General features: G+C 61.0%; 114 protein-coding genes and 1 pseudogene (1 of these 115 only partly in view). 56 read left to right on the plus strand and 59 right to left on the minus strand.

Features of this window, described 5'->3' with window-relative positions; genetic code table 11:
• Positions 1-717, plus strand: partial view of a hypothetical protein gene (locus QRN36_RS14040; protein ID WP_285424580.1) — the 3' portion only. Its footprint begins 561 nt before the window's first position; the window shows 717 of its 1278 coding nt (coding positions 562-1278); its start codon lies off the left edge, out of view; it ends in the stop codon at positions 715-717.
• Positions 718-854: 137 nt separating this feature from the next.
• Here QRN36_RS14040 and rutF read toward each other — a convergent pair whose 3' ends face one another.
• The 12 genes from rutF to QRN36_RS14100 form a co-directional block, all read right to left on the minus strand.
• Positions 855-1337 (minus strand): NADH-dependent FMN reductase RutF, encoded by a 483-nt coding sequence (rutF, locus tag QRN36_RS14045; protein ID WP_285424807.1) that lies wholly within the window; start codon positions 1335-1337, stop codon positions 855-857.
• A gap of 78 nt (positions 1338-1415) precedes the next feature.
• On the minus strand, positions 1416-2006 hold the full coding sequence (locus tag QRN36_RS14050) for a malonic semialdehyde reductase (protein WP_285424581.1): 591 nt from the start codon (positions 2004-2006) through the stop codon (positions 1416-1418).
• Between the two features lie 57 nt (positions 2007-2063).
• Complete coding sequence (locus QRN36_RS14055; protein WP_285424582.1) at positions 2064-3071, minus strand: aldo/keto reductase; 1008 nt, start codon at positions 3069-3071, stop codon at positions 2064-2066.
• A 78-nt stretch (positions 3072-3149) separates the two neighbouring features.
• On the minus strand, positions 3150-3551 hold the full coding sequence (locus QRN36_RS14060) for a Rid family hydrolase (protein ID WP_285424583.1): 402 nt from the start codon (positions 3549-3551) through the stop codon (positions 3150-3152).
• A gap of 60 nt (positions 3552-3611) precedes the next feature.
• Positions 3612-4553 (minus strand): ABC transporter permease, encoded by a 942-nt coding sequence (locus tag QRN36_RS14065; protein ID WP_285424584.1) that lies wholly within the window; start codon positions 4551-4553, stop codon positions 3612-3614.
• A complete protein-coding gene (locus QRN36_RS14070) occupies positions 4535-5620 on the minus strand; it encodes an ABC transporter permease (RefSeq protein WP_285424585.1) in 1086 nt (361 codons plus the stop codon). Before QRN36_RS14070 ends, QRN36_RS14065 begins: the two co-directional genes overlap by 19 nt.
• On the minus strand, positions 5613-7121 hold the full coding sequence (locus QRN36_RS14075; protein ID WP_285424586.1) for an ABC transporter ATP-binding protein: 1509 nt from the start codon (positions 7119-7121) through the stop codon (positions 5613-5615). Before QRN36_RS14075 ends, QRN36_RS14070 begins: the two co-directional genes overlap by 8 nt.
• Before the next feature lie 5 nt (positions 7122-7126).
• On the minus strand, positions 7127-8086 hold the full coding sequence (locus QRN36_RS14080) for a BMP family protein (RefSeq protein ID WP_285424587.1): 960 nt from the start codon (positions 8084-8086) through the stop codon (positions 7127-7129).
• Positions 8087-8144: 58 nt separating this feature from the next.
• Positions 8145-8540, minus strand: a complete 396-nt coding sequence (locus QRN36_RS14085) for a RidA family protein (RefSeq protein WP_285424588.1) — start codon at positions 8538-8540, stop codon at positions 8145-8147.
• On the minus strand, positions 8540-9658 hold the full coding sequence (locus QRN36_RS14090; RefSeq protein WP_285424589.1) for an LLM class flavin-dependent oxidoreductase: 1119 nt from the start codon (positions 9656-9658) through the stop codon (positions 8540-8542). Before QRN36_RS14090 ends, QRN36_RS14085 begins: the two co-directional genes overlap by 1 nt.
• Positions 9659-9673: 15 nt before the next feature.
• Entirely contained in the window at positions 9674-10486 is an 813-nt protein-coding gene (locus QRN36_RS14095; protein WP_285424590.1) for an alpha/beta fold hydrolase, read from the minus strand.
• A gap of 140 nt (positions 10487-10626) precedes the next feature.
• Positions 10627-11529, minus strand: coding sequence for a LysR family transcriptional regulator (locus QRN36_RS14100; RefSeq protein ID WP_285424591.1), 903 nt, complete (start codon positions 11527-11529; stop codon positions 10627-10629).
• Between the two features lie 577 nt (positions 11530-12106).
• Between QRN36_RS14100 and QRN36_RS14105 the strand changes: the two genes are divergently transcribed.
• The 5 genes from QRN36_RS14105 (at position 12107) to QRN36_RS14125 (ending at position 18657) form a co-directional block, all read left to right on the plus strand.
• Complete coding sequence (locus tag QRN36_RS14105) at positions 12107-13477, plus strand: hypothetical protein (RefSeq protein WP_285424592.1); 1371 nt, start codon at positions 12107-12109, stop codon at positions 13475-13477.
• An 80-nt stretch (positions 13478-13557) separates the two neighbouring features.
• Positions 13558-14907 carry a gluconate:H+ symporter gene (locus QRN36_RS14110; RefSeq protein WP_285424593.1) on the plus strand — a complete coding sequence of 450 codons (1350 nt, stop codon included), beginning with the start codon at positions 13558-13560 and terminating at the stop codon, positions 14905-14907.
• Positions 14908-15208: 301 nt separating this feature from the next.
• Positions 15209-16018 carry a helix-turn-helix transcriptional regulator gene (locus QRN36_RS14115; protein ID WP_093458053.1) on the plus strand — a complete coding sequence of 270 codons (810 nt, stop codon included), beginning with the start codon at positions 15209-15211 and terminating at the stop codon, positions 16016-16018.
• 105 nt (positions 16019-16123) lie between these two features.
• Positions 16124-17524: an NAD-dependent succinate-semialdehyde dehydrogenase gene (locus tag QRN36_RS14120; RefSeq protein WP_285424808.1), complete on the plus strand. Its 1401-nt coding sequence runs from the start codon at positions 16124-16126 to the stop codon at positions 17522-17524.
• Positions 17525-17562: 38 nt separating this feature from the next.
• Positions 17563-18657 carry an alkene reductase gene (locus QRN36_RS14125; protein ID WP_285424594.1) on the plus strand — a complete coding sequence of 365 codons (1095 nt, stop codon included), beginning with the start codon at positions 17563-17565 and terminating at the stop codon, positions 18655-18657.
• 222 nt (positions 18658-18879) lie between these two features.
• Here the strand turns inward: QRN36_RS14125 and QRN36_RS14130 are convergent, their stop codons facing one another.
• Complete coding sequence (locus tag QRN36_RS14130; RefSeq protein ID WP_285424595.1) at positions 18880-19806, minus strand: LysR family transcriptional regulator; 927 nt, start codon at positions 19804-19806, stop codon at positions 18880-18882.
• Positions 19807-19926: 120 nt separating this feature from the next.
• On the opposite strand from QRN36_RS14130, the gene QRN36_RS14135 reads away from it, so the two are divergent.
• Positions 19927-20853, plus strand: a complete 927-nt coding sequence (locus QRN36_RS14135; protein WP_285424596.1) for an alpha/beta hydrolase — start codon at positions 19927-19929, stop codon at positions 20851-20853.
• Between the two features lie 170 nt (positions 20854-21023).
• Positions 21024-21761 (plus strand): hypothetical protein, encoded by a 738-nt coding sequence (locus QRN36_RS14140; RefSeq protein WP_285424597.1) that lies wholly within the window; start codon positions 21024-21026, stop codon positions 21759-21761.
• A gap of 162 nt (positions 21762-21923) precedes the next feature.
• On the opposite strand, the gene QRN36_RS14145 is transcribed toward QRN36_RS14140, so the two are convergent.
• Positions 21924-22913 carry a succinylglutamate desuccinylase/aspartoacylase family protein gene (locus QRN36_RS14145; RefSeq protein WP_285424598.1) on the minus strand — a complete coding sequence of 330 codons (990 nt, stop codon included), beginning with the start codon at positions 22911-22913 and terminating at the stop codon, positions 21924-21926.
• A gap of 382 nt (positions 22914-23295) precedes the next feature.
• Between QRN36_RS14145 and QRN36_RS14150 the strand changes: the two genes are divergently transcribed.
• Positions 23296-24144 (plus strand): alpha/beta fold hydrolase, encoded by an 849-nt coding sequence (locus QRN36_RS14150; protein WP_285424599.1) that lies wholly within the window; start codon positions 23296-23298, stop codon positions 24142-24144.
• Positions 24145-24173: 29 nt separating this feature from the next.
• On the opposite strand, the gene QRN36_RS14155 is transcribed toward QRN36_RS14150, so the two are convergent.
• Positions 24174-24872: a flavin reductase family protein gene (locus QRN36_RS14155; protein ID WP_285424600.1), complete on the minus strand. Its 699-nt coding sequence runs from the start codon at positions 24870-24872 to the stop codon at positions 24174-24176.
• A 293-nt stretch (positions 24873-25165) separates the two neighbouring features.
• Between QRN36_RS14155 and QRN36_RS14160 the strand changes: the two genes are divergently transcribed.
• Positions 25166-25846 carry a GntR family transcriptional regulator gene (locus QRN36_RS14160; protein ID WP_285424601.1) on the plus strand — a complete coding sequence of 227 codons (681 nt, stop codon included), beginning with the start codon at positions 25166-25168 and terminating at the stop codon, positions 25844-25846.
• Between the two features lie 93 nt (positions 25847-25939).
• On the opposite strand, the gene QRN36_RS14165 is transcribed toward QRN36_RS14160, so the two are convergent.
• The gene (locus QRN36_RS14165; protein WP_285424602.1) at positions 25940-26266 is read right to left on the minus strand and encodes an NIPSNAP family protein; all 327 of its coding nucleotides are present in this window, start codon (positions 26264-26266) and stop codon (positions 25940-25942) included.
• A 193-nt stretch (positions 26267-26459) separates the two neighbouring features.
• Here QRN36_RS14165 and QRN36_RS14170 point away from each other — a divergent pair, with 193 nt between their 5' ends.
• The 12 genes from QRN36_RS14170 (at position 26460) to QRN36_RS14225 (ending at position 38475) form a co-directional block, all read left to right on the plus strand.
• Positions 26460-27341: an NAD(P)-dependent oxidoreductase gene (locus QRN36_RS14170; protein ID WP_285424603.1), complete on the plus strand. Its 882-nt coding sequence runs from the start codon at positions 26460-26462 to the stop codon at positions 27339-27341.
• A gap of 14 nt (positions 27342-27355) precedes the next feature.
• Positions 27356-28783: an aldehyde dehydrogenase family protein gene (locus QRN36_RS14175; RefSeq protein WP_285424604.1), complete on the plus strand. Its 1428-nt coding sequence runs from the start codon at positions 27356-27358 to the stop codon at positions 28781-28783.
• A 92-nt stretch (positions 28784-28875) separates the two neighbouring features.
• A complete protein-coding gene (locus tag QRN36_RS14180) occupies positions 28876-29280 on the plus strand; it encodes a carboxymuconolactone decarboxylase family protein (RefSeq protein ID WP_285424606.1) in 405 nt (134 codons plus the stop codon).
• 49 nt (positions 29281-29329) lie between these two features.
• A complete protein-coding gene (locus QRN36_RS14185; protein ID WP_285424607.1) occupies positions 29330-30670 on the plus strand; it encodes an MFS transporter in 1341 nt (446 codons plus the stop codon).
• 27 nt (positions 30671-30697) lie between these two features.
• Positions 30698-31621: an NAD(P)-dependent oxidoreductase gene (locus tag QRN36_RS14190; protein WP_285424608.1), complete on the plus strand. Its 924-nt coding sequence runs from the start codon at positions 30698-30700 to the stop codon at positions 31619-31621.
• Positions 31618-32007, plus strand: coding sequence for a cupin domain-containing protein (locus QRN36_RS14195; RefSeq protein ID WP_285424609.1), 390 nt, complete (start codon positions 31618-31620; stop codon positions 32005-32007). Before QRN36_RS14190 ends, QRN36_RS14195 begins: the two co-directional genes overlap by 4 nt.
• A 340-nt stretch (positions 32008-32347) precedes the next feature.
• Complete coding sequence (locus tag QRN36_RS14200) at positions 32348-33112, plus strand: carboxymuconolactone decarboxylase family protein (protein WP_285424610.1); 765 nt, start codon at positions 32348-32350, stop codon at positions 33110-33112.
• 44 nt (positions 33113-33156) lie between these two features.
• On the plus strand, positions 33157-34545 hold the full coding sequence (locus tag QRN36_RS14205) for an MFS transporter (RefSeq protein WP_285424612.1): 1389 nt from the start codon (positions 33157-33159) through the stop codon (positions 34543-34545).
• Between the two features lie 26 nt (positions 34546-34571).
• Positions 34572-35411: an N-acyl homoserine lactonase family protein gene (locus QRN36_RS14210; protein ID WP_285424613.1), complete on the plus strand. Its 840-nt coding sequence runs from the start codon at positions 34572-34574 to the stop codon at positions 35409-35411.
• Positions 35408-36175 carry an SDR family NAD(P)-dependent oxidoreductase gene (locus QRN36_RS14215; RefSeq protein WP_285424614.1) on the plus strand — a complete coding sequence of 256 codons (768 nt, stop codon included), beginning with the start codon at positions 35408-35410 and terminating at the stop codon, positions 36173-36175. Before QRN36_RS14210 ends, QRN36_RS14215 begins: the two co-directional genes overlap by 4 nt.
• 61 nt (positions 36176-36236) lie before the next feature.
• On the plus strand, positions 36237-37577 hold the full coding sequence (locus tag QRN36_RS14220) for an MmgE/PrpD family protein (RefSeq protein WP_285424615.1): 1341 nt from the start codon (positions 36237-36239) through the stop codon (positions 37575-37577).
• A gap of 16 nt (positions 37578-37593) precedes the next feature.
• A complete protein-coding gene (locus QRN36_RS14225) occupies positions 37594-38475 on the plus strand; it encodes an NAD(P)-dependent oxidoreductase (protein ID WP_285424616.1) in 882 nt (293 codons plus the stop codon).
• A gap of 99 nt (positions 38476-38574) precedes the next feature.
• Here the strand turns inward: QRN36_RS14225 and QRN36_RS14230 are convergent, their stop codons facing one another.
• Both QRN36_RS14230 and QRN36_RS14235 read right to left on the minus strand, forming a co-directional pair.
• Positions 38575-39465 carry a serine hydrolase gene (locus QRN36_RS14230; RefSeq protein WP_285424617.1) on the minus strand — a complete coding sequence of 297 codons (891 nt, stop codon included), beginning with the start codon at positions 39463-39465 and terminating at the stop codon, positions 38575-38577.
• 297 nt (positions 39466-39762) lie between these two features.
• Positions 39763-40155, minus strand: a complete 393-nt coding sequence (locus QRN36_RS14235; protein WP_285424618.1) for a helix-turn-helix domain-containing protein — start codon at positions 40153-40155, stop codon at positions 39763-39765.
• A 97-nt stretch (positions 40156-40252) separates the two neighbouring features.
• On the opposite strand from QRN36_RS14235, the gene QRN36_RS14240 reads away from it, so the two are divergent.
• Positions 40253-40978, plus strand: coding sequence for an SDR family NAD(P)-dependent oxidoreductase (locus tag QRN36_RS14240; protein ID WP_285424619.1), 726 nt, complete (start codon positions 40253-40255; stop codon positions 40976-40978).
• Positions 40979-41147: 169 nt separating this feature from the next.
• On the opposite strand, the gene QRN36_RS14245 is transcribed toward QRN36_RS14240, so the two are convergent.
• The 3 genes from QRN36_RS14245 to QRN36_RS14255 form a co-directional block, all read right to left on the minus strand.
• The gene (locus QRN36_RS14245; protein ID WP_285424620.1) at positions 41148-41330 is read right to left on the minus strand and encodes a nitroreductase family protein; all 183 of its coding nucleotides are present in this window, start codon (positions 41328-41330) and stop codon (positions 41148-41150) included.
• A 99-nt stretch (positions 41331-41429) separates the two neighbouring features.
• Positions 41430-42413 (minus strand): aldo/keto reductase, encoded by a 984-nt coding sequence (locus QRN36_RS14250; protein ID WP_285424809.1) that lies wholly within the window; start codon positions 42411-42413, stop codon positions 41430-41432.
• A gap of 219 nt (positions 42414-42632) precedes the next feature.
• Positions 42633-43400, minus strand: coding sequence for an SDR family oxidoreductase (locus tag QRN36_RS14255; RefSeq protein ID WP_285424621.1), 768 nt, complete (start codon positions 43398-43400; stop codon positions 42633-42635).
• A gap of 97 nt (positions 43401-43497) precedes the next feature.
• On the opposite strand from QRN36_RS14255, the gene QRN36_RS14260 reads away from it, so the two are divergent.
• The gene (locus tag QRN36_RS14260; RefSeq protein ID WP_373568753.1) at positions 43498-44391 is read left to right on the plus strand and encodes a LysR family transcriptional regulator; all 894 of its coding nucleotides are present in this window, start codon (positions 43498-43500) and stop codon (positions 44389-44391) included.
• Between the two features lie 393 nt (positions 44392-44784).
• On the opposite strand, the gene QRN36_RS14265 is transcribed toward QRN36_RS14260, so the two are convergent.
• On the minus strand, positions 44785-45693 hold the full coding sequence (locus tag QRN36_RS14265; RefSeq protein WP_285424810.1) for a LysR family transcriptional regulator: 909 nt from the start codon (positions 45691-45693) through the stop codon (positions 44785-44787).
• A gap of 137 nt (positions 45694-45830) precedes the next feature.
• Between QRN36_RS14265 and QRN36_RS14270 the strand changes: the two genes are divergently transcribed.
• Positions 45831-46484: an NADPH-dependent F420 reductase gene (locus QRN36_RS14270; RefSeq protein ID WP_285424624.1), complete on the plus strand. Its 654-nt coding sequence runs from the start codon at positions 45831-45833 to the stop codon at positions 46482-46484.
• A 105-nt stretch (positions 46485-46589) separates the two neighbouring features.
• Here QRN36_RS14270 and QRN36_RS14275 read toward each other — a convergent pair whose 3' ends face one another.
• Positions 46590-47027, minus strand: a complete 438-nt coding sequence (locus QRN36_RS14275; RefSeq protein WP_285424625.1) for a GNAT family N-acetyltransferase — start codon at positions 47025-47027, stop codon at positions 46590-46592.
• 139 nt (positions 47028-47166) lie between these two features.
• The gene (locus QRN36_RS14280) at positions 47167-47622 is read right to left on the minus strand and encodes a hypothetical protein (protein WP_285424626.1); all 456 of its coding nucleotides are present in this window, start codon (positions 47620-47622) and stop codon (positions 47167-47169) included.
• Between the two features lie 182 nt (positions 47623-47804).
• Here QRN36_RS14280 and QRN36_RS14285 point away from each other — a divergent pair, with 182 nt between their 5' ends.
• Complete coding sequence (locus QRN36_RS14285) at positions 47805-48023, plus strand: hypothetical protein (protein WP_285424627.1); 219 nt, start codon at positions 47805-47807, stop codon at positions 48021-48023.
• Positions 48024-48055: 32 nt separating this feature from the next.
• Here QRN36_RS14285 and QRN36_RS14290 read toward each other — a convergent pair whose 3' ends face one another.
• Positions 48056-48472, minus strand: coding sequence for a hypothetical protein (locus QRN36_RS14290; protein ID WP_285424628.1), 417 nt, complete (start codon positions 48470-48472; stop codon positions 48056-48058).
• A gap of 133 nt (positions 48473-48605) precedes the next feature.
• Between QRN36_RS14290 and QRN36_RS14295 the strand changes: the two genes are divergently transcribed.
• Both QRN36_RS14295 and QRN36_RS14300 read left to right on the plus strand, forming a co-directional pair.
• Entirely contained in the window at positions 48606-49313 is a 708-nt protein-coding gene (locus QRN36_RS14295) for a hypothetical protein (protein WP_285424629.1), read from the plus strand.
• Between the two features lie 137 nt (positions 49314-49450).
• Positions 49451-49792, plus strand: a complete 342-nt coding sequence (locus QRN36_RS14300) for a hypothetical protein (RefSeq protein ID WP_285424630.1) — start codon at positions 49451-49453, stop codon at positions 49790-49792.
• 55 nt (positions 49793-49847) lie between these two features.
• Here the strand turns inward: QRN36_RS14300 and QRN36_RS14305 are convergent, their stop codons facing one another.
• Both QRN36_RS14305 and QRN36_RS14310 read right to left on the minus strand, forming a co-directional pair.
• On the minus strand, positions 49848-50306 hold the full coding sequence (locus tag QRN36_RS14305; protein WP_285424631.1) for a hypothetical protein: 459 nt from the start codon (positions 50304-50306) through the stop codon (positions 49848-49850).
• A 254-nt stretch (positions 50307-50560) separates the two neighbouring features.
• Positions 50561-51466, minus strand: coding sequence for a LysR family transcriptional regulator (locus QRN36_RS14310; protein ID WP_285424632.1), 906 nt, complete (start codon positions 51464-51466; stop codon positions 50561-50563).
• Positions 51467-51627: 161 nt separating this feature from the next.
• Between QRN36_RS14310 and QRN36_RS14315 the strand changes: the two genes are divergently transcribed.
• From QRN36_RS14315 to QRN36_RS14325, 3 genes are all read left to right on the plus strand, one after another.
• A complete protein-coding gene (locus QRN36_RS14315; protein WP_285424633.1) occupies positions 51628-52377 on the plus strand; it encodes an SDR family NAD(P)-dependent oxidoreductase in 750 nt (249 codons plus the stop codon).
• Between the two features lie 109 nt (positions 52378-52486).
• The gene (locus QRN36_RS14320; RefSeq protein WP_285424634.1) at positions 52487-53449 is read left to right on the plus strand and encodes a quinone oxidoreductase; all 963 of its coding nucleotides are present in this window, start codon (positions 52487-52489) and stop codon (positions 53447-53449) included.
• Between the two features lie 99 nt (positions 53450-53548).
• Positions 53549-53947, plus strand: a complete 399-nt coding sequence (locus QRN36_RS14325) for a nuclear transport factor 2 family protein (protein ID WP_285424635.1) — start codon at positions 53549-53551, stop codon at positions 53945-53947.
• Positions 53948-53988: 41 nt separating this feature from the next.
• On the opposite strand, the gene QRN36_RS14330 is transcribed toward QRN36_RS14325, so the two are convergent.
• Positions 53989-55527, minus strand: a complete 1539-nt coding sequence (locus QRN36_RS14330; RefSeq protein WP_285424636.1) for a sensor histidine kinase — start codon at positions 55525-55527, stop codon at positions 53989-53991.
• A 121-nt stretch (positions 55528-55648) separates the two neighbouring features.
• On the minus strand, positions 55649-56293 hold the full coding sequence (locus tag QRN36_RS14335) for a response regulator transcription factor (RefSeq protein ID WP_285424637.1): 645 nt from the start codon (positions 56291-56293) through the stop codon (positions 55649-55651).
• Between the two features lie 387 nt (positions 56294-56680).
• Between QRN36_RS14335 and QRN36_RS14340 the strand changes: the two genes are divergently transcribed.
• The 6 genes and pseudogenes from QRN36_RS14340 to QRN36_RS14365 all read left to right on the plus strand — a co-directional run bounded on the left by QRN36_RS14340 (position 56681) and on the right by QRN36_RS14365 (position 63490).
• Positions 56681-57223: a kinase inhibitor gene (locus QRN36_RS14340; RefSeq protein ID WP_285424638.1), complete on the plus strand. Its 543-nt coding sequence runs from the start codon at positions 56681-56683 to the stop codon at positions 57221-57223.
• A 263-nt stretch (positions 57224-57486) separates the two neighbouring features.
• Positions 57487-58491, plus strand: a complete 1005-nt coding sequence (locus QRN36_RS14345; protein WP_285424639.1) for a GlxA family transcriptional regulator — start codon at positions 57487-57489, stop codon at positions 58489-58491.
• A gap of 132 nt (positions 58492-58623) precedes the next feature.
• Complete coding sequence (locus QRN36_RS14350) at positions 58624-59826, plus strand: NAD(P)/FAD-dependent oxidoreductase (RefSeq protein ID WP_285424640.1); 1203 nt, start codon at positions 58624-58626, stop codon at positions 59824-59826.
• A 73-nt stretch (positions 59827-59899) separates the two neighbouring features.
• Positions 59900-61354 (plus strand): annotated as a pseudogene (locus tag QRN36_RS14355) (mechanosensitive ion channel domain-containing protein).
• Positions 61355-61648: 294 nt separating this feature from the next.
• A complete protein-coding gene (locus QRN36_RS14360) occupies positions 61649-62329 on the plus strand; it encodes a nitroreductase (protein ID WP_285424643.1) in 681 nt (226 codons plus the stop codon).
• Between the two features lie 180 nt (positions 62330-62509).
• Complete coding sequence (locus tag QRN36_RS14365) at positions 62510-63490, plus strand: MBL fold metallo-hydrolase (RefSeq protein WP_285424644.1); 981 nt, start codon at positions 62510-62512, stop codon at positions 63488-63490.
• A 211-nt stretch (positions 63491-63701) separates the two neighbouring features.
• Here QRN36_RS14365 and QRN36_RS14370 read toward each other — a convergent pair whose 3' ends face one another.
• From QRN36_RS14370 to QRN36_RS14385, 4 genes are read right to left on the minus strand one after another with little or no spacing between them, the layout of a single operon-like run.
• Positions 63702-64694 carry an aldo/keto reductase gene (locus tag QRN36_RS14370; protein WP_285424811.1) on the minus strand — a complete coding sequence of 331 codons (993 nt, stop codon included), beginning with the start codon at positions 64692-64694 and terminating at the stop codon, positions 63702-63704.
• Between the two features lie 52 nt (positions 64695-64746).
• The gene (locus QRN36_RS14375; protein WP_285424645.1) at positions 64747-65346 is read right to left on the minus strand and encodes a flavodoxin; all 600 of its coding nucleotides are present in this window, start codon (positions 65344-65346) and stop codon (positions 64747-64749) included.
• Positions 65347-65349: 3 nt separating this feature from the next.
• Positions 65350-66186: an oxidoreductase gene (locus tag QRN36_RS14380; protein WP_285424646.1), complete on the minus strand. Its 837-nt coding sequence runs from the start codon at positions 66184-66186 to the stop codon at positions 65350-65352.
• A gap of 10 nt (positions 66187-66196) precedes the next feature.
• Positions 66197-67630, minus strand: coding sequence for an MFS transporter (locus tag QRN36_RS14385; RefSeq protein WP_285424647.1), 1434 nt, complete (start codon positions 67628-67630; stop codon positions 66197-66199).
• Between the two features lie 103 nt (positions 67631-67733).
• Between QRN36_RS14385 and QRN36_RS14390 the strand changes: the two genes are divergently transcribed.
• A complete protein-coding gene (locus QRN36_RS14390; RefSeq protein ID WP_285424648.1) occupies positions 67734-68627 on the plus strand; it encodes a LysR family transcriptional regulator in 894 nt (297 codons plus the stop codon).
• Positions 68628-68687: 60 nt separating this feature from the next.
• Here the strand turns inward: QRN36_RS14390 and alc are convergent, their stop codons facing one another.
• The 9 genes from alc to QRN36_RS14435 form a co-directional block, all read right to left on the minus strand.
• Complete coding sequence (gene alc / locus QRN36_RS14395) at positions 68688-69686, minus strand: allantoicase (protein WP_285424649.1); 999 nt, start codon at positions 69684-69686, stop codon at positions 68688-68690.
• 32 nt (positions 69687-69718) lie between these two features.
• Entirely contained in the window at positions 69719-70402 is a 684-nt protein-coding gene (locus QRN36_RS14400; protein ID WP_285424650.1) for an urea carboxylase-associated family protein, read from the minus strand.
• A gap of 24 nt (positions 70403-70426) precedes the next feature.
• The gene (locus QRN36_RS14405; protein ID WP_285424651.1) at positions 70427-71083 is read right to left on the minus strand and encodes an amino acid ABC transporter permease; all 657 of its coding nucleotides are present in this window, start codon (positions 71081-71083) and stop codon (positions 70427-70429) included.
• Complete coding sequence (locus QRN36_RS14410) at positions 71083-71742, minus strand: amino acid ABC transporter permease (protein ID WP_285424652.1); 660 nt, start codon at positions 71740-71742, stop codon at positions 71083-71085. The genes QRN36_RS14405 and QRN36_RS14410 overlap by 1 nt, the downstream gene beginning before the upstream one ends.
• Positions 71743-71745: 3 nt before the next feature.
• Complete coding sequence (locus QRN36_RS14415) at positions 71746-72390, minus strand: DUF1989 domain-containing protein (protein ID WP_285424653.1); 645 nt, start codon at positions 72388-72390, stop codon at positions 71746-71748.
• A gap of 21 nt (positions 72391-72411) precedes the next feature.
• Positions 72412-73029 carry an urea carboxylase-associated family protein gene (locus QRN36_RS14420; RefSeq protein WP_285424654.1) on the minus strand — a complete coding sequence of 206 codons (618 nt, stop codon included), beginning with the start codon at positions 73027-73029 and terminating at the stop codon, positions 72412-72414.
• A gap of 8 nt (positions 73030-73037) precedes the next feature.
• The gene (locus tag QRN36_RS14425) at positions 73038-73889 is read right to left on the minus strand and encodes a transporter substrate-binding domain-containing protein (RefSeq protein ID WP_285424655.1); all 852 of its coding nucleotides are present in this window, start codon (positions 73887-73889) and stop codon (positions 73038-73040) included.
• 229 nt (positions 73890-74118) lie between these two features.
• Positions 74119-74997: a MurR/RpiR family transcriptional regulator gene (locus QRN36_RS14430; protein WP_285424656.1), complete on the minus strand. Its 879-nt coding sequence runs from the start codon at positions 74995-74997 to the stop codon at positions 74119-74121.
• Between the two features lie 94 nt (positions 74998-75091).
• Positions 75092-75997: a LysR family transcriptional regulator gene (locus tag QRN36_RS14435; protein ID WP_285424657.1), complete on the minus strand. Its 906-nt coding sequence runs from the start codon at positions 75995-75997 to the stop codon at positions 75092-75094.
• An 87-nt stretch (positions 75998-76084) separates the two neighbouring features.
• Between QRN36_RS14435 and QRN36_RS14440 the strand changes: the two genes are divergently transcribed.
• Positions 76085-76594 (plus strand): SRPBCC domain-containing protein, encoded by a 510-nt coding sequence (locus tag QRN36_RS14440; protein ID WP_285424658.1) that lies wholly within the window; start codon positions 76085-76087, stop codon positions 76592-76594.
• 32 nt (positions 76595-76626) lie between these two features.
• Here QRN36_RS14440 and QRN36_RS14445 read toward each other — a convergent pair whose 3' ends face one another.
• Positions 76627-77088, minus strand: a complete 462-nt coding sequence (locus tag QRN36_RS14445; RefSeq protein WP_285424659.1) for an Lrp/AsnC family transcriptional regulator — start codon at positions 77086-77088, stop codon at positions 76627-76629.
• A 159-nt stretch (positions 77089-77247) separates the two neighbouring features.
• Here QRN36_RS14445 and QRN36_RS14450 point away from each other — a divergent pair, with 159 nt between their 5' ends.
• A complete protein-coding gene (locus tag QRN36_RS14450) occupies positions 77248-77865 on the plus strand; it encodes a LysE family translocator (RefSeq protein ID WP_285424812.1) in 618 nt (205 codons plus the stop codon).
• Between the two features lie 52 nt (positions 77866-77917).
• Here QRN36_RS14450 and QRN36_RS14455 read toward each other — a convergent pair whose 3' ends face one another.
• Positions 77918-78901 carry a LysR substrate-binding domain-containing protein gene (locus QRN36_RS14455; protein WP_285424660.1) on the minus strand — a complete coding sequence of 328 codons (984 nt, stop codon included), beginning with the start codon at positions 78899-78901 and terminating at the stop codon, positions 77918-77920.
• Between the two features lie 79 nt (positions 78902-78980).
• Here QRN36_RS14455 and QRN36_RS14460 point away from each other — a divergent pair, with 79 nt between their 5' ends.
• Positions 78981-80300 carry an MFS transporter gene (locus tag QRN36_RS14460; RefSeq protein ID WP_285424661.1) on the plus strand — a complete coding sequence of 440 codons (1320 nt, stop codon included), beginning with the start codon at positions 78981-78983 and terminating at the stop codon, positions 80298-80300.
• Between the two features lie 10 nt (positions 80301-80310).
• On the plus strand, positions 80311-81234 hold the full coding sequence (locus QRN36_RS14465) for a carbon-nitrogen hydrolase family protein (RefSeq protein ID WP_285424662.1): 924 nt from the start codon (positions 80311-80313) through the stop codon (positions 81232-81234).
• Between the two features lie 54 nt (positions 81235-81288).
• Here QRN36_RS14465 and QRN36_RS14470 read toward each other — a convergent pair whose 3' ends face one another.
• From QRN36_RS14470 to QRN36_RS14480, 3 genes are all read right to left on the minus strand, one after another.
• Positions 81289-82737, minus strand: coding sequence for a short-chain fatty acid transporter (locus QRN36_RS14470; RefSeq protein ID WP_285424663.1), 1449 nt, complete (start codon positions 82735-82737; stop codon positions 81289-81291).
• 61 nt (positions 82738-82798) lie between these two features.
• Positions 82799-83737, minus strand: a complete 939-nt coding sequence (locus QRN36_RS14475; RefSeq protein WP_285424664.1) for an ornithine cyclodeaminase family protein — start codon at positions 83735-83737, stop codon at positions 82799-82801.
• 24 nt (positions 83738-83761) lie between these two features.
• Positions 83762-87187 (minus strand): molybdopterin-dependent oxidoreductase, encoded by a 3426-nt coding sequence (locus tag QRN36_RS14480; RefSeq protein ID WP_285424665.1) that lies wholly within the window; start codon positions 87185-87187, stop codon positions 83762-83764.
• Positions 87188-87286: 99 nt separating this feature from the next.
• On the opposite strand from QRN36_RS14480, the gene QRN36_RS14485 reads away from it, so the two are divergent.
• From QRN36_RS14485 to QRN36_RS14500, 4 genes are all read left to right on the plus strand, one after another.
• Positions 87287-88204 (plus strand): LysR family transcriptional regulator, encoded by a 918-nt coding sequence (locus tag QRN36_RS14485; RefSeq protein WP_285424666.1) that lies wholly within the window; start codon positions 87287-87289, stop codon positions 88202-88204.
• Between the two features lie 32 nt (positions 88205-88236).
• Entirely contained in the window at positions 88237-88773 is a 537-nt protein-coding gene (locus tag QRN36_RS14490) for a sigma-70 family RNA polymerase sigma factor (RefSeq protein ID WP_373568750.1), read from the plus strand.
• Positions 88773-89711: a FecR domain-containing protein gene (locus QRN36_RS14495; protein WP_285424668.1), complete on the plus strand. Its 939-nt coding sequence runs from the start codon at positions 88773-88775 to the stop codon at positions 89709-89711. Before QRN36_RS14490 ends, QRN36_RS14495 begins: the two co-directional genes overlap by 1 nt.
• A gap of 73 nt (positions 89712-89784) precedes the next feature.
• Positions 89785-92202, plus strand: a complete 2418-nt coding sequence (locus QRN36_RS14500) for a TonB-dependent receptor (protein WP_285424669.1) — start codon at positions 89785-89787, stop codon at positions 92200-92202.
• Between the two features lie 194 nt (positions 92203-92396).
• Here QRN36_RS14500 and QRN36_RS14505 read toward each other — a convergent pair whose 3' ends face one another.
• Positions 92397-93320, minus strand: a complete 924-nt coding sequence (locus QRN36_RS14505) for a dihydrodipicolinate synthase family protein (protein ID WP_285424670.1) — start codon at positions 93318-93320, stop codon at positions 92397-92399.
• A gap of 176 nt (positions 93321-93496) precedes the next feature.
• On the opposite strand from QRN36_RS14505, the gene QRN36_RS14510 reads away from it, so the two are divergent.
• The 3 genes from QRN36_RS14510 to QRN36_RS14520 all read left to right on the plus strand — a co-directional run bounded on the left by QRN36_RS14510 (position 93497) and on the right by QRN36_RS14520 (position 96595).
• The gene (locus QRN36_RS14510; RefSeq protein ID WP_285424671.1) at positions 93497-94462 is read left to right on the plus strand and encodes a GntR family transcriptional regulator; all 966 of its coding nucleotides are present in this window, start codon (positions 93497-93499) and stop codon (positions 94460-94462) included.
• Between the two features lie 39 nt (positions 94463-94501).
• Positions 94502-95287, plus strand: coding sequence for an SDR family oxidoreductase (locus tag QRN36_RS14515; protein WP_285424672.1), 786 nt, complete (start codon positions 94502-94504; stop codon positions 95285-95287).
• A gap of 102 nt (positions 95288-95389) precedes the next feature.
• Positions 95390-96595: a pyridoxal phosphate-dependent aminotransferase gene (locus QRN36_RS14520; protein WP_285424673.1), complete on the plus strand. Its 1206-nt coding sequence runs from the start codon at positions 95390-95392 to the stop codon at positions 96593-96595.
• A gap of 58 nt (positions 96596-96653) precedes the next feature.
• Here the strand turns inward: QRN36_RS14520 and QRN36_RS14525 are convergent, their stop codons facing one another.
• The 7 genes from QRN36_RS14525 to QRN36_RS14555 form a co-directional block, all read right to left on the minus strand.
• Entirely contained in the window at positions 96654-97829 is a 1176-nt protein-coding gene (locus QRN36_RS14525) for a Xaa-Pro peptidase family protein (RefSeq protein ID WP_093458172.1), read from the minus strand.
• Positions 97829-98926, minus strand: a complete 1098-nt coding sequence (locus QRN36_RS14530; protein WP_285424674.1) for a mandelate racemase/muconate lactonizing enzyme family protein — start codon at positions 98924-98926, stop codon at positions 97829-97831. Before QRN36_RS14530 ends, QRN36_RS14525 begins: the two co-directional genes overlap by 1 nt.
• Entirely contained in the window at positions 98923-100092 is a 1170-nt protein-coding gene (locus QRN36_RS14535) for a M20 family metallopeptidase (RefSeq protein WP_285424675.1), read from the minus strand. Before QRN36_RS14535 ends, QRN36_RS14530 begins: the two co-directional genes overlap by 4 nt.
• Before the next feature lie 9 nt (positions 100093-100101).
• On the minus strand, positions 100102-100866 hold the full coding sequence (locus QRN36_RS14540) for an amino acid ABC transporter ATP-binding protein (protein WP_093458175.1): 765 nt from the start codon (positions 100864-100866) through the stop codon (positions 100102-100104).
• 12 nt (positions 100867-100878) lie between these two features.
• On the minus strand, positions 100879-101604 hold the full coding sequence (locus QRN36_RS14545; protein WP_285424676.1) for an amino acid ABC transporter permease: 726 nt from the start codon (positions 101602-101604) through the stop codon (positions 100879-100881).
• A 67-nt stretch (positions 101605-101671) separates the two neighbouring features.
• A complete protein-coding gene (locus QRN36_RS14550) occupies positions 101672-102496 on the minus strand; it encodes an ABC transporter substrate-binding protein (RefSeq protein ID WP_093458177.1) in 825 nt (274 codons plus the stop codon).
• A 211-nt stretch (positions 102497-102707) separates the two neighbouring features.
• Entirely contained in the window at positions 102708-103946 is a 1239-nt protein-coding gene (locus QRN36_RS14555; protein WP_285424677.1) for a hypothetical protein, read from the minus strand.
• Positions 103947-104052: 106 nt separating this feature from the next.
• Here QRN36_RS14555 and QRN36_RS14560 point away from each other — a divergent pair, with 106 nt between their 5' ends.
• From QRN36_RS14560 to QRN36_RS14590, 7 genes are all read left to right on the plus strand, one after another.
• Positions 104053-104907 (plus strand): LysR family transcriptional regulator, encoded by an 855-nt coding sequence (locus QRN36_RS14560; RefSeq protein ID WP_285424678.1) that lies wholly within the window; start codon positions 104053-104055, stop codon positions 104905-104907.
• A 90-nt stretch (positions 104908-104997) separates the two neighbouring features.
• Entirely contained in the window at positions 104998-105300 is a 303-nt protein-coding gene (locus tag QRN36_RS14565; RefSeq protein ID WP_285424679.1) for a helix-turn-helix transcriptional regulator, read from the plus strand.
• 63 nt (positions 105301-105363) lie between these two features.
• Positions 105364-106338, plus strand: coding sequence for a zinc-dependent alcohol dehydrogenase family protein (locus tag QRN36_RS14570; protein WP_285424680.1), 975 nt, complete (start codon positions 105364-105366; stop codon positions 106336-106338).
• 41 nt (positions 106339-106379) lie between these two features.
• Positions 106380-106685, plus strand: coding sequence for an antibiotic biosynthesis monooxygenase (locus QRN36_RS14575; RefSeq protein WP_285424681.1), 306 nt, complete (start codon positions 106380-106382; stop codon positions 106683-106685).
• Between the two features lie 196 nt (positions 106686-106881).
• Positions 106882-107640: an SDR family oxidoreductase gene (locus QRN36_RS14580; RefSeq protein ID WP_285424682.1), complete on the plus strand. Its 759-nt coding sequence runs from the start codon at positions 106882-106884 to the stop codon at positions 107638-107640.
• Positions 107543-108700: an AraC family transcriptional regulator gene (locus QRN36_RS14585; RefSeq protein ID WP_285424683.1), complete on the plus strand. Its 1158-nt coding sequence runs from the start codon at positions 107543-107545 to the stop codon at positions 108698-108700. Before QRN36_RS14580 ends, QRN36_RS14585 begins: the two co-directional genes overlap by 98 nt.
• 98 nt (positions 108701-108798) lie before the next feature.
• Positions 108799-109632: an AraC family transcriptional regulator gene (locus tag QRN36_RS14590; RefSeq protein WP_285424684.1), complete on the plus strand. Its 834-nt coding sequence runs from the start codon at positions 108799-108801 to the stop codon at positions 109630-109632.
• A gap of 65 nt (positions 109633-109697) precedes the next feature.
• Here the strand turns inward: QRN36_RS14590 and QRN36_RS14595 are convergent, their stop codons facing one another.
• Genes QRN36_RS14595 through QRN36_RS14610 form a run of 4 tightly spaced genes read right to left on the minus strand, consistent with a single transcriptional unit; the run spans position 109698 to position 112498 of the window.
• Positions 109698-109886, minus strand: a complete 189-nt coding sequence (locus tag QRN36_RS14595; RefSeq protein WP_285424685.1) for a hypothetical protein — start codon at positions 109884-109886, stop codon at positions 109698-109700.
• Positions 109887-109942: 56 nt separating this feature from the next.
• Positions 109943-110527, minus strand: coding sequence for an isochorismatase family protein (locus QRN36_RS14600; protein ID WP_285424686.1), 585 nt, complete (start codon positions 110525-110527; stop codon positions 109943-109945).
• A gap of 56 nt (positions 110528-110583) precedes the next feature.
• The gene (locus QRN36_RS14605; protein WP_285424687.1) at positions 110584-111423 is read right to left on the minus strand and encodes a pirin family protein; all 840 of its coding nucleotides are present in this window, start codon (positions 111421-111423) and stop codon (positions 110584-110586) included.
• 10 nt (positions 111424-111433) lie between these two features.
• Complete coding sequence (locus QRN36_RS14610; RefSeq protein ID WP_285424688.1) at positions 111434-112498, minus strand: alkene reductase; 1065 nt, start codon at positions 112496-112498, stop codon at positions 111434-111436.
• Positions 112499-112568: the final 70 nt, after the last annotated feature.

A 112568-nucleotide genomic window follows, 5' to 3' on the forward strand; every position in this document is an offset into this window, starting at 1 on the left:
CATGAACATCAAAACCCATCGCTTAAATGCCAGGATGAAATAAAGTGGGAGGGGCCCGGTAATGTCTATGATTACTTTGCTGGCTCGCCAAATTTCTGGTCAGCAAGTCAGGTTGAACGGAATCTTGGGTTTATTCAAAATACTGATCCGGATTATCAGGCGGGGCTACCTGATGCTAAGTCTGTAATGATGTACTCATTGCCCAAAGAGATATTCAAAAATGGTAGTTCCAGCAAGTGCTATGTGTCGGTTAACTATGAGATATCAGCGAAAGACAAAGAGATCATCGCCAAGATTTATCCGACTGTCTCTCAAGGGCAGGTTGCTCAGTATGCCGCCGTCGACCGCTCAACCGTGAAAGCATTACCCCTTGCAATGGCACGCTCCGAAAGCTCTGACATAAAATCGCGCATATTAGTGGACTTGGAGTCAAACGATGACTACGTGCGGCGGGATGCGCGCGTGCGTCTGGCCAGTTTCCTGCAAAGCAGCCCTGAGGTAGATGCTAATTCGCTCATACGTGCAATGAATGGCGCGTCTTATCGGTATAAACTTGGAGTTGCGGTAGCCCTGGCCAAGTCATCAGAATCGTTCGATTTGGATAGTCAATCCAAAAAGATACTGAAGGAACAGGCAAATGCGACGGATGACCCTACTCTAGAAGCCAGTATCGAGTCGGCGCTTAAAAAGGCAGGTGATCATGCCGGGCGTAAGTAGATATGCAACTTGCAGGAATGTGTAGCGCCAGTTAGGCATTATCGTTGGACTTCGTTCATGAATGGCTGCTTCTGGCCGAAAGCAGTCGCTCATTCCCGCTCACGGCTCGTTAAATCTGGGCGCAGCCACCACGCACCTCAGCCCATTGAAAGCTCGTGATACTGTCGGTTGAAGTAAATCAAACTGCGTGCCTCATCGCTGACCCTGATCGACATAACCTCGCAGATCATGATGTCGTGTGTCCCCACTTCGGTGATCTGGCTGAGTCGGCAATCGAACGACACGCTGGCGTCTTCCAGAGACGGGCTCCCCGAGGGCCCCGTCGACCAGTCGCCTGCCGCGAAGCGTTCATCCATGGGCGTCTTGCCACCGAACAGGTTGGAGATATCCTGATGCCCTGTGCCGAGGACGTTCACGCACAGCACGCCGTTGCCCTTGAACGTCTGGTAGACGGAGGCGCTGCGGTTGAGACAGACCAGCAGGGTAGGCGGCTCGTCGGTCACGCTGCACACGGCAGACGCGGTGAACCCTGCGCGCCCAGACGGACCGTCGGTGGTGATGATGTTCACGGCCGCACCCAGGCGCGACATGGCGTGGCGGAAATCGGTTTTGCTGAGCATGACGTGATCTGCCTTGGGAGTGATGTTGCGCGTGGCGGCAAGTGAGCTGTGCATGAGCGGATACCTGGTTCAAAAGGGTCAGAGCAGGGTGCAGGCCTGATCGAAGTCCAGGCGCGGCAGGCGGTCGTACAGTCGAGTTGTGTCGCCATGGCCCAGGTTAATGATGAAGTTCACGGTCCAGGTGGAGTGACTGAAAAATGCCTCGTTCACCTGTTTCGCGTCGAAGCCTGACAAGGCGCCGGCATCCAGTCCCAATGCCCGGGCTGCCAGGATCAGGTAGGCACTCTGCAACGACGCATTACGAAAGGCCGTTTCATGGGCTGCCTGAGGGCTGTGGGTAAACCAGCTTCTGGCGTCGGCGTGGGGAAACAGCATCGGCAGGTGGTCGAAAAACGCGGTGTCCCAGGCTGCGATGACCGTGACCGGGGCGGTCATGGTTTTCTCCAGATTGCCCTTCGACAGCGCTGGCGCCAGGCGCCCTTTTGCCTCGACGGTGCGCAGGAATACAAAGCGGCCGGGGGAGCAGTTCGCCGAGGTCGGGGCCATTTTCAGCAGGTCATACAGGCGACGCAAAACGTCATCCGGCACCGCTTCATCAGTCCAGCCATTGTGGGTGCGCGCGTCGGTAAACAGCAGGCGCAGCGCGTCGTCGGTCAATCCAGGTTTCATGATGTTCCTCTGGGAATCGACGGGCCGACAGGGGCGCGACCCGTTTCAATGTGCCGGTCACACGCGAGCGATGCGGCCTTCGATGGGGTGGTGCGGGTCCACCGGCCCCAGCGTCGAACTCTTGCCGGGGGACACCAGCGCGTCGCAGAAGTGTTCGTCCTCCAGCGTCCACGGGCACTCTATCGCGGCGAGCGCGTCGTCCCATTGTTCGAACGTTCTCGGGCCTACCAGTGTGCTGGTGATATGGGCGTTACGCATGACCCAGGTCTGAGCCAAGTGCGCAGGCTTGCGCCCGGTCTGCTCGGCATAACTCACCAGCTTCGCTGCGACAGCCAGCGATTCCGGACGCCACTCGGCTTCGAGCATGCGCGGGTCGGCGCGGGCGATGCGGCTGTCGGCCTCGGGGGCTGCCCCCTCGCGGTATTTGCCGGTGAGAATGCCCCGCGCCAACGGGCTGTAGCAGACGCTGCCGACCCCGTAGTGCGTCGCTGCCGGGAGGATTTCAACCTCGGCTTCGCGGTTCACCAGGTTGTACAGCGGCTGTGACGCCACCGGGCCGCAAATGCCGGCTTCGCGGGCCAGTCGCACGGTTTCCGCCAGGCGCCAGGCTTTGAAGTTGGAGACTGCGAAGTAGCCGATCTTGCCTTCACGAATCAGGTCGGCAAAGGCCAGTACCATCTCGTCGAGCGGCGCGTCGAAATCCGCTTTGTGCATGTACAGGATGTCGATGAAATCGGTACCCAGGCGCTTGAGCGAGCCATGGGTCGCTTCACGAATCCACTTGCGCGACATGCCGCTCTGATTAGGCAGATTGCCCATGGGGTTGCCGACTTTGCTGGCCAGCACCCAGCGATCGCGCTGATGGGCGAGGGCGCGGCCAACGGTGCGTTCCGACTCCCCCTTGTTGTACATGTCGGCAGTGTCGATGAAGTTGACGCCGTGATCAGCCGCGCTGGCGATGATCCGTTGCGAGGTCGCTTCGTCGGTGGCACCCCCGAACATCATGGTGCCCAGGCACAGTTCGGAAACCTTGAGGCCACTGCGGCCCAAATAGCGGTATTGCATGTCAATCACCCTCACTCACAAACACAGATGCAGATCGCTCAAAGACCCGCGAGCAACCGCTGCGGCGCCAAACACTACTCAGGACGGGATCACCGCAGTGCTGGCGATCTCGACCAGAAACTCTGGCTTGACCATTTCCAGCTTCACGCATAAACGAGCCGGCAAGAGCTTGGGGAAGTAGGTGACATAGATCTCGTTGAAGGCGTGGTAATCCTCCAGATTGCGCAGGAAAATCTGGTTCATGGTGACGTGGTCCATGCTGCTGCCTGCGGACTCCAGCACCACCTTGATGCTGTCGAGCACGCGCCGGGTCTGCACTTCGATATCACCTTCGCCGACCAGACTGCCGTCAACCGGATCGGTGGACAGCATGCCGGCGACATACACATGGTTGCCGGCCTTGATGCCCCAGTTGAGGTGATTGAGGCCGGTGGCGGTTTTGCCGATGATCCAGCCGTCCGGGTTGATTGCCTGATTCATGTGTCACTCCTGATTGAGGTGTCGAAACGTGGGTTGAATACGGTTGCCGATGGCCGGTGATCAATGTGCCGCGCCGCGTAAAAACGGTTTGCCCAGATCACCCGGTGCAGCGCCCGCGCGCCCCATGACGATCCAGGCGACGAGGGCGACCACGAAGGGCGTGGCCATCAGCAGTGGGGTGGCGATCTGAATGCCGAGGTATTGCCCCTGAAATTGCAGGGCTTCCAACAGGCCCAGGGCAATTGCCACCAGCAGCGTGCGCAGGGGCATCCAGCGGGCGAAGATCGCAATCGCGATGGCCAGATAGCCGCGCCCGGCAGTCATGTCGTCGATGAATGTGCCGCCCGACGCGACGATGCACAGGTAGGCGCCGCCCAGGCCTGCGAGCATTCCGGTGAACAGTGCCGCGCCGAAACGCAGCCCCAGAACCGGCTGTCCGGCAGCGTCGAGGGCCGAAGCGTTTTCGCCCGCCGCTCGCAGCAACAAACCCGATCGGGTGAAGCGGAACATCAGCCACAGCGCCACGGCCAGCAGCACCGCCACGTAGAACACAGGGCTTTGGAAGAACAACGCACGGCCCACTACGGGTAGATCGGAAAGCCACGGCAGCTTCATCATCGTCACCGCGCGCAACGACCCTGCCGGCGGCGTATCGACCAGTACCATTTGGCGGATCAGCGACGTGACGCCCATGGCCAGCAGGTTGAAACCAATGCCCATGACGATCTGGTTGGCTCGGGCCAGCACGGTACCCAACGCCAGCACCGCTGCCGCGAGTGTCCCGCCGAGCATGCCGATAGCCAGGGCAGCGACAGGCGAACCGGTCATGGCAAGGCCCACCGCCGACGCAACGGCGCCGAACAGCATCAGACCTTCCAGCCCGATAGTGAAAACACCCGCGCGTTCCGACACCAGTTCGCCCAGCGCCGCGAGTAAGACCGGCACACTCATGCGAACACCCGCGGCCAGAAACAGCGCAATCGTTACCGAGTTGAGGTCCATACCGGCTTTCCTTTGGTGAGCATGACGCCGCTGATCACGGCCAGAAGAAGGATCGGCAAGCCGCTGAGTACGTCGGCCAGCGCCGCGGGAATCGACAGCGAACTTTGCAGGCTCAGGGCGGCGCTGTTGATTGCGCCGAAGTACAACGACACGATCACTGCGCCGAAGGGTTCAAGGCCCGCAAGGAAGGCTACGGCCAGACCTTCGAAACCCAGCCCCGAAGAGAAGCCGTCGATCAGGCGGTACTGCACGCCCAATACCTCGAATGTGCCCGCCAGTCCGCCGATGGCGCCGGACAACGCCATGCTCGACAGCACCATGCGACCCGCCGACTGTCCTTGCAGACGCACGAAACCGGGGCTTTGGCCGCTGGCGCGCAGCTTCAGGCCGAAGGCGGTGTGTTGCAACAGAACCCAGATCGCCAGGGCAACGACAACCGCCAGAATCACGCCCAGGTGCAGGCGAGTGCCGTCGATCAGCGGCACAAAGATGCCTTCCCGGGGCAGTTGTGCCGACATGTTGAAGGTCGACCCGACGGGGCGCATCGGCCCCTGAACGAGGTACTTCACGAAGTAGATGGCGACGAAGTTCATCAACAGCGTGACGATGATCTCATCGGCGCCGCGCCACAGTTTCAGCATGGCGGGGATCAACCCCCACAACGCACCGCACAGTGCGCCACTGACGATCGCCAGCGGCATCAGCAACGGGCCGATATTGCCAAACGCGAGGAATGGCAACATGGCACCGATCGCGCCCATCTGCAGTTGGCCCTCACCGCCAAGGTTGAACAGGCCGCCACGGATGGCAATCAATGCGCCGAGCGCGACCAGCAGCCTGGGTGTCATGAACACCAGCGTGTCGGCCACGGCGCGCGCATCGCCGAACGCCCCTTCACCGGCCACACGCATCGCTGACAGCACGGGAAAACCAAGCAGCGCGATCAAGGCCACACCCAGGATCAGTGAACCTGCAAATGCGCCGAGGGTGACCCGCAGCGAAAGGGGAAGGCTGAGTTTCGCCAATAGTCGGCGCAGCGCCGCCATGTGTGAGGTGAGTTCAGGCATCGGCCGTCTCCAGAACACGTGAGTGAGGTTGCCGACCCAACGTCATCAGCGGTCCGATCGCTTTGAGGGACATGTCGGCGCCGTTGACTTCACCGGTCACTCGCCCGCCGTTGACCACCAGGATGCGGTCTGACACGCGGATCAGTTCTTCGATGTTCGAGGAGATGACCACCACGCAGGTGCCGTTGTCGGCGGCGTGTGCCAGGCGCGTCAGAACCGCTTCGGCCGCGGCCACATCAAGGCCTCGCGTCGGCTGATAAACAACGACGACGGAGGCCGCCTGATCCAGCGCGCGAGCCAGCACGATTTTTTGCTGATTGCCCCCCGACAGCGACCGCGCCGGTGTGGCGTGGGATTGCGTGCGAATGTCGCTGAGCTCGATCATCACCTTGGCTTGTTCGCCAATGGCGCCATGATCCAGCAGCCCGCCGTGACGGAATTCGCCCAGCATGATGCGTGGGTAGAGCAGGTTCTGAGCCACTGAAAGGTCGAGCGAAAGACCCTCGTGATGACGATCCTGGGGCACCAGCGCCACGCTGATCTCCTCAGTGCTGAATCTGAGCGACCCGCTGTCCGGCTGACGCTGCCCGGCGAGCAGATCGAACAGCTCGGTCTGGCCATTGCCTTCGACACCTGCCACTCCGACGACTTCGCCTGCACGCAGCGTCAGGTCGATCTGATGCAGGCCCGGTGAGCCGCTGGAAGGACGTAGCGACACCTCACGCAGTGCCAGGCACTCAGCGCCGGGCGTACGCTCTGCACCGATCCGGGCTGCGTTGGACACGGCATGCCCGACGATGCGTTCAACCAGTTGAGCCGAGTCTGTATCAGCGATCAGTCCGGTGCCGTTGGTACGGCCACGCTTGAGCACGGTGTAGCGGTCAGTGTTGGCCAGCACCTCGTCGACGTTATGGGTGACCACGGCCACCGCGGTGCCTTGGTCACGAACACGCCGCAGCGTGGCGTACAAGTTGTCGATTTCGGCCGGCGTCAGGATCGTCGAAGGTTCGTCGAGCAACAGCACACGCGTTTCGTTGACCAGCGCCTTGAGAATCTCGACCCGCTGCTGCAAGGCCAATGGCAATTGCCCGACCACGGCGGCGGGGTCCAGGTCGACGCCAAACCGTTCGATGAAGGCACGAACGTCAGCGTGACGGCGAAACGCACTGCGCCTGGCGCCCTTGGCGACCAAGGCCAGGTTTTCGCTCACAGTGAACGGCATGACCAGCTTGAAGTGCTGGTGAACCATGCCGATCCCGTTGGCAATGGCATCGGCGGGGCGCCGGTGGACGACCTCGCGGCCTTCCATCAGCACGCCGCCCCCGGTGGGCGCGTGCACACCGTAGAGAATGTTCATGAGCGTCGATTTGCCAGCCCCGTTTTCACCCAGCAGGGCGTGGATTTCACCCGTGTGAAGGGCGAGCGACACGTTGTCCAGCGCAAGGAAGCCATTGGGGTAACGTTTGGAAACGTGGTCGAGCTGTATGATCGGGATTGGCATGATCGTCACTCTTCAATCTTGATCTTGCCGGCCTTCAAGTCGTCCATGACTTTCGCGACCTTGGCTTGAACACTCGCATCGACGTGGGCAAACGGCATGACCAGCGCCCAGCCGTTGGACGCCAGGTTTTCGGTGACAATGCGATTGCCAAGCTTGCCTTCGGCGTAGTCATTGCCGATGTCGGCGTAGGATTTTCTGAAGTTCATCACCGTCGAGGTCATGACCGAGTTGGGATAGGCCTTCGACTGATCGCCGTACGAGCCGATGGTCAGCGCGCCTTCTTCATCGGCGGCCTGCTGGACACCTGCGTCAGCGGTGTCAGCGGAAGGAATCACGAAGTCGGCGCCGCGAGCGATCAGGCCGGTGGCAATTTCCTTGGCCCGCGCCACGTCCACGAACGAGCCGACATACGCTGAATCCACCTGCACCTTGGGATTGACGTACGTCGCGCCCTTCTTGATGAACTGAATCGTGCGTTCAGCCGAGGGGATCGGCTCGCCCGAGATGACTGCGATGTGTCCCGATTTACTGGCCGATGCCGCCAGCGCACCGAGCACGAAGCCGTATTCATCCCAGTCCACCGACCACGCCGAGTAGTTGGGCAGGTTGGCGGTGGAGCCTTCATAGGAATAAAGCACGAACTGGGTATTCGGGTAGGACGGCGCGACCTCCTTGATGGCCGCCGAGTACCCGGACGAGTGCGCGACGATCAGTTTCACGCCGTCGGAGGCCAGTTGCCGCAGCGCTGCGGGCGCCGCTTCGTAGGAGGTGTTTTCCAGGTAGCTGGGCTTGAAGCCGTCTTTGTCGGCCATGGCCTTGAAGCCTGCGTAACCTGCGCTGTCCCATGTGCCTTGCGTAACGGTCTGCGTGAACAACGCGGCCACGCGTGGGGCGTCGGCTGCATGGGCCAATGAGCTGAAGCCCAGCGTGGTGGCGGCGATCGCTAAAATGTGATGAACGTTCATGTCGAAACTCCTGGTCGCACCGCGACGATTGGCAAAGAGGCTGGCTTGAAGAATCTGTTCAGTCCGGCGGCAGAATCAGGGTCACGTCGATCTCGGCGAGCAGGTCTGCATCGGCGAGCCCGGCCACCACCACGAACGTGCTGGCGGGCAAGTCGTAGCCTTCGAAGAACGCCGAGCGGGCACGATGCAGTGCGGGGATCGTTTCCCGAGACAACGCATAGGTGTTGAGCTTGACCACCGCCTCCGGGCCGACCCCGAATGCAGCGAGAGCCAGGCCGATGTTTTCCCAGATCTTCCTTGCCTGGGCGTCGATGTCGCCTTTGCCGACGACGTTGCCATCAGCGTCCCAGGCCACCTGGCCGGTCAGGAACACCGGTTGTCCGGCTCGGACCATTGCATGGTTGTAGTAGGTCTGTTGCTTGAGGCCTTTGGGATTGCAGGGACCGGTCTTCATCAGCACGCCGCCTTTTGGTGGGCGCGTGCGTTGGTCTGCACGCCGTTGTGTTCGAGCACTTCCAGCACCTCGGTGCCCACCACTTTCAGGTCGTCGATGAAGTCGGGGACGATCACCGTCACGCCGTCGAGCTGCGCGCCCTTGATGATTTCAGCGAGCTTGTTGCCGATGGTTTCCGGCGAGCCGACGAGGGCGGCACGGGTCATGGAGTTGCGTTGTTCGCCTTGGGAAACGAAACGCTGAGCCATGGTGTTTTGCTTGAAGCTCTTGTCGCCGGAGTATTCGCGGGTCTGATTGTCCAGCGCGATGGTGTCGACGCCGGAATCATAAAGGGCCACGCGTTCACGGGCTTCGGCATCGGTGGCACCGGGGACAATGGTGAACAGGCCGTAGGTCTTGAAGTCCGGTTTGCCTTGTTGGGCGGCCAGTTCCTTGGCCCGCAGACCGGTCTTGATGAAGTCGTCGTGATCGGAGCCCAGCATGAAACTGCCGGTGCAGTGCTGCATGGTGAACAGAAAGCCGCGATCCGAGGCGCCTGCGCAGATGATCGGCGGCGGCGTAACGGGTTTCGGGTTGGACATGCAGTCGGTCAGTTCGTAGTGCTTGCCCTTGTGGTCGACACGGTCTTCTGCCCACAAACGCTTGAGCACGGTCAGCCACTCTTCGGCCATTTCATAGCGCTCGGAATGGTCGAGGTCTTTCCACAGGCCCATCTGGCCCTGGTCGGTGGGGTTCGAGCCGGACACGATGTTCAGGCCGAACCGGCCCTTGGAAATCTGATCGAGCACTGCCGACATCTTGGCCACGACGGCCGGGTGAAACACCATCGTATGCACCGTGCCCCAGACGCCGATTCGGCTAGTGGCTTCGGCGAGACCGGCCATGGTGGTCATGCTTTCCAACGTGATATCCCAGTGTTGCGAGGGGCCGCCGTAACCACGCCACTTGGCCATCGACAACGCAAAATCAAATCCCAGCGTTTCGGCCAGAATCGTGACTTGCTTGTTGTAATCGTAGGTCGCGGGTAGCTGCGGGCTGGTGGTGGAGGTGATCCAGCCGCCGTTGCCGACGGGCAGAAAAACACCGAACTCCACGCTTTTGCTGTCGTTGTCGGACATGGTGAACTCCTTGAATCAGAGGGCTGAAGCTTCGGTCTGCGGGAAACCGACGCGAGACAAAAAATCGGAGAGGAGGCCGTTGAACGTTGCCGTTTCGGTCTCCGAATAACTGTGGCCACCTTTGGGCACGATGTGCAGTTCGGCGCCGCTGATCGCCTCGGCCAACAGACGTGACTGGTAGGGCGGGGTGAGGATGTCGTCGTCGGCGCAGGTCACCAGTGTCGGAATGCGAATCATCGAAAGCTGTGCGGTCGCGTCATGGGCCATGATTGCGTCGATACGGCGCAGCACGATTTCCCGGGCCGGGAAGTTGGCCACCGATGCCAGAAGGCCCGGCGACAGCGATTCAGCGTTGGCGCGAATGTGCTCGGGCGGGTAGAGGAACAGCGCGCTGCCGTGGACGTACTCTTCCAGCGATGTGCTTTCCAGAAGGGTGCGGCGCATGCGGAAGCACCAGTTGAAGTGCGCGTCGGATTTCGACCAACTGGCGTACAGGACCATGCCGGCCAGCAACTGCGGCTCACGGGCAGCGAGCAATTGTCCGATTGCGCCACCGGTCGAGTGACCGATCAGCACCGGGCGATCCAGTGCAAGTCCCTCGATCAATGCTTGAAGGTCATCGGCGAGCGTCTTGATGCTGTACAGCTCGTCCGGGTGGTCAGATTTGCCGGCGCCACGCTGGTCGTAGGTCACGACAGTGAAGTGCCGGGCAAACCGTTCGACCTGAGGTGCCCAGTAGCCGCCCGCACCGCCCAGCCCGGAGACGAACACCAGCGCGGGCCCGCTGCCTTGAATCTGGTAGTGGGTCTGGATTCCATTGGTCAACATGCTCGGCATCTGGCTTCCCCTGGTCAGCTTGGTTGCGAATGTCATTGGCTGACGTTCGCGGATGACTATTTATTGCACGGGGGTTCAGGCGGCACGTAACTGCGAATGCTGCATGCCATGTTGCCCAAATTCGAACACCCTCATGCTTCGCTGGTCAGCGGGAAGCGACTCTTGAGAAATTTGAGGAATGCGTTGGTGGCGTAGCTGGGGACCCTGTCCTGATGCACGCAAACCGCCGAGCGCACGTTTCTGAACGAGTCGAGGTCGATAGGAATGGCTTTGAGCAGCCCGGCATCAATTTCCCGTCGTGCCGAAATTTCCGGTCCGATCGTCACGCAGGCGCCGAGCACAGCCGTGGCACGCAAAATATCCAGGTTGTTGGCTTCGACGATGATGCGCGGCTTGAGTTGACGTGCCTCGGGCGTGCGGTCGAACAGCTGGCGCAGACCAAAGCTGGGGCGAGGGAGGGCGAGGGGACGCTTGCACAACTGCTGCATCGTCACAACGGCTTCGCCGGCCAGCTCGTCGTGCCTGGAGACCAGACAAACCACGGGTTCCTTGCGTTCGGCGACCACGCTGATTTCAAAGCGCAGCTCGGGGTTGTAGATGATGCCGATGTCGGTCTCATCTCGGATCAAGGCCTCGACGATCAGATCGCTTGAGCAGGTGGTCACCTGAAAATCAATGCGTGGGTGCAGTTGCAGGAAGGCTGCAATTGTCTCTGGCAGGAAGCTCGACAGCACGCCCTCCATGGCGTGAATCTTCACTTCGCCCTGATCGAGTGAGCGAAACGCAGCGATGCCCTCGCGTACACGCTCCAGGTCGCGAAACAGGGTTCGGGTGTAACGCTCCAGCATGACGCCTGCAGCCGTCAGTTCCACACCCGTATTGGTGCGCTCCAGCAGCGGTGTGCCCAGTTCATGCTCAAGCAGGGCGATCTGCCGGCTGACGGCGGAGGGGGTGACGTGCAAGCGGTCAGCGGCGCGCCGGATGGCTTTCGATTGCACGACTTCGTTGAAGTAGCGGAAGGCGGTGAAGTTCAAGGCTCTCTCCAGGTCGGCCCTGGAACGCGGGTGCATCTGCCGTTGTGATCTGGTCAACAGGCGAGGCGAACCGATTCGGTGCCCTGCCTCGATCAGGCCATGCAGCACGTTACCCAGGGGGACGAATGGGACGGCAGGCCGAAGGTCCTTGGCCGGATGCTGAGCAGCTCAGCATCGGTGTCTATGCACAAGCCGTGCCCTGACTGCCAGGTTCTGCGCGTTCGGGTGAGGTGACGCGTGCTCGAGCCGGTTGACCGTCAGATCGCTCGCGCTTGCTATATCCCAGGCCAGGTTTGAATACCCAGGTCCGAACGCTCCCAGCTCGTTCGACGTTACCGATTCCCGGTATCGCTGCCCTCACATCGCTATGTTAAAAAATGGTAATGATCCGTCTCCGTGGCGTGTAAGCGGCGCTATCTGCTTCGATGAGCCTTTCTTGGTGTTAATTCATGTTAAATAAATTGACTGAAATGTGAAAATGGCATTATGGTCCTCCACCTCGGCAACAAATAATCCAATAACGACGCTTGTGCCAAGGCAGTGCCCGGCACGACAAGCTCTACTCCGAGGTCTACCGATGAATTTCGAGTTACTGTTTGCGAATCAGTCGGCCCCCGTTCGCTATGCCCTGACCGGCGCGAAAGGTGGTTTCTCCCGCACATTGCTGGCACAAACGCTGAAAATGCCAAGGCTGCAGGCAGCAGCGCTGTGCGACCTTGACGTCGACGGCCTGCGCGCGCTGTGCCTGGAGCTGGGTTTCGCCGCCGAAAGCCTGATCCACTGCGCCGATGCTGCCGCTGTTGCCGCGGCGCCCACAGACGCCATCGTGCTGGTAGCCGATATCGAACTGTTGGCCAACGCTAGTTACGACATTCTGGTCGAAGCCACCGGCAACCCGGCCGTGGGTTACCGCGCGGCGCGTCGCGATATCGAGGCCGGTCGCCACGTGGCCATGGTCAGCAAAGAAGTCGATTCGGTCTCCGGTATCAGCCTGTCGCGTCTGGCCGCCAGGCACGGCGTGGTTTACACCACCGCGGACGGCGATCAGCCAGCCAACCTGATCGGCTGGGTGAGCTGGGCACGGGTGCTGGGGCTGGAGATTATCGCGGCAGGTAAGTCGAGCGAGTACGATCTGATTTTCGATCCAAAGACCGGCAGCATTACTCAACTCGACCAGACGATCGCTGCCCCGGCCATGGGCGACCTGCTGCAATTGGGTGACGACATTCCTGCCACCCTGGCGGCGCGACGCGCGGCGCTGAGCGGCTTGAAGACGTCGGCGACCGCTGACTACTGCGAAATGTCCGTGGTAGCCACCAACACCGGCCTGATTCCTGACGTCGAGCTGATGCATTACCCCATTGCCCGCACCAGTGAGCTGGCCGACATCTACGCCCTGCGGGAAGACGGCGGCGTGCTAAGCAAGCCTGGTGTGATCGAAGTGTTCAACGTGCTGCGCCTGCCCGATGAAGCCAGTTTTGCCGGCGGCGTTTTCGTGATCGTTCGCACCCACGACCAGCCCACCTGGCAATTGCTCGCGCAGAAAGGCCATGTGGTCAGCCGCAATGGCCGCTATGCGTGCATGTACCTGCCGTATCACTTCATGGGTGTTGAAACGCCCATCACGTTGCTCAACGCCGTCCTGCACAAGCGTGCGTCTGGGACCGACAAGCCTAGCCAATGCACCGTGCTTGCAGGCCGCGCCACCGTGGACATCGCTGCCGGCACCGTGCTGAACATGGGCGGCCATCACCATGACGTAACCGGCGTTCAAGCCGTGCTGCTGGCGGCCGCTGACGCGGGCGACGATGTCGCGCCCCTGTATCTGGCAGCCCATGCCACTGCCGCTCGGGATATCAAGGCCGGGTCCTTGCTGACCCTCTCCGACCTCAGCGGTCAGGACGCCGAACTGCACCGCGCATGGTGCGAAGGCCGTCAGCCCGTCTGAAGCAGGGCGCCCGCTCGGCGGGCGCCCCGATCCGGCTCAGCACCTCACCTTGAAAACGTGCAAACAGGCTCAACAAAAACATGAATAGTGAACTGTTTATATTTTCGATGGCGGCCGGCGCCATTGTCGTCCTTATCGTTCTGATTACCCGACTCAAGCTCAATCCGTTTCTCGCCCTGACCTTGACCGCCATTGCCCTGGGCCTGCTAAGCGGCGTCAGCTCGGCGGAAACCGTGGACAGTTTTGCCAAGGGTTTCGGCTCGGCGCTGGCCAAGACCGGCCCTGTGATCGGCCTCGGCACCTTGCTTGGCGGCATCCTGCTGGGCTCCGGTGGGGCGGATCGCATCGCCAATGCCTTCATCGGCCAACGCCCGGTTCAATATGCGCCTTGGGCAATCTGCGCCGCGGCTTTGCTGATCGGCATGCCGCACCTGTTCGACGTCAGCTTCATCATGCTCGCGCCGCTGGTGTACACCGTCGCCAAGCGCACTAACAGTCACCTTCTCTACATCGGCCTGCCCTTGGCGGCCGGGCTGTATGTCTCCCATGGCTTGCTGCCGCCGCATCCGGCGCCGACCCTGGCCGTCGCGGCATTTCACGCGAATACCGGGCTGACGATTTTCTATGGTTTGCTGATCGCCATTCCGGTCGCCGTCATCTGCGGGCCCATATTCACCAAACTGGTCAGCCCCTGGTTCGGCCCCGCCCCAGACTTGACGGCCGGCCCTGTGGGCGCGCGGGAAGCCGCCGAAGGTCAACCTCAGGCCTCGCTGGTGGCTTCGATCATCGCGGTGCTTCTGCCCCCAGGGCTGATGTTGATCGGCACCTTGGGCATCGCTTTCAACCCCAAAGGAAGCGAGCTGTTCGGTTTCTTCAATGCCCTCAACAACCCGATTCTGTCGCTGCTGGTCGCGGTGATTTTCGCCTTCTTCGCGCTGGGGTTGCGCTCGGGCTTCAGCCTCAATCAGGTGCAGAAGATGGCCGGACAGGGCCTGGCTCCGCTGGGTGCGATCGTGATGATTCTGGGGGCCGGTGGCGGTTTCAAGGAAATGCTCACCGCGACCCACCTCGACGCGCTGATTACCCATCACGCCTCCGGCTGGGCGGTCAACCCATTGATCCTCAGTTGGGGCATCGCTGCGTTGCTGCGCATCTGCCTGGGCTCGGCCACGGTCGCCACGGTCGCGGCGACAGGCATCGTCGCGCCGCTGGCCCTGGCCCATCCGGAACTGTCGCCCGAGTTACTGGTGCTGGCGACGGCCTCGGGCGCGGTGATGCTGTCTCATGTCAACGACTCGGGATTCTGGCTGTTCAAGGAATATTTCCAGCTGACGGTCGCGCAGACGTTCCGTACCTGGACCTTGATGCTGTGCCTGCAGTCCCTGCTGGGCCTGGTCGGCGTGCTCGTCATCCAGGCGGTCATCGGGTAATGGAGGTGGGTGCTTGCCTCGAGCTTCAGAGCTCAAGAACTCAAGAGCCCAAGAGCGCAGGAATGCTGGCGAACGCGACGGATTTCCCGATTCTTGGCGACAGTGGGAATGAAGTTGCAGCCGCCTGCGCGAAGGCTTCGGCAAGCTCCCGCTCATTGCCGATGCCCTCGTACACCCATTCCGGCCTAACGCTGGCATGCCTGGCTGGAATACAACTTTCATATCGGCAGTTGTAAACACTCGACCGGATCTCATCCAAGGCTTTACGATCCGGCGATGACCTGTCGTACATGAGGGCCCCATGACCAAGAGACCATCGTTGGAAGCACGGCGTGAATTCGGGAAATTCCTTTCTGCGGGACGGGCCCGCTTGGACCCCAAGGATTTCGGCCTGCCAGAGGGGCCTCGTCGCACTCCGGGTCTTCGTCGGGAGGAAGTCGCGGTTCTGGCCGGTGTGAGTGTCAGTTGGTACACCTGGCTGGAGCAAGGTCGGGATATCCAACCGTCACCTGACGCGCTGAGGCGTATTTCCAAAGTTCTCAAGCTCGATCACGTCGAGTCTTCGCATCTGTTTGCGTTGTCTGCGCTTGAAGCGCCTGCCCCGGCGGCTGGCGGCGGCATCACTCCAGGGCTGGAAATGCTGGTGCGCGCGATCAACCCTGTCCCTGCTTATGTGCGCAACTCCCGACTCGACATTCTGGTCTGGAACGACGCTATCGCTGATTTGCTCGTCGACTACGGCTCATTGCAGCCTCATGAGCGCAACACCCTGCGTCTGTTGTTTCTGTACATCCCGTATCGGACATTGATTCTGGATTGGGAGCAAATGGCCCGCGGAATGATCAGCACCTTTCGCGCCTCCCGGGCACTCGCTCAAGACAAGGCGCCGTTCGACAGTCTGGTCGAAGAGCTCTCGGCCCAGAGCCCGGAGTTCCGAGAGTGGTGGCAGGAGACCGAAGTCAAGGGCTTCGACGAAGGACGCAAGCGGTTGCTGCATCCAGTCAGCGGCTATATCGACTTCACCTACGTGGCGCTGACGCCGGAAGGCAGGCCAGATCTTTCGCTCGTGACGTACATCCCTCGTCACCATGCCTATGACTCTGACTCATAGGATAACAAGACGCCTTATTGGCCTTTGCGAACATCCCTAAAGTAGCGTTCATCGCAGCGCACACCGCGTTGCAGCGATACTTTAGAGGTGATCCCGATGACCGCAATGAACCCCGCTTCGACTGCACCCGCCTTTGCGACTTCGCGTAATCCGGCAACGGGTGAACTGATCGCGACGTATCCTTTCCAGACGCCGAGTGAGGTTGAACAGCTGCTGGATACCAACGCGGCTGCCTTCCGCCTGTGGCGTGCCACCCCGATGCGCGAGCGAGTCACAGCTTATCGTCGCCTGTCCGCCACCCTGCGCGACCGTTCGGATTTGTTTGCGGCCTTGATCACCGCCGAAATGGGCAAGACCCTGGCTTCGGCTCGGGCGGAGGTGGAGAAGTGTGCCGCGACGATCGAATGGATTGCCGACAATGGTCCCGCGATCCTGGCTGATGAGCCCGTGAACGTCGAGGGCGATGATCAGGTTCACGTTTCGTTCCTGCCGATCGGAACCATTCTGGCCGTGATGCCCTGGAATTTCCCTTTGTGGCAGGTGATTCGTGCTTCGGGTCCGATCATGCTTTCAGGCAACGGTTTCCTGCTCAAGCATGCCCCTAACGTGATGGGCTCTGCGTACGCCTTGCAAGAGGCCTACGAGGCCGCAGGTTTCCCGAAGGGACTGTTCGCTAATCTCATCGCGGACAACGATACAGTGGCTCGCACGATCGAAGATCCGCGTATCGCAGCGGTCACCCTCACAGGCAGCATGCGCGCCGGGTCGGCCGTGGCGGCCACTGCCGGCAAGGCGCTCAAGAAGAGTCTGCTCGAACTGGGCGGCTCCGACGCCTTTATCGTGCTGGCAGACGCCAATGTCGATCTGGCCGTCAAAGCCGCCGTCGAAGCCCGCTTCCAGAATGCCGGCCAAGTTTGCCTGGCGGCCAAGCGCTTCATCATCGAGCAGCCGATCGCGGAGGCATTCACCCGCAAGTTCGTGGCGGCTGTCCGGCAATTGAAGGTCGGAAACCCACTGGACAGCGAGAGTATCGTCGGGCCAATGGCGCGTGGCGATCTGCGGGACGAGCTCGATGGCCAGGTTCAGCGCACCATCGCCGCCGGTGCCACCTTGCTGTTGGGAGGCAAAAAAATGGACGGCCCTGGCAACTTCTACGAACCCACGGTATTGGCCAACGTTCTGCCGGGAATGGCCGCATTCGACGAGGAAACCTTTGGACCGGTCGCCGCAATTACCGTCGCTGAAAATGCCGAACATGCCATCGCGCTGACCAACACCAGTGACTACGGCTTGGGCGGCAGCCTGTGGACACAGGACCAGGCCCGCGCCCAGCGCATTGCCCGCCGACTGGAAACGGGTGGGGTTTTCATCAACGGCTTCCCCGCCACGAATGCGCGCATCCCGGTGGGCGGAGTGAAGAAAAGTGGCTACGGCAGAGAGCTCTCGCATTTTGGGCTGCGCGAGTTCACCAACGCGCAAGCCGTCTGGGCCAAAACCGTCGACTGATACGCCTGTCAACTTCCTCATTCTGCAGAGAGATCTTCATGACCAATCGTATTGCAAGCCCGATCCTGCAGCCTGTCACCTTGGGTGGGTTGCAACTCAAGAACCGCATCGTGATGGCGCCCATGACCCGCAGCCGCGCAGATGACAATGGCATACAGCCTGATTATGCCGCCGAATATTATGCCCAGCGCGCAGGTGCAGGCTTGATCGTTACGGAGGCGACCAACATTTCGGCCCAAGCGCGCGGTTATACCCGTACGCCAGGCATTTGGACTGATGACCAAATTGCGGCCTGGAAACGGGTTACTCAAGCCGTACATCAGCGCGAAGGCAAAATATTCCTGCAACTGTGGCATACGGGGCGCATGTCGCACCCCGATATGCACGCCGGGGGTTTGCCCGTCGCGCCCTCTGCCATCAAGCCACACGGACAGATTCGCGTACATGAAGGCATGAAGGATTTCGTTACGCCTCGTGCGCTCAGGACCGATGAAATTCCGCTGATCGTCGAGGACTATCGCCGGGCAGCTGAGAATGCCAAAGACGCAGGTTTCGATGGAGTGGAAATTCACTCGGCCAACAACTATCTGCTGGAACAATTCGTTCGCGACAGTACCAACGTTCGGACCGACCGTTACGGCGGCTCGCTGGAAAATCGCCTTCGCTTCCCGCTGGAGGTCGTCCAGGCTGTCATCGACGTGTGGGGCGCCGAACGAGTGGGCATTCGCATTTCGCCAGTCACCACTACGCCGGGCGAAACCCCGCTGGACAGCGACACCATGCGCACGTTCGGCACCTATGTTGCCGCGCTGTCAAACCTTGGGCTCCTGTACATCCATGAGATCGAAGGCGTCACGCAGCAGAGTCGAGAGGAGGTCAGCGGTGTCAGCTTTGCCGCGCTGCGACAGGCGTTCCGCGGTGCCTACATCGCGAACAATCAATACACACTGGATCTGGCCGAGCAGACGCTGGCAGCCGGCGATGCTGACTTGTTCAGCATCGGACGCCCGTTCATTGCCAACCCTGATCTGGTCGCGCGGCTGGCCAGCGGCGCGCCTTTGGCAGAAGCGCCCAAAGCCTACTGGTATGGCGGCGACTCGACCGGCTATTCGGATTGGCCGGCGATGAGTTGAGTGTTCCGCTCAATCACAGTTGCCCAGTCGCTCCCGGTGCCGTCGCTACTGCGACGGCATTTTCATGCGTGGGGCTATCACTTGCAGCCTGGGTTGCGAGGCGTCGGCAGAGACGCTGAAGCCTTGGGGCTTGGGGTGGATGGGGTGGCCTCTCGCCGTAACCCAGCCTTGAATTTCAAGGCATTGACGATCCAATCGCCTGAAGCTCTTTCATTCGCACTTTCAGCCCTCCACAGGATGCTGTTCCCATGGAGGACAAGGCGACCAGGACTCCACTAGCTTATCGATGAAGAGTCGAATTTTTGGAGACAGATGCCGCTTGCTAGGGTAGATCACCCGAATAGGCTCTGCGGCCTCTGCGTATCCAGCGAGCAATTGAACAAGTTTGCCGCTCCTCAAATCGTCGTTAACCACGTAGGAAGGAAGCGTCGCGATACCCAGGCCAGCGACAGCTGACTGGTGCAATGACTCAGCACTGTCCATCTGCAACCTTCCACCATGAGTAACGGACACGGAGCTGCCATTCACGCGAAAATTCCAGGGAAGCAATCTTCCACCGCTCACGAAATGCAGGCATTGGTGCTCGGATAGATGCTCAGGCGTTTCAGGCGTGGCATGTTCAGCCAGATACTTGGGTGAGGCGCAGGTAATCATTTGCTGGTAGGCCACCGTGCGCGTCAGCAACCGAGAATCTTCCTTCGGTGGCCCGATGCGCATTGCCAGATCAAATCCCTCATCGATCAAATCCACCAGCCTGTCCGAAAAGGCGATATCCACGCTGAGGGAGGGCCAATCCTTGAGACAGCACTCAATGTGCTGAAGGACATGAAGTCTGCCCAGCGCAACCGGCAGACTCATCCGCAGTCGCCCACTGGGTGTCGAGCGACGAAACGCGAGGGCATCCTCCACGTCATCCAGATCCTGGAGAACGCCCACACAGCGCTCATAAAGAACCTGGCCGTCATCGGTCATGCTCAAGCTGCGCGTAGTGCGATTCAGTAGCCGTACCTGTAGACGAGTCTCGAGCCTGACTATCGACTTTCCCACCGCAGAGCGCGTGAGGCCCAGTTGCTTTGCCGCCGCCGTGAAGCTTCCAGCGTTTACCGAGCTTACGAACGCGGCGATGTCATTCAGATTATGCAGTTCCATGGGGTCTCGGTAGTCTCAACGTTCGGGCGGCCTGGCACCTGTTATGGGGAACCCTATTCCCCAATACTGAGCATAGTATCTCAATTAGCTAATCCACTCCCTGCGATCAATTGAGGTCATATGAACACCAAAGTCCAAGCAGCCGTCCAGACCTGGGCCAACAGCCTTAGCGATCTGGTGCCCGTTCTTAAAGGAATCGATACCACCACCAAAATGAGCGACATCCGCGACGCTTACGCAAAAATGCTCGCGCAAAATCCAGCGCCAGTTGGCGTTGAATTCGAAGCAGTCGACATGGGTGGCGTACCCGGCACGCTGGTTACCCCGGACGAAATCAAGACGGACGCAGTGGTGATGTACATCCACGGCGGCGCCTACATTGTGGGTCGTCCAGACGGCTACCACGGCATCGGCGGCAACTACGCGAAAATGCTCGGTGCTCGTGTGTACATGCCGGACTATCGCCTTGCCCCTGAGCACAAGTTTCCAGCCTCTATTGACGACACGTTGCGCGCCTACGAGTGGCTGCTTGAGCAGAAGATCCCGGCTAACAAGATTGCGTTTTCTGGTGAGTCAGCTGGCGGCGCGATGGTTGTCAGCGTCATGGTCGCGGCGAAATCGAAAGGGCTTCCACTGCCTGCGGTTGGCTCCTCCATCTCGCCATGGGCGAACCTTGAACACACCGGTGCTTCCATGAGCAACCGTGAAGGTCTGGATCCTCTGAACTCCAAGCCTGTTCTGGACATTCTCGCCAGATCATTCCTGGGCAATACATTGGCCAATCATCCTCTGGCCTCGCCTGTGTTTGCGGACGTCACGGGGCTTCCACCCATCCTGGTGCAGATCGGCGAGAACGAGTTGATGTTGAGTGATGCAATGCGCCTTGCAACTCACCTCGCGGATAATCGCGTTCGCGTCAATCTCGAAGTATGGCCTGCGATGTTCCATGCTTGGCACTTCTACGCCACCATGCTGCCAGAAGGGCAGCGGGCCATGGAGAGTTCCGTTCGCTTCATCGAGGCTGGCTTGGCCGAATCTAACCGCTGAAGCCCGGAACAACCGCGATAGCTTTCTGGTTGTCGCGGTTTTGCTCATTCTGTTGGTCATGCCAGCCATTGGAAAAAAATCCACCGGCCGTGGTCATAAATCTTCAAGCGTCGCCTGCGAAGCGCAGGACTTCTGGAAGGTTCATCCCATGGCTGCTGGCGGGATAATCGATGTTAGTGGATGACCCCAAAGATCGGGACACCTTCGGCGTGGACTTGGATAAATCAGGGACAAAGATGTTCAGCAACTATCAGATTATTACCCTCCCAGCGCTGATCTCAGTGGTACTTCTACTCACCGGCTGTCCGCCACCAGCATCGTTCACTCAATGGGAACGCGCTTCGACCTCGGTAGAGGGCGTCAAAGCCGCAATGGCAGAGTGTGGAGATCCGGTAGGTGGGTCAAAAAAACATTTCACACGAAACGAAGAGGTGCTTCATTTTCAGTGTATGCAGCGCCTCGGTTTTACTCGCAAAGACGGAATTGAGTACTGCGACATATTGAAGACTACGCCTGCCTGTGTCGAAGAAAGGCAGGGTCGTCCGCTCAGCTTGCCGCAGCTCGAGGGCTTACCGTTTGTCGAAGATGAAGCATTTCATCCCATCAAGCCTCATTCAGGCCGGGACGAACGCATGCAGATCTCGTGGCGTAGAGCGGGAGCGTCACTTCATTTCTCTGCCCAACTGGCCAATGACAGTGAAGCACTGCCGGTGATGTACGCCTGCGGCTATCCAAAACCACTGGGGTCAAATTCAGATGTCGCCAGCATCGGACGCACAGCCATAGTGCAACGCTGCATGATCAATCATGGCTTTGAGCCCAAAACCGAAATCATGCTGGTTTGCCGGGCTTACCCACAAGTGACGGGGTGTGCGCTGAAAGAGCCTCGTAGTGATACGGAGACTTGAAGAGTATCGAGCAGTGAACTGCCACCTTTAGCCGTTCCACGATCCGGTGAAGCTGCAATTGCTGTTTCGGCCGCTTGGCGGCGGCGTCGAGTTTGGTGACAAAAGCATCGACGCAGCGGAGGGACGCCTGACATCCCTCCACGAGAGCGCCGCAGTGATTGCTCACGACGGGCTGCCATGCAGAGGCGCCAGGCTGATCAGCCATTCGCCCTCATTCACGATCGGGTGGTTGACGATCATCAGCACGAGCCCGTCATAAGCGGCCACCAGCTCTGCCTGTGGCTCGCCGAAGATGTCCTTCAACACCCCAAGACGCTGGCCCTCGGCGACTTGCTGACCTGCCGAAACGTCCAGATAAAGCCTGGCGCTGATCGGCGCCTCGACTTTGAAAAAGTTGTGCACGACAACGTTTCGACGTTGTTTGGCTATCTGCGCAACGTTTGCAGTCAATCCAAGAAAGCGACCAATGTTCACCACGCCTTGATAATGAAATTCGATGCACGCTGCATCGAACACGCCGTTGGCACCCCCTTCAGCCATCACGGCATGGCGCCCCAGCCAAGGCAGCTCATTGGTCGCGCGACCGCGATTATTGGTCTGATCCGCCGCGAATTCGACGATGCTGTCTGCATCGAACTGATGGGCCAGCGCACGGGTCTGCGCATCGAACTCGGCATCGCCGGTGAACTGGCACATCACAAACTTCGCCACGTCTTCGCGCAGGTCACCGCCATGCAGGTCGATGAACACGTTGGCGTCTTTCGCCCACTCATGCAGCACCTGATGGATCAGCACCTGGCTGAACGACCCCTCAAGGTCCCCCGGCGAGAGGAAATTGATGTTCTTGCCGTCCACCGGGCAGACGAATTCCGAGTGCTCGAACAGCCCCGGAATGTTCAGCACCGGCAGGATCGATACCGACCCTCGTAGCAGCGATTCAGCGAAGTGATCCTTGAGCCGCAGCGCCGCTTCCATGGCGTCCACTTCATTGGGATGCATGCCGGCAATGATCGCGACGTGAGGGCCGGGGAGGGCTGCGTGGATGTCGAAGTAGGGCAACGCCAGATCCCTGAGCAGTGGATGGCTGAAGCTGAGCGTGCCCCAGCTCAGGTTTCCGCTTTGGCCGAGGATGTGTTTGGTTAGCGCGGTCATGAGGATCGCCTCTTATCGGATGGGGATCAGTACTGAATGTCGTGTTTCCCACGGGTGATCATGATTCGATGCGCTCGCGAAGAGCGTGTTCCAACAGGTCGAGCGTACCCGCGAAATCGTCCCAGCCGCGAGGTTGCATCATTTCATCTGTTGAAACGATGCATTGCCGGCACCGTGGCTTCTGATCAAAAGCGGATACATGGATTATTCAGCCAACGCGGATTTGCTCATTCAGCGGCAGGTTCGGCACATCCATCGACGTTCCGGTTCAGGAGCTACAGACATGTCTCTTCGCGCAACAACTTACTTGGCTTTGATGCTTTCACTGGTGTTTGGACTGGGGCAGGCAGTCGCCGACTCTTCAACAAAGAATTCGCCTCAAATGGCTTACCGCGACGTTGTGGTGGACGGGGTGAAGATTGCTTACCGCGAAATAGGTGATCGCAACGCTCCCGCGGTGCTGCTGTTACACGGCGTCCCCAGTTCCTCGCGGATGTACGACGCACTGATGCGACGCTTGGGTGATCGATTCCACCTGACCGCGCCGGATTACCCAGGCTTTGGCAACAGTGACGCACCGCCACCCGGCCAGTTCAGCTACACCTTCGATCATTACGCGCAATTGATGGAGCACTTCACTGACACCGTAGGCATCAAGCGGTACGCGCTGTTCATGCAGGATTACGGCGCACCGGTGGGCATGCGCCTGGCCATGAGCAGACCTGACGCAGTGACGGCGATGATCTTCCAGAACGGCAACGTTTACACAGAAGGTCTGGGCAAGATGTGGGAGACCCGGAAAGCCTACTGGGAAAACCGTTCGGCCCACGAAGCCAAGCTTCAAGCCGCGCACTTGTCGGTCGAACTGACGCGAGCGCGTCATATCGGGACCGACCCCGATGTCAGTGCCTACGATCCCGACCTCTGGCAGGACGAAGTGGCCTTCCTCAACCGTCCTGGTGAGGCCGCCATCCAGATGGAACTGATCTACGACTATCGCACCAACCTTGCGGCGTATCCGGCCTGGCAGGCCTGGTTGCGCAGCCACGCGCCTCGCACGTTGGTGCTATGGGGCAAGTACGATCCGGCGTTCATCGTCGAGGGCGCCCACGCCTTCAAACGAGACCTTCCCAGCGCGCAAATCGAAATTCTCGACGCCGGGCATTTTGCGATGGACACCCGACTGGAAGAGGTGGTTGATCGTTCAGCCCGGTTTTTGACTCAACCGTGAGTTCATACCTGAAACCCGCGAGCTTGGGTCTAGTCGCGGGCGGCTAAAGCGATGGCTTCGCGTGCAAGGTCGACATCCGGCATACGGTAGTGCTGCTCTTCGATCTCTGCGAGGCGCGAGGGCACGATCTCGTTGCTGCTGACGCCGTAGAGCTTCTGAAAATTCATGATGAGCGGTTGCCACTTTGCCGGATCGATCCGGTTTTCATGACCCTGCATGAGCAAATCGGGATGCACGTGAACACGGGTTATGCGCACCTCGAAGGCTGAGATCAGGCCCTGGACCTGGGGATCATCGTCCATTATGCCGTGACGCATCATGACGACTGCTTCCAGTTGAACAGGGCACTCAAGCACGCGCGGTGGGGCGACGGTCTGCGAGGCAATCGGGGTCAGTCCGGCCACTTCGAACTTGTGAGGCTCGTACGAATACCCGAGGCGCTGCTTCAGCTCGGGAATCGTCTGGGTGCCCGTCAAACGCGCCAACTTATTAACCGCATCGGCTTGCGCCGGCGACGCCAGGTTCAATACGCACTGTCCGGTCCGGATCATGTTCTGCGGCGTCTTCGATGCGGTCTGAAGGCCTAGCATGCACCGCCATCCGAGCCACCAAGCAGAAGACATGGGCGCCAGATTCGCTGTCCCGTCTTCGTTCTGCGTGCTGATCAGAACCACGGGCGTGCCGAAATAAAGGATCGAGGGTTCTATGGTGACATGAGGATCAATCATGGTGACTCCTTGGGTTAGGGAGTGCCCAATTTGACGTCGACCAGGCGATGAGAAACTCCGTTTCTTGCCATCGAACCAAAGCGCGACCGATCTGAATGCCCGCCGGCGTGGTGCACCGGCGTGCCTGGAACGACCACCGGAGCACTGGCTGATTTAAATTCCCCGAAAATTCCTGTAATACAATACGATTGCTATCGACGGGTCGCATCATGAGGATCGGCCCGCAGGTATAACGTGGCTCTCATCCAGGGAGGGTCGCCATCAAGGCATTTACAGGTCTTCAGGAAGTCAGCATGAAAGTACTACGTCAGGCATCGTCCTTGCGGCATCAAGTGCAGGATGCACTGCGCAATGAAATCATCTCGGGGCGTTTCAAACCCGGCGATCGTCTGGTCGAACAACAGCTGTACACCGCGCTGGACGTGAGCCGCACGTCGTTGCGCGAAGCATTGCGGCAGCTCGAAGCCGAAGGCCTGGTGGAGCAGGTGCCTCATCGCGGCGCGTATGTCGCGTCGGTGGATGCCAAAGATGCGGTGCAAATCTATGACGTGCGTGGTGCGCTGGAAGTCCTGGCGGTGCGCAACTTCGTCCGTTACGCCACCGACGAAGACGTGGGCGAACTGAGCGAGGTCTTCGACGAATTCGCCGAACAGTCGCGCACCACCAGTGTCGATGGCACGGCCTTGCTGGACATCAAACGGCGCTTCTACCACGTCCTCCTCGACATCGAACAAAGCCGCGTCGTCGGCGGCATGCTCGAACAACTCAACAACCGCGTCAGCCTTCTGCGCGCCTTGTCATTGGGCCGCGAAGGGCGCATGCCTCACACCCTCGCCGAACTCAAGGAAATCGTCCGCAACATTCAGCTGCGCGACGAAGAAGGCGCCTGCGCTGCAGCGTTGCTTCACGTCGAGAACGCGTCGAAAAACGTTCTTGAGTTGCTGGCAGCGACAGGGGTGCATGCTGTCGAGTGACGGCTCGCCGCCGGTTGTCGACAGCATGTGCTGCGGCGATATGACGAGCACTGCAGCAGCAGCGCCATTCACACGACCTTGATGGTCACCTGTTCATCGCAACGCCGAATACTCCGTCGGCGCCATGAACTGCACCTCGATCCGCTCAACGATGATCGCCTGCGCCTCAGTCGCCGCGCGCTTGGCAATCCACTCGGCGTCCGCCTGGAACGCATTCCACTTCGTCTCGCGCTCCGCCAGGCTCTCCCATTGCAACAAATAGGTCAGCGACTGGTTAGTCGCCCCCGTCAGGTTGGTCCAGAAACCGACCTGCCTGATCCCGTACTTCTCGAAAAATCCCAGCGTCGTGCTGGTAAACCGGTCGTGCAATGCCGGCAGACGGCCGGGAGCACAGTGATAGGTGCGCAATTCAACGATCATTTTCCTTCTCCTGTTAAGGGCTGCTGACAACGGATGCAAGCAGGTGCCGCTGGTAAGAAAGCGTAAATTAGCCTATTGACCGATTGTATGACAGTCCTATAGTTTTGTTTCACCTGCTGGTGATCGTCACGCAGGAATTGCTGACGCCGCCTCGACGCCATTGACAAGAACATAAAAATCAAAGGGCACGAACATGACGCAACCGCAACGTATCGGCTTCATCGGACTGGGCATGATGGGCACTCCGATGACGGCCTGTCTGGCCAAAGCCGGATTCGAACTGTTTCTAGCTGACGCCGACGCCGGCCGTCTGCATGAGGTGCAGACAACGCTGAATGCCAGCGCCCTCACCGTTGAAAACGCCCGATCCCTCGACATCCTCATCACCATGCTGCCGAACTCGAACATCGTCGAGAACGTGTTGCTGGGCGAAGGCGGCTGGGCCGCATCCCTGGCGCCGCAGGCGGTGGTCATCGACATGAGTTCTTCTGAACCGGCACGATCCCGTGAGCTGGGGCAGCAGCTCAAGACACTCAACCTGGACTACCTCGACGCGCCGGTTTCAGGCGGGGTAAAGCGCGCCGTAGACGGCAGCCTGGCGATTCTGGTGGGTGGCGATGCCGAGGTCATGCAGCGTTGCCGCCCGGTGCTCGACGCCATGGGCAAGAACATTCTGCACATCGGCGAGGCCGGTTCCGGTCATGCGGCCAAGGCGCTGAACAATTTCGTGTCGGCAGCGGGCTTGATGGCCACGGTCGAGGCGCTGCATGTCGCCAAACGCTTCGGCATCGACCCCGGCGTCATGGTCGACGTGCTCAACGCCTCGAGCGGCGGCAGTAACACCTCGCTGAACAAAGCCAGGCAATTCATGCTCAGCGGCACCTTCGGCTCCGGCTTTTCGATGCAACTGATGAACAAGGATCTGAAAATCGCCAAGGGGCTTTCGGACGCGCTGGATTACCCGATGATCTTCGGCCAGAGCGCAATCAAGGTCTGGAACGACGTGGCCCAGGATGCCACGCCCACCACCGACCACACCGAGATGTACCGCATGCTGGCCAAGGAAGGCGAGTGAAGGAGCCCGATCCCATGTCAAACGCTGACAGGTTTTACATCGACGGGCGCTGGGTCGAGCCGGCGTCGCCCTCATGGTTCGACGTCATCGACCCGGCCACCGAAACCTTGGTCGAGCGCCTGGCGTTGGGGGATGCCACCGACGTTGATCGGGCCGTGGCTGCCGCTCGCAGAGCGCTGCCCGAATACGCCCAGACATCCGTCGCCGAGCGCATCGCGCTGCTGCAACGCATCGTCTCGATCTACGAGCGTCGGCAGGAAGAGTTCGCCCAGGCGATGCGCGTCGAGATGGGCGCCCCCATCACGTTTTCCCGCAAATTTCAGGTGCCGCGCGGCTGGCTGCACCTCAATCAACTGATCGACGTGCTGCAACGCTTCCAGTTCGAAGAAACCCAGGGCACCACCTTGATCCGCCACGAACCCGTCGGTGTGTGCGGCCTGATCACCCCGTGGAACTGGCCGATCAACCAGATCGTGGTCAAGGTCGGGCCAGCCCTTGCCGCGGGTTGCACCATGGTCCTCAAGCCCAGTGAATATTCACCGCTGAGCAGCCTGCTGTTCGCCGAGGTGCTGGACGAGGCGGGCGTGCCACCCGGCGTGTTCAATCTGGTCAATGGCGACGGGCCGGGCGTGGGCGCGGCGCTGTCGGCACACCCGGACATCGACATGCTCTCGTTCACCGGCTCGACCCGCGCGGGCGTGCTGGTGGCCAGATCGGCCGCCGATACGGTCAAGCGCGTGGCCCAGGAGCTGGGCGGCAAGTCGGCGAACATCCTGCTGGACGACGTCGACCTGCAGGACGCCGTGACCCGTGGTGTCGCCGCCTGTTTCACCAACAGCGGCCAGTCGTGCTCGATCCCGACGCGGATGCTGATCCCGCGCCACCTGATGGACGACGCGATCCAGATAGCCAGGGCTGCCGCAGAAGGCTACAGCGTCGGACCCACGACGGATGAAAACACCCAGCTTGGCCCGCTGGTCAATCGGGCGCAGTTGCGTCGGGTGCAGGCGCTGATTCAAAGCGGCATCGACGAAGGTGCGCAGTTGGTGACCGGTGGGGTTGGACTGCCGCCGGGCATCGACAAGGGCTACTACGCCAGACCAACCGTATTTGCCAACGTGGCGCCGGACATGACCATCGCGCAGGAAGAAATCTTCGGGCCAGTACTGGCGATGATTGCTTACGACAGTGAAGCGCACGCACTCGCCATCGCCAACGGCACCCACTATGGCCTGGCGGCGTACGTGCAATCAGCCGATCAACAGCGTGCGCGTCAGGTGGCGCGCCAGTTACAGGCCGGCAGCGTGCATGTGAATTACCCGCCCGCCGATTTCGCTGCGCCGTTCGGGGGCGTGAAGCGCTCCGGTAATGGCCGCGAGTGGGGCGAATACGGCTTGCGCGAGTACCTGGAAGTCAAATCTGTAGTGGGCTACGGCAGTTGAGCCGAGCGATCTCTTCACGGCACGGCTGAAAAAAATTTGCCTGTTTCAACTGTATGACAATCAGTCGATCGTACGACAAAGGTGAGAAGAACATGAGTGATAACGCGAGTAACAACGAACGCTTCGACCAAGGCTTCAACAATCGCAAGGAAGTGCTGGGCGATCGCCATGTCGAGAAATCCTGGGCCGCGGCCGACGACTTCAACCGGCCCATGCAGAAGATGGTCACGGAGGTCTGCTGGGGCGAGATCTGGGGCGACCCGACCCTCTCGTTCAAGACCCGCAGCATCATCAACATCGCGATGCTGACTGCCATGAGCCAGCACCATGAACTGGGCATTCACGTGCGCGGCGCCTTGCGCAACGGTGTGACCCGGGAAGAAATCCGCGCCGTGCTGATGCAGGCCGCGGTGTACTGCGGCGCGCCACTGGGCCTGGCGGCCTTCCGTGTGGCGTCCGAGGCGATCAAGGCGTACGAGGCCGAAACCGCCAGCTGAACGTTCCACCTCCATGCTTGCGTCCGACAATAACTATAAGGAAAACGTCATGAGCACCTACGCCCCAGCCAGATCGGCGGCTGAAACCGAACAGTCGATCGAGAAGAAGAGAAGGAACGCCATCAAGGGCGCGTTTTTCTCCGAATACATCGACATGTTCGACATCTACTTGCCGGTGGTGGTGTTGTCCCCGGTGTTGTTCTATTTCCAGCCCGCGCAACTGTCGCCCGGCATGGCGGCGATTCTGGCCTCGCTGGTGTTCATCACCACGCTGCTGGGCCGCCCCATCGGCGCCTTGCTGTTCGGCATGATCGCTGACAAGACCGGGCGGCGCATGGCGTCGATCTACTCGGTGTCCGGCTTCGGCGTGGTCACGCTGCTGATCGCGCTGCTGCCCGGTTATGAAAGCATCGGCATTGCGTCGTACTGGTTGCTGGTGCTGCTGCGTTTCGTCGACGGCATTTTCCTCGGCGGCGGGTACACCGGTGCGATGCCGCTGGCGATCGAGTATTCGAAAAAGCATCAACGCGGGTTCGTTGGCGGCTTGATCATCGCCGGCTTCCCGTTGGCCTACGTCAGCATCAACCTGGTGGCGATGCTGATGTTCATGCTGTTCCCCCTCGATGGCCCCGGCTCGCCTTACGTGCAATGGGGCTGGCGCATTCCGTTCGTGATCGGTGCCGTGCTGGCAGGTGTGTTGGCGCTGTATTACGTCTACGCGGTGTCGGAGTCGGAAATCTGGGAAAGCGAAGCGGGCAACAAACCCCGCGAGAAGCTGCCGCTCACCGATCTGCTGCGGGGCAAGAGCGGGCGCAACCTGCTGCAAGTGCTGCTGATGATGACCGGCTTCTGGCTGACCCAGAACATCATCACCATCTTTCTGCCCACCGGCCTGCTGCGCAACACCTTGCACCTTTCGGGCATGGAGGTCACCGGTACGCTGCTGATCGCGTATTCGGTGCTGTTCTTCAGTTACATCGCGTCCGGCATGATCGGGCAGAAGATCGGCCGCCGGCGCTTCTTCATCATTCTCGGTCCGATCATCGCCACGCTGGGCGCCGCGATCATGTACGTCCTGGCCAACGTCCAGGGGCTCACGCTGCCGGTGATCATCACGCTGGTCTGCGTGTTGTCGGTGCTGGTGACCGCGCCGTGGGGCGTGATCGTGACCTACATCAACGAGCGGTTCGTGACCGACGTGCGCGCCACCGGTTTCGGTGTCGGGTTCAGCCTGTCAGTGATCATCCCGTCGTTCTACGCCTTCTACATGGCCTGGCTCGGCGAGTTCATGCCGTTCACCGTGACCCCGGCCGTGCTGCTGGTGATCGGCGGCGTGATCGCGACCATCGGCGCCTACATGGGGCCGGAAACCAAAGACGTGGATTTCTAGAACTCTCTGCACGTGAGGAGCGCTGTCGTGAATAGCAAAACCGTGGGTTTCATCGGTCTGGGCAACATGGGCGGGCGCATGACGCGCTGCCTGGTGAACGCCGGGCTGAGCGTGCTCGGCTATGACACCGACGCCGAGCGGGTCAGGGCCGCTGGCGCACAGGTAGCGCAATCGCTCGCCGACGTGGCGGCCGAGGCCGGCGTGGTGCTGCTGTCGCTGCCGGACAGCAAGGTGGTCGAGGCCGTCGTCGAAGGGCCGAACGGACTCCTGGCGCAGTGTCGCGAGGGGCAAGTGATCGTTGATTTGAGCACCGCGGCGGCGAGTTCGACGATGCGCCTGCACGGGCTGTTCGCCGAGCGCGGCGTGCAGTACGTCGACGCCGGGATTTCCGGCGGCGCGGCGGCGGCGGAAAAGGGCGCGCTGACCTTGATGGTCGGAGGCGACAGCGCGACTGTCGATGCCCTGGCCTGGGTGTTCGAACCCATCGCCAGCAAGGTGTTCCTGATGGGCGAAAGCGGCGCCGGCCACACCACCAAACTGCTGAACAACTTCCTCAATGCCGTCAGCCTGGCAGCCACGGCCGAGGTCATGGTCGCTGGCAAGAAGGCGGGCCTCGACCTGCATCGTTTGCTCGACGTGTTGAACAGCAGCAGTGGGGTGAATTTCGCCACGCTCAACCGCTTCCCGCACATCGTCGATGGCAACTACCTCGAAGGCGGCCTGACCGGCAAGTTGATGACCAAGGACGTGGTCCTGTACCTCGACCGCGTCCGCGAACTGGGCGTCGCCTCGCTCAATGCATCGGGTCCGCTGGCCAGCTTCGGCCTGCAAACGGCGCTCGGCTACGGCGACCTCATCAGCAACCGCGTGGTGGACGCCATCGGCGACCTGTCCGGTGGAGTACGCCTGCACGAATCGGCCACAACGAACAACGAAGGAGACAAGGCATGAAGGTTTTTCACGGCGCTGTCGAAGGCGCGATTTCCGAACAGCGTGGCGCGACGTTCACCGGCGTGGTCTGGGCCGACCCGGTCATGCCCACTACGGATGGGGTGACCATCAACAACGTCTCGTTCAACCCCGGCGCGCGCACTTACTGGCATTACCACGAACAGGGGCAGGTGCTGTACGTGACGTCGGGCAGCGGCTGGATCTGTCTGGAAGGCAGCGAGCCACAGCCCATCCGTCAGGGCGACACCGTGTGGATCGGACCCAATGAGCGGCACTGGCATGGCGCCAATACCACCAACTTCATGGTCCACACCGCCACCTCCATCGGCAAGACCGTGTGGCAGGAAGCGGTGGCGGATGTGGATTATCTGCGTGGGGCGGATTGAGTAGTACGGGCTGTTCACTGTAGGAGCGTGGCTTGTCCCGCGATCTGCCGGGGACCGGCAGCCAATCCTGGGCACGCGATCTGACTGATACGACCGGGTCGCATGGTTTCACGACCGCTTCGCGGCCGATCGCGGGACAAGCCACGCTCCTACGCCTGCGGCAGAAGCAGAGTGAGGTGTGATTCAAGCTTTTGATTCTGGCCGGAGGCCGTAGGAGTACCGGGGTAGCGCTCCACCTTGCTCGCGATCTGGCGCGCAGCGGCAGCAACATCAGGCAACCGTGGAGCGTCAGACACACCGCATGCGACCGCCAACAGAACATTGAGGAGACAGAAGCACCATGAGCCTCACCGAAAAACAACAACAGGCCAAAGCCGCGTTTGAACGTTACGGCACCTGGAATGCCGGCTGGGACAGTCTGCTGCGTCTGGACCCCGGCTTTGTCGAAGCCTACGCCGGTTTCGCCTCAGTGCCGTGGCAGAAGAATCACCTGCCAGACAAGGTCAAGTCGTTCATTGCCCTCGTCGCCAGTGCCAACGCCACGCACCTGTTCCTACCCGGCATTCAGGAACACATTCAGGCGGCCATTCAGCACGGCGCGACCCGCGAGGAGCTGACCGAGGTGCTGGAACTGATCAGCACGGTCGGCATTCACGCCTCCAACGTCGGCGTGCCGGTGTTGCTGGAAGTGCTGGAAGAAGAGGGCATGCGCACTGGCCCAGAACCCTTGGATGCGCGGCGCGAAGCGCTCAAGGCGAGCTTCATCGAAAACCGGGGCTATTGGCATCCGTCCTGGGAGGGCCTGCTGGAACTGGACCCGGACATGTTCGAGACCTACGTCGAGTTTTCCTCGGTGCCTTGGCGCACCGGCGTGCTGGAGCCCAAGGTCAAGGAGCTGATGTATTGCGCGTTCGACGCTGCCGCCACGCACCTCTACGTGCCGGGCCTCAAGCTGCACATGCGCAACGCACTGCGTTACGGCGCAACGAAAGAAGAGATCATGGAAATGCTGGAGATCGTCAGTGTCATCGGCATCCATGGCGCCCAGCTGGCCGCGCCGTTGCTGGAGCAGGCGCTGGATGCGGCGCGCAATCCTCCTCGATAACGCTGCGCCCCGGATTCCTATAACAATAACGAAGAGGAACGCACATGAACGCAGTATCCAGCATTGGTCTGCGCCTGGATCGGCTGTCACTGTCGGGCTTTCACTACCGTTTGCTCGGTCTGATCGCGGCCGGGATGTTTTTCGACTCGTTCGACATTTACATCGCCGGCTCAGTGCTCGCCGCACTGATCAACAGCCATGAATCGACACTGGCGCTGAACGCCACCTTCGTCTCGGTGACGTTCATCGGCATGATGGCGGGGGCGTGGCTGTCGGGCGTACTGGGCGATCGCTTCGGGCGTCGATTCACCTATCAGTTCAACCTCGGCATCTACGGCTTCGCCTCGATTGCCGCCGCGCTGGCCCCGAACATGTACTGGCTGATCTTCTTCCGACTGGTGATGGGCGTCGGCATGGGCGCCGAGATCGTCGTGGGTTACGGCACCCTCAGCGAATTCATCCCCGCCGCCTGGCGCGGTCGCTTCGGCACCATTCTCAACCTGATCATCAATACTTCGCTGTTTCTAGCGGCGTTCCTCGGATGGCTGATTATTCCCCGTTTCGGCTGGCGCTGGATGTTTGCCATCGCCGGGGTGGGAGCGTTGATCGTCTGGTTCCTGCGCAAAAACATGCCCGAATCGCCGCGCTGGCTGGCGTCAAAAGGGCGGCAGGCAGAGGCCGAAAAGATCGTCGCCACCATCGAAGCGCGATGCGGCGTGGTCCACGGCCGTGCCCCGGCCGTGCAGATCACCTCGACCGTCGACACTTCGCCAGCCCGGATACGCGACCTGTTTTCCCGGCGGCTGCTGACCCGCACGATCACCGGCATCACCGTGCTGGTCGCGCTGTTCACGGTTAACTACGCATTCGTCAGCTGGATCCCGACCTTTCTGGTGCAGCAGGGCCACAGCGTGTCCAACTCGCTGGGCCTGACCACGCTGATGTTCGCCGGCGGGCCGCTGGGCTCGCTGATCGCCTTTGCGCTGGCCGAGCGACTGGGGCGCAAATGGGGGATCGTCCTGTTTTCGCTGGTGGGGATTGGCTTCGGCGTCAGCTATCCGTTCGCCGAATCGGAAACCGCGATCATCGCTGCCGGCTTCGCCATCACCGCCTGCATCTACGTCCTGTCGTCGTTGAGCGTGGCCAGTTACGTGCCGGAGCTGTTTCCCACCGAGCTGCGCCTGCGCGGTGCCGGGTTGTGCAACGCCATCGGGCGCGGCGTGAACATCCTCGTGCCGTACGCCATCGCCTCGGTGTTCGCCGGTTTCGGCATCGTCGGGGTGATCACGCTGATCGTCGGCACTCTGTTGCTGCAAGCCGTGATCGTCGGCTCCATCGGCCCGGAAACCAAGAATCGGTCCCTGGAAGACATTGCCACGGCGCCGCTGCCGGTGGCTGCGTCCCAGGAAATGCCGCAAGAAATCAAGCCCTGAACACCGACCTTATCTGGAGTTTTCCCATGAACACGCCATCGACCGTGAGACCGGACTGGACCGACCCCGAAGTGATCGTGGTGCGGTACGGCACCCGGCAGACCACCAAAAGCGAGTGCTATTACAACTTCCGCGCCTACCGCGAACCGGATGCGGAGATGACCATGGACTATTTTTTCTGGATCTTCCGCAGCGCCGAGCAGACCATCGTCATCGACACCGGTTTCAGCCCGGAAGCGGCCATCGCCCGTAAACGGCAACCCGTCGTCGCGCCTGCGGATGCATTGGCCCGGCTCGGCATCGACCCCAAAGACGTCAAATTGCTGGTGCTGACTCACGCCCATTACGACCACGCCGGGAACCTGGGCCTGTACCCCAACGCGAACATTGTCATGTCGCGCAAGGAGTTCGAATTCTGGGGTACCGACATGGGCAAGCGCCCGCAGTACGGCCACCACATCGACCCGCTCGACATCGAACGCATTCAGGCGCTGCACCGCGAAGGCCGCATCACATTGCTCGACGCGCCGCAGAACACGCTGATTCCAGGCATCGAACTGTACGAACTCGGCGGCCACACGCCGGGGCAGATGGCTGTGGTGGTGGAAATGCCTGAAGGCCCGGTGATCCTCGCTTCGGACGCCATTCACTATTACGACGAACTGGAGCAGGACCGGCCGTTCGCGGTGCTCGACAGCCTGGCGGACATGTATCGGGGTTACGAACGCATTCGCGAATGGTTGCAGCGCCCCGGGGCGGTGGTAATTCCCGGTCATGACCCAGACGTGATGAATCGCTTCGCGCCGGTTGACGCGAGCGATCCTTCGTTCGCAGTGCGCATCGACGCCCACGGAGCCGGCGTATGAATGGGCGCACGGCACTGGTGACGGGGTCGTCGGACGGTCTCGGGCTGGCGATGGGCACAGGCCTGGCCGCAGCGGGGTACGACGTGGTCTTGCACGGTCTGGCTGCGCCTGACACGGTGCGCCAGGCCTGTGAGGACCTGATGCGCGCCCACGATGTGCAGGTGCGCTATGTGCGCGCGGACCTGTCCACGCCAGCGGGTGTCGAGGCGTTGATTGCATCGGCAGGGCGGGTCGACGTGCTGGTGAACAATGCGGTGATTCGACATTTTGCCCCAGTCGAAGAATTCCCTCTCGCGCGTTGGGATCAGGCCCTGGCGGTGAATGTCACGGCGGCGTTTCTGGCGATTCAGCGGGTGTTGCCGGGCATGCGCGAACGCCGGTGGGGGCGGATTTTCAATCTGTCGTCCGCCTACGGTTCGCGGGCCATCGCCAACCGCATCGATTACGTGACCACCAAGACCGCGCTGCTGGGCCTGACCCGCGCCGTGGCGGTGGAAACTCAAGGGCAGGGCATCACCTGTAACGCCGTGTGCCCTGGCTCGGTGCTGACCCCAAACATCGAAAGCCGACTGACCGCGCTGATGTCGGAAAAGCAGCTCGACCGGCAGACCGCGACCGTGGAATTCCTGCATGGCAAACAGGCCACCGGGCGCTTCATCGAGGCCAGTCACGTGGCCGATCTGATCGTCTACCTGTGCAGCGAATCGGCCAGCTCGATCACCGGCGCGACGCTGCCGGTGGACGATGGGTGGATGGCGGGATGAGCCGTGCAAACCAAAGCGCCCGCAGTGGTGACAGCGTCTGACTTCAGAAAATGGATACCCCATGACTCAAACCCTTAGCCATCAACTCGCGGACTTCATCGAACGTGCGACTTGGTCGGACATTCCCGCCCACGTACGACACGAAGCCCATCGCGCGCTGGTCAATTATTTCGCAGTGTCTCTGGCAGGCTGCAGCGACCCGGACGTGGCCAAGGCCGCCACGCTGTTTTCGCGCTTCAACGCGGGTGACGAGGCTCACGTCATAGGTCGCGCCGAGGTCATGGACATGCTCAACGCGGCGTCGCTGAACGCCATGAGCGCCAACGTTTTCGACTACGACGACACGCACATTCCGACGATCCTGCACCCCACGGCGCCCGTGGCCGCAGCGCTGTTCGCCCTGGCGGAAACCCGCGTGATCGGCGGCGAGCAACTGCTGTTGGCGTTCGTGCTGGGCGTCGAAGTCGAGTGCCGCATCGCCGTGGCCATTTCCCCCGAACACTACCGGCGCGGTTGGCACATCACCTCGACCTGCGGCGTGTTTGGCGCGGCTGCCTGCGTCGGCAAGGTCTTGGGCCTCGATGCACGGCAACTGGTGTGGGCGTTCGGCAACGCCAGCGCACAGGCCAGCGGACTGGTGGAAACCCTCGGCAGCGCGGCCAAGAGCATCGGCGTCGGCAACGCCGCGCGCAATGGCCTGCTCTCGGCCTTGCTGGCGCAAGACGGATTCGCCGGGCCAGATCAGCCGCTGGAGGGGGAACGGGGCTTTCTGAACGTCTTCGGTGAGCAGCCACGGCTGGACGAAATCAACACCGGGCTGGGCGAGCGCTGGGCCTTGTCGGCCAACACCTACAAGCCTTATCCCTGCGGTGTGGTGCTCAACCCGGTCATCCAGGCATGCCTCGAACTGGCGCGGGATCGCACTTGGGCGCTCGAAGACATCGAGCGCATCGAACTCACGGGGCATCCGTTATTGCGTCAACGCACGGATCGGCCCGACATACGCTTGGGTCGACAATCCCAGGTCAGCGCGCAACATGCCGTGGCCGTCAGCCTGGCGACGGGCAGGGCGGGGCTGGCCGAATTCAGCGACGCAGCGGTCAGTGATCAACGGCTGCGCGCGCTGTACGGGCGCTTGCAGTTCGTGGACGACGCCGATTATCCGGTGGAGTCGGCACAGGTGCGGATCGTCTTTCACTCGGGCTCGGTCCTCACCCGAACCCTCGACGTTTCCCTCGGCAGCCTCGACGCGCCGCTCAGTGATCATTTTCTCGAAGACAAACTGCGCGACCTCGCGGCCTATGGCCGTTCAGGGTGCGAACCGCAACCGTTGATAGACGCGTTGTGGAAACTGGAACACTCAAACGATGCCGGTGCGCTGATGCGCCTGGCGAGTCTCTGACAGGCAGGAAACCATCATGAGCAATCAACCACTGGGCTTCGTCGGCGTTGGCGTCATGGGGCGGCCGATGGCGCGCCGACTTCTGGAGCAGGGCCATTCGCTGGTGATTTACGACAAGGATCAAGGCGCGCTGGATGAGCTCGGCGCCCTGGGTGCGCGGGTCGCGGGCAGCGTTCGGGAAGTGGCCGACAGCGCCGAAATCGTCTTCACCAGCCTGCCGAGCCCGGCGATTTTCAAGGCCGTGGCACTGGGCGCCGACGGGATCATCGAGGGCAATACGGTGCGCATTCTGGTGGACCTTTCCACCGTCGGCTCCCGGGCCGAGCAGGAAGTCGCCGAAGGGTTGGCTGCGAGAGGCATCGACACCGTTGACGCGCCTGTCAGTGGCGGCGCAGCGGGCGCGAACAAGGGCACGCTGGCGCTGATGGTCGCGGGCAAACCGGCGGCAGTCGAGCGAGTGCGTGGGCTGTTCGACGTGTTCGGCAAAGTGTTCATCGTCGGCGAATTGCCGGGGCAGGGACAGTTGCTCAAGCTGCTCAACAACATGCTCTCGACCACCGCGTTCGCCATCACCAGCGAAGCCTACGTCGCAGGCGTGAAAGGCGGCCTGGACCCCGAAGTCATGATGGCGGTGATCAACGCGGGCAGCGGCAAGAACGGCGCGACGATGGACAAATTTCCCAAGCACGTTCTGCCCGGCACGTTCGACTTTGGCTTCCCGATTTCAAGCGTGTGCAAGGACGTCGGCCTGGCCGTCGAGGAGTGCCAGGCGCTGGGCGTGCCGATGTGGCTGGGCAACGCGGCGCGACAACTGTGGAACGTGGCCGCACAACAGGACGGCGGCGGACGCGACCTCACCGAGCTGGTACGCACCGTGGAGGGTTGGTCGAATCGCTGAGCCTTCTGCGCGATGGGCATGGAACGCCTTGGTTTGCGGCGGGAGCGAGGGTCTTCGCTCCCAGGCATCGCCCAGGTGCCGCGGCAGATGACAGTGACCTCAGGTCGCGTGCGATCGCACAGCGTTTATCAGTCGCTCGGTCACGAAGTTTTCAACATCTCCCTCAGTGACGCCTGCGTCAAATGCAGCACAGCAGGCCGACGTATCTCCGTCGACCACGCGGTAAACGGCGATGACACTGCCCGGTCCGCATCCTGTGTGTCCACAGAGAGACAGTCCGCCGCCGACTGATCCTTTCATGACGCCCAGGCCGTAACCCGGGCTGATCCAGGGTCGTCCATCGATCGGGCCGCCCAGCGCTCGTGCTGTTTGCATCTGCTCGAGCAATTCGCGGGAAATCAGATTTGCGTGGAAAAGTCGATCCAGGAACAGCGCTGCGTGCGACACGGAACCGATGAGCAACCCGTGGTAAACCCAGGCAGGATCGTAATCTGCGGGGATTCCGGGCACCGTCGTTTGCAGGTCTGCCTGCGTTCTCGCAAAGCGGACGTCAGACAGCCCGAGAGGTGTCAGTGCTCGCTGAGTCACGGCTTGCTCAAGGGGCAGGTCAGTCAGCTGTTCGATAAGCCTGCCAATCAGCAAATAGCCCACGTTGGAGTAGCGCCAGCCCGTCCCGGGTTCGTATCGAAGGCGAAGGCCGTCAAGGCGTTGCATCATTTCGTCTGCCGACCAGGCGCGTTCTTCATTCGCAACGGCGGCGTGATACTCCGCAAGTTCGCCGTAATCGGCCAGGCCCGCCTCATGCCGCAGCAACTGGCGCAACGTAAAACGCTGGCCGAGAACCGTCCTATCCAATTCAACCAACCCGTCACGCACCAGTGAAAGCGCTGTAGCAGCCAGAACCGTCTTCGTGAAACTCCACCACGGAACCAACGCTTCGGATGGTTCGGGTGTGGCCGGCTGGCCCTGCAGCACAAGAGAAGTGAGCATGGGTGTCCTTGTGGTTGAGTGGGTTGGCGGCTGAACGGGATATCTTGGATGCTTGCTGAATCTAGCTCAATACGACTCGCTCTTCGGCTTGGCACCCTCCACGCTGAGTGCTGATTTGTTTAGACAACGATATGCTGGGGGTAAATCTGCACGACCCCTTCACGTAGGCTGATCTTCAAGACCTTCTCATCAAGCACGCTATAGCTCGTGACGGAAACGTTCAGGAGCCTTTAGCATCCAGGTCGCAGTGATCGCACTTGGTGAACATGTGCAGAGAAAGCCGCATGCCCTCTGTTGTTAAATGTCCTCTTCCAACACTTCGTTCTTTCTTGATGTGTCATATGCAAGTTGCGCTCTTTCCAGCGCGGGACCGTAGGCAAGAGACCAGTTGTAAAGGGCGGCGAATGGTTCGCGTAGTGAGCAGCCAAGGTCGGTAATGGTGTACTCGACGCCGATTGGCCGCGTCGGCAGCACTTTTCGACTGATGAGGCCGTTGCGCTCCAGACGCTTCAATGCGTCAGCCAACGCCTTGTGGGTAATGCCATCAAGCCGGCGCTTGAGATCGTTGAACCGTGCCGGTTGCGTGCAAAGGACACTCAGGATCAGCACCGTCCACTTATTGGCGATATGTTCGAGAATAGGCCGCGTCGCGGTGACATCGAGCGGCAGTTCGAGAACGTCTTTGGACATGGGTATACACCTCGATATCTAAGCACCATCAGGTGCGTTCTTGTGATTAGATATAAGAATGATAGCTTGTTCGTCATCATTCACGATGGGAGGACGTATGAGCACTCTTTCAGACAAAATTGCGGTAGTGGTCGGTGGTCATGGTGGTATTGGTGGTGCTATCGCAGAACGATTCGCGACGGAAGGGGCGACCGTTTACGCCACAAGTCGTCGCGCCGAAGAGGGAGGCGTCGAGCTTGGTGCCGGCAGGCTGTGCCCTCGTCGCGTCGATGCTTCAGATTTGACGGCGCTCGCTGCCTTCTTCGAGGCGGTGAGCAGCGAGGCGGGACGGGTGGATGTGCTCGTCGTCAACGCCGGCATCTCCGAGTTCGCGACACTCGATGACATCAGCGAGGATCATTTTGACAGGACGTTCGACCTCAACGTGCGTGCGCTGCTTTTTGCCGCCAAGGCCGCAACGGCGATCATGCCGGATGGTGGTTCAATCGTGCTGGTAGGCTCAATTGCCGATGCGATCGGCACCAAAGGCTATGGCGTCTATGGAGCGACCAAGGCCGCTGTACGCTCATTCGCGCGAACCTGGGCCAATGAGCTGGCTACCCGTAACATCCGCGTCAACGTGGTGGCCCCAGGGCCAACCGACACCGCCATGATGGCGGCGGCGTCCGAGGAGGTGCGCGAGACGCTGACGAAGCTGATCCCGCTTGGACGCATGGGGCGGGCAGATGAAATAGCCTCGGCCGCGCTGTTCCTTGCAAGCGACCAAAGCAGTTACATCACCGGAGCCGAGCTGCCGGTCGACGGTGGCATGGCTCAGGTCTGACCTGCGCAGCCTGTCGAAACATATGGCCCGGCCCTTCGCAAGCGCTCGGCGTCCTCGGCAGCGCCCTGGAGCGGGCTCCGTGCCGGGGACCGAGTCGAGCGTTGCGCCACGTAGGGCACGAAGGGCACGGAGGGCGATTTTCATCCAGATCTCCGACCAGTGTGGTTCGTCAATACCGGCGTTCGATGGGGGTTTCAGCCAGCCAAGGCTGCGTGTTGCAGTTGGACGGGGCATTCTGGGCATCAGCTAAAACCGCCCGGATCTGCTTAGAGGTGAGTGGTGTCGGAAGAAATTGTCGGGTGGCTCTACGTTCACGTATCACCGCTTCAAATGCTCGGCATCCTTCGGTCATATCGAGAGTCTCCGTTTCATTCTGTCGCTTTACGGCAAGAAGCAGGCACGGCAGGAACACAGTGTGCGAACCCGACCGATAAGCCGCTACATCGGCCTCTCAGGACCGATCAATCTGCTGCATATGCATGTCTGACATACGCTCACCATGCACTGTCAATTTGGAATACTGCTGTTCCATCGCGAGAAGGTCACTGCTTGTCAATTCGATGTTCAGCGCACCCAGGTTCTCGGTCAGGTGATCGACTCTGCGGGTGCCGGGGATCGGAACAATCCAAGGCTTCTGAGCAAGCAGCCAGGCAATGGCGATTTGGGCCGGCGTGCCGCCTTTAGCAGAAGCAACGCTCCTCAAAATGTCCACAACCGGCATGTTCGCCTTCATGTTTTCAGGAAACATGCGCGGGAACGTCCCTCGGAAATCGGTCTTGGAATCGAACTTGGTATGCGCGTCCATTTTTCCGGTCAGGTAGCCTTCCCCGAGCGGAGCCCATGGAACGAAACCTATGCCCAGTTCCTGGCAGGCGGCGAGCACGCCGTTGTGCTCAGGATCTCGATGGAAGAATGAATACTCTGTCTGGATGGCTGACACGGGCTGCACGGCATGAGCCCGGCGTATGGTTTTCGCGCTGGCCTCCGACAGGCCGAAATGCAGGATCTTGCCTTCGGCAATGAGATCCTTGATCGCGCCGGCGACGTCCTCAATCGGTACATTGGGATCGACCCGGTGCTGGTAATAGAGGTCGATACGGTCGGTCTGCAACCGTTTGAGCGATTCCTCTACGACCTTTTTGATGTGTTCTGGACGGCTGTTCAAGGCAATAGTGCCGTCGATAGCAAAGCCAAATTTGCTTGCGATCTTTACTTGGTCACGGAATGGCTTGAGCGCTTTGCCCACCAGCTCTTCGTTAGTGTAGGGGCCATATACTTCAGCGGTGTCGTAGAAGGTGACGCCGTTTTCGAAGGCTGTACGAAGGGTATGGATGCCCTGATCGATATCCGCAGGAGGGCCGTAGTTCGCACTGATGCTCATGCAGCCTGCCCCAATGGCGGAGACTTCGAGGTCACCGAGATGACGCTTGGTCATTTTTAGATTCCTTTTGCGAGGTGTTTTCGAGTCCTGGACATTACCTTCCGGGGTAGATGAGCCTGCCCATGCAGAAGCACCGACCGCCAACACAGCGCCGGCAAGCGTGGCCTTGGTCACGAACTGGCGACGACCGATTGAACCGAAGACGTCTGTGTTGGAGACCGGCTTTTTGCTGTCCATGAGAACTCCTGGGTGAGTGAATTTGCGATCTGCAAATTAGTGGGCAGTGAAACCGCCATCGACGGGCAATACACTCGCAACGACGAAGCTGGCTGCCGAGCTGCACAACCAGAGCACGGCAGCTGCAATCTCGTCCGGTTGACCTAAACGCTCAATCGGTTGGTCGCGTTTAACGCCTTCCATCGCTTCTGGAGAGCGCTCAAGGAGATCCGTAAACATTGGGGCGTCAATCACGCCTGGGCACACGGCGTTCACTCGAATTCCGCGAGATGCATATTCGACGCCAGCGCTTTTGGTGAGGCCGATAACCCCGTGTTTCGTGGCGTGATAGGCGGCGCGATCAGCCTGTCCCACCAGTCCGCCCAAAGACGAGCAGTTCACGATGGCGCCGCTGCCCTGACGTTCCATTAGGGCCAGTTCGTGTTTCATGCAAGCCCACACACCGCGCAGGTTGATCGCGTTCAGGCGGTCGAAAGACTCGGCGGTCTCGGCGGTCAATGCACCGGAATGACCGGCGATACCCGCATTGTTGAAGGCCATGTCCAGCCGGCCGTAGGTAGCCACAGTGTCCTCGACCATCTTGGCCACCTGTGTCTCGTCGGCTACATCGCAAGTGATAGCCTTGACTCTGTATCCAGCAGCGACCAGTTTCCTGGCCTCGCTCTGCAGCAAAGCTTCGTTGATGTCCGCCAACACAACGCTCGCCCCGGCTTTCGCAAAGGCTTGTGCAGCAGCTAAACCGATGCCTGCGCTCGCGCCGGTTACCAGTGCTACCTGTCCGTTGAAGTCGTAAATCGGATTCATGTGAGTGACTCGAACTGAATGTAAAACCAATCTAGCAGCGCACCCCACAAATGATTAGGGGGTATGATCGGAATGGACCTATATCAGTTTGGTATCAATTATGCGGGACACCGTTAATGACCTGGTTGCATTCCTGACGGTCGCGCGCGAGCGTAGCTTCACCAAAGCGGCGGCCCAGTTAGGCACTTCACAGCCGGCTTTGAGCCGGACGCTGAGGCGGCTCGAAGAGCAGTTGGGAGTGCAATTGCTGACTCGCAGCACGCGAAGCGTGTCACCCACAGAGGCGGGCGAGCGATTGCTGGGCTCGATAGGCCCCCATTTCGAAGGCATTGAGGCTGGGCTGGCCGATCTCTCCGAATTAAGCGGGAAACCCGCTGGGACATTGCGGATCAGCTCGGTAGAGCATGCCTCTGCGACGATTCTGGTTCCTGCGGTCAGCAAGCTCATGCTGAACTATCCCGAGATCGCGGTCGAAATCAATAACGACTACGGCTTGATCGATATCGTCGAGCAACGCTACGACGCAGGGATTCGTTTGGGCGAGCAGGTGGCCAAGGACATGATCGGCGTACGTATAGGTCCTGATTTCCGGCAGGCTGTGGTGGGTTCACCTGCTTACTTCAAGCGCAGGCCCAAGCCTGTTACGCCTCATGACCTCACCCTGCATGTCGGAATCAATCTTCGCCTCCCGACATCAGGGGGCCTCTGGTCTTGGCCCTTTGAAAAGGGCGGACGTGACGTGAGAGTTCGGGCGGAGGGTCAGATGGTCTGCAATACAGTCCCCATGATGCTGGACTTCGCGTTAGCTGGAGTCGGGCTGGCGCACCTGCCGGAGGATGTCGTCCAACAACAGGTTCACGACGGCCGTCTCGTACGTGTTCTGGAAGACTGGTGTCCGGTCGTCACGGGGTATCACCTTTACTATCCGAGTCGCAGACAGCCTAAGCCTGCATTCAAACTTCTGCTCGAACTGTTGCGAGCAAACGTCTGACTGACTGCTTCTGGCCGATAGCCGACACTCCAGTTTTCTCATGTTCAATTCCGGCTTGGGGCAACTGCCGTAAGCTCAACGCCAAAATCAGCCCGCCGCACAGACGGTCAATCCTTTTTCGCGCTTTCTGATACGCCGAGGTGGTCCTGGACTGCGACAACGCCAACCTAATACCGCAACGTCATATTGCTGCATCTCCTCTTCCTTGATTAGTCGGTGCTTGCCCGGCCTACATTGTCGATGACAGCTGATGCTAACCAATGGGCCAGATAAAATTCATGCGGTTTGCCGTTTGAGCCTTCCTTTTCGACAAGCACCGATTGGCCAACCAGGCCTGTGGTCTCTATTGGCGGCGTCGGATCTCAAACGCTGGCTGGCCCCCCGTCTACACCCTCACCTCATTGAACCCGGATCAATTTCAAGTTCTGCCACCACTTGTTCGATAAAGCTGCGCAGCTTGGGCGGCATACGCCGGTCGCTCGCATACAACAGGTGAACCGGTCGTGCTGGTGTCTGGAGCTGGGGAAAGAGGCGTACCAGGCGACTTTCACGAATATCGTCTGCGAGCATGACCTCAGCCCCCACGATAATGCCCAAACCGTCGCAGGCCGCAGCACGCTGTGCGCGCGCGTCGTTGACCTGAAGCCGACTTTGCCGGGCGAGCTGTTGCAGATTTTCTCCACCCAGCATTCTCCACTCGCCTGACACCGTCGCGGGCCAGGCGTTTGATCCCAGGCAATGATGACCAGTGAGGTCGTCCGGCGACAGTGGGGTGCCGTGCTCGGCGAGGTAACTTGGGGCAGCGCAGGCAATCAGCCGGTAGGGGGCCAATGGACGAGCGATCAGGCTGGAGTCGTCCAGCTTCCCGATGCGGATCGCGACCTCGAAGTCATCATCGACAAGATCCACGAAGCGGTCATTGAGCGACAGTTCTACCTTTACCTCCGGATATCGACGCAGGTAGCGGTTCAACAGCGGCATCAGGCAGTAGGTCCCGTAGGTCACAGGGGCGCTGATGCGCAACCGGCCGCGTGGCGCTTCTGTGTAGTTCTCGGCCACGGCGTCGGCGGCTTGGGCTTCGGCCAGCACGCGCTTACAGCGTTCGTAATACTGCTGGCCGATCTCGGTCAGGCTTTGCCGACGTGTCGTGCGATTCAGCAACTTCACGCCCAGACGCTCTTCCAGAGAGCTGACATGTTTGCCAGCCATCTGCGAAGACATGCCCAGAGCTTCTGCGGCCGCGGAGAATGAGCCGCTGTCTGCGGCTTTGATGAACACGGCCATGCTTTGCAATTGGTCCATCATTCAGTACTCATGGTTTCGACTCTCGCAATCTAAAGCCAATATTTAATCCTTCCGATTTCAAATAGCATCCTGACTATCGAGCTGATGGGCAAGGGCCTTTCAGCAATATCTGTATGAAAAGCAGGAGTTGAGCAATGCGAATCGGCATTATCGGAGCGGGATTTATCGGTCGGGCAATCGCTGCCCTCGCCATGAAAAATGGGTGCGAGGTCATGCTCAGCAACTCGCGCGGGCCCCATACATTGACCAGCACTGTCGCATCGCTGGGATGTCAGGTCGGAACGGTCGAGCAGGCCGCAACCTTTGGCGACCTGGTGTTACTCGCTACTCCTTTTGGCCGCTACTCAGAGCTGCCAGTACAGGCGTTTACCGGCACGATCGTGCTGGATGCTGGTAACTACTATCCCCAGCGTGACGGTCAGATCGCCGAACTGGACAACCATGAAAGCACCACCAGCGAGATATTGGCGCGGCATCTCTCCGGTGCCAGGGTGGTCAAGGCATTCAACGCCATTCTGGAGCGCGATCTCATTGCACATTCACATCCGGACAGTTCGATGTGGCGCCGGGCATTGCCGATTGCGGGTGATGACGCGGACGCCAAGCGTAGGGTCATCAATCTGCATGAGCGGTTCGGGTTTGATGTGGTAGATGCGGGCGCCCTCGCAGAAGGTCATCGTTTCGAGCGGGCTCGTCCGGCCTACTGCCGGCCGCTGGACATCGCTGGCCTGCGCGAAGCCTTGGCCGACGATGGGCCCGATCAGCCTCAAGGTGCATGGAGAATGTGATGAAGACTGTGGCGCGAAGGTCTGAGCGAGTTGGACAGACTGCACGTAAAGAATCTTCCAGGCCTAAGGTCGCGCCCGTTAGATTCTGGACGATGGCCAAAAACCTCAGAGGTTATTGATCTGGACTATGTGGGTCGCGTGAGCGTCGTCTGTTCGAGTGAAGCCGCAGCGCAGATAAAAAGCGCTCCCCTCTGAGGTGTCGGTGTACAGACGCACACTTTCAAAGTGCAACGCGGCGTGGGCAAGCAATGCGTTTACCAGTCTGCGGCCAACCTGCTGCCCGCGCGATGCAGGCGCCACATACACACGTCGCAACCTTCCTGTACGGTCATGCGTAAACGGATCAACAGACAAACCTGCAATGCCCACCAAGCGCTGATTCAGATAGGCCGCCATGAGGAATTCGCCGGGCGCATCGAAGCGATTGGTGCCGGAATTCCATTCTGAAATCAGTCTGGTGAGAAACCTGAAGCCTTCTGCAACTGCCTCTTTCTCAAGGTTAGCCATTTGCGGCGGCAGGTGCGTGAGTTGTTGAAGGTTCATGGGGTCAATCCTCCTTGAATGGGTGCGAAGTCTTCTGTGCCAAGAGATCTTGATGGGCGGGCAGTAGACGCTCAAATGGCAGCTATCGACCCAGAGCGGACACACTAGACCAAGGAGGCAGTCGTCTGACGCCGCCAAATCAAAGCTCAGATGCGGCTTTCACAGCGCGCACATAGGGTGCTGAGCTGAATATAAATGGGCCGACGTCGGCGATTACCCGAGGTTCTTCATATCCATTTTCGTAAGCAAATCCCTCCCATATGATCCCGCCACTGAAACTGCGAATTTGCACTGAGTAGGCTCCGCACCCTATGTCTCCGCACTCGGGACAGATGTAAAGGACCACCCGACAGTGCTCTGCCTGTGGCTGGTCGCATCGAATCAGGTTGTCGGCAAATCGGAGACTCTGCTCTGGATAACCTGATACGAAACCACTCATGTAGTCAGCGTGCCCACCGTCAGCCGTCACCAGAATGTCCAGTAACGAACGCCCGTCGATTTGGAAATCAGCAAAGCTACGCTCAACACTGGTACAGCCGTTCGATGAGCTGCCAGGGCGAATCGCATCCTGAAAAGTCATGATGTTGTGCGGCATACCTTGCTCCTTGCTTCAAGATAATCCCGATTACACACGTTAGGCTTGAGTGCGGCAAGACCGAAGGGAACTCGCGGATGTCTGCTTCTGGCCGATAGCTGACTATCTGATTGGAAAGGCCGAGCTGGAAGGGCTGATAGGCAGCTAGTACGCTTGATTCCCTCTAATGATAGGAACCTGAAATGGGAAATGACTCCTCGTTACAGATCGAACGCGCCGCTTATGAGGAGTTCGTCCGGCTTTGGAGTCAAGGAGGCTTCGAGCATCAGCGACTGGGCCAAGCGTTTTACAACCACTTCAATCTACACAAACTCACCGATCAGGTCGGATTACACGATCTTTATGAGGCTGACGGTGATAAAGCCTCACGCTTGATCTCAAGGCTTTTCCACTATCATTGAGTGACAGCAATCGACCCATTGCAGTCGTTCAATTATTGGTTTCCATAGCTCGCGGTCCAGCTGTTCCAAACATCTTCGTTTCGCGCATAGACAGAAATAGGCAGGAAATTCCGTTGTTTTGGGAAAGTGTTGGACACGAATTCTTCGGACAACGAAATAGCGGGGCTGAGCGCCGCTACGACATTTGTCATAACGACGCTGGCACATTCCCGCTCCTCATCCGTCGGATCACCGTCGAACTCGAATCGCCCACGCAGTCGCCCATCATCAGCGATATCGAACGACACGGACCTCAGGCGTGGGGGAATTTCACCCAGCAAGGCGCGCTGCGCCACGAGACGAACTTCGGATTCGGTTGGAAAAGCTGTCGTTTGCATGACCGATAACTCATATAGATTGTTGATGTCTGCTTCTGGCCGGGAGCCGCCGGTGCGAAGTAGCGGCAGCATCAGAGGGCGATTGTCGTGTGCGTTTCGAAAACCACGTGGTTCCACACTGCTTTCAAGGGTCGGTGGAATTCATGGAGCATTCTCGCTGATACACTGCTTTTTGTTCTGACAATTGCCAATCGGCTGGAGTGAAATGGATATCAGAGAATTTTGCCTCGCTCATAAATTTGATATGGGCAAGTGTTCGGTCGCGTCAGGCGGTGGTAGTTTTGAATTGGCTGGTCTTGAGACCTCACCGGTCGAGTTTCTATCGCTGGCGGAGGACGATTTTGAACGGGGCGGATTGGCGGCTCTTGTCAACGCTACGGCCAATGCAAAACGTGCCATTGTCAGCCAACTAGATCAATTGCTGACCTCTTTTGGCTATCCGTCATTCAGATGGAGCGTGCCGAAGAAGATTGAACGTCTTAGGGCTTTGGGACTACTCGCGCCGAGTCTGTTGCGAAAAGTCGTAGATATGCGTAATGTTCTTGAGCATGAGTACGTAACTCCTGAGATTGGAAGCGTTGAAGAAGCGTTGGATATCGCGAGTCTATTTGTGATGTCCGCATCGGCGATGTTCATTCCATTTGAAGACGTCTTGGAGTTTTCACGTCCTGAATCAGGTGTGAGGGAAGGGGCGGTCACACATATCTCTGCGGGATTGAACCGAAAGGCTGGTAGGGTTTACTACACAGTTTACGCATACGAACCTGGCGAGTATGCGGGGCGTTGCGTTGGTCAGTGTGAGATAGAATCAGGGCATGTCATGTTCGAAGCTATGGTTAAGCTTTCTGCATCGATGATGCTTCGATACAAGGTCAACCAGGCGCTCAGTGATTTTGAGAGAGCCGTTACGTAACCATGAGTGCTCGTGAAATTGGGGCGGCGCCCTGAGTGGCAGCTGCCGACCCAGAGCAGCCGCTCACTCTTGATTGGACGGCGTTCAACAAGCCGAACAGCCTGAATCTACCCTCTCTGATATAAGGACTTTCGCTCATGAAAAATATTCAAATCATCAACGGCGCACTCAATTGCGTCTACGACATCTTTTCCTGTGATGAAGCATCATTTAACACTCTGTTTCCTGCGGGCACGGATATCGCATTCTCGTCGGAAATATGGGAAAGAGAAGAAGACGTTGAACTTGAATCTATTTTCCGTAGGCTCTGGGAAAGTCCCGTACCCAAATCCCAAGCGATGGGCATCCATGGGATTATCTTTTATGGGCTCGACGACAAAAAACAGTATTACCCAAGCCGCCGGGATGAGGATGCGATGAACCCAGATGGTTCTGCTATTCGCGCCGGTGGCCGGACATCCGATCTGGCTCAGCCCTAGGACAGCCGGATCCTGAAGGACGGCTTCCCACCCAGATCGGGTATATCGCTGAGGGTCATGGGGTCAGTAGTCCGAGGCGGTGTGCTTCAAGGCTCACACTCATTGGTTTGTCTTTCAGCACTGGCTTATGCCCAAGCAGGGCAATGGCCTGCTCAAGGCTGTCGTTTGAAGGTACGAGCAGCGCTTGAAGGCTATCAGGGTTAATCACTCCCCAGTTCGACAAATCATGGCAACCGCTACCGGCGCATATTGCCTGATAAATGATTCGGCTAGCATGATTCGCATCGGTGTCGCATTGACCGCCCACGAAGTCCACATTGCTATACCGCAAGATTGTTGAGCGTGGGCCTCGTTCAACTCGCAGGATAACGTCTGCGCCTTCTGTAGAGCGCAATGGCATGGTCGTATCCACCGCGATGGTGACAGTTGCGCCACCGCACTGAAATTGTTCTTGTGCAAATGCGGGTAATGAAAGGATGGCCATGGCAATTGAGAGGGCTGCAATCCGTAGCATGAAAAGAACTCAGTTGTTTGATGAGCAAATCTTATCAGCGCGTTGAGACCTAATGAACTGGAGGGGTCTTCGTTTTCAGCGACAAGACAGTGACCGTTCCTGACCTTTAGCTGCTTGCTCCAAAGCGCGGCCGTATTCCCGATCAATCTTCGAGGATCGAACGCGCTCCTCGCCCAACGCACTCAAAAACCATCAATAACAACCAACCACCCACCCACGCTTCAAACCTGCGCCTCAAGCTCGTGTGCAATGTGTCAACGCAACCCCTTCGCCTCGAACAGCTCGACCAGCCATTCCACGAAGACCCTGACGCGGGCGCTGAGGTGTCGGTTGGGGGAGTAGACGATGTAGATCGGGTTCGGCTCCAGCGACCAGTCTTCGAGCAGTGGAATCAGTGCGCCAGACTTGAAATGCGGTTCGGCCATGAACATCAGCGTCTGCAACACCCCCATACCCGCGAGCGCGGCGGCGAGCAGGGCGTTGGAGTCGTTCACCGAGACAAAGTAATGGGCGTCCACCGAGATGCGCTCCTCACCTCTGACGAATTCCACCGGCAGGCGTCGTTGGGTGCCGGCGAAGAAGTAGCGAACCATCTGGTGGTTCGTCTCAAGGTCGGTCGGGTGCAGCGGTGTGCCGTGGCGGGCCAGATAGGCCGGCGTCGCGCAGGTGACGAAGTTGAGGCTGCCCAGGCGTCTGGCGATCAAAGATGGATCGCTCAGGGTGCCGCCGCGAATGACGCAGTCGACCCGATCACCGAGCAGGTCGACGGGCCTGTCGCTCACGCCGATGTCCAGTTGCAACTCCGGGTAGCGCTTCTGGAATTCCGGCAACGCCGGCAACACCAGCATGGTCGCCATGGTCGAGCCCATGTCTACCCGCAACCGCCCGTGGGGGCGAGCCTGGGTGCTCACCAGGTCCGACTCCGCCTCCAGCCACTGATCCACCACCCGCACCATGCGCTCGTAATACGCGGTGCCGTCATTGGTCAGCGAAATGCGCCGCGTGGTGCGGTTGAGCAGCTTGACGCGCAAGTGGGCTTCCAGCGACTGGATGTGTTTGGTGACGGTGTTGCGCGGCAGGCTCAACGCTTGCGCTGCCTTGACGAAGCTGCCTGCCTCGACCACCTGAATGAACGCTTTGACTGCCGTGAAATAGTCCACGTGATGATTCGCCTTTCCAGATAGGGTCAGCAGGCATTAGCCCGTTTGAAGGAACAGTGGTGTTCTTTTTAGCTAATTTATCCCGCGCTGGCTATCTCATACATTGGCTCCACCGAAACGAAGCCCGCCATTCCGGCGGGCTCCAAGTGGAGATCAGACAAATGACTCAGCAACTGCAAGGCAAGGTGGCATTGGTGACCGGCGGCTCTCGCGGCATCGGCGCCGCCATCGCAAAACGTCTCGCCGCAGAGGGCGCTCATGTCGCGTTCAGCTACGCGAAATCCGCCGAGCAGGCGCAGCAAGTGGTCGCCGACATAGAACGTCATGGCGTGCAGGCGCTGGCCGTTCAGGCTGATCAGGGCAACCCGGCGCAAGTGACTGCGCTGGTCAGGCAGGTCCATCAGCATTTCGGTCGCCTGGATATCCTGGTCAACAGCGCTGGCGTCTTTGTCACCGGCCCCGTTGGCGATCCCGACGCCGACATCGCAGCGTTCGACCGTCAGCAAGCCGTCAATATCGGTGGCGTCGTGACTGCCGTGCGCGCGGCAGTCGGCCTGATGAGCGACGGCGGGCGGATCATTTCGCTGGGTACCACCGGCGCCGATCGCGTGCCTTTCCCCGGCGCAGCCGATTATGTCGCGACCAAAGCGGCGGTGGCGGCCTACACCCGTGGCTGGGCCCGGGACCTGGGGCCCAGAAACATCACCGTGAACGTCGTCCAGCCGGGCGCGATCAACACCGAGATGAACCCTGAAACCGCCGACCATGCACCGTTCCTTGCCGGCCTGGCCGCATTGGGTCGCTACGGTCAGCCAGAGGACATCGCCGCTGCCGTGGCCTTTCTCGCTGGGCCCGAGGCGTCCTACATCACCGGCGCGACCCTCAATGTCGATGGCGGCCAGAGCGCCTGATCGATTCCTGAACCCATGATCCGGTCAGCAGTGCCGCCATTCATCGCGCGGCACCGCTCGATCTCAGGCTTGGGTTTTCACTGACAACATTTCCATCGCCGAGGCGGCCATGACTCAACGCATCCGGATTTACCAGCAAGGCGCCCCCGCAGTCCTTCATTACGAAACCTTCGATCTGGAGCAGCCCTCCCGTGAGCAGGTGCTTATCCGTCACGAAGCCATCGGCGTCAATTTCGTCGACACGATGTTCAGGGATGGCACGTTCAAGGTGCCGCTGCCGTTCAGCATGGGCGTAGAGGCGGCAGGTGTCGTCGAGGCCGTCGGGCGCGACGTGCAGCACCTGAAAGCGGGTGATCGCGTCGGTTATTTCTTCGCGTTCGGTGCTTACGCAGATCGCCGGGTGATCGACGCCGGTGCATTGATCAAGCTTCCCGACGACATCGCCAGTGAACAGGCCGCCGGGCTTCTGTCCAAGGGGCTCACGGCGTGGGCGCTGCTCAAACACGCGCACAGGGTCAAGGCCGGCGAAAGCGTGGTCGTGCACGGCGCCTCCGGTGGGGTCGGCAGTTTGCTCGCACGTTGGGCGAAATCGCTGGGCGCCAGGGTCATCGCGACCGTGGGGTCCGCCGGCAAGGCAGACATTGTCGAGGGCTGGGGACTCGATGCGGTGTTACGTTCGGATGAGCCGGATCTGGCTGGACAGATCAACGCCGCCAACGGCGGGCCTGGCGTCGATGTGGTGTACGACCTGATCGGTCGGCAGACGCTGGACGCTTCGATCAGCGCCCTGCGTGACGGCGGCGACCTCATTCACGCCGGTAATGCGTCGGGCGGCATCACTGCGGACCCCGCGCGGCTGGCCGCACGTAACATCCGATACCTCCAGCCCTCAACGCCGCAGTACGTCAACGCGCAAAACCAGGGCATGGCCGCATCAGAATTGTTCGAGCGATTTCGGGAGGGCGCGCTGGGCCATCTGGAGCTCGCTCGCTATCGACTGGAGGAGGCGGCATTGGCTCATCACGCCATCGCCGCGCGCAAGCATACCGGCTCGATTGTGTTGATCCCCTGAGGCTGACCCGCGCGCCGCTCAACCACTCCTCTGTGCAAATCACCCGGCGCTGCCACAACCTGTTTACTCACAATTACGACCCAACCAAAAGGAAACACCATGACCTCTTCAACTCAAGCAAAAACGACTGCCGAGCCTGACTACGACGCGCTCCTGCGCGCCAACCTGACGCGGGTGTTCAACGAGCGGGATCGTGCCCTGCGCGAGGCTGCCATCGCTGAGCTCTTTTGCGCCGAGCCGACACTGTATGAGCCGGCCGGGATCGTCACCGGTCAGACCGCGATTTCGGACGTCGCCGGCGCGCTGCTGGAACAGTTCGGCGCTGATTTCTCGTTCGCAGCCACTGGTATCGCGGTGGGGCATCATGGCCTGGGTTACCTGAAATGGCAGGCGGGCCCAGCCAACGGGCCGGTCGTTGTCAGCGGTGTCGATGTGGCAGAAGTCAGCGACGGCAAGATCACCCGGCTCTGGGTGCTGCTGGATGCACCGCAAGCGTGAGGGACGGTGGTGACGATGCGCATCAAGGCCGTCCGCGCAGGTCACCACGGCCGTCGAACGGTGGGCAGCGAGATGAAGAACGAGGCGCCGCTCGCATTGTTTTGTGCCCAGATCTTGCCGTCATGAGAATCGATGATCGACCGGCAGATCGACAGGCCCATGCCCATCCCGCTTTCCCGCGTGGTGAAGAAGGGCGTGAACAGCGATGGCAGCATGTCGGGCGCGATTCCCGGCCCGCAATCCGCTACTTCGACGATCACCTCGTAGGGCGTGACGAACGTCCGGACGTGGAGCATTCGCCGCTTCTGTTCGATGCCGCTCATGGCCTGCCGGGCATTGACCAGCAGATTGATCAACACTTGCTGCAGTTGAATGCGGTCTGCCGACACCCATGAGTCCTCCGCCGTCAGGTCCAGATGGGGACGAATGTGGTTGTGGGCCATTTCGTACTGCAACAGCGCGAGGGATTCCCTGACAATCTCGTTGATCGGTTCGGGGCGCCGGATCGGGTCGGATTTACGCGCCAGCGCCCTCACGCGACTGATGACTTCGCTGGCCCGGTGTGCGTTGTCGTTGATCCGCTGCAGACCCCGGATGGCCTCGGCGATGTCCGGTTGCGGCCTATCCAGCCAACGGCGACAACCATCGGCGCTGCTGATGACGGCGGTCAGCGGCTGATTGACTTCATGAGCGATGGACGCGGTCAATTCACCCAGCGTGGTCACCCGGCACATGTGGGTCAACTGCGCCTGCGTCCGGTACAGCATTTCTTCAGCCTGAATCCGCTCGGTGACGTCCATGACCGCGCCAAGGTATTCGACGCGATCGTCCTGCACGAACAGTGCGGTGGCCACCATGTGGATATGCTTGATGCGGCCGTCCGGCATGAGCAGGCGATGGCGTATCTCGATTTGCGGCTCGCGCTGCGCTGCCAGGTTGAAGACGTGATGAATAAGGCCGTGATCTTCCACCGGCGTGCGCGCCAGGATCATTGACTTCGATACCGGAATATCGATCGGGTACTCGAAAATCCGCGCGCTTTCCTCTGACCATGCCATGAGTTCGGTCACACCGCTGAACGTGACGCTGCCGGTCTGGCTCAGGCACTGGGCGCCGGTCAGGTAGATCTGGTGCTGGCGCAGATGATCGGACGCCTGCTTGGCCCGCGCCGCGAGAAACCCGATGGCCGACAATGCCGTCAGACACCGCACGAAACTGGTGAAGGAATCCCAGTCCTGATAGCCGTGGTCGACGAAAAACATCACCACAATCGTCGCCATGCACAGCAGCGATACGCCGATGACGGTGCGGATCGTGAAGACGTTGGCGGCCATCAACAGCAGCGTCACGTAGATCACCGTTGCGGCAATGTCGCGGTGGTGAGGGGCGGTGTTGATCACCGCGATCCCCGCAGTCACCACCAGGCCGATGGCCCAGATCAGCCAGGTTTCGTAGCGACTCTTGCTGACGTGGATAAGAGGGCCCGAATTCGCATGGCCGTTGAGCGCAGTGATGGCGCGAGACGTGAACGGGTTGAAACCCCTGGAAGTGCGTTGCCTGGACGATTCATTTTCACGCATGGCGCTGGGCTGTTCCTTTCAGTTGGGGGTGTCGACAAGCACTCAAATGCCCGGTGCGCCAACGACGTGGGCTGCGCGCCGATGGATGACCCGGACCTTCGATCGTTGATTGCGCCTGCGTCTAGGAAGGCTGAGTGTCGAGACGCAGTTTCAGGGCTTCGGCCATGCGCACCAGTTCCGCGAAGGTTTTGGCGTTCATTTTTCGCATGACATTGGCGCGATGAATCTTCACTGTGATCTCGCTCAGGCACACTTCGCTGGCGATCTGTTTATTCATCAGCCCAGAAGCGGCCAGCGCCATGACTTGCCGTTCGCGCGCGCTCAATGTCCGGAAGTGATTGATCAGTTCGGTATGGCCTTTGCTGGTTTCGCGCTGTTCGGCATCCTTGCGCAAGGCCAGGCTGACGGCGTCCAGCAGGTCCTGCTCGCGGAACGGCTTGGCCAGAAAATCCACCGCGCCGGCTTTCATGGCTTTGACTGTCATCGCGATGTCGCCATAACCGGTCATGAACACGATCGGCAGCGTCTCTCGGGACTTCACCAGTTCGTTCTGGAAGTCCAGGCCGCTGATGCCTTGCAGCCTGACGTCCAGCACCAGACAGCTGGTGACGTCGGGTCTTTTGAACGTGAGGAATTCCGTCGCCGAAGCAAACAGCTCGACTCGCCAACCGATGGAGCGCAGCAAGCTGCTCAGGGACTCACGTAACAACGGGTCGTCATCGACGATGTAGACGCAGGCCGTCTCGCTGGTCATGGTGCTAGTCATCTGACTGGTCATCTGAAAGGTGCCCTTGGGTCCGGTGCCGCGGTTGGAAATGCTCTTGCCGGTGACCTGCAAACAGGTGCAAAACCCGATCAAGTCTAAGAGAGCCGATGCGCCAGGCAAACGACATAAATCCCGGAATTCCTGCCAATTCCCGGCAGCCCGTTTAGCCGTCAGCGTTGCGCCGACGAACCAGGCCTCTTCCCGGCTGATGCCTGTCCTGCGCACGCCGCTTGCTTGGCCTGCAGTCAAGATCGGCGAGGATCGATGACACTCGGTCAGGGCTGGGTTTTGTTCACCCGACACCTCAAAAAACATGCCTTGGTATGAGTGCCCGCAAGGGCTGGACGACCTACCGTGTTCGCTGTCCAGACATTCGATGAGGTCGCCATGAAGATAAAACTGATTCCGCTAGCCGTTTGCCTGGGGGTATCGCTCACCGCCCATGCCGCCGATTTCGCGCTTACCAGTCGCGACATCGCCGACAACCGCTCGCTGACCCGTCGTGAAGTGTTCAACGGATTCGGCTGCGAGGGTGGCAACATATCGCCCGAGTTGTCATGGCGTCATGCGCCCGAAGGTACGAAAAGTTTCGCCGTGACGGTCTACGACCCGGAAGCCCCGACCGGGAGCGGTTGGTGGCACTGGACGGTGTTCAATCTGACGGCTTCAACCCACGGCCTGCCAAGCGGGGCCGGTGCCCATTTGCCCGTCGGGGCAGTGCAGGGACGCACCGATTATGGTCAGCCGGGATTTGGCGGCGTGTGCCCGCCAGTGGGCGACAAACCTCATCACTATCAATTCACGGTCTGGGCCTTGAAGGTGGAAAAACTCCCGCTGGATGAACAGGCCAGTGGCGCGCTGGTGGGCTACATGCTCAACGCGAACGTGCTCGGCAAGGCGACGATCACGCCCACTTACGCCCGCCACTGACACCTGCTCAAGCGGCAAGACGACCGGGGCGCTCCGCTGTTTGTGGACCCGGTCGCGGATGCGTTGTCCGGCTGGCGCGTGATCGCGCAGTCGTCCCTTCGCTCGTCGCCCACGCCGTTTCATTCATCTGGCAGTCATCGCTGCAGGGATGACGCGGCGATTGCGGCAACACCCTCGCCCTCACTACACAAGCCCGCCAATCCAATGAATACTGATGTGCGCGTGTGTCCACGCCTACCTTTTGTTTCCAGGAGACATCCCTCATGACCAGTTCTGCGCTCTCGGCGCCGTTCAGTCGTCCCCGCACGGTGTTGTTCGTGGCCTATCCGCAAGTCGGGCTGCTGGACCTGACGGGCGCGCAAACGGTCTTCTGGGTGGCGAGCAGGGCGGTGAAAGCGCTCGGTTTGCCGGGTTATCACTGCCCGACCGGCAGCATCGCGGGCGGTATCACGCCCACGGCCGAGGGCGTCGCGGTCGACACCCGGACACTGTCCTCGCTGGTCGATGAGACGGTGGACACGATCATCGTGCCGGGCTCGCCGGAAATCCTCACCGCGATGGAAAACAACCCCGACGTGATTGACTGGATCGCGCAGCACGCGCCCCAGGTGCGGCGCACCGCGTCGGTGTGCAGCGGGGCGTTTCTGCTGGCTCAGGCCGGGCTGTTGAACAGCAAGCGGGCTGCGACGCACTGGGCGATGTGCGACATGCTCAAGGCGCGCTTTCCTGCCGTCGAAGTCGATCAGGACGCCATTTTCATCCAGCAGGGCATGATCTGGACCTCGGCCGGCGTCACTGCCGGTATCGACCTGGCACTGGCGCTGGTCGAAGAGGACTGCGGGCGCGACATCGCCATGAAAGTCGCCCGTGAGCTGGTGGTGTTCATGAAGCGTCCGGGCGGCCAGTCGCAGTTCAGCGAGATGCTGCAGTCGCAGATGAACGATGGCGACACCTTTGCCGGGTTTCATGTCTGGCTGACCGAAAACCTGCGCCGCGAAGATCTGGACGTCGAGACGCTGGCGCGCCAGGCCAACATGAGCGCGCGCAATTTCAGTCGTGTCTACAAGCAGAAGACCGGCCGCAGCCCGGCCAAGGCGCTGGAGGTTTTTCGCCTCGAAGCCGCACGCCGGCTGCTGGAAGATTCGGACCGCAGCATCTCTCAGATTGCCTGTGCCTGCGGGTTCGGCGACGAGGAGCGGATGCGCGTGACGTTCCAGCGTCATCTGGCGATTTCGCCGCGGGACTACCGCGTGCGTTTCTCTCGCTGAAGGCTCTGCAACGGGCTTCCTGGCGCAGGATCGATGTCTGCCATCGTGCTGGCAGAATTTCAGGGTTTTATGTCGTTTACCCGTTTCTCCCACGCTCCTAGCATGCGTACAAACAGCCTGGAGCACAAAACGATGAAACAACAAATTCTGGTCATTGGCGCTGGATTCGGTGGGGTATGGAGCGCGTTGAGCGCTGCTCGGCAGTTGGACCTCAATGATCGTCAGGACGTGCAGATCAGCGTCCTGGCGCCTCAGGCCGAATTGCACATCCGACCGCGTTTCTATGAAGCCGATGTGCACGAGATGAAAGCCGAATTGCACGCGCTGTTCGATTCCACGGGAATCAAATTCGTGCAGGGCACCGCAGACAGGATCGACCCGGTGGGGAAAACGGTCGAATACGTCGCGGCAGGTGGCAATCGCCAGTCGTTGCCTTACGACCGGTTGGTGCTGGCGACCGGCAGCCACGTGTTGCGTCCGAACCTTGAGGGCGTCGCGGAACACGCCTTCGACGTCGATACCCTCCAGGCAGCAGCCCGGCTGGAGGCGCACTTGCACGCGCTGGCCGGGCAGCCGGATTCCATCGCCCGCAACACCGTGGTGGTGTGTGGCGGCGGGTTCACGGGGATCGAAACCGCGACGGAAATGCCCCATCGACTGCGTGCAGTGCTGGGCGAGGAGGCGAACGTTCGCGTCATTGTGGTCGAGCGCGGTGCGAAAATCGGTGCGGCGTTTGGCGAAGGCATCAGCCCGTCCATCGCTCAGGCCAGCGAGGCGATGGGCATCGAGTGGTGCCTGGGCGCGACCGTCGCCGCCGTCGATGCCGGGGGCGTGACACTCGATGACGGTCGCCGCATCGAATCGCACACCGTGATCTGGACCGTGGGTTTCCGTGCAAGCCCGCTGACCGCGCAGATTCCGGGGGAGCGTGATCCGTTGGGACGCCTGTATGTGGACCACAACCTGAAAGTGGTCGGACAGCCGGACATCTATGCAGCAGGGGATACCGCGTACGCCGCGACCGACGATCTGGGCCACTTTGCCGCGATGTCCTGCCAGCATGCGATCTCGTTGGGGCGGCACGCAGGCAACAACGTCGCTGCCGAGCTGATTGGCGCGCCGACCCGACCCTACAGCCAGCCCAAATACGTCACCTGCCTGGACTTGGGCGAGTGGGGCGCGGTGTACACCGAGGGCTGGGATCGTCAGGTCAAGCTGATCAAGGATGAAGCCAAAGCGCTCAAGCGTCAGATCAACTCGGTGTGGATCTATCCACCGGTGGCTGACCGGACGTCTGCGCTGGCGGCGGCAGATCCCTCGATCCCCGTGGCTTGACCGCACACATCGTGTACTGGCCTGTCCCGGTTCTTCCGGGACGGGCTTTTTTCGTGGAAGGCCGGGAGACGCCATGCTGGACATTCCGCAACTCTGCACGCTGATTGCCGGGTTCGCATTACTCGCGCTTGACCTGCTGGTGTGGCATCTGACGCCCGCCGTTCGCATGCTGCGCCGAACCCTGGTGCGCATTACGCTCTTGCTGCTGTTTTCCTGGTTGATCATCGCCGCAGGCGTCAGCCCGCTGCAGCCCTCGCCGTGGCCTGACGATGTGGCGCTGAACATGCTGAGCACGGTGCTCGCCGTCTTGTGGTGGTTTTTCGCGGCGCGCACGCTCACCGTTGTGCTCAGCGCGATGTTCTTCAATCGCGGCGAACATGCCGCGCGCCTGTTTCAGGACATTCTGGGCGCGGGGATTTTCCTGGTCGCGATCGTCGCCGCCGCGGGTTACGTCATGCAGTTGCCGGTCAAGGGGCTGCTGGCGACGTCCGGGGGCATGGCGATCGTTGCGGGTCTGGCGCTGCGCAGCACCCTGAGCGATCTGTTCTCCGGCATCGTGCTCAACACCACCAAACCCTATCAGGTCGACGATTACGTGCAGATCGACAGCATCGAAGGGAAGGTCGTCGACATCGACTGGCGCGCGACCCACCTCATCACCTCTCACGGCAGCATGGCGGTGATTCCGAACTCGATTGTGGCGAACGCCAAGGTCCTCAATTTCAGTCGTCCAGTGGACATCCATGGCGTCAGCATCACCCTGCAGGTCTCGGCACACGTGCGTCCCGGTCGGGTGATCGAGGCGCTGGAGCGAGCTTGCCAGGGCACGCGTCAGTTGCTCGCATCGCACCCTGCCAAAGCATCGGTGAAAAGCTAAGGCGCCGAATTCATCGAGTACGAAGCGCGAGGTTTCATCGCCTCGTTGAGCCAGCGCACCGAGGTCTGCAATCACCTGTTCGACCTGGCTCACCGGCACCTGCAAGCGGCGGGCATACAGCTTGGCAGTTCGGCCGGCGGGGCAGGCGCGCAGGGTTCGGAAACGCAGCGCTGGAATCGGCAGCGGTGGTTGCTGGAAGACGTGAAAATCTTCCGCTCCTTGAGCACCATTCAGCGTGACCAACTGGCTCAGGACATGCGCGTCATGGAATGCCCTGCCGGTCATGTGGTGCTTGAGCTGGCCGAGGTTTCCGACTTCCTGATGGTGATCAGCACTGGCGTGGTCTCAGCGTCCATACATGACGGCGAGCGGCTGATCGAGGCGGCGCGCATGGGCCCCGGCGAGGTGCTGGGCGAGGAGGGGGTTCTGGCAGAAGGGCGCTCACGGGCGCAGTTTCGTTGCCTGACTGGCTGCGTGCTGTTGCGCATCGACAAAGCCACGTTGCGCGGGTATCTGGAGCAGGGCGACGAATTCAAGGCGGCGTTGAACAAGCTGCAGGTGTTTCGACAGGGCGTGCGGCAGTCGCTGTTGTTGCAAAAGCCGGTCGAGATCAAAAAGGGCGGTTTTCTGCGTTGGCTCAAGAGCGCCTGAAGGCGCAACGGCATTGATTGCAACATTCCGACCGGCGCATGTCCAAGCCCCCGATCCGCATCTAGACTCCCGGCTAAAGCCGGTCCTATGGGCGCGGCACTGCAGCCGGTCCCATTGAGTGCACGCAATGTTTCAGTAGGACCGGCTTCAGCCGGGAATGGGCCGGTGAGTACGCTGGGATCCTGCGGTGTAACGCCCGACGTCTTCCCGGCTAAAGCCGGTCCTACGGGCGGAACTGCAGCCGGGTGAAGCCTGCGTGTCCATTTCATCGACCTCTACAAGCAGCCCGAAACGATGGCCGAGACATTTCCAATCGATCAATTGATTCAGGCGCGACGCTCGAAGCGGGGCTATCTCGACAAGCCGGTGCCGCTCGACACCGTCAGGGAGATTCTTGACGTCGCGCGCTTCGCGCCAAGCTCCAGTAACAGCCAGCCATGGCGCTGCATCGTGCTGACCGGTCGCACCCTGGGCCGCGTGACCGACAACGCCGTGCAGCTATATCGCTCGGCGCCGGAAAGCCTTGCCTCCGAATACCTGTTTTTTCCCGCTGAGCTTCACGAGCCTTATGCGCAACGGATCAACTCATTCCGTAACCAACTGGGTGACGCCCAAGGCTGCCCGCGCACGGAAAAGGCCGTTCGGATGCTGAACCTGGAGCGTCAGTACCGGTTTTTCGATGCGCCGGTCGGGATCATCTTCACCATGGACCGCAAGCTCGAACGGGCGAACTTCATCTGCTACGGCTGTTTTCTGCAAAACATCATGCTGGCAGCCAAGGCGCGAGGACTCGACACCTGCCCCCAGCAGATCTGGGCCCTGCAACATTCAATGCTGCGCCAGACGCTGGATATTCCGGCCGACCACATGGTCATCGCAGGGATGTCGTTGGGGTGGGCTGACCCTGATCTGTCGGAAAACCGCCTGGAGACGCCACGAAGCGGACTGAGCGAAGTGGTGACGTTCTTCGACTGATTTCGCGGTTGCCAAAAAGTGTCATGCGCAGCCCTGATTGAGGATGAAAAATATATACCCAAGTGTGGTTCCGGGCCTTGCCGGCCGCGGCGCAGACTTTCTCCACGAGCGATTCGGCGCTCCCGTGGCGACCTCTGTCGCCGCCCTTGAAAGTCCGCAAAATGCTAAAGGAGAACCACCATGGCAACTTACCTCAATCATCCCGCGCCACACGCATCGGCATCCCTGCAAGGCAGCGTTGCCCGGCCACCGGCACCGGACGAGGGGTGCATCGGTCAAGCGGGTTTCGAGGAACTCGTGCCCTCCCGTTACGCGCTGCGGATCGGCGAGATCGACGTGATGGTGGTCAGCGACGGGGTGCTGCCGCTGCCCACTCAGACCATGTCCACCAACGTCGACCCGGCGGAGCGGGCCGCCTGGTTCAAAGAGATGTTTTTGGGGCCGGACGCCTTCGACTGGGCACTGAACGTTTTGATCGTGCGCAGCGGTGAAAAGGTCATCCTCGTCGATGCGGGGCTGGGCGGGCAATTCCCCGGATTCCCCCGCGCCGGACAATTCCCCAAACGTCTGAAGGCCGCTGGCATCGAGTTGTCCTCGGTGACGGACGTGATCATCACCCACATGCACATGGACCACATCGGCGGCCTGCTCGTCGAAGACGTGAAACGCCAGCTGCGTCCGGACATACGCATTCACGTGGCGGCAGCCGAGGTTGCGTTCTGGGAGGCGCCGGACTTCACGCACACGTCCATGCCGGAGCCGGTGCCGGAGGTTTTACGATCCACCGCCAGGCAATTCATCAGTCAATACGGCCGCCATGTGCGCACGTTCGAAGACGCGTACGAAGTGGCGCCGGGCGTGGTTGCCAAGGTCACCGGCGGCCATACGCCAGGGCACTGCGTGGTCTACGTAGACTCCTGCGGACAACGACTGACCTTCGCCGGTGACGCTGTGTTTCCCGTCGCGTTCGAGCACCCTGACTGGCAAAACGGTTTCGAACACGATCCAGAGGAATCGGTGCGCGTGCGTGTGCGCCTGCTGCGAGAGGCGGCAGCCAGTGGCGAACTGTTCGTTGCGACCCATCTCCCATTTCCCTCGGTCGGCCGGATAGCCCACGACGGCGACGCCTTCCGTTGGGTCGCTGGCTTCTGGGACTACTGATCACTCAGCCGGGCTCGCGCTGCGCCGTCGGGAAGCGCGATCGCGAGCGCCTCCGGTTACCGCGCTGCTGATCCGGATCTCGCTTACGGGCCGAGCGTCGGTCTCTCCAGCCGGTAGCGACAAGGCGGCAATCAAAGGTTTCATACCGGTCATGCTTTATGGATTCCCGCCTGGGCCGATTGCGCCAGGCGAGATGCTGCGAGAGGCGCTGTCAAAGCCCGGTCATCTTCATGGCCGATGCCGGAAGCCGGTCGCCCTGCAGCTGAATGGCGGACATCCGGTCGTTGATCAGGCGCAAGTCTTCCTCCCTCAACTTCAGGTCCACAGCGCCGAGATTTTCATCGAGGCGATGTGGCTTTGTGGTGCCTGGTATCGGCACGATCCAGGGCTCTTGCGCAAGCAGCCAGGCCAGCGCCACCTGCGCCGCCGTGGCGCCATGGCGATGCGCGACGGTTTTGATCACGTCGACCAGCGCGAGGTTGGCCTTGCGCGCGTCGGGAGAGAAACGGGGCACGAGGTTGCGGAAGTCGGCGGCGTCGAACATTGTGTGCTCGTCGATCTTGCCGGTGAGAAAGCCGGCGCCCAGCGGGCTGAAAGGCACAAAACCGATGCCCAATTCCTTTAGCGCAGGCAAAAGAGCGTGCTCCGGATCGCGCCAGAACAGCGAATATTCGCTTTGCACTGCCGTCACACGCTGAACCGCGTGGGCGCGACGGATGGTTGTCACGCCTGCCTCCGACAGGCCGAAGTGCTTGACCTTGCCCTCGGCGATCAGTGCCTTGACGGTACCTGCCACCTCTTCGATCGGCACATCGGGATCGACGCGATGCTGGTACAAAAGATCGATCCGATCGGTGCGCAGCCGCTTCAAGGAAGCCTCTGTCACAGCGCGGATGTGCTCCGGCCGGCTGTTGGTGCCGCTGCCTCGTTTACCGGAACTCAGGTCGATATCGAAACCGAACTTGGTCGCGATCACCACTTGATCGCGAATGGGTTGCAGGGCCTCGCCCAGCAGCTCTTCGTTGCTGAACGGGCCATAGGCCTCGGCGGTGTCGAAGAGGGTGACCCCCTGATCATGTGCGGCACGAATCAGCTTAATCATCCTGTGCCTATCAGCCGCCGGTCCGTAGGCCGAGGTCATGCTCATGCATCCAAGGCCCAGCGCGGACACTTCGAGTCCATTGCCCAGCGTGCGAGTTTTCATCGATGACTCCGTACAAGAAAATAGTGAAAGCTGTAATTGAGCCTGCGCCCTGTCAGCTTTGGACGTGGCGTTCGCCAAGCCAGGCAGTGACGCGCTCCATGGTTTTGCGTTCCTGCTCACCCTCCATCACGAAGCCATCGGTGAGCTTCGCATCAGGCGCGTGTGCGCTGAGAACACGGCGGCTGTCGCCCACGCCATAGCCGCCGTGGGTGATGAAGGGCACGAGCGTCTTGCCGTTCAGGCGGTGAGCGGTCAGAAACGAGCGCACTACCGGCGGCGCGGTTTCTCCCCAGATGGGAAAACCCAGGTACACGGTGTCGTAATCCGCTATCGCGAGGACCCTGCTTTCCAGTGCCGGCTCGAAGCCGCTGTCGCGCTCTCTTCTGGCCTGCGCCACGGTTTCCAGATAGTCCGCGGGGTAGGGCGTTGCCGGACGGATCTCAAACAGATCCGCCTCCAAACCCCGCTGGATGAGCCCGGCGACAACACGGGTATTCCCGGAGCGTGAGAAGTACGCCACCAGCGTTCGAGAGCTCGGACGCGTGCGTTCGCGTGTGACGGATGTATCGCCGAGTGCCATGAGCGGTGCGCTGGCCAGCGCAGCGAGCGCGCTCACCAGCACTGTGCGCCGGTCCATGGGATGCGAAGTCATCGGTCAGGCCTCTTTCGGGAAGTCGGTACTGATGCTGGCCGCCTCCCAGTCAGCGATTTCCGCCAATTGGCGGTTCAGCGCATCGGAGACAATTCTCACCGCGTCGCTGCCGAGCAAAAGACGCTGTGGCAGATGCTCCTTGGCCAGCGTATCCACGAGCAGGCGAGCGGCGCGTTTCGGGTCGCCGGGCTGACTGCCGTGCATGCGATCGTTCTCCGGCCGCCGTGGGCCTACCGTTGCGGCGTAGTCGGCCAAATGCGTCTTCGCGCCTTTCAATGAGCGCCCTGCGAAGTCCGTGCGGAAAGCGCCGGGCTCGACGACCAGCACACGAATACCCAATGGCTCGACCTCGGTCTTGAGCGTCAGAGTGATGCCTTCCAGGGCCATTTTCGCGGCCGAATAATAGGCCGAGCCCGGATTCCAGAACTGTGCGCCAATCGAGGAGAAGTTGACGATCGTGCCCGAGCGTCGCTCACGCATGGCCGGCAGCACGGCCTTGGTCAGTGCAACGGGACCGAACACGTGGGTGGCGAACAGGTCGGCGACATCCTCCTCGTCACCTTCTTCGACGGCGGCGCGATAGCCATAACCCGCGTTGTTGATCAGTACATCGATCGGACCGAAATGCTCCTCAGCCAGCGCGATCGTCTGCGCAATGGACGCTTTGTCTGTCAGGTCCAGCGCAACGGCCAGGGCGCGTTCGGGGTAGGCGCGCTCGAACGCTTTGACCTTATCGACACTGCGAGCAGTGACGATCGCGTTGAAGCCTGCATCGAGCACGGCCGTCGCAATGGCATGGCCGAGTCCCGATGAACAACCGGTGATAAGCCAGGTAGTCATGTGTGTTTCCTCAGGCCGCGTCAGTTACGCCTGCCGGGGTGTCCGGCTGAGCGGTTACGGGGCGAACGATGGTGGTCAGCACGACCGCCAGCGCGAGTACCAGCATCACGGTTCCCGCATCGAATGCAGCATGGATGCGAGAGACGGAAAGCGCGTTGCCGACCAGTCCCGCGCTCGCGGTGCCCGCTACTGCAACCAGCACACTCAAGCCCACCGAACTGCCCAGTTGGTGCGCGACATTCACGGCCCCTGAAGCGGCGCCGGCATCCCGTTGCGCAACGCCGGCCACACCTGCCGACGTCAGCGGGCTCAGGGTCAACCCCTGGCTGATGCCGATCAGCAGCATAGGAAGTGCCACGGCGGTGACATAGGACGATTGCGCCGATGCCTGACTCAGCCAGGCCATGCCGACGAAGCCGAACACGATCCCGACGACCATCAGGCGATTGGCGCTGAAATGCCTGATCAGGCGCGGCACTGCAACGGTGAACGGCACATGCAGAACAGTCGCCGGAATGAACGCCAAACCGCTGATCGCAGGTCCGTAACCCTTCACCTCTTGCAAATAAAGCGTCGAGAAAAAGAAAAAACCGACCATCGCGCCCAGGTACAGAACACGCGTGACGTAGGCGCCGGACCGAGTCCTGCTGGCAAACAGATGCAGCGGCAGGATCGGCTGAGCCGCACGGCGCTCGATCACCAGAAACAGGCCGAGCAGGATGACCGCGCCGAGCAGCGAAACGATGGTCACCGGATCCGCCCATCCACTCTGAGCAGAGCGGATGAAGCCGAACACCAGTCCACCGATCCCCAGCGTCGAGGTGACCGCGCCGAGCAGATCGAACTTGCCCGTGTGCCTGGGCGTTTCTTCGATGCAGCGATAGGTCGCGATGATCAGCGCGATGCCGATGGGCAGATTGATATAGAAACCGGCGCGCCAGGACACCCACTCCGCCAGCACGCCACCCACGACCAGGCCCACGGTCGCTGACGCGCCTGCTGCCGCGGCGTAGTAAGAAACGGCCCGAGTACGCTCGTGGCCTTCGGCAAAATGGGTCTGCAAGAGGGCGAGGGTGGAAGGGGCGAGCACCGCGGCGCCAATGCCCTGAATGGCACGCCACGCCAGCATCCAGTCGGCCGATTGCGAAGCGCCGATGGCCAGTGAGGCGACAATGAATACCGCAAGACCGCAGACGAACATTCGACGACGCCCGAGGATGTCGCCGGCACGCGCGCCCAGCAGCATGAAGCCGCCGAACGTCAGGGTGTAAGCGCTCTGGACCCATGCGAGACCGGCTTCGCTGAAACCCAATTGTTGGTGAATCTTCGGAAGGCCGGTGAGCACGATGGATATGTCGAGCACGATCATCACGTAGCTGATCAGAATGATCGCGAGGATGGCGGTCTTGCGAATGGGTTGGGGAGGGCTCAGGTGCACGCTCATCGTCTCTGCGGGGTCCGGTGAAAGGATTCAGACCACTATAAGCTCGGTTGCAGAATGCGATAAGCTGCCATAATCCGCATGTTCTTATAAGTCAGGCTAATCAATGGCGAGCGAAAATTACAACGAGTTGGCCGCGTTCGTCATGGTGGCCAAGGAGCGCAGTTTCACCCGTGCAGCGGCGAAGCTGAGTGTTTCCCAGTCGGCGCTGAGCCAGACGGTAAGAGGGCTGGAGGAGCGGCTTGGGCTTCGGTTGCTCACCCGCACGACCCGAAGTGTCGCGCCGACCGAAGCAGGAAGGCGCTTGTTCGACACCCTGGCGCCGCGGTTCGAAGAGATCGCCCAGGAACTCGCTTCGCTGAGCCTGCTGCGCGACAAGCCCTCGGGAACGATACGCATCAACGCAGGCGAACACCCGGCCATTTCGGTCCTTCAGCCAGCATTGCGCAGGCTGGTGCCGGATAACCCGGACCTTCGGGTGGAGATCATTGTCGACTATGGCCTCACCGACATTGTGGCCGAGGGCTACGATGCGGGCGTGCGGATGGGCAATCAGGTGGCCAAGGACATGATCGCGGTGCGCATCGGGCCTGATCTGCGCATGGCCATCGTCGGCGCTCCCGAGTACTTCGCGCGTCATGGTGTCCCGCAAACACCCCAGGACCTCACGACGCATAATTGCATCGGCATCCGTTTGCCGACTTACGGCGGCATTCCTCCCTGGTCACTGGACAAAGACGGTCATGAGTTCAACGTGCGTGTCGAAGGCCAACTGGTGTTCAACAACATCAGCCTGCGTCTCAATTCAGCGCTGGACGGCCTGGGCCTGGCCTACCTTCCCGAAGACCAGGTGCTGGCGGACGTAAAAGCGGGGCGGCTGGTACGCGTGATGGAGGACTGGTGCGAACCGTTTCCGGGCTATCACCTTTACTACCCAAGCCGCCGCCATGCCTCTTCAGGCTTTGCCCTGCTGGTCGAGACCCTGCGCTATCGCGATTGAAACCGGACGTGAAGGCGACAGGGTCGCTGTGCGAGGCATGACAGGGCGAGGAATGCTGTGTCAGCGCCAGCTTGGCTTGCCGAACAAACGCAGCCGGCTGACGCCACCGTCCGGGAAGACGTTGAGCCGCACGTGGGTGACGGGGCCCAGCTTTGCCAGCTCATCTGCGTAGACATGCTCGCGATCCATCTCGGTTTTCTGCGGTGTCAGGAGTTCTCGCCAGAACAGGCTTTGGGTTTCGATCTGGCTGTCTGTGCCGCCTTTGACGCAAGCGGCCTGAATCGAGACCCGATCCGGGTAGTTGCCTTTGTAGTGCAGCGTGTCGATGACCACTCGCTCGATTTCCCCGGGAACGCCGAGGGCGACGATCACCCAGTCGTTGCCAGGTGTGCGTCGGCGCGCGGTTTCCCAGCCTTCGGCCATGACCGCAGCACGGCCCGGATTGAGGATGTTGCCCATTTGTCCGTAGTGCTCGTCGGAGCAGGCAATGGCCCGACCGCCGTTGAGCGCTGCGCACAGGTCGACGGTGTCCGTGGCGCTGGCCGCCGACCAGTCTTTGTGCGGCACGCCATACACCCGCAACCGCGCGACGCCGCCGTCGGGAAAGATATTCAGGCGCAGGTGGCTATAAGGCCGGGAATCGTCGATGGCATGGAGGTGGTGACTGTTGCCGTTCAACTCGACGGCGCCGAGCACCTCGGTCCACACGGTGGTGTCATCCGGATCGCCGGCAGCCACGAAGCAGGCGTCCAGTGAGGCCGAAGGCGGAAAGTTGCCGGTGAAGAACGACGTGTCGATGTCCACCCCCTTCAAAGTGCCGGCCACGCCCAGGCGGATGATCGCGTGATCGTAGCCCTCGTGGCGTTTGCGCCGCGACTCCCAGCCGTCCATCCATTTGCCGTTGTCATCGAACACATCGGCTTTGAAGACGGCAGGTGTGTGCTGGAACAGCCGGTTCACGTCTGCGAACCAGTCGTCGGTGACCGACAGCGCGACGGTGCCCAGTCGTGCGTCCGCCAGGTTGAGGTATTTCTCGAATGCGTGTTTGACGGTGTTCATGAATCACCCTGTTCAGAAAGGTAAGACGCCGGTCAGCGCTGCGCGGCCTTGACGTGATCCGGGACCCACGGGCCCTTGACGGCGACGGTGGCGAACGCCTCGTCGATGACCTGCAATTGCGCATCCTTTGGCGTGTTGTCGCCCTGGCCCTGGATGTTGACGATGTCCTGCGGGCAGGCCGAGAAGGCCACGAAGCAATCCATCTCGGCGCGCAGGGTGATGTAGTCACCAGGGCGGGTGACCGTCGGCAAGGTGGCCAGCGTAATGTTGTCCGGCTGCACACGGATGTTCATGAAGATGTTGAAAGAGGCAAGGTTGCGGCGCGGGGGCGTGACGCCCAGTTCCAGCATGCCTTCGAACAGGTTGTCGCTGCAGTTGCGATGATAGTGGGTGCACCCGAGCAACTCGTAGCGACGGCGATCGCAGGCTGCCATGAAGGTGTCGTGCACACCGGGCGAAGTGTCCTCGACCACGGTCAGGATCGGATGACGTGCGTTGGTGACGAAGCTGTCGCCGACCACCGGGTTCAAGTGCTGGGTCCATACGCGCGTGGCTTCCATGCACATGAATTCTTCGAGGTCGTAGGCGTTCCACGCCCAGCAGTCGACCACCTGGGTGCCATGGGTATTGATGACGCGCACCGATTGCCCGGCTTTCAGGCGCACGGCCTTGCCGTGGCCGGCGGGAATGGTAAGGGACGCGAGAGGGACAGACATGGACAGACTCCTGTTCAGAATGGGTCAGGCCGCACGATGGCGGATGAGGCGACGCTCGAGGGCGCCGGCCGCGGTGTCGAGCAACAGGGTGATCAGCCAGTAGGCAATGGCGACCACCAGATAGATTTCGAGCGGGGCATAACTGGTGGAAATGGCCTGCTTGGCGGCATACATGAACTCTTCCACGCCGACCACCGACAGCAGCGCGGTGTCCTTGACCAGGCCGATGAGCAGACCCACCGAGGGTGGCAATGCCACCGGCAACGCTTGCCTGAGCAGCACGTGGCGCAGGGTTTCCAGGGGACTCAGGCCCAGCGCCGCGCTGGCTTCGTATTGCCCCCGGGCGATGCCGCCGAATGCTGCGCGCAGGACCTCGCCCATGTACGGGCCGTAATACAGCGTCAGCGCGGTCACGCCGACCGCGGGAGAGCTCAGCGTGACGCCGTATTCGGGCAGGATGAAAAACAACAGATAGATCAGCACCAGAATCGGCAAACCGAGCACGAAGTCGATGTAGGCGCGCACCGTCGCGCGCAGCCAGGGACTGCCTTTTTGCAGTGCCCACGCCAACAAGGCGCCCAGGGCAAGCGCCGTGCAGGCCGACACCAGGCTCAGGCGCAGGGTGATCAACAGCCCGGCGCCGAGGTCCGGAGCGTTGTCGAGAATCGCCGACCAATCCATCAATGGCTCCTTGCGCGGTTGAAGCGCCTTTCAAGGCGGCGCGCCACTTTCAGCGTCGGCCAGCAGATCAGCAGGTAACCGGCCACCACCAGCGCCAGTACCGGAGTGGCCTGGTAGGTGCGGGCGATCACCAGTTGTCCGGCGTACGTCAGCTCAGTGACCGCGACCACCGAGGCCAGCGGTGTGGTCTTGACCACCAGGGTGAATTCGTTGACCAGCGCCGGCAGGCTGCTGCGTAACGCCTGCGGCGCCGACACGTACCACCACACCTGGAAGTTCGACAGCCCGAGCGCGTGGGAGGCTTCGGTCTGGCCATGGGGCAGGGTGCGGTAATTGGCACGCAGAATCTCGGCGACATAGGCCGCGCTGTTCAGACCGATTGCCAGCACTGCCGCCAGCAGCGGTTTGCCTCCCAGACCGATCAGTGGCAGCGAGAAAAACACGATGAACAGCTGCACGATGGAGGGCACGCCGCGCATCAGGCTGACGTACAAATGCCCGATGCCGCGCCACAGTGGCAGAGACCGCCCGCGCAACCACCAGATGACGTGACCCATGACAAAACTGGTGACGGCCGCCAGCACCGTGAGTTCGAGTGTCACCCACAGGCCTCGGCCCAGATCCGGCAGGGCATTGAGCATTTGTGCGCTTGAGATCATCGATTAAACCGCAAAGTCGCTGAGGTCTTCGGCCACCGACAGTTCAACCGCGCCGGGGATGTCGTTGCCCACGATGCCGGTGCAGCACGTGGACACCACGAAGAGCGTGTCCAGCACCACGCGGCAGGTGACCGAGTCACCGGCCTTGACCGTATTGGGCTGTGGCGACAGCGTACCTTGCTGATCCAGCTGCACGTGCATGAACAGGTTGATCGGATCCGGAAGCTTGGGCTGCTCACGGCCCAGACGGCGAAGCTCACCTTGCAGCGCTTCGACGCAGCCCGTTTGCCCGGCATAACCGTTGGCGGCGAGGAACGACGTCGTCGAGGCTGGCAGCAGCAGGTCGTGGCGACCGACGCTGTCCTTGCCCAGCACCATCACCGGGCGACGACGGTTATTGACCATGCGCATGCCCGCGCCCAGCACGTAGGAATTGCTGAACACGCGCGTGTGGTGCACCGACAGATGCACGTCTGGCTCGGTTTCGCTGAAGCCGAACAGGCTCGCGACGGCGCCGTCGTTCAGCGCCGTGATGCGCAGCAGTTGCCCGCGCTTGACCAGGATCGAACCGGCAGTGCCCGCTGCGACGCTGACCGTTTGCAGGGGCAACGGCGCGCGGGTTTCGGTGGCGTCTTTCATTAACAGCATGGGGTACTCCTTGAAAGTCTGTCAGGCGAATGGCGGCTGATCATCGGAGATGACGATATCGATGGGCGTCACCAGCAGGCCGTTGCCGGGGATGATGTCCTGCGGGCATGACGACACCGCGCACACCAGATCTTTCAGGGCGCGGAACACGATGCGATCGCCTGCCTTGCTGATCGGGTCAGTGACTTGCATCCGGCAGTCGGCCGTCACCGGGCCGTTCTGAAACAGGTTGAACGGCTCGGGCACGTTGACCGCTGACACGCCGTACTCACACAGGCCTTCGTGCATGTTGTCCAGGCAGTTGCGGTGCCCGTCCACGCCGAAATCGACGCTGAAACGTGTGCAATCGCAGGCCGGGACATTGGCGTCGTGCACGCCGACCGTGTCGTGCAGCACGTGAAGCAACGCCTCGTCGGCATTGGAGTACAGGCAGTCGCCGACGCTGAAAAACAGTGAGTCCAGACGCCGGCGGGTGTGTGTAGGCGACAGGTATTCGTCGGCCTGACCGTTGACGATGGCGACGAAGTCGGCTGCCTGCTGGCCGTCACGATCGATCACGGTAATGAACTGGCCGCGGCGTACTTCGAAAGTTCGGCCATGCCCGGCAGGGACATGAACGTGGGTGGTTGGCGAAGACATGGACGTTCTCACTTGGCAGGGATGAAATCGTGGGAGGGCAGATCGAAGGTCACGCCCAGGTATTGCTGCTGCAATTTCTGCAGTTCCCCCGAGCTCTGCATCGCGATGATCTGATCGCTGATGACCTTGTTCAGGCGTGTGTCGTCCTTGCGGGTCGCCCAGCTGATCCACTGACTGGCGCCCAGTTCGCCGACCTGACGCAGGTTGTCCGGGTGCTGCTTGAGCAGGCTGCCGAGAACGGTAATGTCGTCGAGGATGAAGTCGGCGCGTCGAGTCATCAGTGCCGAGAGGGTCTGGTCGACGCTGTCTACGCCGACGATCTTGATGGGGGCCAGGCCCTTGGATTTCAGCTCGACGTTGAACTGCTTGACCAGTTGCTCCGGCGCGGAGGTAGTCTTCACGGCGGCGCTCAGGCCAGCGAGGCTGTCCACTTTCAGGCCGGTGGGATCGATGCGCTTGTCGTCCGCGCGGGTCATCACAGCGTTCACGCTTTTGCCGAACGGGGCCACGAACAGCACTTTGCCGGCGCGCTCGGCGGTGACGTTGAGCGATGAGCCTTCGGCGTCTACCGAACCCGAAATCAGCGCCGGGATGATCCCGCTGAACGCCATCTTCTGGTACTCGACCTTGACGCCGAGGGTCTTGGCGACCTGCGCCATGATGGCCGGGGTGTAGCCGGTGATCGCGCCGCTGTCGTCGGTGTATTCGTACGGGGCGAAAGTCGGATCGATGGCCACGACCAGCGTGCCGCGTGCCTTCACGTCATCCAGTGTGTCGGCCAGTGACGTGGAGGCGTGCAGGCCGACGCCCAGCGTCATTGCGGCCAGAACGAGTGAAAATCCGGAGAACGTTTTTTTCATGATGGCGCCCTTGGGTGATGGGTAGACCCAAGGGGTACCGCAGATTCTGTGCCAGCATCGGCGTGGCGGCCCGAATAAAATCGCCGGCCCAGTAGAAACAAGGGTTTCAGAGGAATATTTTAAGAAACATATGTTTCTTAGGCTGAAACAGTTCTGCGGAGCTCGCGTGCGGCCTGCTCCGGGTTGGTGCGACGTTGCGCTATTATCGGGCCATTACCTGAACGGTGGCTTATTCCAGCTCTTCCAGTTTCTGGTGGAGCACTTCGGCCTGGGCGAGATGGGTGGATTTCTCGCCTGCCAGCTCCTTGCCGACCAGCGAGCAGATCAGATTGGTGATGCCGGCGACACTGGCGTTGCTGTCGAACATCAGGCTGCCTTCGGTGTGGCAGCGGATGACCCAACGCGCAAGCTTCGCCGGCCTGCCGGTGAGCACGTCAGAGATGTACAGAATCTGCACGCCCAATCCCGCCATCACCGCCATGGCGCCTTCCAGTTGCGGCACGCGTCGGCGCAGTCCGATGCAGATCGCCACGTCGCGCTCGTCCAGTCCTGCCAGGTATTCGGCGAGGCTGTCGCCGGGAGCGGGCAACAAGAGAATGTCGCCACGCACCTGAATCAGATTGCTGCGAAACATCACGGCGATGGTCTGGCTGTGACGAAAACCGATGAGGACCACCCGCCGCGCCTTGGCGATGGCCTGGGTCATGTGGGCAAGATCGGTGTGGGAGAGCGATTCGTAGGTTTTCGCCAGATTGGCGATTTCCTGATCCAGATGATGCTGCACCAGCGCCTGAGGATCGTGGTCGGCGTCGTTCAGGTGCTGCAGATAGAGAGGGGAGCCGCCGCTGCTGGCTTTGCGCGCTTCACGTCGCGCTGCATCGTAGGAGTCATAGCCCAGCGCCCGGAAAAACCGGGTCGTCGTCGCTTTCGATACGCCGGCGCTGATCGCAAGTTCGGTCGCGGTCTGCATGGCGAGCTGGCCAGGGGACGCCAGAATGACATCTGACAGTTTCTGCTCCACCGCCGACATCTGCTCGTAGCGGCTGCGGATGCGGCTTTCCAGTGAGGCCGATGGCTCGGGTGACCTGGAAATGACCTTCGATGACATTGGGCGCTCCCCGGCGGGACAAAAGCGGCAGTGTATATAAAACACCTTTCGAAAAGGTACGGTGTTTGTGAAGGTCTTCGCGACGACTGCCCGGTCAAACGATGCCGGCTGTCTCGATCATGAGTGAGCGGATCCACTGATGCGCGGCGTCGCGGTGTGTTCTTTCATGCCAGACCAGATTTTTGCTGAAGCCCGGGATGTCCAGAGGGGGCTCCATCACTGCCAGGTCAGTTCGGTGCAGCGTCAGACGGCGGGGGACAACGGCGATCAGATCGCTGGTCATCAGCAGGTCCGGGAGGATCAGAAAACTGGTCACGGATGTGATGACTCGTCGCGTCCGGCCGACCTTCTCCAGCGCATCGTCCGTCACCCCGCGAAAGCCTCCCCCTACCGTTGAAACCAGGACGTGATCCAGCGCGCAGAAACGGTCCAGAGAAAGGTGGCCAGCCACTGCATCGGGATGGTCGGCCCGCATTGCACAGACGTAATGCTCGTCGAACAGCGGCGCGCCATGAAGTCCTGTCGGGGTGGTCTGCGGGGTGAGCAGCGCAAGGTCGATATCGCCCCGGTCCATCTGTGATGCAAGGCGCGCGTCGTCCACCGGCTCGATGGAAACGCGGATATTCGGCGCGCGTTGTCGCAACGCACTCATGAATGGCACCACCACCGCTCGAAGGGCGTAGTCGGTCGATGCCAGTTTGACGGTCAGACTGGCTGCGCAAGGCTCGAACGCTTGAGGTTGGAGCAGGCCCTCGATGTCAGCCAGAAGTTGTTTGACGGGGGTCGCCAGTTGTTCGGCGCGTAAGGTCGGTACGATGCCGCGCTGGGCGCGCACGAAAAGGGGATCGTCGAAGCTCTCACGCAGCCTGTTGAGCATGCCGCTGACCGCTGGCTGAGTCAGCGACAGCCGGTCCGCGGCGCGGGTGACGCTGCGCTCGTCGAGCAGGGCGTCGAGGGCTTTGAGCAGATTGAGGTCGAGATTTCTGATATCAGAATTCATGATGGCCTGGATAAGAGATCGCGATTGGCGTTATTTCAAGCGTACACCGATCATGGCTGCAATCCATCAATATCTGCCGAGTCATCCATGAACGAGATCCACTGGCCGCAAGATTTCCTCCCCGGCTTCACTGAAAACTTCGTCTCCAATGAAATCATTGCCGCAGGTCTGACGGCTGCACAGGTCTGGCCGCTGCTGAGCCAGGCCCACCGGTGGCCGAGTTACTACGCGAATTCGGCGAACGTCCGTTTTCATGAGCACGCCGGACCGGATCTGCAACACGGCGTGCACTTTTACTTCGAGACGTTCGGCTTCCCGGTTCAAGCGCAGTGCGTTGAATACGTGGCGCCTGCGTCCAGTGAGCCTGGCCGGATTGCCTGGCACGGCTGGGCGGGCGACGGTGATACCCGGCTTGATGTTCACCATGCCTGGCTGATTGAAGACCTGCCTTTCGGGCGTGTGCGGATCCTCACGCAAGAAACTCAAAGGGGTAAGCCTGCTGAAACCCTCGCCAGGACCCGACCCAATCCCATGATCAACGGGCATCAGGACTGGCTGGACGGCCTGATCAGCGCCGCACGCCTGGCTCAGCACTGAACGCGCTCGCTTGATCCGACGAAGGTAAGGATTCAGTCCAGCGAGATCGGCAGCGGACGATCCTCGATGATGCGCTTCATCACCAACGTCGACGTCAGGCGCTGCACGTTCGGCAGGCATGAGAGCGAGTCGTCGTAGAGCTTCTGAAAGGCGGGCAAGTCCGTCGTGACGATATGTAGCAGGTAGTCGGGATCGCCGAACAGACGCTGCGCCTCGACGACTTCCGGGATCTGCGGCAAGGCCGTCTCGAACGCCGCGACGGCCTGCTGATGCCCTTCACGCAACGTGACGAACACAATGGCGGAAAACCGCAGCCCCAATTCGTCGGGTGACAGGCGCGCGCGGTAACCCAGGATGACGCCAGCGTCTTCCAGGGCTCGAACGCGCCGGTGACAGGGAGACAGGCTCAGACCTACGCGATCGGCAAGCTCGGTCAGGGACTGACGACCATCCCGCTGAAGCTCCGCAAGAATCTTCCTGTCAAATCGATCCATTAGATAAAACCTTCCCGAATTGGCGCTCGTGAGTGAAATAACCGGAAGATAATCCTAACAGCATTTCTTTATCCTTCTCAGCGATAGCGGCGGCCAAGACTTGATCCACTGGCACCCACTCCTGCGCAGCAGGGCCAATGAAGAAGGATGACAAAACCGATGATGATTGATGCGCTCGCCGCGTTCTGGGCCGTTTCTTTTCTGTTCGTGATAACGCCGGGGGTGGACTGGGCCTATGCAATCTCGGCGGGCATGCAGGAACGCAAAGTCCTACCCGCCGTGAGCGGAATGCTGTGCGGGCATCTGATCGCGATACTGGTGGTTGCCGCAGGTGTCGGTGGCGTGGTGGCAAGGACTCCGGGCGTTCTGTCAGTGCTCACGGTGGTCGGGGCGCTTTATCTGCTGTGGATGGGTGTGAACCTGTTTCGCCATCCTGCCGTCCCCCAGGCGGTTACTCAAAGCGGTTCTGCAAACGGGTCGCGCTGGTGGATCAAAGGCATGTGCGTGAGCGGACTCAATCCAAAGGTGTTCCTGCTTTTCCTGGCGTTACTGCCGCAATTCACCCAACCCTCGGCCACGTTGCCTGTTCCATTTCAGATGATCGTACTCGGGCTCATTCACATGGCGAGCTGCTCGGTGATCTATCTCATCGTCGGGTTCGGTGCGCAGCGCGTTCTTCGCGCGAGGCCATCGGCAGCCAGAGGGGTCAGTCGCGCTTCAGCGACCGCGATGGTGTTGGTGGCTGCAGGCTTGCTCGCGGAGCGGATGCTGGCATAGCCCCGACCATTGTGCATCCGACACTCCTCACCCGATGGCCGGGCGTGATGGTTCACGCAGACTGGAGCACCACCTCGTCTGCCGGACTCAGCCGCGTTATGGCGTTGCCGCCTTGCTCTGCACGCTGAATCACCTCGCCAATGAAATGCCGCAGCCACAGGTGATGGGCGTCGGTGTGTCGCGCGTTGTCCCAGACCATGAAGCAGCGATACGAGGGCACGGGGAGCGGGACCGGGCTGACCTTGAGCCCGATCATCGTGGCGTAGGCAGTGGCGGCGAAGGTCGGCAGGGTGGCGATGGCGCCACTGGACGCGAGGGTCGACAGCGCGCCCGAGAAGTGGCTGAACGAAGCAATGACTTTGCGTGCGTAGCCGGCGCTTTCGAAGATATCGTCGATGAAGCCCCGACGTCCGTCATACGAGATCCGCACGTGGTCGGCGTTGAAATAGTCGTCGATGCTCAGGCTGTCGGCGGCGTCCGGCCGTGGCCGGAACAGGCAGGAATAAGACGAGGAAAACAGCACCTGCGATGAGAAGCGCGTATTGAAGTCCTTCGGTTCGCAGCAGATCACCAGGTCCATGTCGGTATCCTGGAGTGAGGTTTTCCAGAGCGTGCTGTTGGTCTGGTGAAACGCGAAACTGACGCCCAGACCGTCCTGCGCCGCTGCACTGACCAGCAAGGGCGCCAGGTAGCTTTCGATGTCATCGGACAAACCGATATTGAACACGTGGTGCGACTGCGCGGGGCAGAATTCCAGCTCCCCGGCGAGCAGTCCCGAGATCGACGTCAACGCTTCGGTGATCCTCGGCGCCAATAACATCGCCTTGCGCGTGGGCTGCATGCCTGATGCGGTGCGCAGGAACAGTTCGTCGTCGAAATGCTCGCGCAGACGCTTGAGCGCCGAGCTGACCGCACCCTGCGTGACATGCAGCACGGTCGAGGCCCGCGTTGCACTGCGCTCGGTCATCAGGCAGTGAAACGTGAGCAGCAGGTTCATGTCGATGCGAGCGATATTACGTACGTTAATCCGGCTCATCTTTTCTAATCGTTTGTCAGGCGGGCTTCATCGTTTCTAGTCTGTTTTCCATCAACTGCACAGCGATGGGGAACGAGCATTGGACACGACACAAGAATCATCAGGGCGGAGCAAGATTCATTCCAGCGCCGAAGTGGACATGCGCAAACGCGCGGTTGCCGTGGGGATCGGCAACTTCATGGAGTGGTTTGATTTCGCCATTTACGGCTACTTCGCCGCCATCATCGGCACGCTGTTCTTTCCCTCCAGTGCCCCGGGCGTGTCACTGCTGTCATCGCTGGCAGTGTTCGCGGTGGGGTTCATTTCCCGACCGTTCGGGGCGCTGATCCTGGGGCCGATCGGCGATCGCCTGGGACGTCGCGCGGTGCTGATCATTACCGTGTTCGGCATGGGCATCTGCACCACGCTGATCGGGCTGCTGCCCACCTATGACGCCATCGGGATCCTGGCACCTGCGCTGCTGATTGCGCTGCGTTTCGTGCAGGGCATGATGGTCGGCGGAGAATGGTCGAGCGCCGGCATCTACATCGTCGAAAGCGCGCCCGCCCACCGCCGCGCCACGGCGGCAAGCGTGATCACCGGAACCGCAGGGTGCGCGTTCCTGTTCGGTACGTTCACTGCGGCGGTGCTGTCGAACGTGCTGAGCGATGCACAACTGAGCGCCTGGGGCTGGCGCCTGCCGTTTGTCGCATCGATCGTGATGACCGCTCTGGCGGTGTACATCCGCCGCAAGCTGGGCGATACGCCGGTCTACGAAAAGATGGTTCGCGAGCGCGGCACCAACAGGGTGCAGGCGCCTGGCGCGGCGGTGAAGCGTCAGGCGTTCATCACCACGTTTGCGTTCTCTGCTCTGTTCGGCGTGTCGCTGTACTTCTTCATCACGTACGCCAACAACCACCTGGTGACCACGGTTGGCCTGCCCAAGAGCACGGCGCTGTGGTTGTGCAGCGTGTCGCTGGTCCTGTACTGCGTGGCGCATCCGCTGATCGGCCGGCTGAGCGATGCGTGGGGCCGCCGCCGTTTGTTGCTGGGCGCTGCCGCCGGGCTGACGGTGCTGGCGTATCCGATCTTTCTGTTGCTCAACACCGGCAACCTGGTGGCGATCGTCTTCGGGCTGACATTGCTGGGCGTGCTGGTGGCCGTCACCGCCGTGATGGACGTGGTGCTGCTGGTGGAGGTTTTTCCAGCGTCCATCCGCTCCACCGGCGCGGCATTGGGGCACAACCTGGCGCTGGCCATCCTGGCCGGCCCTGGTCCGTTCATCGCCGCGGCGCTGGTTCGCGAGTTCGGCAACCCGGACCTGCCGGCGGGTTATCTGGCGGCGGTCTCGCTGATCTGCCTGCTGGTGCTGTGGCGCACCCTTCCCGAAACCAAAGACAAAGACATCACCCAATACTAGGAGCGATACCATGCGAGTGGCAGTTATCCAGGCAGCCTCGATTCCCGATGACGCGGCAGCCAGCGTCGACAAAGCGTGCGACATCCTGCGCCGTGTGGCCGGGCAGGGTGCCCGGCTGGCGGTCTTTCCCGAGGCGTTCATCGGTGGTTATCCCAAGGGAACAGGCTTTGGCAGCGTGGTGGGCAACCGCAGCCTGGCCGGGCGTCAGCAGTATCACGACTACGTCCAGGGCGCGGTGACCCTCGACGGTCAGGAGTTGCGCACGCTGGCCGCCGGCGTCGACGAGACCGGCGTGATCTGCGTGGTCGGCATCATCGAGCGCTTTGGCCGGACGTTGTATTGCACGGCCGTCACCTTGGTTCCCGGTCAGGGCATCGCGGGCTACCACCGCAAGCTGATGCCGACCGGGCAGGAGCGCATCATCTGGGGGTTCGGCGATGGTTCGACGATCGACGCCGTGCCTACAGAGCTGGGGGTGCTGGGCAGCGTCATCTGCTGGGAAAACTACATGCCCGCCTTGCGCCAGGCGATGTACGCCCAAGGCGTGCAGCTGTACTGCGCGCCGACCGCCGACGACCGACCGTCATGGCCCAGCTCGATGGTCCACATTGCCCTCGAAGGCCGCGTGTTCGTCTTGTCGGCGTGCCAGGCGATCAAGCTCGAAGCCTACTCCGAGGCGCACCAGGCGGCCTTCAGCCTCGATTTCAAGGCCGACGACTACATCATGCGCGGCGGCAGCCTGATCGTCAGCCCGCTGGGTGAAGTGCTGGCCGGCCCCAGCTACGATTGCGAGACCGAACTGTATGCAGACCTGGACATGAGCCAACTGAGCAAGGGCAACCAGGACTTCGATGTCTGCGGTCACTACGCGCGGCCGGATGTCTTCGAGCTGAAAGTGAACGTGCAACCGATGAAGGCGGTGACGTTCAGCTGAACAGGGCCCACGGCGGCGCCGGCAGACGATGCCGGGCCGCCTGTTCAGGGCCTTTCAAGGCGTCGGCATCATCGGCGGTGCGTACGCCAGTGTCATGGAGAACGCCCAGAGCATCAGCAGCACCAGCGGGGTATGCACCAGCAGTTGAGTGAAGGTGAAGCCCACCACGTCCCGCGCCTTGATGCCCAGAACACCCAGCAACGGCAGCATCCAGAACGGGTTGATCAGGTTGGGCAGCGCCTCGGCCGCGTTATAGACCTGCACCGCCCAGCCCAGGTTGACGTGCAACTCATTGGCCGCTTGCATCACATACGGCGCCTCGATGATCCACTTGCCACCGCCGGAAGGAATCAGGAAACCGAGTACCGCCGAGTAGATGCCCATGACCACCGCGAAACTGTCGCTGTCGGCAATGGCCACGAACAGCGAAGCGATGTGGTGCGACAAGGTCACGCCATCGACGCCTTGTGCCTTGGTCATCATGAACGCAATGGCCCCGTATAACGGGAATTGAATGAGCACCCCCGCGACCGAAGGCACTGACTTGGCGATGGCATTGAGAAAGCGCTTGGGGCGCCAGTTCAGCAGCATGCCCAGCATCAGGAACAGAAAGTTGTAGGTGTTCAGCGATGAGATCGCGAAAATCGGATCCTTGGTCGAGAACTCGTTGAACAGCCATATCGCTCCCAGTGCCACCAGCAACAAGGTGAGCACCGGACTGTACTCCAGCCATTCGCCGGGCCGCCGTTGACCTTCGGCGGCTTCATCGATCACGCTGAGGTCGACGCCCATGTCCTGAGCCGTGCGTGCGCGGTTGCCGGTCGGCGTGGAGAACCAGGCCACCAGCAATGACACCACGATCAACGCCGCCGCCATGGTCATCGACTGCCAGAGGAAGATGGTTTGCGAGAACGGGATGACGCCGGTGATATCCAGCAGAGACTTGGGCAGGCTGGCGGGGTTGGCCTGCAGTTGCGCCGCCGCCGAACTCAGCCCCAGCGCCCACGTGGCGCCCATGCCCAGATACGCCGCGGCACTGGCAGCGCGATAGTCCATGGCCAGGTCTGTGCGGCGGGCAATCGCGCGCACCAGCAGTCCGCTGAAAATCAGGCTGATCGCCCAGTTGAACAGTGACAGCCCCATGCTGATGAAGGCGACGAAGGTCACCGCCGCACGCGCCGATTTTGGCAGCGCAGCCAGTTTCTCGATCAATGCCGAGGCGGGCGGGGAGACCGCCACGACATAGCCGGAAATCGCCACCAGCGCCATCTGCATCGTGAACGGGATCAGGCTCCAGTAGCCGTCTCCGAATGCGCCCGCGACGGACTTCACCGAAGCACCGGTGGCGAGCGAGCCCAGCGCGACCAGCACCACGGCAATGGCTGCGAATATGTAAGAGTCGGGAAACCAGCGCTCCGACCAGTTCGAGACACCAACTGCAATTCTTTCAAAAAAACCGAGGCTTTCTCTGGCCTCATCGGGGTGCAATACAGACGCTTTCATAATGTCTTCCTGAAGGTTCGGGGCGGAAGGCAGCAAGGGAAAATGACGCGCAGATTTCTGATTATTGTGAGCGTTGAACGTAAACCAGTTGAGCAGCCGCCAGGTCCTCCAGGGCCGTGCCGACTGCTTTGAAAACCGTGATGTGCTGATCGTCGATGCGGCCCGGGCTGCGTTCCTTGCACAGGCTCGCCAGATCAGCGCGGATGTCTTCCTTACGCAGCACGCCGCTTTGCAGCGGGCTGAGCAGATCACCCGCTTTCATGGGCGCTTCGTCGGTATCGATGAACACCTCGGTGCCATCGAAACAGCCGTCATCGCTCTCGCGCATCTGGGGGGTGAAGCCACCGATCAGGTCCAGATGAGTGCCGGGTTTCAACCATCGGCGCTCGATGAGCGGCGCTGTCGACAACGTCGCGCAGGTCACGATGTCGGCCTGCTCGCAGGCAGCGGCCAGGTCATCGACCGCCCGGGCCTGGAAACCATCTTGCTGCAGTTGATCGACCAGCCGCGCGGCCTGCGCCGGGTTGATGTCCCACACCGCCACCTGCTGGATCGGGCGAACCGTGCGATAGGCATAAGGCAACAAACTTGCCACCCGGCCTGCGCCGACGACCAGCAGTGAAGAACAATCGCTTCTGCTCAGGTAGGTGGCCGCCAGAGCCGAGGCTGCCGCGGTGCGTCTGGAGGTGATTTCGTTGCCATCGATCAACGCCAGTGGCGCGCCGGTCGTTGCGCTGTGCAACATGTACGTGGAATGCAACCCGGGCAAGCCTGCGGCGGCGTTCTGCGCAAAAATGGTCACGGTCTTGATGCCCAGAAAGCCCTGGTTGTTCCAGGCAGGCATCAACAGCATGCAACCGGGCGCCGATGACTCAGGGTGAATGGCGTGGTTATGGCGCAGCGGCACGTGCACCTCTTCGCGGAAGGCCTCTTTCAGGGCGGGAATGAGGCGGTCGAACGGCAGCAGCGCGCGTGTTTTTTCAGCATCAATGATCAGCATGGTTCACCTGGGATTTCACACATATCAAGCATCCAGCGTCAGGGCGCTGGACGGGATGGCCTGGCAGGCCAGGCATGTCGATGGGGTGTCCGGTTCCTGTCCGTGCAGGTGCATGACCTGGCCGTGCTGCACGGTGACGGCGCAACTTTCGCACTGGCCTACGCGGCAACCGCTGGGCAGGCGCACGCCCAGCTTTTCGGCGAAGGTGAGCAGCGAACCTTCATCGGATGACCACCTCGCGATGATGCCTGATCGGCTGAACGTCACCTCGTGGGACTGGCCGGGCGTGATGACCGGCTTGACCGGCGATTTGAAGGCTTCCTGCTGGATGTCGAAGCGCGGCACCCCGCGTTCGAGCAACGCAGCACCGACTTCAGCCATCATCGCGTCCGACCCGCACAGGTAGACCAAGGGGCGCTGACGCAGCCACGCCTTGGGTATGTGCCCGGCGCTGACCCGCGCAGCCACGTCGTAGTCTTCGCCCTGGCGGTCTGACGCGGCGGGAAGGCTGTAGAAATTGACGATTTTCACGTTGGGCAGCGTCTGCGCCAACGCCCTGAGCCGCTGTTTGAAGGCGTGGTATTCGCCGTTGCGATTGCCGTAAAGCAGCAGAATATTCGACGTCTGCGGCTGGTCTTGCAACGATTCCAGCAGGTTCAGGAAAGGGGTGATGCCGATGCCTGAGGCGACCAGCACCAACGGTCGGCGACTGTGCATCGGCAGGATGAAATGCCCCGATGGCGGGTGAGCCATGAGTCGGTCGCCGACCTTCAGTTGATCGTGAATGAAACCTGAGCCCAGCCCGAGCGTGGCCATGCCCTGGCTGTCGGTCGCCACTGCCCGGCGCACTGAAACCTGATAACCACGGCGCCCTTGCAGGTGAGCACGGCCGGTCAACGAGTAGGAACGCAAGGTGGGCTCATCGGGGGTGTTCAGTTCGAGGGTGATGTGCTGGCCGGGTTCAAAATCCGGCACCGTGCCGCCGTCGCTGGCTTCGAAGCTGACGGTGGTGACGTCCGCGGCCTCCGGTGTGAGCGCTGTGACGGTGAACGGGCGCAACCCCTCCCAACGGCCGTGCGCAGCATCATTGAGCGTGTCCCGCTGCACGGTGCAACGGTATGCGCGCAGAGGCGAAGAACCGCTGATGGGATCAAAGGCGGCGTCGCTGACCAGGCTGTTGAAGTTGCTGCTGTGGGAGCCCAGTACCGGCAGCTCGTTCTGCCCCAGGGCTTCACACCGTTGCCACCAGCCGTACTCGCCGACCACAACCGAGGGGTGCAAGCCGTCGACGATGCTCGCGCAGAATTTCGCCTGGCCGCTGTCTGTCGTCACCACCAGGGTGTCGCCGGTGTCGATGTGTTCTTGCCTGGCCAGCTCGGCGGATATTTCCAGCACCGGGTAAAGCGCCTTGCGCCGCAATGACGCCAGACTGCGGTGCTGGCTGTGGCAGAAGTAGCCGTTCTTGGCCGAGGTCAGGACCAGCGGAAAGGCGCGATGCATGGCTTCTTTGCGTGGATCGTGGGCGGACGCGCGGGGCAGGGGACTGTAACCATGACGGAGCAGTTTTTCGGAGTACAGCTCGACCAGCCCGGTCGGCGTGTTGAACGCTCGGTGCCGTGGCTTTGCAGCGTATTTGCGCTGCACATCGGGGGTCTCGATGGACACGCCGCGAGGCTCGCGGCGCAGTTGCTCGACGGTCAGGCCCAGCGGCTCAAGCATGTGGTTCCAGCCTGCTTCCAGTGAGCCGCCGAAGAAATCCCCGGCCATGCCCAGGCGGGTTGCGAGGTCGAACACGATGTCGCTGTCCGAGCGCGAATCGCCGCGGGGCGACACCATGCGCTGGCGCAGTTGAACCCGCCGATCCGCCTCGGCGGAAATCTCGAAACCGATGCGCAGGCCTTCGCGCTCCCACGGCGTGTTCACTGGCAGAAAGATGTCGGCATAGCGCGCGCTGGGCGATTCGAACAGGTCGCAGTGCACATAAAAATCGAGCTTCTGCAGCGCCTGCGCGCCCAAGTGAACATCGGGCTGGGAGAGCAGGAGGTTCGTGCCGAACGCCACCAGTGTGCGGATGGCGTAGGGCTTTTCGTGGACGATGGCCTGGTACACGTCCCGCGCCGTGACCCAGCCCTGAGAAGGCGGCCCCAGCGGTCGCTCGCCGAGACCCAACGCCTTGGCGCGTTGCTCGGGAGCCAGCAAATCGAACGACATCACCGGGTTGTAGGGCGGCTTCTGATAGATCCGGTTGCCGCCGTCGCGGTCGAAGCTGCCGGTCAGGGCGTACAGGCACGCGATGGCCCGGTCGGTCTGCGATGCATTGTCCTGCTGACCCACGCCAGACCAGGCATGGAACGCGACGCGCGAGGACGATCCGATCAAGGCCGCGGCCTGCTCAAGTTGCGCCACAGGCACGTGGGTCAGGGCCTCTACCCGCTGCGGCGTGTACAGCACGCACTCACGGGCGTACAACTCGAACACCGGGGAGCATTCCAGCGGCGTGTCGGCGTCCTGCACATTCAGACTGAACGTTCCGCGCACTGCGGCCTGCTCAAGCGAAGTCGCGGTCATGGGCGAGGAGGCTTTAGGGGCATTGTGAACGGTGTCCCACACCACGTAGTCCTGGTCACCGGTGATGCCGATGTCCGCACAACGCAGGAAGTGGCCGTTGTCGGCACGGACCAGCAGCGGCGCGTTGCTCCATTGACGAACGAAGGCCTGATCGAACGTGTCATTGGCGATCAGCAGGTTCGCCACGCCCATCGCCAACGCCAGATCAGTCCCCGGGCAGACCCTAAGCCAACTGTCCGCCTGGCCGGCCAATGCAGTCTTGCGCGGGTCCACGACGATCATCCGCGCCCCGGCAGCCACACCCGCGCCGATGGCTTCGGCCTGGGCCAACCAGGTATTGGTGGGGTTGTGGCCCCAGAGCAGGATTACTTCTGCGCGGCGGTAATCGGCCGTGGGCATGCCGCAGCCGAAGGTGAACGCGTGAGCATGGTCTTTGTGCCAGTTGCAGATCTCGGTGGCATAGCAGGTGTTCGGGCTGCCGTACAACCGGATGAAGCGCTCGATCCAGTCGATGCTGTCGCTCAAGGGCGTGCCGCTGGGGGTGGTCACGGCAAAGGCCACAGACTCGGCGCCCCGTTCGCGCCGCGCCTGCTCGAGGCGCTCGGCAACTTCGCTCAATGCCTGTTCCCAGGAAATCACTTCCCAGCCAGGATCCGGGTGGTTCTTCGGCTGGGTGCGGCGCATGGGAAACAACTGCCGATCGGCGCTGTGCAACAACTCGGGCGCCGCTTTGCCCTTGAGACACATCGCCTTGCCCGTGGGGTGCTCGACGTCAGGGCGAACTTCGATCAGCCGGTCGTTCTCGACGGTGTTGATCGTTCCGCAGCGAGAGCGGCAAAGGGTGCAATAGCCCGCCTTGTCTTGCCGTTGAGTCACGTTCATTGCCGACCTGCCCTTGGAAAATCTCTAAGGGAGATGGTATTACTCCGGCTGATCACATTGAAAATTCAATGAATGTGTATTGCGATATTGAGAAAATCGATGCTCCCGACGTTGAAACAACTGCAGCACTTCATTGCGATTGCCGACACCGGGCAAGTGTCCAGGGCTGCCCAGCGCTGTCACGTCACCCAGTCGTCGATGACCGCCTCTCTGAAAACGCTGGAAACCACCGTGGGCGCGACGTTGTTCACTCGCCACGCGGCGGGCGTTCGACTGACCGAGGCAGGGGATCGTTTTCTGCGGCACGCCCAGCAAGTCGAAGTCGTCATGCGCGAAGCGATGGACTCCGTTGCGCTACGGCCCTCGCAAGCCACCGGCCCGATCAGGATCGGCGTGACCGAGACGATCTCGGCGTACGTGCTGTCGCCCGTCATGAAGGCGCTTGAAAAGAAGTTTCCCGGGCTGGTGCCGACCTTCGTGGAGCTTGAGCGCAGCGAGGTCGAGGCGGGCGTTCGCCAGGGCACGCTGGAAATGGCCCTGTTGCTGGCCTCGAACCTGCCGGCCAATGAGTCCCTGCAATGCCAGCCGTTGATCCGTTCTCCCCGGCAACTCTGGGCCCCGCCTGAGCACCCACTGATGGTGGCCGATCGGGTCGGTCTGGCAGACGTGGCCACGTATCGTTACATCCTGCTGGACATGGATGAACACGTGTCCACTGTCGATAAATACTGGCGCGAATACCACCTGAGGCCGGATGTCGGGTTTCGCAGTTCTTCGATCGAGGCGGTGCGCAGTCTGGTGGCGTCGGGGCAGGGCGTGACGATTCTGTCTGACCTGGTTTACCGTCCCTGGTCACTGGACGGTCATCGCATCGTGCGGCGTCAGTTGGCCGATCCCGTGCCGTCGATGGACGTGGGACTGGTCTGGGACTCGGCGCGGCCCCACAGCCGGAATTTCTTCGAAGTGAAGGACTACTTGTCCAGCTCCTTCAGAGACATGCTGAGAATGTCGGCCTGACAAGTGCGTTGATATGAGAATCATTAGCAACTATGATCCGGCCTTCTTTCGGGAGGCGGATAGTGAGCGAGGATCGTCTGGGGCTTCTCTATGCAGAGCACAATAGCTGGCTGAAAGGCTGGATTTATCGCCGTCTGGGTTGCACCAGTCAGGCGGCAGACCTGGCGCAGGACACCTTCCTTCGCATCCTCAGTTCGCAACGTAAAACCGGCGAAAGGCTGAGCCTGGACAGTCCGCGAGCCTATCTGGCGACGGTGGGCCAGCGGCTGATCTGCGATTACTTCCGCCGGCATTCGCTGGAGCGGGCGTACCTGGACATGCTCGCCACCGTGCCAGAAACCTTTTCACTCTCTCCAGAAGAACAGTGGGAATTGCGCGAAACCCTGTACCAGCTCGATGCATTGCTCGATCGCTTGAAGCCTGTGGTACGGACAGTGTTCCTGCTCGCGCAGCTGGATGGCTTGACCTACCTGCAGATCGCCCGTCAGTTGGGCATCGGCGAGCGCTCGGTGAAACGTCATATGGCGACTGCGTTCGAGGCCTGCATCCTCTGGGAAATCGAGCAGTGATGTCGGCGCCGGCATCGATCAGTCGTGACGTTGCGCGTCAGGCCGCCCAGTGGTTGGTGCTGATGCATGACCAACCGCTGAGCGCTGCGCAGCATCAGGCCTGGACGCGCTGGCGGGCCGCCGACCCCGAGCATGAACGCGCCTGGCAGCGCGCGCAGCACGTGCAACAACAGCTCAAAGGCCTTCCTCCTTCGATGGCCAAGGGCACACTCAACCGCGAGCGGCGTCAGGCCTTGAAGACCTTGCTGGTGCTGGGCGTGATGTCGCCCGCCGCCTTTCTGGGCTACCGATTTGGCGCCGGTCAGGGCTGGATGGCCGACTACCGCACCGCCACGGGCGAACGCCAGCAGATCACCCTGGCCGACGGCAGCGTGGTAAACCTGAACACCGACAGTGCAATCGACGTTCAATTCGATGCCGGTCAGCGCCTGATCCGTCTGGTGCGTGGAGAGATTTTCATCAGCACCGGCCAAGACCCGGCGCGACGGCCCTTGCGAGTGGCCAGCGAACAGGGCGTGCTGGAGCCGTTGGGGACGCGTTTCAGCGTGCGCCAGCTTGAGGGCGTTACGCAATTGGCGGTGTTGCAAGGCCGGGTGCGGGCGACCCCGAGCCACGCCGCGCCTCAGGTTATCGAAACCGGCGAACAACTGCAGTTCAGCGCCGCGGCGTTCGGTCCTGTGCGTCCGGCCAGCGAAGTGGCTACGCGCTGGACCGAAGGCCAATTGGTGGCCGAAAACCTGCGGCTGGGCGACTTTCTCGCCGAGCTGGGGCGTTATCGCCCTGGCCGGTTGCACTGTGACGACAGCGCATCGGCGCTGCGTATCAGCGGTGGCTTCCAGCTCGACAACAGCGACGCCATTCTCGCGGCCTTGCCAGACACCTTGCCCGTGACCGTGAGTTATCGAACCCGTTATTGGGTGACGGTCAGCAAAGCATGATTTTTTTTGGCCCGTTTTTTCAAGGCGCTCGTCCTTGGTAGTGAATCTGTAATCACCCAAGGACATTCGCTCCATGAAACATCCCAGCATCCCGCGCGCGACCACGTGCAACACCCTTGCAATGTCATTGCTGACTTTTGCGCTGGCCACTCAGCCGTCGCCTGCCCTGGCAGACGAAGCGATCCGGCATTACAGCGTCCAGCCCGCGACGCTGGCCCAGGCGATCACCCGCTTCAGCGCGCAGGCAAAAATCACCGTGCAATTCGCCCCGGAACTGGCGCAGGGCCTGAATTCGCCGGGACTGGAGGGTGACTACGACACACAGAAAGGGCTCGCGGTTCTGCTCGCAGGTTCCGGCCTTGCGGCGGTGCAGCTTGGGGACGGCGTTTACGGACTGGTCAGAGTGCCCACTCAGGACAGCGGTGTGGTCACGCTGTCGGACGTCGATATCAACGGCAGCCGTCCCGGTGCCGATGGTTCTGAGGCTGCGGGTTATGTGAGCGAACACGTCAACAACGTGGGTGCGCTGGGTGGCATGAAGCTGCAGGACACGCCTTATTCCATGAGCGTGACTTCTCAGGCGCTGCTCAAGAACCTGCAGGCGACCTCGACCGACGATGTGTTCAAACACAACCCTTTTGCCCAGCTGTATTCGCCCAAGAGTGCCGGCTACGCCAGTGCTATCACCATTCGCGGTTTCGGCGGCTCGTCCAGCCTCAACATAGCCAACGACGGGCTGCGTTTCAGCACGCTGGCCGATGGCGGCAACTTCATCGAAGACACTGAACAGCTGGAAGTGGTGACAGGCCTGACCGGGTTTCTGTACGGCCCGGCTTCCCCCGGCGGCTTGGCGAACTATGTGCTCAAACGCCCGACTTACCAGCGCTACAACAGCGTCACGCTGGGCAATGCAGGGGGCGAAAACTACTATTTGCACGGCGACTTCGGCGGCCCGATCGACACGCAAGGCAAATTCGCCTACCGGCTCAACGTGTTGACGCAGGATGGCGAGACTGCAATCGACTTGCAAAAGCGCCGTCGGCAGATGATCAGCCTGGCACTGGACTGGAACATCAGTGACGATCTGCAGGTGCAGTTCGACGCGTCCCATAAGGAAAACCGCACCCGGGGCCTGACCAGCTATTGGTACTTCGCCGATGAGGCCTATCGTCCACGCGCCTCTTCACTGGATGCCGACAAGCTCTACAGCCAGAAGTGGGCGTTCTCCGACAACGAGACCGACAAGGCCGGCGTGCGGGCCAACTGGCGCCTGAACGACACGTTCAGTCTGCGTGGGGCATTCGCGGCTCAGCAATACACTCAGGAGTACACCTACACCGGCCCGCAGGTCGATGCGCCCGGTCAGTACACCCAACCGCTGTACGCGTTCGCACCCCTTCAGACTCAGGAATATTCAGGCTATCTGTTCCTGGACTCGCAGTTCGTGACCGGCCCGCTGGACCACAAGGTGACGCTGGGCTATCAGGGCAATACGGCGCGTACGTTGATGTACGAGGACCACATCCCGGATCAGCAATACAGCTCGGTGATCGGTAGCGCCGTGCCGCTGGACGACCAGCCGCAAGTGAGCAAGCCGGATTATTCGGTCGGTCACGGCGCTCGACACATCTCCAGTACCAGCGACACGCAGAACGTGTTGATCGGCGACATCATCACCTTCAACGAGCAGTGGTCGACGATCCTCGGGGCGACCCACACCCGCATCACCAGTTACAACAATGACTTCGTCTATTCCGCGACGCCGCGCAAGACCCGTTATGACAAAAGCCTGACCTCTCCCAGCGTGTCGCTGATCTACAAACCGGTCCCCTGGCTGACGACCTACGTCACCTACATCGAAGGTCTGCAGAGCAGCGGGGTGGCACCGGCCAGGGCCGTCAATGCCGGAACCGCGCTGGCGCCGCAAATCAGCGAGCAGTACGAGATCGGGGCCAAGGCCAGCATCGGCGAAACGCTGGTGACCCTGGCGCTGTTCAATATCGACAAGCCCAACACCTACACCAACAGTGCCCGGGTCTTCGTTCAGGATGGCCGCCAGGAAAACAATGGCATGGAGTTCAGCGTGACGGGCAAGGTGACCCCGCAGCTGACACTCGTCAGCGGCTTCACGCTGCTCGATCCGGAAGTGAAGAAAGGCGCAACGCCCGCCAACGATGGCAACTCGCCGATCAACGTGGCCAAACAACTGGCCAAGGTCTATGCCGAATACGACGTGGCCTCCGCGCCAGGCTTTGCCGTGACCGGCGGCGCGTTCTATACCGGCAAGCAATACGCCGACGAAGCCAATGACTACACGCTGCCAGCCTTTACCACCTTCGATGCAGGTGCCCGCTACCGCCTGCCGCTGGGCGATGAAGCCCTGACCCTGCGGTTGAACGTGAGTAACCTGACGGACAAGAAATACTGGCTCAACACCAGTTACCTAGGCGATCCCAGGACCGTGGCGTTCTCTGCACAATTCGAGTTCTGATGACCCGTCGTGCAGACGACGCACGCCTGAAAATGGTCAGGAAGGGAAGGGGGAAGGCGCCGCAAGCCAGGCGGTTGGCCCCTTCCAGCCTAGACAGCCGGGCGGGCGTGCCCACATCGACGTGCTGCTGCAGTACCCTCTGCTGCCCGGGCGGACGATGCCCACGGCATCGACCGCCCCGAGGGCGAATCACATCAGGCGGGCAGAACCACTGAGGAGCGCGGGTCCTGGGCCAGGGCGCGCAACGCCGCTGCCACTTCCTCCAGTGCTTCACCTTGAAGGTCCAGCAAGGGGTGGCGAACCGAGCCGCCTTTGAATCCACGCAGGTTCATGATCGCTTTGGTGGTTTGCGGCTGACCGTGCTTGCGTGCCAGTTCGCGCAACGGGAACCAGAGGCGATGCAATTCGATCGCCCGCTTGGCGTCGCCGTTCTGGATCGCCCGGAACGTGGCCAGAATGAGCTCCGGCAGTGCGCCGCTGTTGGTGGAACTGATGCCGTCGAAGCCCGCCATCATCGGACCGCTGAATACCAGGTCGGACGCGCAGAACAGGCGCACTTTGCCGCCCAGTTTGTTGGCGATGCGATCGATCACGGTCGGCGTCAGATCACCCTGTTTCAGACCGACGACGCCTTCGATGGCGGCCAGTTGTTCGATCACTGAGACCGAAAGCGTGATGCCGATGCCTGGCGCGTTGTAGATGAGGATGCCGGTTTTCGACAGCGGCGCCATTTCCTTGAAGAACGCGACGATCTGAGCGTCGGTGATTTCCGAGACGTACGGCGGCGTGACCATCGGCAGACCACCCAGGTCGCCGGCCAGTTGCGTCAGTTCCCGCACCACCCGGCTGTCTGAACCGGCCGTGCAGAGCATGACCGGCACTCGGTCACCGACGATGTCCATGACCTTGCGGAACATGTCGGCACGCTCGGTGGTGCTCATGACCGGGAATTCGCCGTACGTCCCGCCAATCAGCAAGCCGTCATAACCCAGCGCGATGACCCGTTCGATGTTCTCGGCCATCGCGGCGTAGTCGAATTCGCCGGTGGCCGTGAACGGCGTGACGGTGATGTTGAAGATGCCGTGGAGGCGTTCGCGACACTCTTGAAGGCTTTGCATGCTTGAGTTCCTGAGGGGATTTTCGTAGAAGGCGGGCTGATATTGTATTATTTGTAATCATATGTACAATAAAATTTCTTCGGGCAAAGCGCTCCGCATGGCTGATGCTCATGAGCTAACGGATGGGCGTCCTTGGTAAGATGTGCGCACTTTTATCGTCTCGGGGTTCACTTTCCATGGCTTCGTCAAAGGGTCAGAACAGCCGCCGGCTGGCTAACCAGATTCTTGATTTTGTGCGCAAGGCGCGCTTCGAGCCTGGCCATCACCTGCGCGAACAACAGATTGCCGATCTGCTGGGCGTGTCCCGCACGCCTACCCGAAACGCCCTGAATCTGCTGGTCGCCGAGGGCATCGTGGAGACCCGGCGCAATCAGGGGTTCTTCCTGCTCAAAGCCTTCGACGCCCTGCAGCGCGTCGAGCTGGCCGTGGGCTCCAGCGTGGAGGACTCGCTGTTCGAACGTCTGGTCAATGACCGGCTCAGCGGGGCGATCCCCAATTCCCTGACGCAGACAGAAATTGCCCGCCGCTACGACGTGGATCGCGTCACGCTGATGAAAACCTTGACGCGCATGGCCGAAGACGGCCTGCTGATTCGCAACAAGGGGCATGGCTGGAGCTTCCTGCCGACGCTGGACGACGCTGCATTGCGCAGCGGTTATCAGTTCCGCCTGATGGTTGAGCCGGCGAACTTTCTGCAGCCGGAATTCCGGCCCAATGCCGCCGCGCTGGAACGCTCGCGCCTTCAGCACCTTTACCTGGCCAGTCATTCGGACTCCTCGGCGGTGAGCAATGCCCAGCTGTTTGAAACCGATGCGCAGTTTCACGAAATGTTCGCCGAATTCGGCGGCAACACCTTTGTGATTCAGGCGATTCAGCAGCAGAACCGCCTGCGCAAGCTGCTCGAATTCGCCGGCTACGCCAACCGTCGCCGGGTGCGCGACTGGTGCGCCGAACACCTGGCGATCATCGATGCCGTTGCCACCGGGCGCTATGCGGAGGCCAGCGAGCTGATGCGCAAACATTTGACTCATGCCGACAGCGCCGCGCTGCCGGGCAAGAAACCGGCGGGCAAAACGCCGGCCAAGACGCCGGCCAAACCCCGCGCCCCGCGCAAGACAGTCGATCTTTCTGTTCCCGGTTAGCGCCGTCTGGCGCCGGCCTTCACGTAAAACGAGGTTTTCATGGATTTAGGTTTGCGAGGTAAACGTGCACTGGTGTTGGGTGCAAGTCGTGGTCTGGGCCTGGCCATCGGCCAATGTATGGCCGCTGAAGGCGCCATCGTGACGCTGTGCGGCCGCAACCGCGACGCGCTCGTTCAGGCGGTGGGCGCACTGGTCGAAGGCGGCGCCGAAGCCGATTTTCTGCAATTGGACCTCGCCGATCCGGCGCAACGCCGGTCCGCCCTCGACAGCCTGCTGGCCGATGGTCGCGGCTACGACATCCTGATCAACAACGGCGGCGGGCCAGCACCTGGCGCGGTCGCTGGCGTGGACACCGCGCAATGGCACGCGGCGTTCGACAGCATGGTCACCGCACTGTTCGAAATCACCGCCCGCGTGTTGCCAGGCATGCGCGAGCGTGGCTGGGGCCGCGTCATCAATCTGGTGTCCTCGGGCGTGGTTCAGCCCATCCCCAACCTGGGTGTCTCCAACGCCTTGCGCGCCAGCATCATCGGTTGGGCGAAAACCCTGGCAGCCGAGGTTGCCGCCGATGGCGTCACGGTGAACTCGGTCATTCCGGGACGCATTGCCACTGACCGTGTCGGCGAACTGGACGAGGCAGCGGCCAAGCGCAGCGGATCGACCGCAGACGCCATCGCCAAGGCTTCACGTGCCACCATTCCCATGGGCCGTTATGGGCAACCTGCAGAATTTGCCGATGCCGTGGCGTTTCTCGCCAGCGGCCGCGCTGGCTATATCACCGGCACTTCCCTGCGTGTCGACGGCGGCCTGATCCGCAGCATCTGACGTTCCCCACCTGATTTTCCCCTGCACCGTGGTGCAGCCGGTTTTCCTGTGTCACCAGTTGATTTATATGTGTCAACTGGTGCAATTAATGAGAGTGCAGACATGATCAAACCGCTTTTGGCTCATCGTATGGGCCGCGTGCGCCCATCACCCACCGCAGAAATATCCGACAAGGTTCGCGCGCTGACTGCCGCTGGTCACTCAGTGATCAACCTGGGCGAAGGCGAACTCGATTTTCCCACCCCGTCGCACATCGCCGAGGCAGGCATTCAGGCGATCAAAGCGGGGGAGACCAAATACACCGCTGTGCCCGGCACGGCGCGCCTCAAACAGGCGATCATCGACAAGTTCGCCCGTGAGAATGGCCTTACCTACGCGCCCGGAGAAGTCATTGCCGGCGCCGGTGCCAAGCAACTGATCTTCAACGCACTGATGGCTACGCTGAACCCGGGCGATGAGGTGATCGTTCCTGCGCCGTATTGGGTGTCTTATCCGGACATGGTTTCGCTGGCCGAGGGCCAATGCACGATCGTCCAGTGCCATGAGGTCGATGGCTGGAAGTTGCAGCCGCAGGCGCTCGAAGCCGCGATCACGCCCCGCACTCGCTGGGTGTTGCTCAACTCGCCGAACAACCCGACAGGCGCGGTCTACAGCGAGGCGGAAATCCGCAGCCTGACCGACGTCCTGTTGCGCCACGAGCACGTGCTGGTGCTGGCCGACGACATTTACGAACACACGCGCTTCGGTCAGCCGTTTTTCACCCCGGCCCAGGTCGAACCGCTGCTGTTGCCGCGCACCCTGACGGTCAACGGGCTGTCCAAGGCGTTCTCGATGACCGGCTGGCGCATCGGCTACGCGGGCGGACCGAAGTGGCTGATCGACGCGCTGCAAGTGTTGCAATCGCAAAGCACCTCCAACGCCAGTTCGATTTCTCAGGCGGCGGCAGTGGCTGCGCTGGACGGCGGCACCGGTTTCATCGATGAGTGGATCAGCCGTCTGGCGGCGCGCCGTGACCGGGTGCTGGCCAGCGTGGGCCGAATCGACGGGCTGGCGTGTGCGATTCCAGAAGGCGCGTTCTATCTGTTCGTGAACTGCCAGGGCATGTACGGCAGGACGACGCCGGACGGCAAGCTGATCACCGATGATTTTGCGTTCGCCAGTTATCTGCTGGACGCTGCCAAGGTCGGGACGGTGCATGGCTCGGCCTTTGGTGCACCGGGTTATCTGCGCATCGCCTACGCGGTGAATGACGATGTGCTGGCCGACGCCTGCCAGCGGCTGGAGCAGGTCTGCGCGCAACTCAAGTAAAAAATCCCACGGCGGCATTGGCGTGCCGCCGTGGGATGCGTTTGGTTCAGCGTGGCGTTCAGATCTGCAACAACGGACGCTCCAGGGTGCCCAGCACGCGGTACCCGGTTTCAGTGATGACCACGGTTTCGCTGACGCCCACGGTGAACTCGCCGTAGATGCGCAGGGCAGGGGGAATGTGGAAACTCATGCCCGGCTGCAGCTCGGTTTTCACACCGCTGTACAGGCTCAGAATCGAGCCTTCGCCCCAGTCTGGCGCGAACGAAATACCCACCGAGTAGCCCGTGCGTTTCTTGAACGCATCAGTAAAGCCTGCACGGTCGATCACCGCCTGGCAGGCGATGTGCGACGCCTCGCAGGGCTCGCCGGGACGCAGTGCATCCAGCGCGGCCTGCAACGCTTCCTGACAGACCTTTTCCATTTCGGCGGCGATGGCCGGCGGCTTGCCGAGCCAGGCGCACCGCATCAGCGCGGCGTGATAGCGATCGTGGCTGGCGGCCATTTCAAGAAATGCCGGTTCGCCGGCCTGCAGCACACGACGGCGCCAGGTGCCGTGGGGCACCCCGGTGCGAGGTCCGCTCGACACCAGCGGCTCCATGCCCATGTACTCGGAACCCGCGGCAATCGAGGCTTGAAGCATGGCGGCAACCAGATCGTTTTCACTGGCGCCTTCGCGTACTGCGTTCATGCCTGCGCGCATGCCGGCATCGACATAACGGGCGGCGAACTCGAGCTTTTCGACCTCGGCGGCAGACTTCACCGCGCGCAACTTCTCGACCACGCCGGCGGCGTCGTGAATGGCGCCGAGTTTACCCTGCAGCGCTTCGTACACCGCAATCGGCAGGAACCAGCCGCGTTTGTCGATGGCAATACGGCGATTGCTCCAGCCCTTGCGTTCGATGGCCGCGACCAGAAAGCTCACTGGATCGTCGCCGTCGAGGTACACCGACGCGTCGCTGATGAACGTGTTGGCAATGAAGTTGAAATACTCCAGCTGGCGGATGACGAACATCGGTTCGCCGTCCACCGGCAGCACCAGCGCCTGGAAGGTGTAGTAACCCGGGGTTTGCTGACCGGTCAGGTAGAAAATGTTTTCCGGGCCGGTGACGATCATCACGTCGATGCCGGCGTTGGCCAGATTGGTCCGGGCGCGACGGATGCGCTCGTCGTATTCGGCCGCCGGGAAGGCGGACTCGCTGCCTTGACGGACGTTGGTTGGAGGCGTTGGGTTCATCAGAAACTCCGAATCAATTGAGTTTTTCCAGGATCCAGGGTGATCCCCAGTCCATGTCCTGCCGGCACCTGCACGGTGCCGTTGGCGTACAGCAGTGGGCCGACGGGGTCGTCGCTCAGGCCGTCGGCGCCGTACAGCTCCGCGAAGCGCGGGTTGCTGGCGCACGCGACGTGCAGGGCGGCCGCCGTGGCCGCGGCGCCTTCGTTCATTTGTCCGATCATGCAGGGCACGCCCGCGCTTGCCAGCTGCCGCGCAGCCGCGAGACACGGCGCAATGCCGCCGACCTTGACCAGCTTGAGGTGCGCCCAGAGCTTGCCGCCCAGTGCGCAGAGGCGATCGACGTCGGCACGGCCGGCCAGACCTTCGTCGATCATCAACGGCACCGGGCTGTGCCGCGCCAGTTCCTCGATCGCCTGCCAGTCGCCAGCGGCGATGGGCTGTTCCACATACGCCAGATCGAAAGCGGACAAGGCCTCCAGGTTCTTCGCCGCGGCCTCGTGGGTCCATTGACCGTTGGCATCCACGGCAATCTTGATGCGGGTGCCGAAGCATTCGCGCAGCGCCCGCAGACGCAGCAGATCGTCCTCAAAGGTGCTGACGGCGATGCGCACTTTCAGGTCGCGGAAGCCGCGGTCGACATAGGCTTGAGCCTGCGCGAGGAAGACGTCCATGGGCGACCAGAACAAGGTCTGGTTGCTGGCGTAACGGATGTCTGCTGCCGCAGCACCCAGCCATTGCGCCAGCGGCAATCGCGCACGGCGCGCCAGAAGGTCGTGCAGCGCACAGTCGATCAGGGTGCGCACCGGCATGCTCAGGTTCGCGGCGCCTGTCGAGACCCGCGCCAGCATCTGCGCCGGGTCCTCTTCCAGGTTCAGCCCGTCGATCGCCTGCAGGGCTTGGGCGATCACCTGATCCGGGTTATACCCGTTGAGATAGGCGATGTTGATCCGGACCTCGCCGACGCCTTGATGCTGACCGTCGTCCAGGCACAGATACAGCGATTGCAACTCGCCGACACTGCCGGAGGATGCCGTGTGCAACTGCACGCCATTGCCGTAATGCAGATCGGCGCGGCGCAATGAGCCTGTGAGGATCATGCGTTTTTCTTCGCCAGCATCTGCAGGGCGATATCCCGGTAGATCAGGCTTGAGGCGATGAATTCATCGATGGGCACGAACTCATCCGGCTTGTGGGCGACCGCAAGGGTGCCGGGTCCGATGACCGTGCCGGTGGTGCCCAGGCTGCGGAAATGCACCAGATCGCAACCGCCCTGGAAACCGAACGGACCGGCGTTGCCGCTGTTGTGTTCGCGACAGGCGGCAAGGCTGGCCTGGACGATGGGTTCCGACTCCGCGGTTTCCGTGGCGCCGCCGGTGGTGGCTTTGTACTCGAGCACCTCGGCGCGCACGCCGAAGCGCTCATTGGCCAGGGCCAGCAGTTGATCGATCTCGGCCTTGACCTCGTTTTCGTCTTCGCCCGGCACCATGCGCCGATCCAGCAACAGGTCGCAGGCGCCCGGCAGCACGTTGTCGGCATGCCCACCGTTGATGCGGGTGACCGTAAGACTCGCTTCACCCACCAGCGCGTGACAGTGGCACTTAACCGAATGCTCGTGATGTTCCTCGATCAGTCCCAACAGCTGGCCGGCGCGGTAGATCGCGTTCTCGCCCAGATGCGGCGTGCCGGAGTGCGCGGTCACGCCATGCACGCGCACCAAGGGGCGCAAGCTGCCTTTGTGGGCGGTGAATGCGGCGTTGGAGGTCGGCTCGCCGATCACGGCGAAGTCGATGTGCGGCGGTTGATGAGCGACGTAGTGCTTGGCACCTTCGCTGGCGATTTCCTCGTCGGCGGTAAAGACCGCCATCAGCGTTCCGGACCAGCGTTCACGGCAGGCAATCAGCATGCGCGTGGCTTCGATCATCGCCACCATCGGACCTTTGGCATCGCAGCTGCCACGGCCATACAGCTTGCCGTCGGCTTCGTGCAGCACGAAGGGGTCAGTCTTCCAGCCTTCGCCGGCGGGCACAGTGTCGATGTGGGTGTTGAACGCGAACGTCGGGCCGGGGCCATTGGCGTACGTCGCGATCACGTTGACGCGGCCAGGCTTGTATTCCGACAGCGACAGGTCGAATCCTTCAGCTTCCAGCAGGACCTTGAGGTGTTGCGCCGCTTCCAGTTCATGACCAGGCGGGTTTTCAGTGTTGATTGCGACGAGGGCGGCCAGGTCGCGCTTCATGCGGGCGAAATCAGGTTGTTCGTTCATGGCAGGGTCTCAGTGCAGGATCTGATCAAGAAAGTGGCGGGTACGCGGATTGACCGTGCCGCCGAAGAAGTCGGCATTGCTGGCGTTTTCGATGATTTCGCCTTTTTCCATGAACACGATGCGATCGGCTGCGCGTCGGGCGAAGCCCATTTCGTGCGTCACCACCAGGCTGGTCATGCCCTCGCTGGACAGGTCGGCCATCACGTCGACGACCTCGCGGATCATCTCCGGGTCCAGCGCGGAGGTCGGCTCGTCGTAGAGCATCACTTTGGGCTTCATCGCCAGAGAGCGGGCGATGGCCACCCGCTGTTGCTGTCCGCCGGAAATCTCGTCGGGATAGGCATCGGCTTTCTCGGGAATGCGCACTTTGCCCAGCAGCTCCAGGGCGATGTCGTGGGCGTCGGCGCGGCTCATGCCCAGTACATTCATCGGCGCGAGCATGATGTTTTCGACCACGGACAGATGGGAAAACAGTTCGAAGTTCTGGAACACCATGCCGATGTCGCGGCGCAGCAAGTGCACCTGGCGACGGTCGTAATCGATGCGCCGGCCTTCGAAAAACAGGTCGCCGGCATCCGCCGGTTCCAGCTGGTTGACGCATCGCAGCAAGGTGGATTTGCCCGATCCGGAAGGGCCGATGATGACCACCGTTTCGCCGGAATGGACATTCAGCGAGCAATTCTTGAGCACCTGAAAAGGGCCGAAATGTTTGTCGATGCCGATCAGTTCAAGCAGCGGTTTGCCGTTGACCGGAGGGGAGCTGGTTTTCTGCATGATCGTGTTCTCCTAGCGAACGGTGGCGCCGCGTGACGAGCCCAGCATGCGCTCGGTCAGGCCGACGCGCGGGCCTTTGCGGCGCTGTTTCGGGTCCAGGCGGCGTTCGATCAGGGCTTGTACGCCCATGAACAGCGTGGTCAGCACCAGGTAGTAGATACCGGCAGCTGTCAGCGCCTCGAAGTAGCGGAAGTTGGAACTGGCGGTCTGATTGGCGACCAGCATCAGTTCTTCGACGGCGACCACCGACACCAGCGCGCTGAGCTTGAGCATGCCGACCATCTGGTTGCCGATGGGAGGCAGGATCATGCGCGTGGCTTGCGGAATCACCACATGGCGCAGCACGGCGAAAGGCTTCATGCCCAGGGCCAGAGCGGCCGTGCGCTGGCCCTTTTTCACAGCCTGCATGCCGGAGCGAATGATTTCGGCCATGTACGCGCCTTCGTTGAGCGACAGGGCCAGCACTGCGCTGACCATCGCTGTCAGGCGTATGCCGAATGTCGGCAGGACGTTGTAGATGAAGATGATCTGAAACAGCACCGGTGTACCGCGAAACAGCCACAAGTAAACCAGCGCGACGGTACGGCCGACTCGCGTGTTGCTGTCCTGGAGCAGGGCGATGATCACGCCGACAGCCACACCGAAGACCAGCGAGTACAAGGTGATCAACAAGGTGGTGACGGCGCCATGGAAGAACGCCGGGGAAATCAGGTATTGCAGGACTAGGTCGAACGACATGATGCCTCCTCAGTGAGCGGTGCCGGGCGCCGAATCAACACGCCGCCCGGGCTTCTGGAAATGGGCTTCAGTCGAACAGCGAAACGCTTGCAGGGAACTTCCATTTTTCGATGATTTGCTTGTAGGTACCGTCGGCGACGATTTCCTTGAGTGCGCCTTGCAAGGCATCGCTCATGGCCGTATTGCCTTTGGCGACGGCCATCCCGATCTGAGTCTGGGATTCGAATTCAGGGCCTACGGTTTTGTAGACGCCCGGCACTTCGCGCAGCATCTGGACGACGCCCGGCGTCGAATCGAACGTTGCATCGGCGCGGCCCTGACGCAGGCTCAGGGCCGAAGCCTGTGCGGTCGGCAAGGTCTGCACTTTGATCGCCGCAAGCCCGGCGCTCGTGCAGCGTTTGTCATCTTCGCGGGCATAGGTTTCTTCGATGCCGCCCAGGGTGACCGCCACGGTCTTGCCGCACAGCGAGTTGTCGCGGCCGGTGATCTTGGCCGGGTTGTCCAGGGTGACCACCACCTGATTGCCGATGCGCAGGTAAGGGACGAAATCGACCTGAGTCGCGCGAGCCTCGTTCATGTACATCGCCGAGTTGATCAGGTCGACGCGCTTGCCCTGAAGCGCCGGGATCAGGCCCTGGAACTCCATGTTCATGGCCTTGGGCGTCAATGCCAGCTTCTTGCCCAAAGCCTCGATGAGGTCGATGTCGAACCCGGTCAGTTTGCCGTTGGACTGGAACTCGAAAGGCGCGAAGGTGGCCGCCGTGCCGTAGGTCAATTCACCGGCTGAGATCACCGGAGCCGTTGCGCCGGTCGCAGCGCTGACGAAAGGAGCGACCAGGAGCGAGGACAGTACTGCGAGGGCGCGCAGGTGGGTGGAAAGTGTTCTGGTCATAGGTGTCTCCAAGGTTCAAATTCATTGCACTATTTGTAGCAAGTAGTGCAAACAAGTCTAAGGTCGTAGTGAGTCTTCAGAGGGCGTACCGCACTGAAGTGGTGCATTAGGTTGTTGGTTTTAGGTGCATCAAGCAGGGGAGGCGCAGCCCAGAGGGGCGTCAATCAAATGGAGCAAGATGTGTTCCATGTTGTTATAGGTGTGTCGCAATCTACCGGGTGGCCTCGTCCTCAACGACGGATGGCGGAGCACTCGACGTCATGGCTGCGCGCATGAAGTCTTCGATCAGCGGGTGCGGCTTGCCGGCGGTGGAGCACTGCTCGGGGTGGCCTTGCATGCCTTGATAGAAGACGTGGTGCGGCCAGGCCATGGCGTCGACGACCTGTCCGGTGGCGTCGGTCGCCGTGATGATCATGCCTGCTGTTTCGAGGGGTGCGACGAGGTCGGGATTGAGGAAAAAACGGTGGTTGCAGCGGATCACCGGATGGCTTTGAAAGCGCTGCTCAGTGGCTGCCACCTTGAAGCTCAGGCGACGATCGCCGAGGCGATGTTCCTCGAGGCCCGGCAAACCGGCCATCGGCACGAAGCTCTTGATGGGCGCGTCCGGCGCGGCCTCGGCCATGTTGGCCTGTTCGAGTCCCGGAAGACTCTGGGCCAGGGCGGTCGTCATCGACTGCATGCCCAGGCACAGCCCGAGCACGGGTGTGCCCGATAGCAGGCCCTGGCGGGCCGCGCGGATTTGCCCTGGCACGTTGTTCATGTCCGAGCCGCCGGGCAGGACGATGCCGTCCACGTCAGCCAGCGCCTTTACGTCCAGCGACTGCGGATCGACAAAGCGGACCTGCATCTCGAGGCCGCAGGCGTCGGCGGCATCGGCCAGTGCGGCGAGGGTCGCCGGATACACGTCCTTCTGATCCGCTTCGGCGCCGACAAGCGCCACGCGCAACAGCGCCAGGTCCGACGCTGTCGACAGCTGCGAATCGACCTTCATCCAGCGTCCGAACGCGTCCCGGCTCCAGCGACCGTGAGCGGTAGGGCGGCCGTGCTGATCCTGCAGATACCATGAATCGTGATCGTCTCGGACCGTCAGATGACAGACCGAAACCCCGGCGGCCTCGGCTTGCTCGACCAGGGTCTCCAGCGTTGCACTCAACTGGTGTGCGTCATCCCAGGGGATGATCACGTCGCACTCGCCGGCCCGGGCAATGATCGCCTCGGGATCGCTGGCCGCGTCGATCTGGCGGTCGGTCAGCCGTTCGTACCAGAGCAATCCGCTAGGAACCAGCGAGCCGCTGCTCGCCACCATTTGTACGCGGTCAGCGCCTTGAGTGGAGTCGAACGCGATCGGCAGATGCATCAACACGGCATCCTGCGCACAGGCGACGGTGGCAGCCATCGCGCCATACAACGCAGGAGAACAGGGCGAATGATGAACCAGCGTCAGTGTCATTGATGACTCCTCGGAAAAACCTGACCACAACAATGCTTGCATAGACTGTAGGTTTGCCGGCATTCGAGCTAGCATGTTTTTATTGTTTCAAAAAAAAGTATTTCTTATGGACACGCGTTACCTGAAAAGTCTTTTAGCTGTCGTGGACTGCGGGTCGATCGTCGATGCCGCCCGTACAGAAGGCGTGACAGCCGCGGCTGTCAGTCAACGGATGCAGGTACTGGAGCGTACGCTGGGTTTTGCGCTGTTGTCCCGCGTCGGGCATTCCGTGAAAGCCACCGAAGCCTGCGTTGCCCTGTTGCCACGGGTGCGCCATATCGTCGGGCAGGTCGCGTTGCTTGCCGGCGATGCCGACGCGAGCGGGTTGACTGGATCACTGCGCATCGGTGCCATCTCCACCACGCTGGCCGGGCTTTTGCCCCGGGCATTGCTGGAGTTGAGCCGTCTTGCCCCCGGCATCAAGACGTCGATCTTGCCCGGGACATCGCGCTCTTTGTACATGGCGCTGCAAAATGGCGAACTGGACGCCGCCGTGATCGTGGCGCCGCCCTTTGACCTCCCGAAAATGTTTCGCCTGGCGCCGCTGCACGTCGAAAAGCTGGTGCTGGCCTCCAAAGCCCCGCCAGGGATGAGCATTTCCGAGGCCCTGCAGAGCTTTCCGTACGTCTGCTACGAACCCACTTCCTGGGGCGGGCTGCATGCCAAACGCTATCTGGACGATAACGGTCTGGCGGTGACGCCGCTGTTCAGCCTGGACGGCCTTGAAGCGATTGCGGCCCTTGTCGCCAACGGCATCGGCGCCAGCCTGATGCCCATGTGGTCGGGACTTGAGCAGCTCGCCAAGGACTTCACCATCACACCCGTCGGCGACGGCTACGACCGCGAAATCGTGCTGGTGACGCTCGCCCATACGGACCGGCCGCGCATGCTCGAAGTGTTGCTGCAGGCGCTCGCCAAGTGATCGGTGCGTTGCGCGTGCCGCTGATCGCGACGTCTCGCCTGGATGAAGGTTACGTATTGACATATCGATAAATCTCGATACGATCGCGGCATGGAACTGATCGAAATATTCAAAGCCCTCTCGAATCCCACACGCCTTCAAATCCTGAAAGGTTTGAAGGACCCTGTGAAGAACTTCCCCCCGCAAGATGAGGGTGACGTTCACACGGTGGGCGTGTGTGTCAGCAGTATTCAGGAAGGCATCGGACTGTCTCAGTCAACGGTCTCCGGCTACCTTGCCACCCTGCAGCGCGTGGGGCTGGTCGAGGTCAGGCGGATCGGTCAGTGGACTTACTACAAGCGCAATGAAGCCACGATCAGTGCGCTTGGCGAGGTCATAGGGAAAGAGTTGTAAGTTTTTTTACCCTAACATATCGAGATATCTCGATATCCCTCTTTGTAGATTTGAGGATTCATGATGAAAGCGATGGTGCTTAACTCATTCGGCGGGCCGGCCTCGTTCGAGCTGTGCGATGTGCCCAAGCCAGTGCCCCAGGCCGGGCAGGTGCTTGTGCGGGTGCATGCAACCTCCGTCAATCCGCTGGATTATCAGGTTCGACGCGGCGACTATCCCGATCTGGTTCCGCTGCCGGCCATCACCGGGCACGACGTATCCGGCGTGGTCGAGGCGGTCGGTCCGGGCGTGACGGCGTTCGTCCCGGGCGACGAAGTCTGGTACACCCCGCAAATCTTCGACGGGGCAGGCAGCTATGCCGAATACCACGTTGCCGCTGAAAGCATCATCGGCAAGAAACCTGCCTCCCTCAGCCACCTCGAGGCGGCGAGTCTGAGCCTGGTGGGCGGTACGGCGTGGGAAGCGCTGGTCGTGCGTGCGGCGCTGAAGGCAGGGGAGAGCGTTCTGATACACGGCGGCGCGGGAGGCGTGGGCCACGTGGCGATCCAGCTGGCCAAGGCCATGGGCGCCAGAGTGTTTACGACGGTGCGCCAGGCCAACGCTGAATTCGTCCGCACTGCAGGGGCGGATGTGATCATCGATTACGAGAAGGAAGATTACGTCGATGCCGTTCTGCGGGAAACCTCAGGCCACGGCGTCGATGTCGTGTTCGACACCATCGGCGGCAACACCTTGTCGCGCAGCCCCGACGCGCTTGCACAGCTAGGCCGCGTGGTCTCGATCGTGGACATCGCTCAGCCGCAGAATCTGATTCAGGCGTGGGGCAAGAACGCGAGTTATCACTTCGTGTTCACCCGGCAGCATCGCGGCAAGCTCGATGAGTTGAGCGCACTGGTGGAGCGCGGCCAGCTGCGGCCCCAAGTGGGCGAGGTCTACCCGCTTGCCGACATCGCGCTCGCCCATGCCCGGTTGGAAAGCCCGAATCACGGTGTTCAAGGCAAGATCGCGATTGCTGTCGAGCCGTCGCTCATCGCGTGAATGCAGCCCTTCATCCACCTGAATCGATATCGAGGAACACCATGATTTACGAGATCGCTTTGCTCCCCGTTCACCCTGATCGCATCGACACGTTCAGGCATGCTTTCGCCGAGGTCGCGCCGTTGCTCACGCGTGCCAAGGGCTACATCGGTCACCTGCTCGCCCAAGGGATCGAGCGCCCTGAACACTTCAATCTGATCGTGCAATGGCGGTCACTCGAGGATCACTCGCCAGGTTTCGAAGAGAGTGAAGATCATCAGCGGTTCATGCGGGGGCTGGAGGATTACTTCTCGGCAGAACCGCAGGTCTACCACCTCGAAGGCGCCGCTTTTTTCAACGGAGCATAGGCTGCCCGGCAGCACCGTCTGCCTGCCTGATCCCGCCTGCGCGCGTGCCGCGCCTCAGAGTTATGAGCAAACATCGAGCAGGATCGGGATCACCCCCGCAATCACCTCGACGCCATCATTGATTGAGCAGCCAGCGCAAGGTCGCTGGCTTCCTCTCACTTGATGGACGTCGCAGGGCGGCGCAGGGTCAGACACGATGACAGATAAACGGGCAAATACGGTGGCGCTCGTGACGGGGGCGTCGAGCGGGATAGGTCAGGCAATTGCCCTGGCGCTTTCCGGCACGGGTGCAAGCGTGGCATTGGTGGGGCGGCGTGCCGACCGACTTGACGCGTTGGCGGGCAAGCTTCGCGATGCAGGCGGCACCGCGCTCAGCATCCCGGCGGACCTCACGTCCAGTGCGGATGCCGCGCAAGTCGTCGAACGCACGATCGAGGCGTTCGGCCGGCTCGACACGCTGGTCAACGCTGCCGGCCTGATGCTCAACGGGCCGTCGATCGAGTCGCCTCTGCACGAATGGGATCAGATGATCGACATCAACTTGCGTGGCCTGGTCTACATCACCAAAGCCGCGCTGCCGCACCTCGTTGCTGCCGTCGCGACCAGCCCGCGATCGGCGGTCGACGTGATCAATATCTCGTCCGTCGCAGGGCGCGTTGCCGCTGCGCAGGTGGCGGTCTACAACGCCACGAAGTTCGCGGTCACGGCGGCAACAGAGGCGTGGCGACAGGAGTTCACCCGACAGTCCGTGCGCTTCTCGGTGATCGAACCCGGCGCGACCGCCACAGAGTTGTTCGAGCAGAAGTCAGGCCAGTGGGAAGGGTTTACCTCGATGTTCGGCGAGGTCGAGCGGCTGCATGCTGAAGACGTGGCCAACGCGGCGCTGTTCATCGCCACCCAGCCACGCCGGGTCGCCATCAACGAAATCGTCATCCGTCCGACCGATCAATCCTGAGTTGGATCAGGCACAGGCCGTCACATGCGCCGGCTTGCGGGTTGCCTTCACAGGCGAGGAAAATTTGCTCGTCGCGCCGTCTCTCGGCACTCTAAAGAAAGTACCGCTTGTGAAGGCCTCGGGAGACACGGGCATGACCCCACATCAGGCAACGCATTGTCAGGAGGACACTTCGGCGGTTCGCTCCCGAATCGCCGCGACCATCGTCAGTTACCTCGACGGCCAGCAAGAGCGTGACACAACCGTCTCGGGCCTGACTCTGATTCAACGCACAGCCCCGGTTCCGGTGACCTCGTTCGTCTACGAGCCCTCGCTTGCGATGATCATGCAGGGGCGCAAGCACATATTCCTGGGACAGATGACCCATTACTACGATGAGTCATTGTTCTTTCTGACGTCGGTGGGGCTGCCGACGATGACGGAGGTGGTCGAAGCGAGCGAGGAGCGCCCCTACGTTTCGGTGCTTCTCAACCTGGACATGGCGATGATCAGGAGCGTCATCGCTGAGATCGCCATCCACGATCACTACCCCCAGGGCGGCACGGCCCAGGCTTTTGGGCCTGCCGATCGCCGGTTGTTCGAAGTCATGGAGCGGCTGATCAATATTGCCGTCGCCCCCTGCGCCAACGTTTTTCTCGAAAACCTGGCCAAGCGGGAACTGTTGTATTACCTGCTGACAGGCCCTGCAAGCCAGCGCGTGCAGCAAACCGCATTGCTGGGCACGCAAGGCAATAAAGCCAGCAAGGCCGTCGAGTGGCTGCATCGACATTACGCCGCGCCACTGCGCATCGCCGAACTGGCTGAGCTTTGCTCAATGGCCGAGTCGAGCCTGCACCATCGCTTCAGGGCGCTGACCTCCATGAGCCCGTTGCAATTCCAGAAGAATCTCCGTCTGCACGAGGCCAGAAGGCTGCTGCTGTCCCAGGACATCGACACGGCGACCGCTGCCTATCATGTGGGTTATGAAAGCGTGCATCAATTCAACCGCGAATATAAACGCGCATTCGGCGCGCCTCCGAGGGCCGATATTCAGTCGGTGAAGCGCCTCGGCGCGAGCTGACCGAACCGTCCTGCGCTTCGTCCCGGAAAGTGCAAGACCGATCAAATACTGAATCCCTGATTTGATAACCTCATCCCCATTGTTCAGGGAGCATGGTTATGAGGAATGTGGAAAGCGCCTTGTGGTTCATCGAGCGTGAACTGGGCTCGCAGCTGGATCTGGGAAAGGTGTCACGCCACTGTAAGATCTCTCCTTTCGCAATGTCCCGTCTCTTCGCACTGTCGACGGGGTGGCCGGTCATGAAATATGTACGCGCTCGTCGACTGACTCAGGCGGCCCTGGCATTACGCCAGGGAGTGCCTGACATCCTGCAGGTGGCACTGGATGCCGGCTATGGCTCCCATGAAGCTTTTACTCGCGCGTTCAGCGAGCAGTTCGGTGTCACGCCCAAACGCGCCCGCGAGAACGGGCATGACCTTCGGCTGGTGGAGCCATTGCGCATGAAAGAGATGAAACCGGTGACATTGTCCGAACCCCGTTTCGAAAGCAGATCAAGCTTCCTGATTGCAGGCCTGGGCGATCGGTTTACCTTTGAAAAGAACGAGGGCATCGTCGGCCTGTGGCAAGCGCTGATTCCTCATCTGGGCAACCTGGCAGGCCAAATGGATGGCACGAGCTACGGGCTTTGTTGTAATCCTGGCGAAGATGGAAGCTTCGAATACATCGCAGGCGTCGAAGTGTCTGCGATCAACGATCTGCCGCCGCACTTCCGGCATTTCCGCGTCCAGGAACAGTACTACGCCGTCTTTCGCCACCTGGGCCATATCTCGACGATCCATCAGACCTTCTTCACCGTCTTCAACCATTGGCTGCCTGAATCCAGCTATGTGCTCGCGGACGCGCCTGAATTCGAGCAGTACAGCCCGGATTTTGACCCCTCACAAGGAAAGGGCCACGTCGACATCTGGATTCCGCTGGTCACGGCAGGCTGAACGTTACGCGTCTACCGAACGGCCAGCCAACTGCCGATGGTGATCTCTACGTCCGCAGCCATTGATCAAGTACCGCTGATGGTTCCGGCCAGGGAATAGGGCGCTGTCATGTCGACCAGAAACAGCACGAGCGAGCTGTCCCCCTCCGCCTGGATGGAGGGCAGCGGTGCCCGCGCGGAGCTTACGCCGTCGCCTTTGCCAAGCGAGTGTTCACCCACGCTCACCTCGCCATCCAGCACGTATAGCCAGGACACGAGGCCGAGTCGCTAGACCGGCGCGATCCGACAGCGCCTCGGGTTGCCATGGCGGATCAGTCGCCAAATGCTTCCATCAACACTTGAACCAACTGACCGCCCTCCGGCGTAGCCCAGCTGCCTGCCAATTCGGCGATCAGCTGGTTGGTCGTAGTGAGGGTCACACCGGCCTTATCCATACGCCGCAAGGCAATGTCGTCAGCCATTTTGGTAGGGGAAGCACCACCGTCAGCCACGACCTGAACCTCGAAACCATCGCGTACCAGCGACAGCGCTGGATAGACCGTGCAGACATCGTTGGTCACGCCAGCGATGATGAGTTTCTTGCGGCCGGTAGCGTGCACCGCATTGGCGAAGTTTTCATCGTCCATGGCATTGACGATGCCCAGGCGTTTGATGCGACCGGCGTATTCGGTCGGAAGGATCTCTTCCAGTTCGCTCAGCAAAGGCCCTTGGGCGTGCTCTTCCATGCTGGAAGTCAGCAACACAGGGAGCTTGAGGATACGAGCGGCCTTGGCGAGCATGAGCGCATTGCGTTTGAGTTCTTCGAACGGCATGGATTTAGCCCAGCCCATGGTGCCGACCTGGTGGTCGATCAGCAGAAGCGCCGCATTGTCGGCACTGAATTTCTCGTACGTCATGGTGATTCTCCCGGCGATTGTGTGGGGTGGATCGCCCCGGTTGGGGATTGTCTGTATCAGTTCACGCTGTGCAGCTTTCCGAATGCGCCGCGTTGGTAGCCGGTGACGGCTTTGACCAGCGCGTCGGCGGAGGCAAGTGCCAGCGGCCCTTGCCAAAAAACCGGCTGATTCAAAGGCACACCCGAAAACATGACCGCCTTGGCGTTACCTTTCTTTGCAGCCAGCTTCACCAATCGATCTGCGGTCTGGGGCAGATTCACTGCCGCTTTGGGCTCAGTCAGATCAAAAGACTGGTCGTCCACAGATATCGCCCCGTCAATTGGCATGACAAAAGCGACATGGCCCTCTGGAACAGAAATCAAGACTTCCCCGCCATCTTCAAGCGAGATGTCCAGAAGGCGTACGTCTGTAGGCACCGTCAGAGGGGAGACAGCTCCCTCAAAGCTGCCCAGCGGCACACGAATCTTTGCTCCAGATTTATAGATGACAGGCACGTCTTGAGCTTCGAGACTCAATGCAAACGGCGCAGCGTCCTGTTTCGGCTCTGGCAGATTGATGAAGATCTGAAGCATGTGGACTGTCTTGCCGGGTTCAGCCGGAACTTCCTCGTGCACGATGCCTTGCCCCGCTGCCGTCCAGTGCAGTCCACCGGGCTGAATCACGTTGCGGTTGCCCAGGGAGTCGCGATTGTCGATGCCTGTTTCCGAGTCCAGAAACAGGTAGGAGACTGCCGAAAAACCGGCATGAGGGTGCGGTGGAAACGTCGGCCCGCTGATCCAGGCGTGATCGACACCGAGGAATGGATCAATAGGTTTTGCGTACTGGTCGCCCCGCAGGTTGAAGGCCCTGAATTGGCTGCCATGGTTCATGCGCTGCAAACGTGCACTGGATAACATGACCTTCTCCTCAGGCCCTTTCTGTCAGGGCGGGGTAGTCGATATAGCCTTCAGCGCCAGGGGCGTAGAAGAGGTCTTTGTTCGGGGCGTTCAGGTCGGCATCGGCGCGGAAACGCTCAGGAAGGTCAGGGTTAGCGAGAAAGGCGCCCCCGAATACAACCGCGTCTGCTTTCTTCTCCGCGATCAGCGACTCGGCACTTTCCTTGGTCTGGCCACTGCCGATCAGGTAGCTGCCGTTGAACAGCGGGCGCAGCGCACTGTGGTAGTCAAACTGGGCACCGAACAGGGCAACGTGCAGGTACGCCAGCTTCAGGTCGCGCAATTGCGTAACGAGATAGGTGTACGTCTCCTGCGGGTTTGCATCAGCGATGTCGTTGAAGTTCATCTCCGGCGAAATCTTGATACCGACGCGATCACCGCCCACCTCGGCGACCATCGCGGCGAGCACTTCCAGCACGAAGCGGGCGCGATTTTCCACGGAACCGCCGTATTGATCGTCGCGCTGGTTGCTGCCGGTGGAAAGAAACTGCTCAGGCAGATAGCCGGACGCGGCATGCAATTCGACGCCGTCGAAGCCCGCTTCAATCGCCAGACGTGCAGCGTTGCGATACCCCGCGACCACGTCTGCAATCTCGGCAACGGTCAGCGCATGCGGGGTGACAAAGTCCTGCAACCCGGTCGCGGTGTAGGTCTGACCCGCTGCCTTGATCGCTGATGGCGCCTGCGGTTGTGCGCCGTCCGGCAGCAGCGAAGGGTGGGACACGCGACCACAATGCATCAACTGCATGAAGATGCGACCGCCACGAGCGTGCACGGCGTTGGTGACTTTCTTCCAGGCCGCCACTTGCTCGGCGGTTTCGATACCCGGCGTGCGGACGTAGCCCTTGCCCATGGCAACGGGGAACACGCCTTCGCTGATGATGAGACCGGCAGAAGCGCGCTGGAAGTAGTAAGTGGTGACCAGATCGGATGGCACGCCCGCATCGTCAGAGCGGGAGCGAGTCATCGGCGCCATGACCATGCGGTTGGAAAGCGTGTAGCGGCCTACCTTGACTTCAGAAAAAAGAGAGTTCATTGCGGTGCTCCTCAGAGGTGATGTGGCTATGATTGATCAATCCGAATCCGGGATAAACCCGGGTAAACTG

The sequence above is a fragment of the Pseudomonas sp. efr-133-TYG-103a genome (genome assembly GCF_030209235.1).
Classification (GTDB): Bacteria; Pseudomonadota; Gammaproteobacteria; order Pseudomonadales; family Pseudomonadaceae; genus Aquipseudomonas.

Coding starts and splice junctions, on each gene's coding strand:
- rutF (WP_285424807.1), bottom strand. CDS start 1,337: ATGCTCAGCAAAACCGATTTCCGCCACGCCATGTCGCGCCTGGGTGCG.
- QRN36_RS14050 (WP_285424581.1), bottom strand. CDS start 2,006: ATGAAACCTGGATTGACCGACGACGCGCTGCGCCTGCTGTTTACCGAC.
- QRN36_RS14055 (WP_285424582.1), bottom strand. CDS start 3,071: ATGCAATACCGCTATTTGGGCCGCAGTGGCCTCAAGGTTTCCGAACTG.
- QRN36_RS14060 (WP_285424583.1), bottom strand. CDS start 3,551: ATGAATCAGGCAATCAACCCGGACGGCTGGATCATCGGCAAAACCGCC.
- QRN36_RS14065 (WP_285424584.1), bottom strand. CDS start 4,553: ATGGACCTCAACTCGGTAACGATTGCGCTGTTTCTGGCCGCGGGTGTT.
- QRN36_RS14070 (WP_285424585.1), bottom strand. CDS start 5,620: ATGCCTGAACTCACCTCACACATGGCGGCGCTGCGCCGACTATTGGCG.
- QRN36_RS14075 (WP_285424586.1), bottom strand. CDS start 7,121: ATGCCAATCCCGATCATACAGCTCGACCACGTTTCCAAACGTTACCCC.
- QRN36_RS14080 (WP_285424587.1), bottom strand. CDS start 8,086: ATGAACGTTCATCACATTTTAGCGATCGCCGCCACCACGCTGGGCTTC.
- QRN36_RS14085 (WP_285424588.1), bottom strand. CDS start 8,540: ATGAAGACCGGTCCCTGCAATCCCAAAGGCCTCAAGCAACAGACCTAC.
- QRN36_RS14090 (WP_285424589.1), bottom strand. CDS start 9,658: ATGTCCGACAACGACAGCAAAAGCGTGGAGTTCGGTGTTTTTCTGCCC.
- QRN36_RS14095 (WP_285424590.1), bottom strand. CDS start 10,486: ATGTTGACCAATGGAATCCAGACCCACTACCAGATTCAAGGCAGCGGG.
- QRN36_RS14105 (WP_285424592.1), top strand. CDS start 12,107: ATGAATTTCGAGTTACTGTTTGCGAATCAGTCGGCCCCCGTTCGCTAT.
- QRN36_RS14110 (WP_285424593.1), top strand. CDS start 13,558: ATGAATAGTGAACTGTTTATATTTTCGATGGCGGCCGGCGCCATTGTC.
- QRN36_RS14115 (WP_093458053.1), top strand. CDS start 15,209: ATGACCAAGAGACCATCGTTGGAAGCACGGCGTGAATTCGGGAAATTC.
- QRN36_RS14120 (WP_285424808.1), top strand. CDS start 16,124: ATGAACCCCGCTTCGACTGCACCCGCCTTTGCGACTTCGCGTAATCCG.
- QRN36_RS14125 (WP_285424594.1), top strand. CDS start 17,563: ATGACCAATCGTATTGCAAGCCCGATCCTGCAGCCTGTCACCTTGGGT.
- QRN36_RS14130 (WP_285424595.1), bottom strand. CDS start 19,806: ATGGAACTGCATAATCTGAATGACATCGCCGCGTTCGTAAGCTCGGTA.
- QRN36_RS14135 (WP_285424596.1), top strand. CDS start 19,927: ATGAACACCAAAGTCCAAGCAGCCGTCCAGACCTGGGCCAACAGCCTT.
- QRN36_RS14140 (WP_285424597.1), top strand. CDS start 21,024: ATGTTAGTGGATGACCCCAAAGATCGGGACACCTTCGGCGTGGACTTG.
- QRN36_RS14145 (WP_285424598.1), bottom strand. CDS start 22,913: ATGACCGCGCTAACCAAACACATCCTCGGCCAAAGCGGAAACCTGAGC.
- QRN36_RS14150 (WP_285424599.1), top strand. CDS start 23,296: ATGGCTTACCGCGACGTTGTGGTGGACGGGGTGAAGATTGCTTACCGC.
- QRN36_RS14155 (WP_285424600.1), bottom strand. CDS start 24,872: ATGATTGATCCTCATGTCACCATAGAACCCTCGATCCTTTATTTCGGC.
- QRN36_RS14160 (WP_285424601.1), top strand. CDS start 25,166: ATGAAAGTACTACGTCAGGCATCGTCCTTGCGGCATCAAGTGCAGGAT.
- QRN36_RS14165 (WP_285424602.1), bottom strand. CDS start 26,266: ATGATCGTTGAATTGCGCACCTATCACTGTGCTCCCGGCCGTCTGCCG.
- QRN36_RS14170 (WP_285424603.1), top strand. CDS start 26,460: ATGACGCAACCGCAACGTATCGGCTTCATCGGACTGGGCATGATGGGC.
- QRN36_RS14175 (WP_285424604.1), top strand. CDS start 27,356: ATGTCAAACGCTGACAGGTTTTACATCGACGGGCGCTGGGTCGAGCCG.
- QRN36_RS14180 (WP_285424606.1), top strand. CDS start 28,876: ATGAGTGATAACGCGAGTAACAACGAACGCTTCGACCAAGGCTTCAAC.
- QRN36_RS14185 (WP_285424607.1), top strand. CDS start 29,330: ATGAGCACCTACGCCCCAGCCAGATCGGCGGCTGAAACCGAACAGTCG.
- QRN36_RS14195 (WP_285424609.1), top strand. CDS start 31,618: ATGAAGGTTTTTCACGGCGCTGTCGAAGGCGCGATTTCCGAACAGCGT.
- QRN36_RS14200 (WP_285424610.1), top strand. CDS start 32,348: ATGAGCCTCACCGAAAAACAACAACAGGCCAAAGCCGCGTTTGAACGT.
- QRN36_RS14205 (WP_285424612.1), top strand. CDS start 33,157: ATGAACGCAGTATCCAGCATTGGTCTGCGCCTGGATCGGCTGTCACTG.
- QRN36_RS14210 (WP_285424613.1), top strand. CDS start 34,572: ATGAACACGCCATCGACCGTGAGACCGGACTGGACCGACCCCGAAGTG.
- QRN36_RS14215 (WP_285424614.1), top strand. CDS start 35,408: ATGAATGGGCGCACGGCACTGGTGACGGGGTCGTCGGACGGTCTCGGG.
- QRN36_RS14220 (WP_285424615.1), top strand. CDS start 36,237: ATGACTCAAACCCTTAGCCATCAACTCGCGGACTTCATCGAACGTGCG.
- QRN36_RS14225 (WP_285424616.1), top strand. CDS start 37,594: ATGAGCAATCAACCACTGGGCTTCGTCGGCGTTGGCGTCATGGGGCGG.
- QRN36_RS14230 (WP_285424617.1), bottom strand. CDS start 39,465: ATGCTCACTTCTCTTGTGCTGCAGGGCCAGCCGGCCACACCCGAACCA.
- QRN36_RS14235 (WP_285424618.1), bottom strand. CDS start 40,155: ATGTCCAAAGACGTTCTCGAACTGCCGCTCGATGTCACCGCGACGCGG.
- QRN36_RS14240 (WP_285424619.1), top strand. CDS start 40,253: ATGAGCACTCTTTCAGACAAAATTGCGGTAGTGGTCGGTGGTCATGGT.
- QRN36_RS14245 (WP_285424620.1), bottom strand. CDS start 41,330: ATGACCGAAGGATGCCGAGCATTTGAAGCGGTGATACGTGAACGTAGA.
- QRN36_RS14250 (WP_285424809.1), bottom strand. CDS start 42,413: ATGACCAAGCGTCATCTCGGTGACCTCGAAGTCTCCGCCATTGGGGCA.
- QRN36_RS14255 (WP_285424621.1), bottom strand. CDS start 43,400: ATGAATCCGATTTACGACTTCAACGGACAGGTAGCACTGGTAACCGGC.
- QRN36_RS14265 (WP_285424810.1), bottom strand. CDS start 45,693: ATGGACCAATTGCAAAGCATGGCCGTGTTCATCAAAGCCGCAGACAGC.
- QRN36_RS14270 (WP_285424624.1), top strand. CDS start 45,831: ATGCGAATCGGCATTATCGGAGCGGGATTTATCGGTCGGGCAATCGCT.
- QRN36_RS14275 (WP_285424625.1), bottom strand. CDS start 47,027: ATGAACCTTCAACAACTCACGCACCTGCCGCCGCAAATGGCTAACCTT.
- QRN36_RS14280 (WP_285424626.1), bottom strand. CDS start 47,622: ATGCCGCACAACATCATGACTTTTCAGGATGCGATTCGCCCTGGCAGC.
- QRN36_RS14285 (WP_285424627.1), top strand. CDS start 47,805: ATGGGAAATGACTCCTCGTTACAGATCGAACGCGCCGCTTATGAGGAG.
- QRN36_RS14290 (WP_285424628.1), bottom strand. CDS start 48,472: ATGCTGCCGCTACTTCGCACCGGCGGCTCCCGGCCAGAAGCAGACATC.
- QRN36_RS14295 (WP_285424629.1), top strand. CDS start 48,606: ATGGATATCAGAGAATTTTGCCTCGCTCATAAATTTGATATGGGCAAG.
- QRN36_RS14300 (WP_285424630.1), top strand. CDS start 49,451: ATGAAAAATATTCAAATCATCAACGGCGCACTCAATTGCGTCTACGAC.
- QRN36_RS14305 (WP_285424631.1), bottom strand. CDS start 50,306: ATGCTACGGATTGCAGCCCTCTCAATTGCCATGGCCATCCTTTCATTA.
- QRN36_RS14315 (WP_285424633.1), top strand. CDS start 51,628: ATGACTCAGCAACTGCAAGGCAAGGTGGCATTGGTGACCGGCGGCTCT.
- QRN36_RS14320 (WP_285424634.1), top strand. CDS start 52,487: ATGACTCAACGCATCCGGATTTACCAGCAAGGCGCCCCCGCAGTCCTT.
- QRN36_RS14325 (WP_285424635.1), top strand. CDS start 53,549: ATGACCTCTTCAACTCAAGCAAAAACGACTGCCGAGCCTGACTACGAC.
- QRN36_RS14330 (WP_285424636.1), bottom strand. CDS start 55,527: ATGCGTGAAAATGAATCGTCCAGGCAACGCACTTCCAGGGGTTTCAAC.
- QRN36_RS14335 (WP_285424637.1), bottom strand. CDS start 56,293: ATGACTAGCACCATGACCAGCGAGACGGCCTGCGTCTACATCGTCGAT.
- QRN36_RS14340 (WP_285424638.1), top strand. CDS start 56,681: ATGAAGATAAAACTGATTCCGCTAGCCGTTTGCCTGGGGGTATCGCTC.
- QRN36_RS14345 (WP_285424639.1), top strand. CDS start 57,487: ATGACCAGTTCTGCGCTCTCGGCGCCGTTCAGTCGTCCCCGCACGGTG.
- QRN36_RS14350 (WP_285424640.1), top strand. CDS start 58,624: ATGAAACAACAAATTCTGGTCATTGGCGCTGGATTCGGTGGGGTATGG.
- QRN36_RS14360 (WP_285424643.1), top strand. CDS start 61,649: ATGGCCGAGACATTTCCAATCGATCAATTGATTCAGGCGCGACGCTCG.
- QRN36_RS14365 (WP_285424644.1), top strand. CDS start 62,510: ATGGCAACTTACCTCAATCATCCCGCGCCACACGCATCGGCATCCCTG.
- QRN36_RS14370 (WP_285424811.1), bottom strand. CDS start 64,694: ATGAAAACTCGCACGCTGGGCAATGGACTCGAAGTGTCCGCGCTGGGC.
- QRN36_RS14375 (WP_285424645.1), bottom strand. CDS start 65,346: ATGACTTCGCATCCCATGGACCGGCGCACAGTGCTGGTGAGCGCGCTC.
- QRN36_RS14380 (WP_285424646.1), bottom strand. CDS start 66,186: ATGACTACCTGGCTTATCACCGGTTGTTCATCGGGACTCGGCCATGCC.
- QRN36_RS14385 (WP_285424647.1), bottom strand. CDS start 67,630: ATGAGCGTGCACCTGAGCCCTCCCCAACCCATTCGCAAGACCGCCATC.
- QRN36_RS14390 (WP_285424648.1), top strand. CDS start 67,734: ATGGCGAGCGAAAATTACAACGAGTTGGCCGCGTTCGTCATGGTGGCC.
- alc (WP_285424649.1), bottom strand. CDS start 69,686: ATGAACACCGTCAAACACGCATTCGAGAAATACCTCAACCTGGCGGAC.
- QRN36_RS14400 (WP_285424650.1), bottom strand. CDS start 70,402: ATGTCTGTCCCTCTCGCGTCCCTTACCATTCCCGCCGGCCACGGCAAG.
- QRN36_RS14405 (WP_285424651.1), bottom strand. CDS start 71,083: ATGGATTGGTCGGCGATTCTCGACAACGCTCCGGACCTCGGCGCCGGG.
- QRN36_RS14410 (WP_285424652.1), bottom strand. CDS start 71,742: ATGATCTCAAGCGCACAAATGCTCAATGCCCTGCCGGATCTGGGCCGA.
- QRN36_RS14415 (WP_285424653.1), bottom strand. CDS start 72,390: ATGCTGTTAATGAAAGACGCCACCGAAACCCGCGCGCCGTTGCCCCTG.
- QRN36_RS14420 (WP_285424654.1), bottom strand. CDS start 73,029: ATGTCTTCGCCAACCACCCACGTTCATGTCCCTGCCGGGCATGGCCGA.
- QRN36_RS14425 (WP_285424655.1), bottom strand. CDS start 73,889: ATGAAAAAAACGTTCTCCGGATTTTCACTCGTTCTGGCCGCAATGACG.
- QRN36_RS14430 (WP_285424656.1), bottom strand. CDS start 74,997: ATGTCATCGAAGGTCATTTCCAGGTCACCCGAGCCATCGGCCTCACTG.
- QRN36_RS14435 (WP_285424657.1), bottom strand. CDS start 75,997: ATGAATTCTGATATCAGAAATCTCGACCTCAATCTGCTCAAAGCCCTC.
- QRN36_RS14440 (WP_285424658.1), top strand. CDS start 76,085: ATGAACGAGATCCACTGGCCGCAAGATTTCCTCCCCGGCTTCACTGAA.
- QRN36_RS14445 (WP_285424659.1), bottom strand. CDS start 77,088: ATGGATCGATTTGACAGGAAGATTCTTGCGGAGCTTCAGCGGGATGGT.
- QRN36_RS14450 (WP_285424812.1), top strand. CDS start 77,248: ATGATGATTGATGCGCTCGCCGCGTTCTGGGCCGTTTCTTTTCTGTTC.
- QRN36_RS14455 (WP_285424660.1), bottom strand. CDS start 78,901: ATGAGCCGGATTAACGTACGTAATATCGCTCGCATCGACATGAACCTG.
- QRN36_RS14465 (WP_285424662.1), top strand. CDS start 80,311: ATGCGAGTGGCAGTTATCCAGGCAGCCTCGATTCCCGATGACGCGGCA.
- QRN36_RS14470 (WP_285424663.1), bottom strand. CDS start 82,737: ATGAAAGCGTCTGTATTGCACCCCGATGAGGCCAGAGAAAGCCTCGGT.
- QRN36_RS14475 (WP_285424664.1), bottom strand. CDS start 83,737: ATGCTGATCATTGATGCTGAAAAAACACGCGCGCTGCTGCCGTTCGAC.
- QRN36_RS14480 (WP_285424665.1), bottom strand. CDS start 87,187: ATGAACGTGACTCAACGGCAAGACAAGGCGGGCTATTGCACCCTTTGC.
- QRN36_RS14485 (WP_285424666.1), top strand. CDS start 87,287: ATGCTCCCGACGTTGAAACAACTGCAGCACTTCATTGCGATTGCCGAC.
- QRN36_RS14490 (WP_373568750.1), top strand. CDS start 88,237: ATGATCCGGCCTTCTTTCGGGAGGCGGATAGTGAGCGAGGATCGTCTG.
- QRN36_RS14495 (WP_285424668.1), top strand. CDS start 88,773: ATGTCGGCGCCGGCATCGATCAGTCGTGACGTTGCGCGTCAGGCCGCC.
- QRN36_RS14500 (WP_285424669.1), top strand. CDS start 89,785: ATGAAACATCCCAGCATCCCGCGCGCGACCACGTGCAACACCCTTGCA.
- QRN36_RS14505 (WP_285424670.1), bottom strand. CDS start 93,320: ATGCAAAGCCTTCAAGAGTGTCGCGAACGCCTCCACGGCATCTTCAAC.
- QRN36_RS14510 (WP_285424671.1), top strand. CDS start 93,497: ATGGCTTCGTCAAAGGGTCAGAACAGCCGCCGGCTGGCTAACCAGATT.
- QRN36_RS14515 (WP_285424672.1), top strand. CDS start 94,502: ATGGATTTAGGTTTGCGAGGTAAACGTGCACTGGTGTTGGGTGCAAGT.
- QRN36_RS14520 (WP_285424673.1), top strand. CDS start 95,390: ATGATCAAACCGCTTTTGGCTCATCGTATGGGCCGCGTGCGCCCATCA.
- QRN36_RS14525 (WP_093458172.1), bottom strand. CDS start 97,829: ATGAACCCAACGCCTCCAACCAACGTCCGTCAAGGCAGCGAGTCCGCC.
- QRN36_RS14530 (WP_285424674.1), bottom strand. CDS start 98,926: ATGATCCTCACAGGCTCATTGCGCCGCGCCGATCTGCATTACGGCAAT.
- QRN36_RS14535 (WP_285424675.1), bottom strand. CDS start 100,092: ATGAACGAACAACCTGATTTCGCCCGCATGAAGCGCGACCTGGCCGCC.
- QRN36_RS14540 (WP_093458175.1), bottom strand. CDS start 100,866: ATGCAGAAAACCAGCTCCCCTCCGGTCAACGGCAAACCGCTGCTTGAA.
- QRN36_RS14545 (WP_285424676.1), bottom strand. CDS start 101,604: ATGTCGTTCGACCTAGTCCTGCAATACCTGATTTCCCCGGCGTTCTTC.
- QRN36_RS14550 (WP_093458177.1), bottom strand. CDS start 102,496: ATGACCAGAACACTTTCCACCCACCTGCGCGCCCTCGCAGTACTGTCC.
- QRN36_RS14555 (WP_285424677.1), bottom strand. CDS start 103,946: ATGACACTGACGCTGGTTCATCATTCGCCCTGTTCTCCTGCGTTGTAT.
- QRN36_RS14560 (WP_285424678.1), top strand. CDS start 104,053: ATGGACACGCGTTACCTGAAAAGTCTTTTAGCTGTCGTGGACTGCGGG.
- QRN36_RS14565 (WP_285424679.1), top strand. CDS start 104,998: ATGGAACTGATCGAAATATTCAAAGCCCTCTCGAATCCCACACGCCTT.
- QRN36_RS14570 (WP_285424680.1), top strand. CDS start 105,364: ATGAAAGCGATGGTGCTTAACTCATTCGGCGGGCCGGCCTCGTTCGAG.
- QRN36_RS14575 (WP_285424681.1), top strand. CDS start 106,380: ATGATTTACGAGATCGCTTTGCTCCCCGTTCACCCTGATCGCATCGAC.
- QRN36_RS14580 (WP_285424682.1), top strand. CDS start 106,882: ATGACAGATAAACGGGCAAATACGGTGGCGCTCGTGACGGGGGCGTCG.
- QRN36_RS14585 (WP_285424683.1), top strand. CDS start 107,543: ATGCTGAAGACGTGGCCAACGCGGCGCTGTTCATCGCCACCCAGCCAC.
- QRN36_RS14590 (WP_285424684.1), top strand. CDS start 108,799: ATGAGGAATGTGGAAAGCGCCTTGTGGTTCATCGAGCGTGAACTGGGC.
- QRN36_RS14600 (WP_285424686.1), bottom strand. CDS start 110,527: ATGACGTACGAGAAATTCAGTGCCGACAATGCGGCGCTTCTGCTGATC.
- QRN36_RS14605 (WP_285424687.1), bottom strand. CDS start 111,423: ATGTTATCCAGTGCACGTTTGCAGCGCATGAACCATGGCAGCCAATTC.
- QRN36_RS14610 (WP_285424688.1), bottom strand. CDS start 112,498: ATGAACTCTCTTTTTTCTGAAGTCAAGGTAGGCCGCTACACGCTTTCC.